Source organism: Pseudomonas silesiensis (assembly GCF_001661075.1).
Lineage (GTDB): Bacteria > Pseudomonadota > Gammaproteobacteria > Pseudomonadales > Pseudomonadaceae > Aquipseudomonas > Aquipseudomonas silesiensis.
On the sequence record NZ_CP014870.1, the window covers coordinates 6,167,501 to 6,282,843 of the forward strand.

Sequence of the window (115,343 nt, forward strand, 5' to 3'; positions counted from 1 at the left end):
AAACAACACTGCCCTATCAACTCCTTCTGGGCTTCGATGACCTGAAGCAACTCGCTGTCGAAAACTGCGTAACTCTTTGTTTACCAAGGAGTTTTCCGTTTCGACTGCGCCGGAAGTGGGGCGAATTATAGACTTCCAGATTCTGCCGTCAAGCCTTAAATTCCGCTTTATTCGGATTTAAGCGTAATACGTGCAAATGCCTTCTTCCCGGCCTGGCAAACATGTGTCGCGCCCAGTGCATATATAAAGGTGCGATCGACCACCTCTCCATCTATACGCACGCCACCGGAACCGAGCAGGTCTCGCGCCACGGCGGAGTTCTTCACCAGGCCTGCCTTATTAAGGACGGCAGCAATCGGCATATCTTCAGCCGCAGTCAATTCGATTTCCGGCAAATCATCCGGCAGCTCGCCTTCCTTCATGCGATTGCCCGCCCCACGGTGAGCATTGGCCGCAGCTTCCTCGCCATGGAAACGCGCAACAATTTCTTCAGCCAGCTTGATCTTGATGTCTCGCGGATTGGCACCCGACTCGACATCCGCACGGAACGCGTTGATCTCCTCCATGGAGCGGAAGCTGAGCAACTCAAAGTAACGCCACATCAGCACATCGGGGATGGACACCAGCTTGCTGTACATGACGCCCGGCGCTTCCTGAATACCGACGTAGTTGCCCAAGGACTTGGACATCTTCTTCACGCCATCCAGACCTTCGAGCAGCGGCATGGTCAGAATGCACTGGGGCTCCTGACCATAACCACGCTGCAGCTCACGCCCCATCAACAGGTTGAACTTCTGGTCGGTTCCACCAAGCTCGACGTCAGCGCGCAATGCGACAGAGTCGTACCCCTGCACCAGCGGATAGAGGAACTCATGAATGGCAATCGGCTGATTGGTCGTATAGCGCTTGTCGAAGTCGTCGCGCTCGAGCATGCGCGCAACGGTGTACTGCGAAGTCAGGCGGATGAAGTCAGCCGGCCCCATCTGATCCATCCAGGTGGAGTTGAACGCCACCTCTGTCCTGGCCGGATCAAGAATCTTGAATACCTGCGTCTTGTAGGTCTCGGCATTTTCGAGAACCTGCTCGCGGGTGAGCGGAGGACGCGTCGCGCTCTTGCCGCTCGGATCACCGATCATCCCGGTGAAGTCACCTATAAGGAAGATCACCTGGTGACCCAAGTCCTGGAACTGGCGCAGCTTATTAATAAGCACGGTGTGACCCAGGTGCAAATCCGGCGCGGTCGGATCGAAGCCCGCCTTAATACGCAGCGGCTGGCCACGCTTGAGCTTTTCGATCAGCTCGGCCTCGACCAACAATTCTTCCGCACCACGTTTGATCAGCGCTAGCTGCTCTTCAACCGACTTCATAACAGACCCGCAAGGCTCGAATTCAAAGGGGACCAACCATACAAGATCGCGCGCCAAATACAAAGTTTTGCCCGGCGTGCGGATGCCAATCCACCGACAGAGCGTCCGCGGGCTTGCTTCAGAGATGATTTGGTTATATTTTATACAGTTATTTCATCTTCATCATGTCATTCATCTTTTCCAATTCATCTTTTTCAAAGTCAAACATTACCTATGACCAAAAAACCGTCTAAAGCGCCGCCGCTTTACCCGAAGACCCACCTGCTCGCTGCGAGTGGCATCGCCGCGCTCCTGAGCCTGGCGCTTCTGGTATTCCCTTCCAGCGATGTTGAAGCCAAAAGAACGACCCTGAGTCTTGAACTGGAAAGCCCTGCTGAACAACTGACACAAGATCAAGACGCTGCCGAAGCCGTCCAGGCCACAAACGAGCCGCAAGAGCCCCCTTTCGCGCAGATCGAAAACAGCACCGAAGAAGCCGCGCAAACCGCTGAGGTCGCGTCGGAACCTGCACCTGCACCTGCTCCTGCAGCAGCACCTGTGCCTGCCATCGAAGAAAAGAAAGCGCCCAGCCACAGGGAAGTGGTCGTCGCCAAGGGCGACACGCTCTCTACGCTGTTCGAGAAAGTCGGCCTCCCCGCTGCTTCGGTACATGAAGTGCTGGCCAGTGGCAAGCAAGCCAAGCTGTTCGGCCAACTCAAGCGTGGCCAGAAGCTCGAGTTCGAACTCAACCCGGAAGGCCAACTGGTCAACCTGCACAGCAAGGTCAGCGATCTTGAAACCATCAGCCTGACCAGGAATGACAAGGGTTATGCGTTCAACCGCATTACCGCCAAACCGACCGTGCGCTCGGCCTACGTTCACGGCGTGATCAACAGTTCGCTGTCGCAGTCTGCCGCTCGAGCAGGTCTGTCCCATAGAATGACCATGGACATGGCCAGTGTGTTTGGCTATGACGTCGACTTTGCCCAGGACATTCGCCCGGGCGACCAGTTCGACGTGATCTACGAGCAGAAAGTCGTCAACGGCAAAGCCGTCGGCACTGGCCCGATCCTTTCCGCGCGCTTCGTCAACCGCGGCAAGATCTACACCGCCGTGCGTTACACCAACAAACAAGGCAACACCAGCTACTACACCGCAGATGGCAACAGCATGCGCAAGGCGTTCATCCGCACGCCGGTGGACTTCGCCCGCATCAGCTCGAAATTCTCCATGGGCCGCAAGCACCCGATCCTGAACAAGATCCGCGCGCATAAAGGTGTCGACTACGCGGCACCACGTGGCACCCCGATCAAAGCGGCCGGCGACGGCAAAGTACTGCTGGCCGGTCGCCGCGGCGGCTACGGCAATACCGTGATCATCCAGCACGGCAATACTTACCGCACGCTTTACGGCCACATGCAAGGTTTCGCCAAGGGCGTCAAGACCGGTGGCAGCGTCAAGCAGGGCCAGGTGATTGGTTACATAGGTACCACCGGACTTTCCACCGGCCCGCACTTGCACTATGAGTTCCAGGTCAATGGCGTACACGTCGACCCGCTGGGCCAGAAAGTGGCGATGGCCGATCCGATCTCCAAGGCCGAACGCGCGCGCTTCCTCGCCCAGAGTCAGCCATTGATGGCGCGCATGGACCAAGAAAAAGCCACCATGCTGGCTTCGAAGCGCTAAGTCATGACGCTCTATATAGGTGTGATGTCCGGGACCAGCCTTGACGGACTGGACATTGCGCTGATCGAGCAAACCTCGGCGATCAGGCTGATCGCCACGCACTACATCCCGATGCCTGACGCCCTGCGCGCCGAGCTGCTTGGCTTGTGCGCCAGTGGCCCGGACGAGATCGCCCGCTCCGCCATCGCCCAGCAGAATTGGGTGAAGTTGGCCGCGCAGGGTATTCACACCCTCCTTGATCAACAACACCTGAAACCTGCAGACATTCGCGCGATAGGCAGCCACGGCCAGACCATTCGCCATGAACCGTCGCGCGGGTTCACGGTACAGATCGGCAACCCTGCCCTGCTGACCGAGCTGACCGGCATCACCGTCGTCAGCGACTTCCGCAGCCGCGACGTCGCGGCTGGCGGCCAGGGCGCCCCCTTGGTTCCGGCCTTTCACGAAGCGTTGTTCGAAGAACAGGCAGGTAACCGCGCAGTATTGAACGTCGGCGGCTTCAGCAATCTCAGCCTGATCGAACCTGGCAAACCTGTAGCCGGTTTTGACTGTGGTCCCGGGAATGTGCTGCTGGATGCGTGGATTCACCAGCAACGCGGCGACCATTTTGATCGTGACGGTCAATGGGCCGCCAGCGGCAAGGTCGAACCCGTCCTGCTGAAGGCATTGCTCAGCGATCCGTTTTTTGTAACCAAGGGCCCGAAAAGCACCGGTCGCGAGGTGTTCAACCTGCCCTGGCTGACCCGGCAGTTGTCACAGCTACCCGCTTTCGCCGCCGAAGACGTGCAGGCAACCCTGCTTGAACTGACCGCACTGACCATCGTCGAGTCATTGCAAAGTGCTCAACCGGATACGCGGCAATTGCTGGTTTGCGGCGGTGGTGCACACAACGCCACGTTGATGGACCGCCTGGCCAGCCTGCTGCCCACGGCTAAAGTCAGCAGCACCGCGGCTTGCGGTGTCGACCCGGACTGGGTTGAAGCCATGGCCTTTGCCTGGCTGGCCCATTGCTGCCTGGAAGGCATTGCGGCCAATCGCCCCAGCGTCACCGGCGCCCGTGGCCTGCGCGTACTGGGCGCCATCTACCCCGCCTGACCGATCTGCGGACAGCAAAACGCCGCAGAGCCCCTGAGGCCATGCGGCGCCTTGTGAAGCTCTACGCCATCAGATCGAGAACGAAGATCCGCAACCACAGGTGGTGGAGGCGTTCGGGTTCTTGATAACGAATCGCGAACCTTCCAGACCTTCCTGATAATCCACCTCGGCACCTGCCAGGTACTGGAAGCTCATCGGATCGACGACCAGACTCACACCCTCGCGCTCGACGATGGTGTCGTCATCGGCCACTTCTTCATCGAAGGTGAAGCCGTACTGAAAACCTGAACAACCGCCGCCCGTAACGAATACGCGCAGCTTCAAGCGATCATTCCCCTCTTCATCGACAAGGCTCTTCACCTTGTGCGCGGCACCGTGGGTGAATTGCAAAGCCGTGGGGGTGAAGGATTCGACGCTCATGCTGACTATCTCCCGGCGTTACGCCGCCATAATGCGTGATGACGTGCATTATCCGCTTCTCCCAGAAAATCGGTCAACTATTGTTACGGTATATCAATCAAACCCATCGCCCGCCCGTAATGCAAAAAGGCCCGTCAGACGGGCCTTTTTGTCGAGCGCAATCCAGACTTACGGCAGCATGCCAGCGTGGGACAGACCCAGGCGCTCATCCAGTCCGAACAGAATGTTCAAGTTCTGCACGGCCTGACCCGACGCGCCCTTGACCAGATTATCGATCACCGACAACACCACCACCAGATCACCGTCCTGCGGCCGATGCACGGCAATCCGGCAAACGTTGGCACCGCGCACGCTGCGGGTTTCCGGATGACTGCCAGCCGGCATGACGTCGACGAACGGTTCGTTCGCATAACGCTTTTCAAACAGCGCTTGCAAATCAACCGAGCGATCCACGACGGTGGCGTAGAGCGTCGAGTGAATGCCGCGAATCATTGGCGTCAGGTGCGGGACGAAGGTCAGGCCGACGTCCTTACCCGCTGCACGCCGCAGACCTTGACGGATTTCCGGCAAGTGACGGTGTCCTTTGACCGCATAGGCCTTCATGCTTTCCGACGTCTCGGCATACAGCGAACCTACAGAGGCGCCACGGCCGGCACCGCTGACACCGGATTTGCAGTCTGCGATCAAGCGAGTGGTGTCAGCCAGACCGGCTTCGAGCAACGGCAGGAAACCCAGTTGCGTGGCCGTCGGGTAGCAACCTGGCACGGCGATCAGGCGAGCCTGCCTGATCTGCTCGCGATTGACTTCCGGCAAGCCATAGACCGCCTCTTCCAGCAACTGTGGCGCACCGTGCGGCTGACCGTACCACTTGGCCCATTCATCGGCGTCTTGCAGGCGGAAGTCGGCCGACAGGTCGATGACCTTGGTCCCGGCCGCGAGCAAGTCACCGGCCAAGGCATGGGCAACACCGTGAGGCGTTGCGAAGAACACCACGTCGCAGGCGCCCAGGGTCTTGATGTCCGGAACGCTGAACGCCAGGCCATCGTAATGACCGCGCAGGTTCGGGTACATATCAGCCACGGCCAGACCGGCCTCGGATCGGGAAGTGATCACGGCCACTTCAACTTGCGGATGCTGTGCCAACAAACGCAGCAATTCGACACCGGTGTAACCCGTGCCGCCGACGATACCGACCTTGACCATAAACCTGCCCTCAACGAACCCACTGGAAAGCCGTCGATAATAGGGCCCGTATCGTCCTGCGACAACCGCCAAGGTGACGTGCGGAGCCTCAAGCCTCTACTATCGCGCCTACCGTGAACCTGGGAATAACTAAAATATGCTCTATCTATGGCTCAAAGCACTGCACATCGTCAGCATGGTCTGCTGGTTTGCCGGCTTGTTCTACCTGCCACGCCTGTTCGTCTACCACGCGCAAAGCGAGGACACCATCAGCAAGGAACGCTTCAGCACCATGGAGCGCAAGCTGTACCGAGGCATCATGGGGCCAGCGATGATCGCCACCCTGATTTTCGGCATCGCGCTGATCGGCTTGAACCCCGGCATATTCAGTCAGGGCGCGTGGATACACGCGAAGTTGACCCTGGTGGTGATCCTGATCGGCTACCACCACATGTGCGGCGCCCAGGTGAAACGTTTTGCCCGTGGCGAAAACACCCGCAGCCATGTCTTTTATCGCTGGTTCAATGAAGTGCCGGTTCTGATATTGCTGGCTATCGTAATTCTGGTCGTCGTTCGGCCGTTCTGATTTCAAGCACAACTCACCGGGGTACTTCCAATGTCGCTGCCCGCTATGCTCGAACAACGTTTGCGCCTGCCCGTGGTGGCGGCGCCAATGTTCCTGATTTCCAACCCGCAACTGGTGCTCGCCTGCTGTCGAAATGGTGTAGTTGGCAGCTTTCCCGCGCTGAATCAACGCGAAAGCAGTGGCTTCAAGGCCTGGCTGGAAGAGATCGAAGCAGGGCTGGCGACACTGGACAACCCTGCGCCTTACGCCGTGAACCTGATCGTCCACAACAGTAACCCGCGCCTGCAAGCGGACCTGGAGATCTGTATCGAGCACAAAGTGCCGATCGTGATTACCAGCCTGGGTGCCGTGAAGGAACTGGTCGATGCCGTCCACGGCTATGGCGGCCTGGTGTTCCACGACGTGACGACCCGTCGTCATGCCGAGAAAGCCGCCGAGGCCGGGGTAGACGGCTTGATCGCCGTGGCGGCGGGTGCCGGTGGACACGCCGGCACCTGGAGCCCGTTTTCGCTGATTGCCGAGATCCGCCAGTTCTTCGACAAGACCCTGCTGCTGGCCGGTTGCCTGAACCACGGACACGAAATTCTTGCCGCACAATTGCTCGGCGCGGACCTGGCCTACTTCGGTACGCGATTCATCGGCACTACCGAAAGTCATGCCCCTGACGCCTACAAGCAAATGTTGCTCAGTTCCAGAGCCGCGGACATCGTCCATACTCCAGCAGTGTCGGGCGTGCCGGCGAGCTTCATGCGTCAAAGCCTGGAGGCCGCCGGTTTCGACATGGCGGCATTGCAAGGAAAGGGTGAGGTCAACTTCGGCTCCAAGCTCAAGCCGTTGAGCGATGAAGCCAAAGCCTGGAAAACCGTATGGTCCGCAGGACAAGGCGTCGGCGAAATCGATGACCTGCCGAGCGTCGATCAATTGATTGAACGTCTGGACGATGAATATCGCAAGGCCCTGGAACGTGCGACGCAGCTGCATGAGCGCTGGCCGCGCTGACAGGACAACCCGGTCTGTCGCTTTCGGCTGGCCTTACACGCCGGCCTCGCCACACTCCATTCAAATTTTTCGCGACAAGGATGCCTCGCAATGAGCGAAGTCCGTTACAAGATCGTATTCGACGGCGCTTTGCTGCCTGGTGTCGAGGCCACCACCGCCAAACTCAATCTCGCCGAGCTGTTCAAAACCGATGTCGCTGCCATCGAGCGGCTATTCAGCGGCCGGCCGGTTGCACTCAAACGCGACCTGTCACAGGCCGATGCTCAGACTTATCTGCAGGCACTGACGAAAACCGGCATCGCTGCCCGGATCGAAAATGAACCTCGGGTCGAGCTGAACCTGTCAGATGTGCACGAACACACGCCTGCCCACCCAGCCCTTTCGACAGATCCGGAATCACCCTATGCCCCCCCGCGGGCGGCTGTCGGCGAGGCGCTGCCGGAATTCGCCACGCTCAAGGCGTTCAGTTTCGAAGGCCGTATCGGCCGCTTGCGCTATCTGGCCTGGACGATGGTCCTGATGCTGGTGACGCTTGGCATCGGCGCCGTGCTGGGGATTTTCGGCCTCGCCCTTATCAGCACGGACTCCAGCGCCGGCCTGATTCTTGGGGGGCTGTTGGCCTTTATTCTGATCGTCGTACTCGGGTTCGTCAGCATCCAGTTCAGCGTCCAGCGTCTGCACGATATCGGCTGGTCCGGCTGGCTCTGGCTGCTGACGCTGGTGCCGTTCGTGGGCAGCTTCTTTCCGTTCGTGATGATGATCATGCCGGGCAACAACACCGCCAATCGATACGGTGCACCACCACCGCCCAACAGCACAGCGGTCAAGGTCCTGTCTGCGCTTTGGCTGGTGGTTGTCGCGATCCTGTTCATTGGCGGACTGACCGGTGGGCTCACTGCGATCCAGAGCGAATACGAAAGCGCCGCCGAGAGCCGCTACGAAAGTGACTCGGTCATCACCGAAGAGATCGAAGATCAAACCGCTGCGGAAGCAGAGCCTGCGCCAATTTCAGCTGACGATGCAGCCGAAGAAGCCCGGCCCCCTGTAGACTCTGCGAAAGAATGAACAGCGCTTCCCGCCCGTGACACCTGCGTCGCCGGCGCGGAGCTGTTGCGATGGAGAACTGCATGACCCGTTACGCTCTGATCACTGGCGCTTCCAGCGGCATCGGCCTGGCGATGGCCGAAGCGCTGGCCCGGCGCGGCCGCAGCCTGATTCTGGTGGCCCGACAGCGTGATCAGCTGGAAAGCATTGCGATCGAACTGACTCAACGTTTTGGCGTAGAAGTGTTGTTCCGGGCCTGTGACCTGGGCGAACCGTTGCGCCTGTCCGGGTTTCTGCTGGAACTGGAGGAAGGTGATCGCCAGATCGACCTGTTGGTCAATTGCGCCGGCATGGGCACCTGCGGTCCTTTCCTGGCCCAGGACTGGATGACCGAGCAGGATCTGATCGAGGTGAACATCCTTGCCCTCACCCGCCTGTGTCATGCGGTCGGCAACAGCATGGCCTTGCAGGGTGGCGGGCAGATTCTGAACGTCGCCTCGGTCGCAGCGTTCCATCCAGGCCCGTGGATGAGCACTTATTACGCCAGCAAAGCCTATGTGTTGCACTTTTCCGAAGGGTTACGCGTCGAGTTGAAGAAATGTGCGGTCAAGGTTTCGGTGCTCTGCCCTGGCCCGACTCGCACCGCATTTTTCCGCACGGCGCAATTGGACACAGACAAACTGGTCAACAGCAAACTGCTGATGAGCCCCGAGGAAGTCGCGCTCTATACCGTGCGCGCCCTGGAGAAAAATCGCGCCATCATCATTCCAGGCCGACGCAACCGCTGGCGCGCCTTTCTGCCGCGGCTCGGCTCGCGGTGGCTGACACGGACAATCGCCGGCATGGTCAACAAGGCCTACTGTCCGCGCTGAATGGTCCTTTGGTAAAACACTGGGCTGGCGCATCTCCCATGAGTACACTCAGGCCAGTCCAGACATTGGAGAAACCGCTATGGATACTAAGTGTATTTTTTGCAAGATCATTAACGGGGACATCCCGGCGAAGATCATTTACGAGGACGACCAGATAATGGCCTTCCACGACAACGCCCCGCAGGCACCCGTGCATTTTCTGGTGATCCCGAAAAAACATGTGAGCACCCTCAACGACCTCACCGAGGACGACAAGGCATTGGCCGGGCATATTCTGTTCACGGCCCAGCGCCTGGCGCTGGAACTGGGCTGCGAAGAAGGTTTCCGTGTGGTCATGAACTGCAATCCACTGGGCGGGCAGACGGTCTATCACATTCATATGCATGTATTGGGTCAGCGCCAGATGCATTGGCCGCCGGGCTGATCAACACCGCCCTCTGCAGGAGCCGGCTGGCTGGCGATGGCGATCGCCGATGTTCAGGTGATCTTTCGTACCCCATCCCCAGCCAGCCGGCTCCTGCAGATCAAGCCTGCGACGCAATGACCCAGCACAAACCTTAACCTGTCGATTGGGTTAAACTGGCCGCCGAGATTCTTCCTGGAGGTCAGCATGACTACCCAACGTCACTACTCGCCGATTGACCGTCTTCTGCTGCAAGCCGACGCCGCAATGCGTACCCTGCTGCCCTCCAGCGGCCAACCGTACCGTCCGTCGCCCGCCATCGTGCAGCCGGATGCAAAAATGAGTGACGTAGACACCCGCCACGTCGCTGGCCTGATGCGTATCAACCATACCGGCGAAGTCTGTGCCCAGGCGTTGTACCAGGGTCAAGCCCTGACCGCCAAACTGCCACAAGTGCGCGCCGCCATGGAGCACGCTGCCGAAGAAGAAATCGACCACCTGGTCTGGTGCGAGCAACGTATTCATCAGTTGGGCAGCCACACCAGCATCCTCAATCCATTGTTCTACGGCATGTCGTTCGGGATTGGCGCGGTGGCCGGATTGATCAGCGATAAAGTCAGCCTGGGTTTCGTGGCGGCTACCGAGCATCAAGTCTGCAAGCACCTGAACGAACACCTTGAGCAACTGCCGGCGGAGGATGAAAAGTCCCGGGCGATCCTCGAGCAGATGCGCATCGATGAAGAGCAGCATGCTGAAAGCGCGCTGGATGCGGGCGGTTTTCGCTTTCCGGCACCAGTGAAATTCGGGATGAGTCTGTTGGCCAAGGTGATGACCAAGAGTACTTATCGGATCTGATGGTTGCGTTGTCTGCCAAGACCTTTTCGCTGGCACGCAGCATCGCCGCTCCCACCGGAGTGGTATTTCACCAATAAAAAAGGCGGCTGCCGTTAGGTAGCCGCCTTTTTATTACTTTAAGCTTCAGGCTGCCCTGTTGCGCGGCAATTCAACCGAGCTCTACGATCTCGTAGTCGTGGGTGATTTCGACTCCGGCCGCGCCGAGCATGATCGACGCTGAACAATACTTCTCTGCAGACAGTTCAACGGCGCGCTTGACCTGGGCCTCTTTCAGCCCACGGCCTTTGACCACAAAGCGCATGTGGATCTTGGTGAACACTTTCGGATCCTCGGTCGCGCGTTCGGCTTCGAGGAAAGCTTCGCAGCTTTCGACGGCCTGGCGGGACTTCTTGAGGATACTGACCACATCGAAATTGCTGCAACCGCCCACACCCAGGAGGAGCATTTCCATTGGCCGGACACCCAGGTTGCGGCCGCCGGCATCGGGCGGACCGTCCATGACCACGACATGACCGCTGCCGGATTCGCCTAGGAACATGGCTTCGCCAGCCCATTGGATGCGTGCCTTCATCGCCAAGACTCCACTGTTAAAAAAGGGTCGCCAGCTTAGCACAAGGCCCTTGATTGACAGCGCTCGCCTTCTTGGGACATAACCACCCGCGCCATTGGTAAGTGCTCGAATATTGCAGGAAGTGTCTGTTAAGCTGCCGCCAATCAGCTGGCGCATAGCCAGTCTCGTTGCTAACAACAAAGATTGCAGGCTTCACCAGCGCCTAAAAAAACAATCACACCGTGCAGTCTTTTCGGAATACACCATGGTTGCTATTGCGCCCACACCCAAAATCAAAAACCTCGACAAATTGCTGATGCATTGCCAGCGCCGTTGCTATCAGGCCAAGACCAATATCATCTGCGCCGGGGATCGCTCGGATACGCTGTTTTTCATCATCAAAGGCTCGGTCACTATCGTGATCGAGGACGACGATGGTCGCGAAATGATCATCGCCTACCTGAACGCCGGGGACTTTTTCGGTGAGCTCGGTCTTTTTGAACAGGCCGGCCTGGAACAGGAACGTAGCGCCTGGGTACGTGCCAAGGTCGAATGTGATGTCGCGGAAATCAGTTATGTGAAATTCCGCGAATTGTCCCGGCAGGATCCGGACATTCTTTACGTACTCAGCGGCCAAATCGCACAACGCCTGCGCAACACCACCCGCAAGGTGGGTGACCTGGCGTTTTTTGACGTGACTGGACGTGTTGCTCGCTGTCTGCTGGAACTGTGCAAACAGCCAGACGCCATGACCCACCCTGACGGCATGCAGATCAAGGTGACCCGTCAGGAAATCGGGCGGATTGTAGGCTGCTCCCGTGAAATGGTCGGACGCGTACTCAAGGATCTGGAAGAGCGCAACCTGGTGGACGTCAAAGGCAAGACCATGGTGGTCTTCGGTACGCGCTAGCCTCGAAAACCCAAGCGTTGAAACTCAAGCCCCGAGCATCTCTGCCAGCGATTGGCGGTACAGCCCGTCGAGCCGTTCCAGTGCATCAGGGGCGGCGAATTTTTCATGCAGGGCGATGTGGCTCTCGGCACGAACCCGCTGTTCAAGACCACAGGCTTCATTGAAGCGGTTGACCGCTGCGACCATCGACTCGCGCTCGTTATCCAGTAACAAAGCACCGTGCACCAACCCTACCGGACGCGTGCCTCCCTTGCTCTGACGCCAGCGCTGAGCAGTGCCGACCATCTTGCGACCATCGAGGTTGACGTTGAAACGGCCATCACAGAAAGCGCCTTCGATTTCACCCAGGGATGAAACACCGCCCAGCTCATCCAGCAGCTGACAGATCGGATCGCAGAGTCGTCGGTAGGCGGTTTCGATCCGATTCTGATCACCTTCGCTGCGGGGTGGTGCATAGACCAGGGCGATGTTGATCGTTGATGCCGATTGCGGTACCGGCTCACCGCCGGTTTCCCGTAACAACACGGGCCAACCCGCCGCCGCAGACACTTCGCACGCGGCTTCGAACCCGGGCAGACGATTCAATCGGCGCGGCATGACCAATGCACGGTCGTTGGGTTGCCAAAACAGCAGACCGAACTCTGAATCGCCAGTACAGACCGATGCCAGCAGATCCTGTTCAGCCTGGAGGCCGGCTGCGATGGTCAGTGAAGTGGGTGAGGTCATAAGGGATCCGCAGGACATGAAGTCTATGGTGCTTCCTAGGCCGCCTTCGCGAGCAAGCTCGCTCCCACATTGGATCTGCGTCGTGCACAAATCCCCTGTGGGAGCGAGACCGGCTTGCCGGCGAAGCGGGGTTCAGTCGAGCGTAGAGCCGCTGACAGGAACGCCGCGCTCAGGGAAAAACAGACGCTGCAACTCGGTGCCCGGACTTTCGGCGCGCATGAACGCCTCGCCGACCAGGAATGCATACACGTCGCTGATTTCCATCAGTTCGACATCGGCTCGATTGAGAATGCCGCTTTCGGTGATCACCAATCGATCACGCGGTATACGCGGCAACAGGTCAAGCGTGGTTTCCAGATTGACTTCGAAGGTGTGCAGGTTGCGGTTGTTGACGCCGACCAGCGGAGTATCAAGCGTCTTCAACGCCCGTTCCAGCTCGTCGCCATCATGGACTTCCACCAGCACATCGAGGCCGACGCTTTTGGCCACGGCCGCCAGCTCGGCCATTTTCACGTCATCCAATGCGGATACGATCAACAGCACGCAGTCAGCGCCCAAGGCACGGGCTTCGACGATCTGATAGGGATCGATCATGAAATCCTTGCGGATCACCGGCAGTTTGCACGCCGCACGTGCCTGCTGCAGGTACGCATCGGCACCCTGGAAGTAATCGATATCGGTGAGCACCGACAAGCAGGTCGCCCCGCCCCGCTCGTAGCTGATGGCGATGTCGGCGGGAATGAAGTTCTCGCGGATCACCCCTTTGCTCGGCGAGGCTTTCTTGATTTCAGCAATGACTGCAGGCTGCTTGAGCTTGGCCTGGTCGATCAATGCCTTGGCAAACCCACGGGGTGCATCGGCCACCTTGGCCAGACTTTCCAGCTCGGCGAGGCTCACACGCGCACTGCGCTCGGCGACTTCCTCGACTTTGCGGGCCAGAATGTTTTCCAGAACCGTCGGCACACTCATCCCTCATTCTCCACCTTGAATACCGCGGTAAACGCACCCAACTCCTCGAGTTTTTCCCGAGCAAGACCGGTATGCAGCGCATCGTGCGCCAGAGCAACGCCCTCTTTTAAAGTGCTGGCCAGGTCGGCGGCATACAGCGCGGCACCGGCATTGAGCACGATCATCTCGGCGGCTTTCTGACCGTTTTCGGTCTTGCGCTTGCCGAGGGCATCGCGAATCAGTTCAAGTGACTGGGCCGGACTTTCAACCACCAGGCCAAACAAGCTCTGGCTCTTTATACCGAGGTCTTCCGGCTGTACCCAGTATTCTGTTATTTCGTCGTTTTTCAGATCAGCCACATAGGTGGGGGCCGCCAGACTGAATTCGTCCAGACCGTCCTGGGAATGCACCACCAGCACATGCTTGCTGCCCAGACGCTGCAAAACCTCGGCCAATGGCCGGCACAACGCCTGATTGAACACGCCCACCACCTGATGTTTCACCCCGGCCGGATTTGTCAGCGGACCGAGCATGTTGAACAAGGTACGCAAGCCCAACTCCCGGCGCGGGCCGGCAGCATGCTTCATGGCACTGTGGTGGGTCTGGGCAAACATGAATCCGATGCCGACATTATCGATGCAGCGTGCCACTTGAACCGGCGTCAGGTTCAGGTAAATGCCCGCTGCCTCTAACAAATCGGCACTGCCGCTTTTGCCCGAGACCGCACGGTTACCGTGCTTCGCCACGGTGCAACCGGCTGCCGCAACGACAAACGAAGAGGCGGTGGATACGTTGAAGATGTTTGCACCGTCACCGCCGGTGCCGACGACGTCGACGACGCCATCCAGCGTCTTGAGTTCGACCTTGTCTGCCAGCTCGCGCATGACCGACACCGCTCCCACGATCTCATCGATGCTTTCGCTCTTCATGCGCATGGCCATCATGAACGCGCCGATCTGGGCGTCGGTGCACTGCCCGGTCATGATTTCGCGCATTACGTCGCGCATTTCGTCGGTGCTGAGGTCGAGCTGGTCGACGATACGGCTCAGGGCTGTCTTGATATTCATTAAAAGTCCTTAGCGCGTGCCGCCGGTTTGTTTGAGGAAGTTGGCAAGCAGCTCGTGGCCCTGTTCGGTCAGGATCGACTCAGGGTGGAACTGCACGCCTTCAATGTTCAATGTCTTATGGCGCAGGCCCATGATTTCGTCCACCGAGCCGTCTTCAAGCTGGGTCCAGGCAGTCAGCTCGAGGCAGTCCGGCAGGGTTTCGCGCTTGACGATCAACGAGTGGTAGCGGGTGACCGTCAGTGGATGATTCAAGCCTTCGAAAACGCCCTTGTCCTCGTGGAACACCGGGCTGGTCTTGCCGTGCATGACATGACGGGCACGGACCACATCCCCGCCAAACGCCTGACCGATGGATTGATGGCCCAGGCAAACACCCAGAATCGGTAGTTTGCCGGCGAAATGCTTGATCGCTTCGATCGAGATGCCGGCTTCAGTCGGGGTGCAGGGACCGGGTGAGACGACGATCCGCTCCGGGTTGAGGGCTTCGATCTGGGCAATGGTGAGTTCATCGTTGCGCACGACTTTGACCTGGGAGCCGAGCTCACCCAGGTACTGCACAACGTTGTAGGTAAAAGAGTCGTAGTTATCGATCATCAGCAACATGGCGTTAGGAACCTCTTGAATTCACTGACTTTAATTCAGCCTTCGAAGGACTTGCCCGCAGCGTCCTGCACTTTGTCTGCCGCTGTATCACGCAGCAAAGCGGTTTGTCTTGCGGGTAAAAGAAGGCGAAGCGGTAAAGATCCGGCCGGGCCGGCAGAAGGATTCAGGCGCGCCAACGCCAACGGGCGTGTGCCTTGATGACTTGATCCAGGAGTTTGCTGACGATCAACACGGGGAAGGTCTCATTTATACGTATTGGCACAGTAACTTAGCTGGGCAGAGCGTGCAATATGGGGCGATCGAAGCGCGGTGAAACAATCGAGGGTTCGCGCCGAATGGCAACAGTCTCTATAGTTTTTGGCACTAACGTTTCGTTCACTAAAACAATAAACAAACGGATTTGCTCATGATCAACCCGACACTGGCGGCACCCCTTGCAGTCTGCTTGCTTGCCATGGCCTGTACCCAGGCGATAGCGGCGCCCAACCCTTACTCGAACTTCATCGTCTTCGGCGACAGCCTCAGTGATGCCGGGCAATTTACCGATACCGGCGGCCCGGCCGGCGCGACCCTGCGCTTTACCAACCGTACCGGGCCGGTCTACCTCGATGGCAGCGGCGAGGTTTACTCCGCCAACTCGACGCAGCTATTGGGAGGAAAACTCGGTTTCTCCCCGGATCAGACGGCTGCTTCGACCTCGGCTGCGCGCGCCGACGAAGGCCTGCCTGATGGCAACAACTGGGCCGTGGGCGGCTATCGCACCGACCAGATCCTCGATTCGATTAACGATGTATCCGCCACGGGCGAACGCACCCGTCCAGGCTACCTGGCCACCAACAACCTGCGCGCCGACCCGAATGCGCTGTATTTCCTCTCCGGTGGCGGTAACGATTTCCTCCAGGGCCTGGTGCTCAACCCGGCCCAGGCCGGCGCGGCGGCAGATCGACTGGCAGACAGCGCCCAGGTTCTGCAGACCGCCGGCGCCCGGTACATCATGGTCTGGCTGTTGCCTGACCTGGGTTTGACGCCCGCCATCAACGGCAGTCCTGCACAGCCGGGTATCTCGCTACTGAGCAGCCTCTTCAATCAGCGCCTGGTGACGCGACTCGGGGGCATCGACGCCGAGGTCATCCCGCTGAACGTTCCATTGCTGCTGCAGGAAGCGGTCGCCGATCCGGCATCATTCGGACTGGCCACCGACCAGAACCTGGTTGCCACCTGTTTTAGCGGCAATGGCTGCGTTGAAAACCCCGCCTATGGCATCAACAGTGCCACGCCGGACCCGAGCAAGCTGATCTACAACGATGGCGTTCACCCGACCGAAACCGGGCAGAAGCTGATTTCCGATTACGCCTATTCCCTGCTGGCAGCGCCGTGGGAACTGACGCTGTTGCCGGAAATGGCCCACGCCTCTCTACGTGCGCACCAGGATGAACTGCGCAGCCAATGGCAATCGGACTGGGAGAACTGGCAGGCCGTCGGCCAATGGCGCGCGATCGTCGCGGGCGGCGGTCAGCATCTGGATATCGATGGTCAAAGTAGCGGTGCCAGTGCCGATGGCAGCGGAAACAACCTGAATATCGGCGGCAGCTATCGCCTCAATGAAGCTTGGCGAGTCGGTGTGGCGGCAGGTTTTTATCGGCAGAATCTTGAAGCTGGCAGCAATGATTCGGACTACAAGCTCAACAGCTACCTGGCCACCGCCTTCGCCCAGTTCCAGCAGAATCGCTGGTGGGCCGATGCCGCGTTGACCGGTGGCAAGCTGGATTACGACAATCTCAAACGCAAATTCGACCTGGGTGCCAGCGAAAGGGCGGAAAAAGGCGATACCGACGGCCATCTTTGGGCCTTCAGCACTCGCCTCGGCTACGATATTGCGCAACCGGGCAGCGAATGGCACTTGTCGCCGTTCATCAGCGCCGATTACGCGAAAGTGGAAGTCGACGGTTATTCGGAAAACGGCAATCGTTCCACGGCGTTGACCTTTGATGACCAGAAACGCGACTCGAAACGCCTGGGTGCCGGTCTCCAGGGCAAATACCAGATTACCCCGCAGACTCAAGTGTTCGGCGAATATGCCTTGGAGCGCGAATACGAGGATGACACTCAGAAAGTGAACATCGCCCTCAATAGCCTGCCGTCGCTGGACTTCGAGCTCGACGGTTACACACCGCAGAGTCATTTGAATCGCGTGAGCCTGGGGGTCAGCCACAAGTTGACGGCCGATCTGGCGTTGCGTGGCGGTTACACCTTCCGCAAGTCAGATGACTTTACCCAGCAAGGGCTCAACGTTGGGGTTGTATTGGATTTCTGATCCAATACATAGCAAGCACAAAAAAACGCGGCCCCCTCACAGGCGCCGCGTTTTTTTATGGTGCTGAGGCCCTTGTTGGAATTCAGGCGTCCGGAGTTTGCTCAGCCAGGGCTACCGCACGGAACATCGCGCGGCGTTTGTTCAGGGTTTCTTCCCATTCCAGCGCCGGCACCGAGTCGGCGACAATGCCGCCACCGGCCTGCACGTGCAGCTCGCCGTTCTTGATCACTGCGGTGCGGATCGCGATAGCGGTGTCCATGTTGCCGTTCCAGGCGTAGTAACCGACCGCTCCGCCATACACGCCGCGCTTGACCGGCTCCAGCTCGTCGATGATTTCCATCGCGCGAATCTTCGGTGCGCCGGACAAAGTGCCCGCCGGCAGTATCGCTCGCAGCGCATCCATCGCCGTCAGCCCGGCCGTCAGTTGCCCGGTGACGTTGGACACGATGTGCATGACATTGGAGTAACGCTCGATCACCATCTTTTCGGTGAGTTTGACCGAGCCGATTTCCGAAACGCGACCGGTATCGTTACGGCCCAGGTCGATCAGCATCAGGTGTTCGGCGATTTCCTTATCGTCGGACAACAAGTCTTTTTCCAGCGCAACATCGGCCTCTTCATTGGCACCCCGCGGACGGGTACCGGCGATCGGGCGTACGGTGATCAGGTTGTCTTCGACCCGTACCAGCACTTCCGGCGAACTGCCGACGACGTGGAAGTCGCCGAAGTTGAAGAAGTACATGTAGGGCGTCGGGTTGAAGCAGCGCAGCGCCCGGTACAGATCGATCGGCGCAGCCTTGAAGTCGATCGACATGCGTTGGGACGGCACGACCTGCATGCAGTCGCCCGCCAGAATGTATTCCTTGATGGTGTCGACGGCTTTTTCGTAATCGTTCTGGGTGAAGCTTGAGCGGAATACCGGATCGGCAGACTGCTGTTTGCTGAAGTCCAGGCCGCGACGCGGGGTTATCGGCTGGCGGAGTTTTTCCAGCAGCGCTTCAAGACGTGCCTGGCCTTGTCCGAAAGCATCTTCCTGCGACGGATCGGCCAGGACAATCGCGTGCATCTTGCCGGCGAGGTTGTCGAACACCACCACCGCGTCCGAGACCATCAGCAGAATGTCCGGCACGCCCAGTGGATCCGGGTTCGGGCATTTGCCCAGACGCTTCTCTACATAACGTACGCAGTCGTACCCGAAGTATCCCACCAGGCCGCCATTGAACCGCGGCAGGCCGGGGATGGTCGGCACGTTGTAACGAGCCTTGAATTCTTCGACGAAGGTCAGCGGGTCTTCAGCCTCATGGCTTTCGATCTCGACGCCATCGTGGGTCACGCTGATGTGATGATCGTGAACCCGCAGCACGGTGCGGCACGGCAACCCAATGATCGAATAGCGGCCCCACTTTTCTCCGCCCTGCACCGACTCGAGCAGGTAGGAGTTGGGCTCATCGGCCAGTTTCAGGTAGATCGACAGCGGAGTGTCGAAGTCGGCCAGGGTTTCGCAGGCAAGCGGGATGCGGTTGTAGCCGGCAGCGGCCAAACGCAGGAATTCTTCGCGGATCATGGAGTAGCCTCGTGGCTTGAGGGTCTAACAGTCAGGTATGCAAACGCGCCGGGATGCCGGCCAGGAACAAGTCAGGCGCGCCAACGCCAGCGGGCCAGGGCCTTGATGACTTTCATCCATAGTTTGCGAGTGACTACCACGATGGGATTTCCGGCAGGAGATTGAACAGCGTCGGGCAACGTTATCCCAGCGGCCAGATCCAGGCAACCGGGAATTAATTTGCGCAGATCATCGATCACCAGCGCCGGGGATTCTTCCGCAATCGGCCGGCCATGGTTGTAGCCATAACTGAGCGCTACGCATTTGACGCCCGCCGCTTTCGCCGCCAGCACATCGCTGCGCGAATCACCGACGAACAAGGATTGCGAAGCGGGGATATTGGCCATTTTCATCACAAAGAACAGTGCCGCCGGATCAGGCTTCTTCTTTGGCAAGGTATCGCCACCGATGATCCAGCGGAAGTAGCGGCCGATCTTCATCTGATCCAGCAGCGGCGCGACGAAGCGCTCCGGCTTGTTGGTGATCAGCGCCATCTCGACCCCCTGCTTATGCAGCCACTTCAGGGTATCGCGCACGCCGGGATAGACCACGGTCAATTCGTGTCCATCCTCGTAAAAACCGTTGAACAGCTCCAGTGCACGCTCGGCTTCGACCTCATCGACGTTCTCGCCATCGATATGGTTCGCCAGGGCACGGCGCACCAGCATGTGCACGCCGTTACCGACCCAGTCGCGCACCGACTCGATTCCGACAGGTGCGCGGCCGAGTTTGAGCAGCATGTTATCCACAGCCGCCGCGAGGTCGGGGACCGAATCGACCAGAGTGCCATCCAGATCGAACATCACCAGCCGCGGCAAAGCTCCCGGGAACAGCTGCTCAAAGCCACTCATGGACGGGTCAGCGCCAGTTCGGAACGCATCTTTTCAATCACCTCTTGGTAGTTCGGTGCATTGAAGATCGCCGAGCCGGCGACGAAGGTGTCGGCGCCAGCGGCGGCAATTTCGCGAATGTTGTTCACGTTCACGCCGCCGTCGATTTCCAGGCGGATGTCACGACCGGAGGCATCGATCAGTGCCCGCGCTTCACGCAGCTTGTCGAGGGTGCCAGGAATGAACTTCTGCCCGCCGAAGCCCGGGTTGACGCTCATCAGCAAGATCATGTCGACCTTGTCCATCACGTACTTGAGCACGTCCAGCGGTGTCGCCGGATTGAACACCAGGCCCGACTTGCAGCCGCCTTCGCGGATCAATTGCAGGGAGCGGTCGACGTGTTGCGTGGCTTCCGGGTGGAAGGTGATGTAAGTCGCGCCGGCCTCGATGAAGTCGCCAACGATGCGGTCCACCGGGCTGACCATCAGGTGCGCATCGATCGGCGCAGTCACGCCGTACTTGCGCAGCGCGGCGCAGACCATCGGACCGATGGTCAGGTTCGGCACGTAATGGTTGTCCATGACATCGAAGTGTACGAAGTCGGCGCCGGCGGCCAGGACGTTGTCCACTTCCTCACCCAGACGGGCGAAATCGGCGGAGAGAATGGACGGAGCAATGACGAAGGGCTGCATGACGCACCTTTTACTGAGCAGTAATCACGATGGCGCGCATTGTATACCTCATGCTTTGAAGCGCGCACCGTGACGCGATAATCAGTAGTCGGTGTCCAGACGATCCAGCTCAGCGAACAGGCGCTGGTGAACAATTTGTGAGGCAATCCCAAGAAGTACACGAAACCCTGTAGGAGCGAACTTGCTCGCGAAAACCCTGAGAGCGCCGCATGCATTCAGGCAGCAAGGGTTATCGTTCACGACCATCGTCGGAACGCCGCCCGGAGCAAGCTCGCTCCTACAATTGATCGGTGTGTTGCTTTAGACCTGGGCAGTGCGCAGTTTTTCGCTGCGACCCCGCAGCCATTCCAACGTCAGCAGCAGGATCACCGAGAAGGCAATCAGCAGCGTCGCTGCGGCAGCAATGGTCGGGCTGAGGTTTTCGCGGATACCGCTGAACATCTGCCGTGGCAAGGTCGCTTGCTCAGGACCGGCGAGGAACAGCGTCACCACCACTTCATCGAACGAAGTGGCGAAGGCGAACAATGCCCCCGAGATCACGCCCGGCGCGATCAACGGCAAGGTCACCCGCCGAAACGCCGTCAGCGGCGAAGCCCCCAGGCTTGCAGCCGCCCGCACCAGGTTGTGGTTGAACCCCTGCAAGGTCGCCGACACCGTGATGATCACAAACGGCACACCCAACACCGCATGCACCACGATCAATGAAAAGAAGCTATTGCCCAGACCCAGCGGCGCAAAAAACAAATAGCTGGCGACACCGATGATCACCACAGGCACCACCATCGGCGAAATCACCAGGGCCATCACCAACGGCTTGCCGGGAAAGTCGCCCCGTGTCAGGCCTATCGCTGCCAGCGTACCGAAGATCATCGCCAGCACCGTGGCGGCCGGGGCGACGATGATGCTGTTCTTCAGCGCCCGCATCCATTCCGCCGACGCGAAGAAGTCGTGATACCACTGCAGCGAGAAACCTTGCAGCGGGTACACCAGGAAACTCCCTGAGTTGAACGACAGCGGAATGATCACCAGCACCGGCAAAATCAGGAACAACAGGATCAAGCCGCAGAGAATCCGCAAACTATAGAACCATGCCCTCTCGATGGGCGACATATAAGGACTCAGCATTTCGTTCTCCCCTTAGCTCAGGCGCAGGCGACTGGCGCCCACCAGCCAGTTGTAAATCAGATACAGCACCACGGTCGCCAACAGCAGCAGCCCACCGAGCGCGGTTGCCATGCCCCAGTTGATGCTGGTGTTGGTGTAGAAGGCGACGAAGTAACTGACCATCTGGTCGTTGGGACTGCCCAGCAAGGCCGGGGTGATGTAGTAGCCGATGGCGAGGATGAACACCAACAGGCAACCGGCGCCGACACCGGCATAGGTCTGCGGGAAGTACACCCGCCAGAAGCTGGCGAACGGGTGGCAACCCAGGGAAATCGCGGCGCGCATATAAGTCGGCGAGATGCCTTTCATTACGCTGTAGATCGGCAGGATCATGAACGGCAGCAGGATGTGCACCATCGAGATGTAGACCCCGGTACGGTTGAACACCAGTTCCAGCGGCTTATCGATGATGCCCATGGCCATCAGGCCGCTGTTGATCAGGCCACCCGATTGCAGCAGCACGATCCACGCGGCGACCCGCACCAGAATCGAGGTCCAGAACGGCAGCAGGACCAGAATCATCAGCAGGTTGCTTTGCCGCGATGGCAGGTTCGCCAGCAGATAGGCCAATGGATAAGCCAGCACCAGGCAGATCACGGTGATGATCAGGCCCATCCAGAAGGTCCGGGCGAAGATATCGAGATAGATGGCCTGGTCGGGCGTGGCGGGGGCGATTTCGCCGAGGTCGTCGATCCGGTGGTCCACCGCCGCCAGCAGGTAGTACGGCGTAATGCTGCTGGTGTTGCGGCGTACGGCTTGCCAGTAGGCCGGGTCGCCCCAGCGCTCGTCGAGATTTTCCAGCGCTTCTTTATAAGAGGCCGGTTCGGTGGCGAACGGCAAGGCGCGTGCGGTTTTGGTCAGCAGGCTGCGGTAGCCGGCCAACTCCATGTTCAAGCGCTTGGACAGGTCGCCCAAGGTCTGATTCTTGCGGGCTTCGGCCAGGTCTTCGCTAGCTGCCTTGTAAACCGGTTCAGCGGGCAGGCCGCGGCCGTCCCAACTGGCGATGGCCGCCACGGTGCGCGGCATGCCGCCGACCACTTCCGGGTTACCGACGCTTTTGTAGAGCAGCGCCACGATCGGCACCAGGAACACCAGCAGCAGAAACAGCACCAGCGGCGCGATCAAGGCTTGGGCCTTCCAGCGATTGATCCGCTCGGCATGCTTGAGCCGCTGCTTCAAGGTGGGGTCTGTGCCCGCGTTCAGGGGAATGGCGGTGGCCATGGCGTACTCCGGAAATCTTTGATCGTTACAGAGGCAGGCACTCCACATCCGGGAGGCCACCTCTGTTCTTGTTAGCTACGCATCACCCCTGTAGGAGCGAGGCTTGCCCGCGAAGGCGGTGTGTCAGTCAACATTGATGTTGAATGTTCTGACGTCTTCGCGGGCAAGCCTCGCTCCTACAAGAGTGGATAAGCCCACGGGGTGGTCTTATTTTGCGGCCCAGGAATTGAAGCGCTGCTCCAGTTGCTCACCGTTGTCAGCCCAGAAGCTGACGTCGATCTGCACCTGGTTGGCGATGTTTTCCGGGGTGGTCGGCATGTCCTTCAGGATATCCTTGGCCAGCAGCGGGACGGCTTGAACGTTGGCCGGTCCGTAAGCGATGTTTTCCGAATAGGTTTTCTGCTGTTGCGGCTGCACCGAGAACGCGATGAATTTCTTCGCCGCCTCAGCACGTGCCTTGTCCAGACCTTTTGGAATGGCCCATGCGTCGAAGTCGTAGATACCGCCGTTCCACACCACTTTCAGGTTGCTTTCTTTCTGCACGGCAGCGATCCGGCCGTTGTAGGCCGAGCTCATGACCACGTCACCGGAAGCGAGGTATTGCGGCGGTTGTGCACCGGCTTCCCACCACTGGATGCTTGGCTTGAGCTCATCGAGCTTTTTGAACGCGCGATCCTGGCCATCCTTGCCGGCCAGCACTTTGTAGACGTCTTTCGGCGCAACGCCGTCCGCCATCAGCGCGAACTCCAGGGTGTACTTGGCGCCCTTGCGCAGGCCGCGCTTGCCCGGAAATTTCTTGGTGTCCCAGAAATCCACCCAGCTGGTTGGCGCGGTTTTCAGCTTGTCGGCGTTGTAGGCCAGCACAGTCGACCACACGAAGAAGCCCACGCCGCACGGCTGGATAGCGCCTTTGACGTAGTCTTCATTCTTGCCGAACAGCGCGGGATCGAGTTGCTCGAACATGTCTTCGTCGCAACCACGGGACAATTCCGGCGATTCAACTTCCACCAGGTCCCAGGACACGCTCTTGGTGTCGACCATGGCCTTGACCTTGGCCATCTCGCCGTTGTACTCGCCCGCCACGATCTTGCCGTTGCCTGCCGCTTCCCACGGTGCGTAGAAGGCTTTGACCTGAGCCGCCTTGTTCGCCCCGCCAAAGGACACCACGGTCAGGTCCGGGCCCGCCGCCATCGCGTGTGTCGCACCGATCATGCCCATGACCAAAGCGGTGAATTTCAGGGATCTCAACATTTATTGTTCTCTCCACGTGCAGGGTTGGTGTTGTTGAAGCAGGGGGCGATCAATGCGCCTCTAGAAGCGGGTCGAGCGCGCGAACGTGTTCGACCTGCCAGCCAAGCGGTACCACGTCGCCAACCGCCAGCTCGGGATCAAGCTCGGCAATCGGTTGTTTCACGAAGAAGTCGGTCTTGCCGCAGACTTCCAGGCGAACCCGCACGTGGTCGCCCAAATAGATGAATTCCGCCACCCTTCCCGAGAAGCGATTGACGCAAGCTTCGCTCGAACCATTGAGGCTCACGCGTTCCGGGCGAATCGACAGCGTGACGGGCTCGCCGGTCTTGCCGACATTGACCGCCAGGGCTTCCACCTTTTCACCACGACCGAGCTCGACGACGCAGCGGTCGCCGGTGTGGCTGTGCAAGCGACCATTGAGACGGTTGTTCTCGCCGATGAAGTTGGCGACGAAGGTGTTTTTCGGTTCTTCATAAAGGGAGCGCGGCGGCGCGATCTGCTGGATTTCGCCTTGGTGGAACACCGCCACACGGTCGGACATGGTCAGGGCTTCACCCTGGTCGTGGGTCACGTAGACCACCGTCACGCCGAGGCGCTGGTGCAGGTGTTTGATTTCCATCTGCATGTGTTCGCGCAGTTGTTTGTCCAGCGCGCCGAGGGGTTCGTCCATCAGCACCAGTTGCGGCTCGAACACCAAGGCACGGGCCAGGGCCACACGCTGTTGCTGACCACCGGACAGTTGCGCCGGATAACGCTGGGCGAACATGTCGAGCTGAACCATGCTCAAGACCCGTTTGACCCGGTCGCTGACGTCACTCTTGTTCAAGCCGCGAACGGTGAGCGGGAACGCCAGGTTCTCGGCAACCGTCATGTGTGGGAACAACGCATAGTTCTGGAAGACCATGCCGATGTCGCGCTTGTGCGGCGGCACGTTGTTGATGGAACGCCCGGCGAGGAGGATTTCACCTGCCGTCGGTGTTTCGAAACCGGCGAGCATCATCAGGCTGGTGGTCTTACCGGAGCCGGACGGCCCGAGCAAGGTGAGGAATTCGCCTTTGCGAATGTCCAGGTTGAGGTCTTTGACGATCAGGTTCTCGCCGTCGTAGCTCTTTTGCACTCCACGAAAGCTGACCAGAATGTCGCTGGCCCCTGCGCTTGAATCGACCTGGCTCATACCCACACCTTTGTTGTTGATGACTACTGTGGACTAAGCCTAGTGGACGCTGGTGGCCACGCAAATCGGGGCGCAGGAGAGAATGGCCTCAGCCGGATGGAAGGTTGGGGGTAGGGATTGCCCTACAAGGATGGCGGAGATGGATAGGGGCAGTGGCGAGTTTCAAGCTGCAAGCCACAAGAACGGGCAGAAACGGCTTTGCAGGATGTCGTAAATGGGCATGCGACCACTATCCCTGTGGGAGCGAGCTTGCTCGCGATTGCGGTCTGACATTCAACATTGATGTCGACTGATAGTCCGCTATCGCGAGCAAGCTCGCTCCCACAGGGGACAGTGGTGTTTTTTAGAGGAGCTTGTGCTCCATCGCGTACTTCACCAGCTCCGCCAACGAGGTGATGTTGAGTTTCTGCATCAGTCGCGCCTTGTGGGTGCTGATGGTCTTGCTGCTCAAGGCCAGTTGCTGGGCAATGTCGTTGACGTTGGCGCCTTGTGCCAGGCGTTCGAACACCGAGAACTCTCGCTCGGACAGCAACGAATGCAACGGCCGCGAATCGGTAAGCCCGACTTCGAAGACCATGCGATCGGCCAGGTCCGGATCAATATACCGCCCCCCCGCCGCGACTTTGCGGATCGCGGTCAGGAGCAGCGCAGGATCGCTGTCCTTGGTGGCGTAACCGGCAGCACCGACCTTCAACGCACGGGCGGCCATTTGTGCTTCGTCGTGCATCGACAACACCAGAATCGCCGGCGGATTGTTCAACGCGCGAATCCGCGGAATGGCTTCCAGGCCATTGACCCCAGGCATGGAGATATCCAGCAACACCACTTCGCAGGGAACATGACGCAAGGTTTCGAGCAACTGCTCGCCATTGCTCGCCTCCCCTACCACCAGAAGATCCTTGGCCAGGCCGATCAACTGCTTGATGCCTTCGCGGACAATGGTGTGGTCTTCGGCTACCAGTACACGGATCATGTTCTTCTCCAGATTCAAGATCTATCGTCGGAACGCCGCCCGGAGCCGGCTCGCTCCCACAGGGGACTTCGGTATTCCAGAGATTTGTGCACTTGCACGAACCCCTGTGGGAGCGAGACCAGCTTGCCGGCGAAGGCGTCAGTACAGACGCCACAAATACCTCAGGCTTCACCCACCGGCACACGCACACTCAAGGTCGTGCCTTCCCCCGGTTCACTCTCAAGCAACAACTCACCGCCCATGATCAACACCCGCTCGCGCATGCCCACCACACCAAAGGATGTCGCCCTGCCGGTGGATGGGACAAATCCTACGCCATCGTCACTGACCGTCAGGCACAACTCGTCGCCCTCCAGCGCCAATGTCAATTCAACAGTATGCGCCTGGGCATGGCGCATGACATTGGTCAGTGCCTCCTGAAGGATCCGGAACAAACCAATCGCCTTGGCATCACTGAGCACTGGCAGATTGTCCGGCACCTGCACCAGACACGGAATCTGTGTACGTGCCTCGAAGCGGCGGGCCTGCCATTCGATGGCCGAGGCAATCCCGGCATCGAGAATCGGTGGGCGCAGCGCCGTCGCCACATCACGCACCAGCTGGAACAGCTGAGCGATCAAGCGCTTCATGCTGTTCAAGCGTTCGTGCAGACCGGGATCGAGCTGGGCGTAGGCCAATTCGCACATGGAGGTTTCCAGCTTCAATACGGTCAACATCTGACCCAGTTCGTCATGAACTTCCCGGGCGATGCGGGCTTTTTCCTCCTCCCGCACACTCTCCAGGTGGGCGGACAACTCGCGCAATTGCCCCCGGGAGCTGGCCAGTTCCAGCTCGATACGTTTGCTCTCGCTGATGTCCCAGACAATGCCGTCCCAGACGTAGGCACCGTCTTCGAGCCGGCGGGTAATGGCCTTGATCTCGGCCCAGCGCTGCTCGCCTGAACGGGTGAGAATCCGCCCCTGCCACGACCAGTCGCTGTCGGTGTCCAGCGCACGGTCCTGAGTCAGGTGATAGCTGGCCTTGTCGTCAGGATGCACCAGACTGCGCAGGCCTTTGTCACGATGAGCCAGGGTGGCAGGCGAGTAACCCACCAGGCTCTCGCTGCCTTCACTGATGTAGGCAAAGTCGATCTGCCCGGTGACCGGCGCACGCTCCAGGCGGAAGACCAGTCCCGGAACATTGGCGGCGATCCCTTGCAGTCGCGCTTCGCTTTCTTGCAGCGCAGCCAGGGCACGGCGGCGTTCGGTGACATCGTTGAGGTAAACCACCAGGTATTCGCCGTCGCGGAAACGCAGGAAACTCAATGAAACATCCGCTGGCAGAACGCTGCCATCGGCGCGCACACAATTGGTTTCGAAACTTTGCGGGCCTTCCTCGCTGGCCCTGGCGCGTTTCCACAGGTTCAGCCAACGGTCCATGTGCAGACTCGGCTCAAAGTCGATCAACGGTCTGTCGATGATCCCGCCCGCCGGATAGCCCAACATGGTTTCTGCCGCGCGGTTGGCGTAACGCACATGGCTGTCCCAGTTGACCCAGAGAATGCCGACGGTGCTCTGGTCGATGGAAAACTGAGTCAGGCGCAAGGCTTCTTCGCTGGCGGCGCGCAGGGCAATGTCTTCCCGCGCGGCCAATAACCTTTGCTCCAGGCTGTGCTGCTGCCGACGCTGCCAAAAGACGATAGCCATGCTGCTCAGCATCAACACTGCCAACAACAGGGAAAGGTTTTGCCAGAAACCCGGTGATTCGGTCAGCCGCGGGTACTTGGGTTGCAGCCATTGACTGTGCAACTGCTCCAGGTCCTTGGCCGGGATCGACCGCAATGCGCTTTCGACGATACCCGCCAGCTCCGGCCAGTCCCGGCGCGTGGCCACCCGCAGCAGTTGCGGCAGGCCAATGTCACCGACCACGACCAGTGCGGCGAACTCCGGCTCGACGGACAGGCGTCCCAGCTGGGCTTCATCGACCACTGCGTAACTGGCTTGCTGACTCGTCAACAGTTGCAGTGCCTGGCGCTCGATCGGTACGCCCTGGAGGTTCAAATGCGGGTAATTGCCGCGCAGGTAATCGGCCGTGGCGCTGGGCATGCGCACGGCGACGCGGGTCTGGCTGTCGAGTTTTTCCAGCTCCACCGTGCCGGTGCTTTTCTGGTCACTGACCACCAGTTGCGGGACCCGCATGTACGGATCGGAAAACTGCCACAGACGCAGACCGGCGGGCGTCTGGCTCAGCCCGGGAGCGATATCGATCGCACCTTCACGCGCAGCGGCTTCCAGCTGCGCAAGGTCGGGAAAGTGACGCCAGCTCAGCTCGACCTTGAGGGACTTGGCCAGCCGTTGCATCAGCTCGACGTTAACGCCCGACAAACGCTGCAAGCGGCGATCGTATTGGGCATAAGGCACCTGCAGCACCAGTCCGACCCGCAACTCGCGATGCTGGGCCAGCCATTGCTGCTGGTCCGCGGACAATGGTGTGACATGCGCTGGAGGTGCGGACGCCGCCCAACTCATCAAGGGGAACCACAAACAGCCGATAACCCAAAGGTAGCGAAAACGCATCATTGAAGTCCTACACACTGACAAATACTGACCAACCCATTAGGCTGCCGGAATCACTTCTGGCCTGGATTATCCGATGCTCCCTGTCTACCGTCTGGCACTGTCGGCATTGTGCCTGTCGCTTATCCTGCCTTGCGCCTTTTCCGTCGAGGCGGCCGACTCGGCTTCCAGCGCAGGGAAAACCGCGGAAGAAAAACCGCCTGAGCGCGCGCCGTTGCTTGAGCGTACCCAGGAAGATGCCACCGCCCTCGTACGACAGGTCCCGATCCAGGAGCAGCAACAACTGCAAGCCGGGACCGATACCTTTCTGGCCCTGTGGAAACCGGCCAATACCGCCAGCCCAAAAGGCGCGGTGATTATCGTCCCGGGCGCTGGCGAAAACGTTGACTGGCCGCAAGCAATCGCTCCATTGCGGCGCACATTGCCGGATGTCGAGTGGAGCAGCCTGAGTATCACCTTGCCGGACCCGCAAAGCGATGCCATTGCGCCACGCATTGCTGAAATGCCGCCAACGCTCAAAGCGCCCGAGACCGGCAGCAAGGATGCCACCACCTCCGCGCCCATCGAGCAGGCCGTCAGCGGCGAAGCGGAGATCGCGGACAAGGCGGTCGTCGAGACCCGCGAGGAACAGATCGGGGCCGACGCCGAACGAATTTTCGCCCGCATCGACGCGGCCATTGCCTACGCCGAACAGCAAAGCGCCCGCAGCATTGTCGTATTGGGTCATGGCACGGGTGCTTACTGGGCCGCGCGTTACCTGAGTGAAAGACAGCCCCCACAGGTTGAAAAACTGGTGATGGTCGCCGCCCGCACGCCGGTTAGCGCGAAACCCGGACTGGCTGAACTTGCACCGACATTGAAGCTGCCTACAGCAGACATTTTCTATCGGGACAAGCCGGTGGATCGCAACGCGGCGCTGGAACGATTGCAGGCGAGTAAACGCTTGAAGGCTTCTGGTTTCAGCCAGGTATCGCTCAAGTCGCTGCCGGGTAACAGCAAGGCCGAGCAGGAGCAGCTGGTTCGTCGGGTTCGGGGGTGGTTGAGTGCTGAGCCTAAGGAAGTCCGATAGACCGAGTCGCCCCCTTCGTCGGAACGCCGCCCGGACCAAGCCCGCTCCCACATTTGATCTTCAGTGGACATAGAGTTTCTATACAACCGGGATCAAATGTGGGAGCGGGCTTGGTCCGGGCGGCGTTCCGACGAAGGCGGCATCAGAGACAACACAACTCTGTTGCCCTACCGAAAATCCCGCCGCTCACGAATCAAGGTATAGGCGTTATGCAACTCACGAGTCTTGTCCGTAGCCTCACGCACCTGCGTCGCCGTCGCCCCACTGCCGGCGATCTTGTCCGGGTGATGACGGCTGAGCAGGCGTCGATAAGCGCGCTTGATCTGCGCCGGCTCGCTGGTGGCGGATACGCCCAATAGTCGCAAAGCCTCCTGGTAAGTCACGGCACTGCTGACCAACGGACGTTTCTGCGGCTCATAGTCGGTGGCCAGCGACTGCACCTGTTGTTGCGTCCAGCCCAGCCATTTACCCCACTGTGCTACAAGCTCAAGCTCAGCGACACCGGCGCGGCCATCGGCCCAGATCATCCGCCAACAGGCGCGCAAGACGCCTTCGGCTGCATGGGGCTGGGCACTCAAGCGACGCATATAACCGCGCAACGAGTCATGCCCCGACTTGCCGCGATTGAACGCTGCTATTGCACGGCGCTGGGCCGATTCACTCAAGTCCAGCGAGCGCATCTCCTGGCGCGCCTGCTGGATATGACCATTGACTACTTGTCCATCGCACTTGGCCAGCCGTCCCAGTAACACGAACAACAGTTCATCGTTGCGTAGCACCGGACGACCACCGAGTTTTTCTCGCACGTCTGCCCAGCTGTGCAGTTGCAGGCGCCGATCCAGCGCCTGCCCCAACAAGGCGCCGAGCATGGCCCCCGGAATGTTGGCAATGGCATAGCCCACTCCGGCTCCAATCAGAGTCCCTGGCCACAGCATGTCAGCGTCTCGCTTCTATCAGAGTGTCCACTTCGGCCAGACGCTCGTGGGTGCCGACATCCACCCAGACCCCGTTCAGGTGCTCGCCAGTCACTTGTCCGTCTGCCATGGCGGTGCGCAACAGCGGCGCAAGCTTGAAGGCCCCTGCCACGCAACCGGCGAACAGCAGCGGGTGCAACACCGCGATGCCGCTGTAGGTCAGGGTGGCAGAGCCTGGCTGACCGTCACGCACCTGTCCGTCGATCAAATTGAAGTCCCCGACCGGGTGATGGGCAGGGTTGTCTGCAAGCACCAGATGAGCCAGCCCGGCAATAGGCCGATGCAACACGCTGAAGTCGTAATCGGTCCAGATGTCACCATTTACGACTAAAAAGGCTTCGCTCCCCAACAACGGCAATGCGCGCAAGATTCCGCCGCCGGTTTCGAGCGGCTCACCTTCCGGCGAATACTGAATACTCACGCCATACTGCGAGCCGTCGCCCAGATAATCTTCGATCTGCTGGCCGAGCCAGGCGTGATTGATCACGATCTCGGTAAAACCGGCTGCGGCGAGCGCGTGCAGGTGATACTCGATCAGCGGCACCCCGCCGGCACGAACCAGCGGCTTTGGCGTGGTCAGGGTCAACGGGCGCATGCGCTCGCCTTTACCTGCCGCCAGAATCATCGCCTTCATGCATTCGCTCCAGCGCGCAGACTGGCCAGCAATACACCCAGCTCAGCCAGTTCGGGACGGCGCGCGACCACAGCCTCTATATAAGCAAAGAAGCGCGGCACATCTTCCAGATAACGCGGCTTGCCGTCGCGATGGCAGATCCGGGCGAAGATGCCGATCACTTTCAAGTGACGCTGCACGCCCATCAGGTCACTGGCGCGCAGGAAATCCTCGAAGTCCGGCTGAACCGGGATCCCCAGCGCGCCCGCCTGTTGCCAGTATTCTTCCAGCCAAGTGCGTACACGCTCCTCGGGCCAACTGAGGAATGCATCCTTGAACAAACAGGTCACGTCGTAGGTCACCGGGCCATAGACCGCGTCCTGGAAATCCAGCACACCCGGATTCGGCTCGCTGAGCATCAGGTTGCGCGGCATGTAATCGCGGTGCACCAGCACCTTGGGCTGGGCCAGCGCGCTTTCGATCAGCAACTCGCTGACTTGCTGCCAGAGCATCTGTTGAGCGGGGTCGAACTCAATGCCCAACTCGCACTTCACGTACCATTCTGGAAACAATTCCAGCTCGCGTCGCAACAAGGCCACGTCATAACTCGGCAGCGGTGCGACCATCGGCAACTGCTGAAAAGCCAGCAGCGCTTGCACGGCGTCCTGGAACAAATCGTCGGCATTTTCGCTGTCAATCACGTCCAGGTAAGTCTTGTTGCCCAAGTCATTGAGCAACAGAAATCCACGCTCGAGGTCTTCGGCATAGATTTTCGGCACATTTATTCCGGATTTGGCCAACAGGAAAGCAATATCCACGAAGGGTTTGCAGTTTTCCCGGGGCGGTGGAGCGTCCATCACAACAAAGCTCCTGCCCTCGCCTTCCCAGCGAAAGTAGCGCCGGAAACTCGCGTCGCTACTGGCTGCGGTCAACGTGGCCGGGGGTACGGGTCCCCAGCCTTGTTCTGCAAAGAGGATCGGCAGTTGCTCATCGAGCCAAACTGTCAGGTGTTGCAAACGTACATCTTGGTCAGGCATTACAAGGGTCTCCGACGGCGCTAGCCGTCAAGCGGGTCATGCTTTATTATCCAGCATCTTTTTCAGACCATCGAGAGGCGTGCGGCCCACACCGCGGGCAGATGGCACGCAGGAAGCCCGGACTAATAAGATGGCATTGAAATCCCCCGCGTTTCGTAAAAAATTTCCGTTGTTGGTGACCGGCAGTCTGCTGGCCCTGCAACCATTCGCCACTTCGTTCGTGGTTGCCGCGGAACAGTATGACTGCTCAGTCTCTGCTTCGGGGGCCTGGAACTGTGCGCCTAAATCTCAAGCAGCTGCCTTGCCACCGCGCCCCGTCCATGAGGGCAGCTCTGTCAGCGCGGGCGGTGAGACGCCGGCTGACGATAGTGTCAGTCAAGACACCGGTGCCAAGCCAGTACTCGTGACCGAAGCCAAGGGCCGCGGCCTGAAGTCCCGTAGCGAAGACTACAGCCACCTCGACTGGGTTCCGCGCGAGAAACTCACGGCGGCGCAATTGGCTGAAACCGGTCCTTACTGCGCCGGTGCCTATGTAGAACCGATTCGTCCTGGCATGACTGACAAGACGGATAAAAGCGACGCTCCAACCTTCCTCGGCGCCAAAGCCTCTCGCTATAAGCAGGAGGAGCAAGTCGCTACCCTGGCCGGCGACGTGGTCATGCGACAGGGCAGCATGCAGGTCGAAGCCGACGAAGCGAATCTCTACCAGGCCGAGAGCCGTGGCGAACTGAGCGGCAACGTGCGCGTTCGCGACAACGGCGCACTGATCGTCGGCGACCACGCCGATGTACAGCTCGATACCGGTGAAGCCAAGGTCGACAATGCCGAATACGTGATGCACAAATCCCGCATTCGCGGCAGCGCGCTGTACGCCAGGCGCGCCGAGAACGCGATCATCCGCCTCAAGGATGGTACGTACACCACCTGCGAACCGGACAGCAACGCCTGGCAGCTCAAGGGCAACAACATCACCCTGAACCCGGCCACCGGCTTCGGCACCGCGACCAACGTGACACTGCGGGTCAAGGACATTCCGGTCCTGTACACGCCGTACATCTATTTCCCCATCGATGACCGTCGCCAGTCGGGCTTCCTGCCGCCGACCATCGGTACCGGCACCGATACCGGCTTCTTGCTGGTCACCCCGTATTACTTCAACCTGGCACCGAATTACGATGCCACGTTGTACCCGCGCTACATGAGCGAGCGCGGCTTGTTGATGGAAGGTGAGTTCCGTTACCTGACCAAGTCCAGCGAAGGTCAGTTCGGCGCCGCGTACCTCAACGACGAGAACGATGATCGCAAGCTGCAGACCGACTACGAAGAAACCCGCTACATGTACAACTGGCAACACAAGGGCGGTCTCGACTCGCGCGTCTTCTCCCAGGTCGACTACACCAAGATCAGCGATCCGTATTACTTCCAGGATCTGCAGACTGACCAGATCGGCGTGAAAAGCTCTGATTACGTGAACCAACAAGGTTCCGTCAGCTATCGCGGCGACAGTTACACCGCGCGCGTCAACGCCCAGGCTTATCAGCTGGCGACCGTATCGAACATCACGCCGTATGATCGCTTACCGCAGATCACCTTTGATGGGGCACTGCCCTACCATCCGGGTGGTCTGGATTTCTCGTATAACACCGAGCTCGTCAGATTTGACCGGGATCTGAAAACCGGCAGCTTCTCGGACGAAAACGGCAATTTAAGCCCGCGCCTGGACACTAACGTCCAAGGCCTGGCACGCGCCACCGGCGACCGCCTCAACCTGGCGCCAGCCGTGAGCCTGCCGCTGGACTGGACTTACGGTTTCGTGAAACCAACGCTCAAGTACCAGTACACGCAATACCAGCTGGACCTGGACGGTACGGGTAAATCCCAGATTGCCGCCCAGACCGCGGAACAGAACAGACTCAACGGTACGTTCGACAGCAATCAGAACCGTGGCGTGCCAATCGCCAGCATCGACAGCGGCCTGTACTTCGACCGCAACACCCAATGGTTCGGCAAAAACTACCGCCAGACCCTTGAGCCGCGCCTGTTTTACCTCTACGTTCCGGAAACGGATCAGGAAGACATTCCAGTCTTCGACACCAGCGAGTACACCTTCAACTACGCGTCGCTGTTCCGCGACAACCGCTTCTCCGGCACCGACCGCGTCGGCGACGAGAACAAACTGTCGCTGGGCATCACTAACCGCTGGATCGAAGAAAACGGCTTCGAGCGTCAACGCATCAGCGTCGGCCAGGCCGTCTACTTCCAGGATCGCAAGGTTCAGTTGCCAGGCATCGATGCCAGGACCCGCAAGGATTCACAGTCGGACGTTTCGCCGTACGCGCTGGAATACGAATACCGTTGGAACCGTGATTGGCGGACCACTGCCGATTACAACTGGGACCCGGACAGCCGCAGCCCTCGCTCGGGCAGCGCAATGTTCCACTACCAGCCAGAAGACAACCCGAACAAGATCATCAACGCCGGCTATCGCTATCGCAATGACCAGGTCCGCTACGACCAGAACACCGGTCAATGGTCGGTGGGCGGTGGTGACTACGGCACGCCGGGTCAACCTGGCTACGTGAAGGACTACTACAAGATCCAGCAACACGACTTCTCGGTCATGTGGCCGATCGTGCCGCAATGGAACCTGATCAGCCGCTGGCAGTATGACTACAACCAAAACCGTACCCTGGAAGCCTTTGGTGGCTTCGAGTATGACAACTGCTGCTGGAAACTGCGCCTGATCAACCGTTACTGGGTCGACTATGACGAAACCAGTCAAGACGCGCCGGAAAACGAAAAAGGCGACCATGGCGTCTTCCTCCAAATCGTTCTGAAAGGTCTCGGCGGCCTCACCGGCTCCAAAGTAGAGAGCTTCCTCGACAAAGGCATCCAAGGTTATCGTGAACGTGAAGACCAAGCTTTCTGATTGTCTGCGCCCGCTAATGCTGGGCGCGTTGTTCCTGGGTACTGCGGCCAACGCCTCGGTACAGTCCATCGATAAAGTGGTGGCCATCGTCGACAACGACGTGGTCATGCAGAGCCAGCTGGACCAACGGGTCCATGAAGTTCAGCAAACCATAGCCAAACGCGGTGCCGCGGTACCGCCGGCCAACGTGCTGGATCAGCAGGTACTCGAGCGCCTGATCGTCGAGAACCTGCAACTGCAGATCGGCGAACGTTCCGGCATCCGTATTACCGATGAAGAACTGAACCAGGCTGTGGGCACCATTGCCCAGCGCAATAACATGTCTGTGGATCAGTTCCGTGCCGCCCTGACACGCGACGGCCTGTCCTACGACGAAGCCCGTGACCAGATCCGCCGCGAAATGATCATCAGCCGTGTGCGTCAGCGTCGTGTGGCGGAACGCATCCAGGTGTCCGAACAGGAGGTGAAGAACTTCCTCGCTTCCGATCTCGGCAAGATGCAGTTGTCCGAAGAGTTCCGCTTGGCCAACATCCTGATTCCAACGCCGGAAAGCGCCAACTCCGACGCGATTCAGAATGCCGCCAAACAGGCCGATGCGGTCTACCAGCAGCTCAAGCAAGGCGCTGACTTCGGTCAACTGGCAATCGCCAAATCCGCCAGCGAAACCGCACTCGAAGGCGGGGACATGGGCTGGCGCAAAGCCGCTCAACTGCCGCCTCCGTTCGATCGCCTGCTCGGCACCATGGCGGTCGGGGACATTACTCAACCGATGCGTACGCCGGGCGGCTTCATCATCCTGAAGATCCTCGACAAGCGTGGCGGCGAGACCCAGGTGCGTGACGAAGTGCATGTGCGTCATATCCTGGTCAAACCTAGCCCGATCCGCGACGAAGAAAAAACCAGGGCCCTGGCTCAGTCGCTCTACACCCGGATCGAAGCGGGCGAAGATTTCGGCGAACTGGCGAAAAACTTCTCGGAAGACCCGGGTTCCGCCCTCAACGGCGGCGACCTGAACTGGATCGACCCGAACGCACTGGTTCCCGAGTTCCGCGAAGTGATGGCCAGGACCCCGCAAGGTCAGCTGTCCAAGCCGTTCCAGACCCAGTATGGCTGGCACGTCCTGGAAGTCCTTGGCCGCCGCGCCACCGACAGCACCAATCAGGCCCGCGAACAGCAAGCGATGAGCGTATTGCGTAACCGCAAATATGACGAAGAGCTGCAAACCTGGCTGCGTCAGATCCGTGACGAAGCGTACGTAGAGATCAAGCTCCCTGGTGCAGACCAGGCAACACAGTGAAACCCAAACGTTTCGCGCTGACACCCGGCGAACCAGCCGGCATAGGCCCTGACCTGTGCCTGCTGCTCGCGGCGCACGCCCAGCCTCACCCCCTGATTGCCATTACCAGCCGCGACCTGCTCCTTGAGCGGGCTGCGCAACTGGGCGTGGTGGTCGACCTGCTGCCGGTTGCACCGGACAGTTGGCCGGATGTGCCTGCTCCCGCCAATAGCCTGTACGTCTGGGATACTCCGCTCAACGCCAGGGTCACTGCCGGGCAACTGGACAAGGCCAATGCGGCGTTTGTCCTGGAGACCCTCACCCGCGCTGGCCAAGGCTGCCTGGACGGGCATTTTGCCGGCATGATCACCGCCCCGGTACACAAGGGCGTGATCAACGAATCCGGCATCGCTTTTTCCGGGCACACGGAGTTTCTCGCTGACCTGACCCATACCGCGCAAGTGGTGATGATGCTCGCTACTCGCGGATTGCGGGTAGCGCTGGTCACCACCCACCTGCCGCTTCGCGAGATTGCCGACGCAATCACGCCGGAGCGCCTGGAACGGGTCACGCGAATCCTGCATGCCGATCTGCAAGAAAAATTCGGCATCGCCCGACCACGCATCCTGGTCTGCGGGCTCAACCCCCATGCCGGTGAAGGCGGACACCTGGGCCATGAAGAAATCGACATCATCGAACCCACCTTGGAGCGCCTGCGCGGCGAGGGCATGGACCTTCGCGGTCCCCTGCCCGCCGACACTCTGTTTACCCCCAAATATCTGGAGCACTGCGATGCGGTGCTGGCGATGTACCACGACCAGGGCCTGCCCGTGCTGAAATACAAAGGTTTCGGCGCAGCAGTCAACGTGACCCTCGGCTTGCCGATCATCCGCACCTCGGTCGACCACGGCACTGCCCTGGATCTGGCCGGCAGCGGCAAGATCGACACCGGCAGCCTGCAAGTCGCCCTGGAAACCGCCTACCAGATGGCCGAGACCCGTTTATGACCGAGCATTACCAACACCGGGCGCGCAAGCGTTTCGGCCAGAACTTCCTGCACGATGCTGGCGTTATCGACCGCATCCTGCGCTCCATCCACGCCAAACCCGAAGACCGCCTGCTGGAAATCGGTCCGGGCCAGGGGGCGCTGACTCAAGGCCTGCTCGGTAGCGGTGCCCAGCTCGACGTGGTGGAACTGGACAAGGATCTGATCCCGATCCTCAACCAGCAATTTGCCGGCAAGAGCAACTTCAACCTGCACCAGGGTGATGCGCTGAAGTTCGACTTCAACAGCCTTGGTGCTGCGCCGAACAGCCTGCGAGTCGTCGGCAACCTGCCGTATAACATCTCTACGCCGCTGATTTTTCACCTGCTGCATAACGCCAGCCTGATCCGCGACATGCACTTCATGCTGCAAAAGGAAGTGGTCGAGCGTATGGCCGCAGGTCCTGGTGGCGGTGATTGGGGTCGGCTGTCGATCATGGTTCAGTACCACTGTCGGGTCGAGCATCTGTTCAACGTGGGCCCGGGGGCGTTCAATCCGCCACCAAAAGTCGACTCGGCCATCGTGCGCCTGGTCCCTCACGCAGTGCTGCCGCACCCGGCCAAGGATCACAAGTTGCTGGAACGCGTCGTGCGCGAAGCCTTCAACCAACGGCGCAAGACCCTGCGCAATACACTCAAGCTGCTGCTGAGCAATGCCGAGATCGAGGCCGCTGGTGTCGATGGCAGCCTGCGCCCCGAGCAGCTCGACCTGGCCGCCTTCGTGCGCCTGGCCGACAAGCTGAGCGAACAAGTCCTACCCACTCCCAGCGCCGACTGACAGGCGATAAGCGTTATCGGGTAGGACACCAGCCCTCATGTCTGGTTTACTATCCGATACTTGGCCTAGACTGAGTTCCATCAGCTACGCCCCGCGCCCCGCTTCGTTTTTAAGGCCTCTTGCATGTCCGATCCTCGTTATCAGGTCGACGTCAGCGTCGTCACTCGCTATCTGGCAGAACAATCGCAACCCGAGCAAAACCGTTTTGCCTTCGCCTACACCATTACCGTGCACAACAATGGCGTACTACCGGCCAAGCTGCTGTCGCGGCACTGGGTGATCACCGATGGCGACGGGCATGTCGAAGAGGTTCGCGGAGCAGGCGTGGTTGGCCAGCAGCCGTTGATCGACGCGGGCAAAAGCCATACCTACAGTAGCGGCACCGTCATGACCTCCAAGGTCGGTACGATGCAAGGCACTTATGAGATGGTAGCCACAGACGGCAAACACTTCGACGCCATCATCGCGCCATTCCGCCTGGCGGTGCCCGGAGCCCTGCACTGATGGCGACGTATGCCGTCGGCGATTTGCAAGGCTGCCTTGCAGCCTTGCAATGCCTGCTCAAGCGGGTTGCCTTCGACCCAACGCAGGATCGACTGTGGCTGGTGGGCGATCTGGTCAACCGCGGCCCGCAATCTCTGGATACCCTGCGCTTCCTCTACAGCATCCGTGAATCGCTGGTGTGCGTACTCGGCAACCACGACCTGCACTTGCTGGCCGCCGGGCAGAACATCGAGCGCCTGAAGAAAGCCGACACCCTGCGCGAAATCATCGAAGCACCGGATTGCGCCGAACTGCTGGACTGGCTGCGCCAGCAAAAACTCATGCACTACGACGAACAACGAAACGTTGCGCTGGTGCATGCCGGCATTCCGCCGCAATGGTCACTGCGCAAAGCCCTGAAGTGCGCTGCCGAGGTCGAGACCGCCCTGCGCGACGACAACCTGTTTCCAGCCTACCTCGATGGCATGTACGGCAACGATCCGGCGAAATGGGACAACGACCTCAAGGGCATCGCGCGCCTGCGAGTGATCACCAACTATTTCACCCGGATGCGTTTCTGCACCGCCGAGGGCAAGCTTGACCTCAAGAGCAAGGAAGGTCTCGACACTGCGCCGGCAGGGTACAAACCCTGGTTCCAGCACAAGGAACGCAAGACCAAGGGCCTGAAGATCATCTTCGGCCATTGGGCTGCACTCGAAGGCAAATGCAACGAGCCGGGGATCTCGGCCCTCGACACCGGCTGTGTCTGGGGCGGGGCCTTGACGCTCATGAATGTCGACAGCGGCGAACGCCTGTCTTGTAAATGCGACGCGCAGGGTCATGCCGCCGTGCCGCCAGTCGCCCCACGAATGACCGAACCCTCGCCAGCCAGCGCACCGCGCTAGACTGCGCTTTCAGCCGAGCCACAGGAGCCCGCCATGAGCGAATTCAAACGTATCCCCCCGGAACAGGCCCAGGCCCTGCGCGAACAAGGCGCAGTCGTGGTCGACGTTCGCGACCCAGCGACCTTTGCCGCCCTGCACATCAGCGGCTCGAAGCATCTGGACAACCATTCGCTGCATGCCTTCATTCAGGGCGCCGATCTGGACGCACCGACCGTAGTCGTCTGCTATCACGGTAATTCCAGCCAGGGTGCCGCCGCCTACCTGATCAGCCAGGGTTTTTCCGACGTCTACAGCATGGATGGCGGGTTCGAACTCTGGCGCACGACTTATCCTTCGGAAACAGCGCAAGGCACTTGCGAATAATTTTTTTGTAATGCGCAAGCCCCGGCCCCCGTGGGTTAGCGAGGTGGCAGACGAACGGTCTGCCACAACTAATTACGTATCTCGCCTTTACCTCCCAAATAAGCAACTATCCTTAAGCGCAGGCCATCCAAAACAGGGGAGAGCCGGTACACCGGCGCGCGGATCATCGGGAGTAGCTTTCGGGGCGCTAAGCCTTGAAAGGGTTCTGGGGGGTAAACAGCAACTGCATATCCGGTTGCTGCCAGCATCGACTGAGTGATCCGGCGTCGGCTCCACGTATCGAGCGAGGTGACGTCATGAGTATCTTTAGCCACTTCCAACAACGCTTCGAGTCCACACGCCAGGAAGAACTCTCGCTGCAAGAGTATCTTGAACTGTGCAAACAGGACCGCAGCGCCTACGTTTCCGCAGCCGAGCGTCTGTTGCTGGCCATCGGTGAACCGGAGCTGCTCGACACCTCGACCAACTCGAGACTGTCGCGAATCTTTTCCAACAAGGTGATCCGCCGCTATCCGGCCTTTGAAGACTTCCACGGGATGGAAGAATGCATCGACCAGATCGTGTCGTATTTCCGCCATGCCGCTCAGGGCCTGGAAGAAAAGAAACAGATCCTCTACCTGCTCGGCCCCGTCGGCGGTGGTAAATCGTCCCTGGCCGAGAAGCTCAAACAACTGATCGAGAAAGTGCCTTTCTACGCGATCAAGGGCTCGCCGGTATTCGAATCGCCTCTGGGTCTGTTCAACGCCACTGAAGATGGCGCGATCCTCGAGGAAGACTTCGGCATTCCGCGGCGCTACCTCAACACCATCATGTCGCCATGGGCCACCAAGCGCCTGGCCGAGTTCGGTGGCGACATCAGCCAGTTCCGCGTGGTGAAACTCTATCCGTCGATCCTTAACCAGATCGCCGTGGCCAAAACCGAGCCGGGAGATGAAAACAACCAGGACATCTCGGCACTGGTGGGCAAGGTCGATATCCGCAAACTGGAAGAATTCCCGCAAAACGACGCCGACGCCTACAGCTACTCGGGCGCACTGTGCCGGGCCAACCAGGGCCTGATGGAATTCGTCGAAATGTTCAAGGCGCCGATCAAGGTGCTGCACCCATTGCTGACCGCCACCCAGGAAGGCAACTACAACAGTACCGAAGGTCTCGGCGCGATTCCGTTCACCGGGATCCTGCTGGCCCACTCCAACGAATCGGAATGGCACACCTTCCGTAACAACAAGAACAACGAAGCCTTCATCGACCGGATCTACATCGTCAAAGTGCCGTACTGCCTGCGTGTCAGCGACGAAGTGAAGATCTACGACAAGCTGCTCTTCAACAGTTCGCTGGCCAAGGCTCACTGCGCGCCTGACACCCTGAAGATGCTCGCCCAGTTCACCGTGCTCTCGCGCCTCAAGGAGCCGGAAAACTCCAACATCTACTCCAAGATGCGGGTGTATGACGGCGAGAACCTCAAGGACACCGATCCAAAGGCCAAGTCGATTCAGGAATACCGCGACAACGCCGGCGTCGACGAAGGCATGAACGGCCTGTCGACCCGCTTCGCCTTCAAGATCCTGTCGAAGGTGTTCAACTTCGATCCGCACGAAATTGCCGCCAACCCGGTTCATCTGCTCTATGTGCTGGAACAACAGATCGAACAGGAACAGTTCCAGGCCGAAACCCGTGAACGCTACCTGCGTTTCCTGAAGGAGTACCTGGCACCGCGGTATATCGAATTCATCGGCAAGGAAATCCAGACGGCTTACCTCGAGTCTTACAGCGAGTACGGCCAGAACATCTTCGATCGTTATGTGCTGTATGCCGATTTCTGGATCCAGGACCAGGAATACCGCGACCCGGAAACCGGCGAAATCCTCAACCGCGTTGCGCTGAACGAAGAACTGGAGAAAATCGAAAAACCGGCCGGCATCAGCAATCCGAAGGATTTCCGCAACGAAATCGTCAACTTCGTGCTGCGCGCCCGGGCCAACAACAATGGCAAGAACCCGACCTGGCTCAGCTACGAAAAACTGCGGGTGGTCATCGAGAAGAAAATGTTCTCCAATACCGAGGACCTTCTGCCAGTCATCAGCTTCAATGCCAAGGCCAGTAAAGAGGATCAGCAGAAGCACAACGACTTCGTCACACGGATGGTCGAGCGGGGCTACACCGACAAACAGGTACGACTGCTGTCCGAGTGGTATCTGCGGGTCAGAAAATCACAATAACCCGCTGCCGGTTAGACCGGTTGTCGTCAGCCAGAGGTCTGTGTACACGTTTTCTGTTACACAGGCTTCTGGAAGGTGTTCGAAAGACGGTCGCGAGGTTCAGGCAGTATCCAAGCGCTTGGGGGAGCGTGAACATCCCTTGGCACGGTCGATGCTGCATAACCGCTCGCCCCTTTCAGGACAGCTTCTAAGGAGCAGTCATGAGCTATGTGATCGACCGACGTCTCAATGGCAAGAACAAGAGCACGGTGAACCGCCAGCGGTTTCTGCGGCGTTACCGTGATCACATCAAAAAGGCTGTCGAAGAGGCGGTCAGCCGGCGCTCCATTACCGATATGGAACACGGCGAGCAAATCAGCATCCCCGGCCGCGATATCGACGAGCCGGTGCTCCACCATGGGCGCGGCGGCAAGCAGACTGTCGTGCATCCGGGCAACAAGGAATTCACCAGCGGCGAGCATATTGCCCGCCCGCCGGGAGGTGGCGGCGGAAGAGGCCCCGGCAAGGCCGGTAACTCGGGTGAAGGGATGGACGAGTTCGTCTTCCAGATCACCCAGGAGGAATTCCTCGAATTCATGTTCGAGGACCTCGAGCTGCCAAACCTGGTCAAACGCAACCTGACCGGCACCGATACCTTCAAGACCGTGCGCGCAGGGATCAGCAACGAGGGCAACCCGTCGCGGATCAACATCATCCGCACCCTGCGTTCCGCCCACGCCCGGCGAATCGCCCTGTCCGGCAGCAGCCGGGCAAAACTGCGTGAAGCCAAGGAAGAACTTCTGCGACTCAAGCAGGAAGAACCGGACAATTTCGGCGATATCCAGGAAATCGAAGCAGAAATCGAAAAACTCAGCGCACGTATTCACCGCATACCGTTTCTCGACACGTTCGACCTCAAGTACAACCTGCTTATCAAGCAACCCAACCCCAGCTCCAAGGCCGTGATGTTCTGCCTGATGGACGTGTCCGGCTCGATGACCCAGGCGACCAAGGACATCGCCAAACGCTTCTTCATCCTGCTGTACCTGTTTCTCAAGCGCAACTACGACAAGATCGACGTCGTGTTCATCCGCCACCACACCAGCGCCCGGGAAGTGGATGAGGAGGAGTTTTTCTATTCCCGCGAAACGGGTGGCACCATTGTTTCCAGCGCCTTGAAGCTGATGCAGGAAATCATGGCCGAACGCTATCCGAGCAACGAATGGAACATCTACGCTGCCCAGGCTTCCGATGGCGACAACTGGAATGACGACTCACCGATCTGCCGCGATATCCTGATCAACCAGATCATGCCGTTCGTGCAGTACTACACTTACGTTGAGATCACCCCACGCGAACACCAGGCCCTGTGGTTCGAATACGAACGCATCGCTGAAGCCTTCTCTGACACTTTTGCCCAGCAACAACTGGTCTCGGCCGGGGATATCTATCCGGTCTTCCGTGAACTCTTCCAGCGCAGGTTAGTGACATGACCGCCAAAGAGCAGAAGCGCCAACCCATTTCCACCGGATCCGAATGGACGTTCGAGCTGATCCAGGCCTACGACAAGGAAATCAGTCGCCTGGCGGCTCGTTATGCCCTGGATACTTACCCCAACCAGATCGAAGTGATCACCGCCGAGCAGATGATGGATGCCTACGCCTCCGTCGGCATGCCGCTGGGCTATCACCATTGGTCCTACGGCAAACACTTCCTCAGCACCGAGAAATCCTACAGTCGCGGCCAGATGGGGCTGGCCTACGAGATCGTGATCAACTCGGACCCGTGCATCGCCTATCTGATGGAAGAAAACACCATCTGCATGCAGGCACTGGTCGTCGCTCATGCCTGCTACGGGCATAACAGCTTCTTCAAGGGCAATTACCTGTTCCGCACCTGGACCGATGCCAGTTCGATCATCGATTACCTGGTGTTCGCCAAGCAGTACATCATGCGGTGCGAAGAGCGCCACGGCATCGACGCGGTAGAAGATTTACTCGACTCCTGCCATGCACTGATGAATTACGGCGTAGACCGCTACAAACGCCCCTATCCGATTTCGGCCGAGGAAGAACGTCGCCGGCAAAAGGATCGGGAAGAACATCTGCAGAAGCAGATCAATGACCTGTGGCGCACCATCCCTAAAGGCGCGGACAAGTATAGCGACAGGGACGATGCGCGCTTCCCCGCCGAACCTCAGGAAAATATCCTTTACTTCATCGAAAAGCACGCACCACTGCTCGAGCCATGGCAGCGGGAAATCGTGCGGATCGTGCGCAAGATCGCTCAGTATTTCTATCCGCAGCGCCAGACTCAGGTGATGAACGAGGGGTGGGCCACCTTCTGGCACTACACCCTGATGAACGACCTGTACGACGAAGGCCTGGTGACCGACGGCTTCATGATGGAGTTTTTGACGTCCCACACCAGCGTGGTCTACCAGCCCGGCTTCGACAGCCCCTACTACAACGGCATCAACCCCTACACCCTGGGTTTTGCCATGTACCGGGACATCCGGCGCATGTGTGAAAACCCTACTGAAGAGGATTACCGCTGGTTCCCGGAAATCGCTGGCACCGACTGGTTGTCGAGCATCAAGTTCGCCATGAGCAGCTTCAAGGATGAGAGTTTCATTCTGCAGTACCTGTCACCCAAGGTAATCCGCGACCTCAAGCTCTTCAGCATTCTTGATGACGACCAGAAAGAAGACTTGCTGGTCCCGGCGATTCACGACGAAGGAGGCTACCGCATCATCCGGGAAACCCTGGCGGCGCAGTACAACCTGGGCAATCGCGAACCCAACGTGCAGATCTACAGCATCGACCGGCGAGGCGACCGCTCCCTGACCTTGCGCCACCAGCAACACGACCGAAAACCGCTGGGCGAGTCCACAGAGGAAGTACTCAAGCACCTGCATCGCCTCTGGGGCTTCGACATTCACCTGGAGACCCTGCAAGGCGACCAAGTGATGAAAACCCATCATGTTCCGCCCAGAGGCGAGCATGGCGATGGCGATTATGGCCGACTGGATCTGGCCGTCATCCATCTGTGATCCTGTTTCTGCCTCCGAAAGCTCGACGCAAAGGTTATCCTGTCGAGCTAACGGAGGTTTTTTATGCAGATTTATAAAGTCGGCGGCGCCGTTCGCGATCGCCTGCTGGGCAAGCCTGTCACCGATATCGATTGGGTCGTGGTAGGCGCCACCACCGAGGAAATGCTCGCCAAGGGCTTTCGCCCGGTGGGCGCGGACTTCCCGGTGTTTCTTCATCCGAAAAGCGGTGAGGAATACGCCCTCGCCCGAACCGAACGCAAAAGCGGACGCGGTTACGGCGGTTTCACCTTTCACGCCAGCCCTGACGTCACTCTCGAAGAAGACTTGATCCGTCGCGATTTGACGATCAACGCCATAGCTGAAGACGATCAGCACCATTTGACCGACCCTTACCAGGGCCAAAAAGATCTTGAGGCGCGACTTTTACGTCACGTTTCCCCCGCTTTCGCCGAAGATCCCTTGCGAGTTCTGCGTGTTGCCCGCTTTGCGGCGCGTTACGCCGATTTGGGTTTCACCGTTGCGCCCGAAACGCTGGAATTGATGCGCCAACTCAGTGAGTCGGGCGAGTTGCAGGCCTTGACCGCGGAAAGGAGCTGGAAGGAAATCTCTCGCGCACTACTCGAAGATCAGCCACAAGTGTTCATCGAGGTGCTGCGCGAATGCGGCGCGCTCAAGGTGCTGATGCCGGAAATCGATGCATTGTTCGGCGTACCGCAACCGCAAGCCCATCATCCGGAAATCGACACCGGCGTGCATACCCTGAGCGTGCTGGAGCAAGCGGCACTGCACAAACAACCGCTGACCGTGCGCTGGGCCTGCCTGCTGCACGACCTGGGCAAAGGATTGACCCCCGAGGAAGAATGGCCCCGTCATATTGCCCACGAGCAAAAAGGCCTGAAACTGATCAAGGCGGTCAACGAACGCTTCAAGGCACCGAGGGATTGTCAGGAACTGGCGCTGCTGGTGGGTCAGTATCACACCCACGGGCACCGCGCACTGGAGCTGAAGCCTTCGACTTTGCTGGAGTTGCTGCAGAGTTTCGACGTGTACCGTCGGCCACAGCGGTTCGAGGAATTTATCGCGGCGTGCGAAATGGACGCGCGCGGCCGAAAAGGCCTGGAGCAACGAAGTTATCCACAGGCGGACTATTTACGCGGGGCGGCGAATGCAGCCCGGAGCGTGGCGGTTCAGCCGTTGCTGGAGAAGGGATTCAAGGGGCCGGAGTTGGGCGAGGCGATCAAGCGCGAACGCCTCAAGGCGCTGAAGGCTTACAAAGAAACGGCGTCAATTTGAAAGCTATCGCGGGCAAGCCCGCTCCCACAGGTGCGAGTCGTTTGTTGATTATGTAAACGACGCTAACTTGTGGGAGCGGCGGTGCGACGATTCGACTTGCCCCGGGCGGCGATCCGATGATGGCGTCATCCGTCTCACAACAAATTCGAAGGCGTCAACTGCTGACCACGCCATTCAAACGCCACCGGCGCCAGCACCTGATCAATCTGGGCTTCGCCCCACAACGCTGCAAAGCTTTTTCCTACGCCGGGATGCACCCGTTCCGGCGCAATCAGCGACAGCGGCCACAGCACAAAGGCATTTTTCAGGATCTCCGCCCGCGGCAGAATCAAACCATCGAAGTTGCCCACCAGATCACCAAACAGCAGCACGTCGATATCCAGCGGCAAACCCTTTCGGTCCGGCGCGTAACGGCCGTTGTCCGCCTCGATGAATTTCAATCGACGGTCCAGCTCCATCAGCGGTAGATCGGTGTAGGCCGAGACCACGAAATTGAAGAACGGCCCGCTTTTGATCCCGACTGGCTGGCTTTCGAATACCGCTGAGCAGCGTATATCCACCAGAAAACCTGCCAGGGCGTCCAGGCCAGCCTGCAAATGGGATTCACGCTCGATATTGCTGCCGAGCCCGAGATACACCTGAGTCAGCGACATCCGCGCTCGATCTCCACGCCCACACCACCCGTGGCGGCCGGGACTGCACCTGGCTTGGTCAACTTGAGGCGCATCCAGATGATGTTGAACTCACTCATCAGCACTTCAACCAGGCGCTCGGCAAACGTTTCGACCAGTTGGAACTGCGCCTGCTCGGCAAACGCCTGGATGCGCGATGACACGCTGGCGTAATCGAGCGCCAGAGTCAGGTCGTCACCGGCAGCGGCCGGACGATTATCCCAGGCGAAGCTCAGGTCAAGACGCAAGCACTGTCGGATGCCTCGCTCCCAGTCGTAGGCACCAATCACGGTGTCGACTTCCAGGCCCTCGATAAACACTCTGTCCAAGCACTCTTCTCCGCTGCACGACAAGGGCGCAATGCGCCGTTAGAATCAGGGCGTCCTCGCCCGGAATAGTTAGCATGTTTTGGTTACTGGCGACCCTCGCCTACCTGCTCGGCTCTCTGTCCTTTGCCATTTTGCTCAGCCGCCTGACCGGTAACCCCGATCCGCGAATGAGTGGCTCGGGCAATGCCGGTGCCACCAACATGCTGCGCCTGGCCGGCAGGAAGCTCGCCACCCTGACCTTGCTCGGCGACCTTTGCAAGGGCCTGCTGCCCGTGCTGATCGCAAGTGTCGCGGGTCTTTCGCTGCAAGAACAGGCCTGGATCGGCATTTGTGCCGTCATCGGTCACCTGTTCCCGTTGTATTTCCGTTTTCGCGGCGGCAAGGGTGTCGCCACCGCTGCCGGGATGTTACTGGGACTCTATCCGCCTGCAGCACTGCTGGCCGTCTGCGCCTGGCTGCTGACGTTCTACCTGACCCGCACCAGCTCGCTCGCCGCATTGATCGCCACGCCGCTGACCCTGCCATTGCTGGCCTGGCAAGAACCGGCGGCACTGCTGCCCATGAGCGCGCTCACAGGGCTGATCGTCTGGCGCCATCGGGGCAATCTACGCGACCTGTTTGCCGGGCGCGAACGGCATTTTTAATACCGCACGTGAACACCGCTCATCACAACGCTGACAATTGCTCCATCGGCCAGCGCGCCTGTACGCTGATCGCCAGGCTTTCGTGCTGGCCAGCTTGCAAGCGCTGGCAACCGGCAAACGCAATCATCGCGCCATTATCCGTACAGAACTCCGGACGGGCATAAAACACATCGCCGCGCATGTCCCCGAGCATTTTCTCCAGGGAAGAGCGCAACGCCTTGTTGGCGCTAACGCCCCCAGCGATCACCAGGCGCTTCATACCCGCCTGCTTCAGGGCACGCTTGCACTTGATGGTCAAAGTCTCCACCACGGCCTGCTGGAACGCCAGCGAGATGTCGCAACGGGCTTGCTCGCTGTCGTCCCCGGCGCTGACGCATTGCTGCCAGGTGTTCAGGGCGAAGGTTTTCAAGCCGCTGAAACTGAACGCCAGGCCGGGACGGTCACACATCGGTCGCGGAAAAGTGAATCGTCCCGCAACCCCTTGCTCTGCCAGACGCGCGATTTCCGGGCCGCCCGGATAATTGAGGCCCATCATCTTCGCGGTCTTGTCGAATGCTTCACCGGCTGCGTCGTCGAGGGTCTCGCCCAAGAGCGTGTATTGCCCGATACCATCGACCTGAACGAGCTGCGTATGACCACCCGACACCAATAAAGCGACGAACGGAAATTGCGGCGGTTGCGACTCCAGCATGGGCGCCAGCAAATGGCCTTCCATGTGGTGCACGCCAAGCGCCGGAATGCCCCAGGCAAAGGCCAGCGCCTGAGCGCAGGAAGCGCCCACCAACAGCGCGCCCACCAGGCCGGGACCCGCGGTATAGGCGATCGCGTCGATCTCGGTCGGCACACAGTCGGCTTCAGCCAACACCTGACGAATCAAGGGCAGCATGCGTTTGACATGATCACGGGAGGCCAGCTCCGGCACCACACCGCCATAGGCACGGTGCAGGTCGATCTGACTGAACAGTGCGTCGGCCAGCAGGCCGCGTTCACTGTCGTAAAGTGCGACACCGGTTTCGTCGCAGGAGGTTTCTAATCCCAGTACTAGCATGGGTTTGCGCCTTGTTTAGGCTGAATTCGAAGGCGCGCATAATAGTCGCCACGTGATGCCCCGACCAGCGGTTTTCGATCAGAGGCTTTGCATTCCGAGCGATGAGGGGTTAACATCCGCAACCCTTAAAAACCGACGTCTTCAAGTGCTCTTTTGCCACGAGGATGTTGACCCCGGTAATGAATGAAGGTAGCTCTGGATGCCAGCCGTCAAAGTAAAAGAGAACGAACCCTTCGACGTAGCTCTGCGTCGTTTCAAGCGCTCCTGCGAAAAAGCCGGTGTACTGGCTGAAGTTCGTAGCCGCGAATTCTACGAGAAGCCTACTTCTGAGCGTAAGCGTAAAGCAGCAGCCGCTGTTAAGCGTCACGCCAAGAAAGTTCAGCGCGAACAGCGCCGCGCCGTTCGTCTGTACTAATACACAGACGTCCGTAGCAAGCTTCTGCCAAGCCCGGCCCCTCAGCCGGGCTTATGGCATTTGCGGAAAACGCTTGATGCTTCACCGTCAAAGCCGCAGACGCGACCAAGACAAACCTGCTTCACAGCGTCAGACCTGGCTCTTTTGCCAGCGGTGCACGTCTTTTCTGACGAGCCTTCCAAGGCTACTGACGAGCACACCCACTGATTCCTCTCACGACGATCAGCCCAAGGCACCTTCTTGCGTGCCCGCTTATGAGCGATCCGGGGCCATCGACTGGCCACAGCGGATTTCAGCGCAATATTTTCACATAGTCGAATACTGATTGGCACTAACGTCAGTGGATTTTCGGCGGATACACTTCCCGACAGCGATTACGCAGACGACACTGGTCGAGCCGTATATTTTGCGCGCCTTAAACAACGACCCGCATTCGGCTGCCCTTTGTTTCGGGTCCCTTTCAGCGCAGATGACGAGAACGCCATGGCCGGGCTAATTCCCCAGAGCTTCATTGACGACCTTCTGAACCGCACCGACATCGTCGACGTGGTCAGCTCGCGCCTGCAAATGAAAAAGGCCGGCAAGAACTACACTGCCTGCTGCCCTTTTCACAAAGAAAAAACCCCGTCCTTCAGCGTCAGCCCCGACAAACAGTTCTATTACTGCTTCGGCTGCGGCGCTGGCGGCAACGCCCTCGGCTTCATGATGGACCACGACAACCTGGATTTCGTCCAGGCTGTCGAAGAACTGGCCAAAGCCGCCGGCATGGAAATCCCCCGCGAAGAAAGCGGCCGCCCGCACAAACCGCGGCAGCCGACCGATTCGCCGCTGTACCCGCTGCTCACCGCCGCCGCCGACTTTTACCGCCAGGCCCTCAAAAATCATCCATCGCGCAAAGCCGCTGTGGATTACTTGAAGGGTCGCGGGCTAACGGGCGAAATCGCCCGGGACTTCGGCCTCGGCTTCGCCCCACCTGGCTGGGACAACCTGTTCAAGCACTTGAGCAGTGACAGCCTGCAACAAAAAGCCATGGTCGATGCCGGCCTGCTGATCGAAAACGCCGAAACCGGCAAACGCTATGACCGCTTTCGCGATCGAGTGATGTTCCCGATCCGCGACAGCCGTGGACGCATCATTGCATTCGGCGGCCGGGTACTGGGCGACGACAAGCCGAAATACCTCAACTCGCCGGAAACCCCGGTATTCCATAAAGGCCAGGAGCTCTACGGCCTCTATGAAGCCCGCAAGAACAACCGCAACCTTGATGAAATCATCGTCGTCGAAGGGTATATGGACGTTATCGCGCTCGCCCAGCAAGGCCTGCGCAATGCCGTAGCTACCCTGGGCACCGCCACCAGCGAAGAGCACTTGAAACGACTGTTTCGCGTCGTGCCCAACGTGCTGTTCTGCTTCGACGGCGACCAGGCCGGCCGCAACGCAGCGTGGCGGGCGCTGGAAGCCACCCTGCCCTGCCTGCAAGACGGGCGTCGGGCGCGCTTCCTGTTCCTGCCGGAGGGCGAGGACCCGGATACCCTGGTCCGTTCCGAAGGCACCGACGCTTTCCGCGCGCGCATCAACCAGCATGCCCAGCCACTGGCGGACTATTTTTTCCAGCAGCTGACCGAGGAATCCGACCCGCGCTCACTCGAAGGCAAGGCCCACATGGCCACCCTCGCCGCACCGCTGATCGACAAAGTCCCGGGCGCCAACCTGCGCATCCTGATGCGTCAACGGCTAAGCGAAATCACCGGCCTCAGCGGCGAAGCGGTGAGCCAGCTGGTGCAAAGCGCCCCTCAGGAAGCGCCACCGGCGTATGACCCGGGCATCGATTACGACGCCATGCCGGACTACAGCGACTACCATCAGCCGCAGGCACAAGAGATGTACGTGCCACAACAGGAGTGGACGCCGAAGAAACCCGGCGCCGGCGGTAAAAAATGGGACAAAAAACCCTGGGACAAGAACGGCAAACGGGGCGGTGATCGCGATCAACCCCGCGCACCAAGGGTGCCGGCTGCCGTAGAACCGCCAACCCTGGCCGCGCTGCGAACGCTGCTGCATCACCCGCAACTGGCGAAAAAAGTCGAGGATGCCGGGCACTTTGCCGCCGAGGATCACACCAACACACAGTTGCTGGTGGCGCTGCTCGAAGCCGTACAGAAGAATCCCAAGCTAAACTCAATTCAGTTGATCGCACGCTGGCACGGTACCGAGCAAGGACGTTTGCTCAAGGCGCTGGCGGAAAAGGAATGGCTGATTGACGGAGATAACCTTGAACAACAGTTTTTCGACACCATTAATAGCTTGTCCGCCCGCCAACGCGAGCGAAACCTGGAACAACTACTCAGGAAAGCACGTCAAAGTGAACTGACTAGCGATGAGAAAAATCAACTGCGCGACCTTTTAAGTCGCAATGTTTCCGCATCAAACCCGACCTCAACTGGCGCGTGAGGTCATAGCTCAGGTATAATCCTCGGCTTGTTTTTTGCCCGCCAAGACCTTCAGTGGATAGGGTGTTATGTCCGGAAAAGCGCAACAGCAGTCTCGTATCAAAGAGTTGATCACACTTGGTCGTGAGCAGGGCTACCTGACTTACGCGGAGGTCAACGACCACCTGCCGGAGGATATTTCAGATCCGGAACAGGTGGAAGACATCATCCGCATGATCAATGACATGGGGATCAACGTATTCGAGGTTGCGCCAGATAAGGATTCCCTTATGCTGGCCGACGCCGATACCGACGAAGCCGCGGCCGAAGAGGCAGCAGCAGCGTTGGCAGCGGTCGAGACCGACATTGGTCGCACCACCGACCCGGTGCGCATGTACATGCGCGAAATGGGTACGGTAGAGCTCCTCACACGTGAAGGCGAAATTGAAATCGCCAAGCGTATTGAAGAGGGCATCCGCGAAGTGATGGGCGCAATCGCGCACTTCCCTGGCACGGTTGACCATATTCTCTCCGAATACACTCGCGTCACCACCGAAGGTGGCCGCCTGTCCGACGTCCTGAGCGGTTATATCGACCCGGACGACGGCATTGCGCCGCCTGCAGCGGAAGTGCCACCGCCTGTCGATCCGAAAGCCGTGAAAGCGGACGACGACACCGACGACGATGACGCCGACGCCACCGACGACGAAGAAGAAGCCGAAAGCGGTCCGGATCCGGTCATCGCGGCACAGCGTTTTGGCGCTGTCTCCGATCAGATGGAAATCACCCGCAAGGCGCTGAAGAAGCACGGGCGTGGCAACAAGCTGGCAATCGCCGAGCTGATTGCCCTGGCCGAGCTGTTCATGCCGATCAAACTGGTTCCGAAGCAATTCGAAGGCCTGGTCGAGCGTGTTCGCAGTGCCCTGGATCGTCTGCGTCAGCAAGAGCGCGCGATCATGCAACTTTGCGTGCGTGATGCCCGTATGCCGCGTGCCGACTTCCTGCGCCAGTTCCCGGGCAATGAAGTCGACGAAAGCTGGACCGATGCACTGGCCAAAGGCAAAAGCAAATACGCTGAAGCCATTGGTCGCCTGCAGCCGGACATCATTCGTTGCCAGCAGAAGCTGACCGCGCTGCAAACCGAAACCGGTTTGACGATTGCCGAGATCAAGGACATCAACCGTCGCATGTCGATCGGTGAGGCCAAGGCCCGCCGCGCGAAGAAAGAGATGGTTGAAGCCAACTTGCGTCTGGTGATCTCCATCGCCAAGAAGTACACCAACCGTGGCCTGCAATTCCTCGATCTGATCCAGGAAGGCAACATCGGCTTGATGAAAGCGGTAGACAAGTTTGAATACCGCCGTGGCTACAAATTCTCGACTTATGCCACCTGGTGGATCCGTCAGGCGATCACTCGCTCGATCGCCGACCAGGCCCGCACCATCCGTATTCCGGTGCACATGATCGAGACGATCAACAAGCTCAACCGTATTTCCCGCCAGATGTTGCAGGAAATGGGTCGCGAACCGACCCCGGAAGAGCTGGGCGAACGCATGGAAATGCCTGAGGACAAGATCCGCAAGGTATTGAAGATCGCTAAAGAGCCGATCTCCATGGAAACCCCGATCGGTGATGACGAAGACTCCCATCTGGGTGACTTCATCGAAGACTCGACCATGCAGTCGCCAATCGATGTCGCCACCGTTGAGAGCCTTAAAGAAGCGACTCGCGAAGTACTGTCCGGCCTCACTGCCCGTGAAGCCAAAGTGCTGCGCATGCGCTTCGGTATCGACATGAATACCGACCACACCCTCGAGGAGGTTGGTAAGCAGTTCGACGTGACCCGTGAGCGGATTCGTCAGATCGAAGCCAAGGCGCTGCGCAAGCTGCGCCACCCGACGAGAAGCGAGCATCTGCGCTCCTTCCTCGACGAGTGATCACAGAACCCCCGGCCCAGGCCGGGGGTTTTGCTTTTTGCAGATAAAATTTCCCACGCTTCACTCCCGCCTGATTGCCCGTCTACACTCGAAACATTCCCCGTGCCGCAATGAGATTGTTATGCCCAGACTGCCGACCGTGCTTTTTTTGCTGTCGCTGATAACCTGGACCGCAACGGCTGGCGCGCTGACTCTGACCGACGAAGAACGTAGCTGGCTGGCGGCTCACCCGGACTTGCGCCTGGGCGTCGATGCATCCTGGCCGCCCTTCGAGTTTCGCGACGACCAGGGACGCTACCAGGGGCTTGCAGCGGATTACATCAACATGATCCGGCAACGGCTGGCCATCAAGCTCACGCCCATCGAGCCGGTCAGCTGGACGGTTGTCCTGGAACAGGCCAAACAATCGAAGCTGGACCTGCTGCCGGGCATCATGTCGACCCCGGAGCGTCAGACTTACCTGTCGTTCACCCGCCCCTACCTGGACTTTCCGATCGTCATTCTTGCCCATGTCGGAGGCCCCCAGCCGCGCAAACTGGCAGACTTGTACGGCCTGAAAATCGCCGTGGTGGACAATTACGCCCCCCATGAGCTGCTGCGTACGCACCACCCTGACCTGAACCTGGTGGCAATGCCCAATGTCAGCTCAGCCTTGCAGGCACTGGCCACCGATGAGGTGGACGCCGTGGTCGGCGACCTCGCCTCCAGCATCTGGAGCCTGCGCCAGCTCAAGCTCGACGGGCTTTATGTCAGCGGCGAGACCCCCTATCGCTATCAATTGGCCATGGGTGTGCCCAAGGACAACAAGATGCTGGTGGGCATCCTGGACAAGGTCCTGGCCGATATGACCCCGGAAGAAATCAGCGCCATCCAGGAGCATTGGGTCGGCAACGTCCTCGATCATCGAACGTTCTGGTCCGACCTGCTGGTTTACGGCCTGCCCGGATTACTGCTGTTGATCGGCGTGCTGGCGGTGGTGATCCGGATCAACCGCCGGCTGAGCTCGGAAATCGCCCGCCGGGTCGACCTGGAACAGGAACTGCGCAGCAGCGAATATCACTATCGCGGCTTGGTAGAGAGTCTTTCGGCCATTGCCTGGGAAGCCAGGATCACCGATTTCACCTACAGCTACGTATCGCCCCATGCCGAGGATCTGCTCGGTTACCCCCTATCCCACTGGCTGATTCCGGGCTTCTGGCGCAACATCATCCACCCCGCCGACCTGACTCGTGCCCAGACCTTCTGCGACCAGGAAGTCCTGGCCGGGCGCGATCACAGCCTCGATTACCGGGTCATCACCGCCGACGGCCGTTGCCTGTGGGTGCGCGACATCGTCAGCCTGATCGAGCACGGCCACGAACCGGTGTTGCGCGGGCTGATGATCGACATCAGCGATGCCAAGCGCACCGAAGAAGCGTTGCGACTGTCGGAGCAGAAGTTCGCCTCGGTATTCCAGCAATGTCCGGACATCCTGGTCATTGCACGGCTCTCTGACGGGTGTTTGCTGGAGGTCAACGAAGCGTTCGAAGATCAGATCGGCCTCAAGGCTGAAGACGTCATCGGCCAGACCGCCACCGACCTGAACATCTGGGGCATTCCCGGCGTCGGGCCGGGCTTGCTGCAGCGGCTGCAGGCCGGCAGCATCCGCAACCTGGAGATGCCCTTTCGTCGCAACAATGGCCAGGTGTTTACCGGCCTGATTTCCGCCGAACCCTTCGACCTCGACACCACCCTCGCGGTGGTCGTCGTCGTGCGCGATATCAGTCAGCTCAAGGAAACCCAACAACAGCTGCAAACCTCCGAAGAGAAATTCGCCAAGGCGTTCCATGCCTCCCCCGACGGTTTGCTGCTGTCCCGGCAAAGCGACGGCCTGCTGCTGGAGGTCAACGAAGGGTTTAGCCGCATCACCGGCTTCAACAGCGCGATGTCGGTGGATCGCTCGGCGCTCGAACTGGGAATCTGGGTCAACCTCAACGAACGCAAACAGATGCTCGATCTGCTGCACCGTGACGGTTTCGTGCGCGACTTCAGCTGCCACATCCGCCGCAGCGACGGCCAGATTCGCCTCTGCGAGGTGTCCAGCCGCCCGCTACCGATCGGCGACGAAGATTGCATGCTGACCATCGCTCGAGACATCACCGAGCGGCACTTGATGCAGGAGAAACTGCAACAGGCCGCCACCGTGTTCGAAAGCACCGCCGAGGGAGTGTTGATCACCGACACCCAACAACACATCAGTGCGGTCAACCGCGCGTTTACCGAAATCACCGGCTACAGCGAAAGCGAAGCCTTGGGCCACACCCCTCGCCTGCTCGCCTCGGGCCTGCATGACAGCGCGTTCTATGCAGCCATGTGGCATCAACTGACCGCCGAAGGCCATTGGCAGGGCGAGATTTCCAATCGTCGCAAGAACGGCGAGCTCTACCCAAGCTGGCTGACCATCAGCGCGGTGCGCAACCGGGACAAATTCATCACCCACTTCGTGGCCGTGTTCGCGGACATTTCCAGCCTCAAGCACGCCCAGGCCAAACTCGACTACCAGGCGCACCACGACCCGCTGACCGGTCTGCCGAACCGCACCCTGTTCGAGAGCCGGCTGCAGACCGCGCTCAACAACCAGCAGGAAAACGGCGGTCAGGGTGCCGTGCTGTTCCTCGACCTGGACCGCTTCAAACACATTAACGACAGCTTGGGTCACCCGGTCGGCGACCTGTTGCTCAAAGGCATCGCCGTGCGTCTCAAGGAACAGCTGCGCGATATCGATACCGTGGCGCGCCTGGGCGGCGACGAATTCATCATCCTGCTCCCCGGCCTGCAGCAATCCAGTGACGCCGACAACATTGCGATCAAGCTGCTCAATTGCTTCGGCGCACCCTTCCAAGCCGGCGAGCATGAGTTTTTCATCAGTGCCAGCATCGGCACCAGCCTTTATCCCAAGGACGGCTGCGACGTCGCCACCCTGGTCAAGAACGCCGACGCAGCGATGTATCGCTCCAAAGCCAAGGGTCGCAATCGGGTCGAAAGCTATACCCGCGACCTCACCGCCCAAGCCAGCGAGCGCATCGCGCTGGAGCACGAACTGCGACGCGCCATCGAGCGCAACGAGCTGTTCCTGCACTACCAGCCGAAAATCAGCCTCGACGACCATCGCCTGGTCGGCGCCGAAGCGCTCATTCGCTGGCGCCACCCGACCTTTGGCGATGTGCCGCCGGAACACTTCATTCCCCTGGCCGAAGAAAACGGCATGATCCTGCAGATCGGCGACTGGGTACTCGAGACCGCCTGCCGGCAGATGTGCGAATGGAACCAGGTCTACGAATGCCTCGGCCCCCTGTCGGTCAACCTCGCCGGCGCGCAACTGCGCCAGCCGAACCTGCTCGGCCGCATCGAACAACTGCTCAAGGACAACGGCCTCAGACCGGATCTTCTGCAACTGGAAATTACCGAAAACTTCATCATGAGCCAGGCCGAAGAGGCGCTGGCGGTGCTGCATCAACTCAAACACCTGGGCGTGCAACTGGCGATCGACGACTTCGGCACCGGCTACTCTTCCCTGAGCTACCTCAAACGCCTGCCCCTGGACATCCTGAAGATCGACCAGTCCTTCGTCCGCGGCCTGCCGGACGATCCCCACGATGCAGCCATCGTTCGCGCCATCATCGCCCTGGGCCGAAGCATGCAATTCACCGTGATCGCCGAGGGCGTGGAGACCCTCGCACAGCAGCAATTCCTTGCGGCGGAAGGTTGTGAACAGATCCAGGGCTACATCGTCAGCCTGCCCCTGCCACCGGCCGAATTCGCCGCGACGTTTCTTCGTACAGCCAAATTGGATTTTTCGGATAGCACAGCCGAGAAACCATCGCTATAATCCGCGACCTACTGAGGGCCTATAGCTCAGTTGGTTAGAGCAGAGGACTCATAATCCTTTGGTCCACGGTTCAAGTCCGTGTGGGCCCACCAAACAAGAAAGCCGCGCAATGCGCGGCTTTTTCGTGTCCGGTGTAAAGCGCCTCAATCAAGTGCTGCCAAGCCATGATCAAACCTGCCAGATCTTGGGTAAGCTCGTCACATCATTGCGCCACCAAGCTCAGCGACGGCAATCAAGGGATGAGTATGCACAGGACTGAAAATGACCGCGAACAGTAGCTGGATACCGTACTGAAGCCTTGAATGACAATATGTGGCCTGCGGTCGGCTAGCTTGTTGACAGCGACTGGGCAACAACGCCTAAACTGTCCTCAGTCCCAGGACAGAGGACAGTAGCTAACTGAGGCCATATGAAGAGTCAAGACGTACTGTTGCTGATCAAACTGATTTGCCTGGAGCAGCGCGAGCGCCTGCAGCAGCAACTCGACAGCGAAACAGCAGAACTGCTCAAGCTCAGCGACACCCAAGGCCCTTGGCAAGGCTGGGAAGATCACGCCGAACAAGACCCGCCCGTCCACCACGACAGCTACTCCATGCGCGCCCTGCAAGCCTCACTGGGTATCAGCAAAACCGAAGTCGCCTCGGCGCTCAAACGCTGTCAGCAGATTGGATTGTTACGCCTTGACCCAACTACCCGACTACCTCGGGTCAACAGCAAGGCACTGCTGGGCTTTATCGAACATGGTTTGCGCTATGTGTTTCCAGTGAAGCCCGCGGAAATCGTCCGTGGTATCCCAACCAGCTTTTCCGCTCCCGTTTTGCAGGGCAAATTGATGAGCGGGGGCGACCTGATCCACGTCTGGCCAGACGCCTATGGCACTCGCAAAGGGCAGTCCATCACCCCCCTGTTCAAGACCGTTCCGGGGGCAGTCAAAAAAGATGCCCGATTGTATGAATACTTGGCGCTGATAGATGCCGTGCGCTTGGGCAATGCCCGGGAAGCCAATCTGGCGAACCAACTGTTGCGCGAGAGGATTCTTTAACCATGAGCCGAGCTCAAAACATCCAGATGCTTGAGGTCGTCGCCAAGGCGCTCGGCGAAGACCTTTGCCAGGAGGTTGCCTTTGTCGGCGGTTGCACGACAGCCTTGTTGTTGACCGACGAATTGACCCTGGAAGAAGTGCGCTACACCGACGATGTCGATCTGGTGGTGCACCTGACAGGCTATACCCAGTGGCAAACGTTGGTGGCACAACTCAAACAAAAAGGCTTCAGGCAATCGCCGCAGGACGAGGTCATTTGCCGCCTGCGCCTGGGCGAGCTGAAAGTCGACTTCATGCCCGAAGATGCCGAAACAGCCAACCTGCTGGGCTGCAACAACCGCTGGTTCAGCGATGGGTTGGCCACTGCGCAATGGCATGAGCTACCGAGCGGCTGCCGCATTCGCCTGTTCAGCCCGCCCTACTTCCTCGGCAGCAAACTTGAAGCTTACGCCGGTCGCGGCGCGCAGATCCGTTGGGCAGCCAAAGACCTTGAGGACATTCTCAACCTGGTGAACGGCCGGGAGGAATTGCTGGCCGAAGTAGAGACTACCGCTCCCGAACTTCGCGGGTACCTGAACCTGACGCTGGCAGGCCTGCTGGGAAATAACGACTTTGGCTATCTGGTGCAAGATGCCGCGTATGGCGATAGCGAGCGTGAGCAGATTATCTGGGACCGCCTGTACCACATTGTCCCGGTAACTGCCTGAATGCACGCGTCCGTCAAGTGGCACACCCAGGCCGGCAGCCATACGGCGGATAACCGCGATGCCTTCGCCCATGCCGCGCAGGCAAACACCAGCATTTACCTGATCGCCGATGGCAGCAGCGACATCGCCAAGAAGCTCTGGAACCTTTGCGACGTCCTCCGTGACGACGGCACCAACTACAGCGACTACGTCACCGAACTGGTGCTGCTGCTGTTCATCAAGATGGCCCGTCCAGTTTTTTTCAATGACAGGTGTCTCTACGGCGAAATATCAGAACCTGAGCCGTAGCACTGCTCGGACAATATTTTTGAGCATCGATCGCTGGGGTATTATGAAATTACGCTGCCACCACTCCTCCTCATCGATGGCAACCGACAGAACATTGCAGCCTGCCACAGCCGCCCCGTGCTGATGGAAGAACATCAGATGCATACAATGTTGCTTGATCTGCTGCTTGAACATGACCTCTACGGGAGCACCGGAGTAAGGCGTTTCGGCCAAGACCCGACAACCTTCACGAGAGATGATGAAGGCGTGAAGCACAACGACTCTTCCCCGCGCCAGAAAAGGAAACCAGGTCAACCAGGTGCGACCCATAGCGCGGCCAGGATGCAACGCTTGAAACTGGTTTGCTCGGATGAACCTGTTCACCCGTCGGATTTGCGAACTGCGAAATCTGTAGGGTTTCGCATCGTCTACAAAGATGAGAACTCTCTCCCAATCTTCAGCTAGAGCCCTTGCCGCCAGAGACTGATGCGACTCATAACATCCCTGGACCGGATCGCTACAGCGCTCCGCAATGAAGAACTCAATCGGGTTCGAAATCAGCGGTGCGAATGTCTGCTGGAAAAGCACCCGTTTGTATTCGCGCTCTTTCAATGAAATGCAGAACGCATGATCAACGTTAAAAGTGACCCTATCTGTTGTGGGCTCCATTAACGACGCTCCCCGGCTGGTTGGCCGGTGGGGGCATCGCTTTGAAGCTGATCGCGATGTAGCTTCAAGTATTCCACTTGAAATCCTTCAGTGACCTTTCCGCAGCCCTATGCCACGGGAAAGCGCCAATGATTGGCATAGGACCGCTTTGGCGTATGTCAGACGCTTCTGAAAATGATGCTCCACACTCCCTGGGTGCCTGCCGTCTCGTTATCCGATGCTCACAAAAAATTCACACCCGAGTAAAATCTTGAAAGGAACGCACTTTCTCCTCTCCTATCAGCGGCGGTTCACATCATTTGTTTGTGCAAGCTTCTGTGCGGTGAAACATGAACGCCATACCGGGTCGGCAGCGGGCCCTGCCAAGGTAAGGGTGCTTTCATACTGTGCTCACACGAAGACCTGAAACCGACCGAATTAATGATTGATGTGAATATTTACTTTCATTAGATTTGACCCATCGAAGCGACTGACCGGATGAGATTGAGCGCTTCCCAGCAGCGAGAGCTGCAACCGCGCAAGGCGGTTCGCAAGTGGTGTCCGGATCTGCTTTACCGAATCGAAAAAGTCGCCTATGGCGTCTCTTTTCGTTTCAGCGCCTAGCGTTTGGTCGAACTCGCTTGCCGCAGATAGACCTTACCGCACAGCAACATAAACCCCCTCTTGCCCAGCAACCTCGGCGGCTGTTCGGTTTGGTGGTAAGCACTCTCAACGACTAGATTCAGGTCCTGCGGCTTTTCCTTGGCGGCACGACGTATCTCAAAGAACACGTGGTATACCCCTGAATCCTGAATGTCCTAAAATAGTTGCACATCTGATTTCAAGACGAAGGAGTCGACGTGAAAAAGCCACGCAATGCGCGGTCTCGTGTAACTGACGTTTAACTTTGTTTACTGGAGCTGTCGAAATATCGGATGACGTCCTAGGACCTTGTAGGCAAACTCCGAAAATTGCGTTTTGGGCATTTTGATGCCTTGCTGGGCTTTTCTTCGACGGGATACTCTCCGGATGTCGCTGACCATTCAGCGATCGGGCTTGGAAACCCGTCTAGTCAAGTCAAGCGCAACAGTCCCATCACGACTCCAGACGTTTTTACGGCTGCGACTCAGTGTTATGGCAGCTGTGCGTGGGACGTCTTCGGACGTGCCGGTTTCCTTGGCTCCCGGTTTCCAACCTGCGCACAGCTGCCACCCATTCGCTTGGAAACGAACGTGGCAGCACTTTAAGTCGAGGAGCTCCATCATGACAAAAGCAAATTCATCTGATTATTCAGAACTAAAAACCGTCGGCTTCACCCCCTTCCTATACCTCTCGGAACAACCGCTGTTCCACGTCTGTCGCAACGTCCCCATCGCCGATGCCTTGGCCCAAGCCTCCGACCTATTGTTCCTCGCCAAGTCCCTGACCGTCGATGCTGCCTACGTCCAAGGCTCCGATAGCCACGCATGGGCCGCGCACTATCTGACGTCAATGAGCAAAGCAGTGATTGATGATGTGGTGAAGGTGCTGACGCGGGAGCCGGCTCGAACGGCGGCAGAATCTGAAGAATAGCGGCAAATCAGGCAGCACTATTAGCCCCGAACTGCCGGGGCTTTCAAATTATGATCGGGATTGCAACTACTGCACCCCACCTTGCGCCCGGCGACGATCTACATGCAATGGAATGACCTGACAATTGGCGGACGCCAGTACAGCATGGAACATCTACAACCGTTTGAATTGAAATTCGAGGTCGCGGGTGAGCTGATCAACGTCAAATTCGAATTCGGATTTCATTGCTTCACCGACGCCAAAGGAAATGGGCAATTACTAGTGCACAGAGGGGAGCGTCGCTATTTCTGTGCCGAACGACATCATTGCAGCGGCCAGATTGCAGAGTACATTCACAAGAGGTTTTTCAAAGGGCTTGCCGTTCCGTTTTACGTGGAAAACAGTCAACGCTATTTCTGCCTGGACCTGCATGACTATGCGATTTTCTTTTCGATCAGCAAACCGCAAGGGACGATGAACCTTCTCAAACTCAGGGTGATTTCCGCGTATGAGGTAGCTGAATGGGGGCGGGCGAAGCTGCCCAAAGGCAAGCCGCACAATGTGCGCTACATTCTTGAAATGCGTAATGCAGGCAAACCTATCTGATAGACAGCAAAAAGCCTCGATGCTTTCGCATCAAGGCTTCTTGTGAATCTGAATATCGGCCTCTCCTTTCACGGTTTCCCGCTTATCCCGCTCACTGGCTAGGAGTGGCTTGCGCCACCGAAATCAACACCCCTTGCTTCCAAGGTTCCGGTCTGTGCTGACAATGTCATAATAGCGTTTGTATCAAACTGGAGCAACCAGCGTTTTTTACGCCTAAACCTTCAACTCGGGAATAGCCTGCACTGGCCCCAGCCGTTCAAGCATTCCCCCCGTCAACACAACCTCATACGTATCCCCCGCCCTTCCCCACTGCTCCACCATGACCATGCCGTCCACCAACGCCAATGCCAATTCATTAATCGTATCGGCCAACGCTTCCACGACTTCTTGAGTCCGCAGCCACACGCGATCGGTAATCTCCTTGAGCTCCGCCGTTATGCGGTCAGACGACGCGGGATTCGTATCGGGGTAGGCGATGTTGCGTAGCAGTTGCTGCAACTCCCTTACTTTTGCGTAATCCTGCTCCGCCCCAAGGCCTCCCTTGAGGATGGTTGTTGCTTTCGGCTTATCAACGAGTTTCCTGGGCGAATGTGTTGAAGATAAGGTCTGCCCCATGGCGCCCGCCAGGAGGACCATCATCCGGGCTTGCAAATACTCCTTCATCGCGTCTATCGACGAAATCGACCGCGCCAAGGTGATTGAAGCGCCCCCTTGATGCCGTAAGTCCATGGTCACTGTCAGGGTCACGCCGCCCGTTGCAAACCCCAAGGCACGGGCCATGACGTAGTGTGCCATTTCGTGATGGGCAATCTGCAATGCATGGTCCCGTACAGCGGGAGGCATCTTCTTCGTCATTTGCGTCACCTCGCATCCCTGGATTTCGCATTCGACTACGAGTGACTGTCGCTGTCCATCCTGACGTCCCGTTGATGGCGTCAGGGCAATTCGCACAGCAAAAAAAGCCGCGCAATTGCGCGGCTTTTTCGTACAGAGGCTCAGCCTTTATTTAGGCAAGGCGTAGGCAATCACGTAGTCCCCACGATCCGGCGACTGCCGCGCACCGCCAACAGTCAGCAGGATGTACTGCTTGCCCGTTTTCGGCGAAACGTAAGTCATCGGTCCAGACTGACTCCCCACCGGCAAACGCGACTTCCAGATCTCATTACCATTGCCCGTATCGAAAGCACGCAGGTAGAAATCCTGGGTACCCGCGAAGAACAACAGACCCGACTGGGTAGCCAACGACGCGCCAAGGGTCGGCATGCCGATCGGGATCGGCAAGTGCATGCGGATGCCCAATGGACCGGTGTCTTGCACGGTACCAACCGGCACTTGCCACATCAGCTTGTGAGTCTTGAGGTCGATGGCGGACATGGTGCCGAACGGTGGTTTCTGGCATGGAATGCCAGCCGCCGAGAGGAAGCGTTCGCGCATGGCGCCGAACGGTGTGCCTTCCTGCGGCACCACGCCCATTTCGATACCACTGGCCCCGGCGGCGATCTTGTCGCGGGGAATCATGTAGTTGGCCAGGCCCAGGCGCATGTCGTTGACGAACATGTAGTTCGTGTTCGGATCCACCGAGACGCTGCCCCAGTTCATGCCACCCAGGGAACCCGGGAACTGCAAGGCGCGGTCCATGCCCGGCGGGGTGTAGACGCCTTCGTGGCGCATGCCTTTGAACTGGATGCGGCACATCAGCTGGTCAAACGGTGTGGCGCCCCACATGTCGGATTCGGTCAGGGTCTTGTTGCCGATGGACGGCATGTCCACCGAGAACGGCTGGGTCGGCGAGTAGCGTTCGCCAGGCACGTTGCCTTGCGGGACCGGGCGCTCTTCGACGCGGGCGATCGGCACGCCGGTTTCGCGGTTGAGCAGGAAGATCTCGCCCTGTTTGGTGACTTGCGCCAGGGCTGGCTGGGTGCCGCCCTTGTCGTCAGGCACGTCGTACAGCAGCGGTTGGGCCGGCAGGTCGAAGTCCCACAGGTCGTGGTGAGTGGTCTGGAAATGCCAGCGCACCTGGCCGGTCTTCACGTCGATGGCGACGATGGACGAGCTCCACTTGTCGTCAAATTCCGTGCGTTGACCGGCGAAGAAGTCCGGGGTGGCGTTGCCGGTTGGCAGGTAGACCAGACCCAGTTTGGCGTCGTAAGACATGGCCGACCAGACGTTCGGTGTGCCACGGGTATAGGTTTCGCCGGCTGGCGGACGTTTGGTGGTGTTCGGGTTACCCGGATCCCAGGCCCACACCAGTTCACCGCTGCGCACGTCGTAGGCACGCACCACACCTGGCGGTTCGCCGGTGGAGTAGTTATCGGCCACGCGGCCGCCGATGATCACCACGTCCCCGGCTACCAGCGGGGTTGAAGTCTGCTGGTAATAACCAGGCTTCACTTCGCCCATGTCGGTGGTCAGATCGACCGTGCCTTTGTTGCCAAACTCTTCACACGGCTGGCCGGTTTCGGCGTTGAGCGCGATCAGGCGGGCATCGCCGGTCGGCAGGAACAGACGTTTCGTACAGGCAGATGGCTGCTCGGCTGTAGGCGTGGCACTCGCGTCGGAGTAACCCAGGCCACGGCAGCGCTGCCAGTTGGGCGCGGTACCTTGCGGATCGAACTTCCAGCGCTGGGCGCCGGTGTCGGCATCCAGGGCAAAGACTTTGCCGTAGGCGGTGCAGGTGTAGACCGTGTCGCCGATTTGCAGCGGCGTGTTCTGGTCTTCGGCGCCGGCGCCGGTGCTTTGCGGAATGTCGCCGGTGCGGAAGGTCCAGGCCACCTGCAGTTTGTCGATGTTGCCTTTGTTGATCTGGTCCAGCGCGGCAAAACGGTTGCCGGCGGTGGTGTTGCCCCAATGCGCCCAGTCTTTCTGTTCAGTGCCCGCAGCGACCGGCGTCACCGCGGGCTCACTGCTGGCCTTGACCACATGGGTCGGCACGAACATGTAGGCCAGCGTCGCAACGACACCAACCCCCAGAATGCCGGCCAGACCGTAGGCACCGCGGCCCGCCGTCGCGCCCGAGGCACGCATCAGGGTCGGGTAGATCAACGCGACAACCAAGCCGATCACAGCGAAGGTCAGCACCCGCGAAACCAGCGGCCAGTATTCGAACCCGGCGTCCCATACCGCCCAGATCACCGTCAGGATCAACGCCAGGCCATACAGCCATGCGCCCTGCGGTTTTCGCCGGGCGATCATCAGCCCGGACACCAGCATCGCCAGGCCCATCAGCAGGAAGTACGCGCTGCCGCCGAGCGATATCAGATAGCCACCGCCGCCGGCCAGGCCAAGTCCGATCAAGGCGATCAGGACACCCAGCCCCAATAGCAACCATTTGCTGCCGCCGGCAGCCCCAGAAGTATTCATGTCGAAAAATTTTCCCCATTCGTGACAAGCGCGGAATAATGTACGAACTAGTTACTTATGGCAAATTGTCGCAGGCAAAAATGGCATGAACGGTACTGAGCCTAGATCAAACAGCCGGGTGACGAGATGTGCCTGTAACATGCACGCCCATTGCTTTGTGCCGCTGGAGCCCGACCTTGCCTGACATCCGTCCCCCCATCCTTGACGAAATCGACCGCCAATTGATCGCGGCCCTGCAAATCAATGCCCGCGAAAGCGTGGCCATGCTTGCCCGGCAATTGGGGATTGCCCGCACGACCGTCACGTCGCGGTTGGCACGACTGGAGAAGGCCAAAGTGATCACCGGTTACGGCGTGCGTTTGGGGCAGCGCGTGGTGGATGGCGGATTGCAGGCGTATGTCGGGATTACGGTGCAGCCGCGATCCGGCAAGGAAGTGTTGCGTCGCCTTAGTGCCATGGCTCAGGTACAGCAGCTGTGTGCGGTGAGTGGCGAATTTGATTATGTGGCGTGGTTGCGCACTGACTCGCCGGAGCAGCTGGACCAGTTGCTGGATCAGATTGGCAGTGTGGATGGGGTGGAGAAGACGACGACTTCGATCATCTTGAGCAGCAAGATTGATCGGGGGCAGCCGGTTTGAGTTTCTGGCTGTAGGACTTCGGTGTCTGATCGGGCCTCATCGCGGGCAAGCCCGCTCCCACAAGGACCGCGGATTGTCATTTTGTATCGTGTAATCGTCATAATGCGCAAACAACCTGCAAAACGACGACACTTTGCGTCTTATTAACGTGTTCTATGCTCTCTAGAATGGCTGCCATCTTTTCCTATACTCAGATGCGCGTTCCGCGTCGGGTCGCCAGCAAGGTCAGCCATGAACAACAACAATCGCCATCCTGCAGACGGTAAAAAACCAGTCACCATTTTCGGTCCGGACTTTCCTTTCGCTTTCGACGACTGGATCGAACACCCGGCGGGCCTGGGCAGCATTCCTGCGCACAACCACGGTGCCGAAGTGGCGATTGTCGGGGCCGGTATCGCCGGTCTGGTGGCGGCTTACGAATTGATGAAGCTGGGCCTCAAGCCCGTCGTCTACGAAGCCTCGAAAATGGGCGGTCGCCTGCGCTCCCAGGCGTTCAACGGCGCCGAAGGCATCATCGCCGAACTCGGCGGCATGCGTTTCCCGGTGTCGTCCACCGCGTTTTACCATTACGTCGATAAGCTCGGCCTGCAGACCAAACCCTTCCCGAACCCGCTAACCCCGGCTTCGGGCAGTACCGTGATCGATCTGGAAGGCAAAACCCATTACGCCCAGAAACTGGCGGATCTTCCTGCACTGTTCCAGGAAGTGGCCGACGCCTGGGCCGATGCCCTGGAGGCCGGTTCGCAGTTCGCCGATATCCAGCAAGCGATCCGCGACCGCGACGTGCCACGCCTCAAGGAACTGTGGAACACCCTGGTGCCACTCTGGGACGACCGCACCTTCTATGACTTCGTCGCGACCTCCGAAGCGTTCGCCAAACTGTCGTTCCATCACCGTGAAGTATTCGGCCAGGTCGGTTTCGGCACCGGCGGCTGGGATTCGGACTTCCCGAACTCGATGCTGGAAATCTTCCGCGTGGTGATGACCAACTGCGACGATCACCAGCACCTGGTGGTCGGCGGCGTGGAACAAGTGCCGCTGGGCATCTGGCGCCATGTGCCGGAGCGGTGCGTGCACTGGCCCGAGGGCACCAGCCTCAGTTCGTTGCACAGGGGCGCGCCGCGCTCCGGCGTGAAGAAAATCGCCCACGCAGCGGACGGCCGTTTTGCGGTTACCGACAACTACGGCGACACCCGCGAATACGCGGCGGTGCTGACCACCTGCCAGAGCTGGCTGTTGACCACCCAGATCGAGTGCGACGAAAGCCTGTTCTCGCAAAAGATGTGGATGGCCCTGGACCGCACCCGCTACATGCAGTCGTCAAAAACCTTCGTGATGGTCGACCGCCCGTTCTGGAAGGACAAGGATCCGGAAACCGGCCGCGACCTGATGAGCATGACCCTCACCGATCGCCTGACCCGTGGCACCTATCTGTTCGACAACGGCGACGACAAGCCGGGCGTGATTTGCCTGTCGTACTCATGGATGAGCGACGCGCTGAAAATGCTTCCGCACCCAGTGGAAAAACGCGTAAAACTGGCGCTGGATGCCTTGAAGAAGATCTACCCGAAAGTCGACATTGCCGCACGGATCATCGGCGACCCGATCACCGTGTCCTGGGAAGCCGACCCGCATTTCCTCGGCGCTTTCAAAGGTGCCCTGCCCGGCCACTACCGCTACAACCAGCGGATGTACGCGCATTTCATGCAGGCCGACATGCCGGCCGAGCAGCGCGGGATTTTCATCGCCGGCGACGACGTTTCCTGGACGCCGGCCTGGGTCGAGGGCGCGGTGCAGACCTCGCTCAATGCGGTGTGGGGCATCATGAACCACTTCGGCGGTGAAACTCACGCCGAGAACCCGGGTCCAGGAGATGTGTTCAACGAGATCGGTCCGATCGCCCTGCCCGAGTAAGAGGAATCCGAAATGCGCGTAGCTCTTTACCAGTGTCCACCCTTGCCCCTGGACGTTGCAGGCAATTTGCAACGCCTGCATCAACTGGCGCTGGAGGCCAAGGGCGCCGACTTGCTGGTGCTGCCGGAGATGTTCCTGACCGGCTACAACATCGGCCTCGATGCGGTCAGTGTGCTGGCGGAGGTGTACAACGGGGAGTCGGCGCAGCAGATTGCGCGCATTGCCAAGACGGCGGGGATTGCCATTCTGTATGGCTACCCCGAGCGCACTGAAGACGGACAGATCTACAACGCCGTGCAGTTGATCGACGCCCATGGCGAACGCCTGTGCAACTACCGCAAGACACATCTGTTCGGCGATCTCGATCGCTCGATGTTCAGCGCAGGCAAGGATGATTTGCCCCTGGTTGAGCTCAACGGCTGGAAGCTTGGTTTTTTGATCTGTTACGACCTGGAATTTCCGGAGAATGCCCGGCGCCTGGCCCTGGCCGGTGCCGAGCTGATTCTGGTGCCCACGGCGAACATGATTCCCTACGACTTTATCGCCGACGTCACCGTCCGCGCCCGGGCCTTCGAAAACCAGTGTTATGTGGCCTATGCCAACTACTGCGGACACGAAGGCGACATCCACTACTGCGGCCAGAGCAGTATCGCCGCGCCGGATGGCAGCCGCATTGCCCAGGCCGGCCTCGATGAAGCACTGATCGTCGGCGAGCTGGATCGCCAGTTGATGGTCGATTCCCGCGCCGCCAATCGCTACCTTCTCGATCGCCGCCCCGAACTCTACGGCGACCTGCACAAGCGCTGATCCACTTGGCGACGTTCTCGATGAGTTTCCCCACCGCAGTGTGGAAACTCATTGAGAACGCCCCCTGATCCGCTAGCATTAGCGCTTCTCTGATCTGGAAGTGCTCATGCCTGCGCTGAATCACCCCCGCCTTCACACTGAAACCCTGGCCAACGGCCTGCGGGTGACGTTGCGTCATGCTCCCGATTTGAAGCGTTGCGCTGCGGCATTGCGCGTCGACGCGGGCAGCCATGACGTGCCGCTGGCCTGGCCTGGCCTGGCGCACTTTCTTGAACACCTGTTGTTCCTCGGCACCGAGCGTTTTCCTGCGGGTCAAGGCCTGATGGCCTACGTACAAGGTCACGGCGGGCAGGTGAACGCGCAAACCTGTGAACGCACCACCGACTTCTTTTTTGAAGTGCCCCCCCAGGCGATTAGCGCAGGGCTGGAGCGTCTGTCAGACATGCTCGCCCATCCGCGTATGAATCTGGACGATCAGCGGCGGGAACGGGAAGTGCTGCACGCAGAGTTTGTCGCCTGGTCCCGGGATGCCGCAGCCCGGCAGCAATTTTCGCTGTTTGATGGCGTTTCAGCCGCTCACCCGTTGCGCGCGTTTCATGCGGGCAATCGCTACAGCTTGCCGCTGCCGCAGACTGAGTTTCAGCAGGCGCTGAAGGATTTCCATCAACGGTTTTATCAGACCGGGCAGATGACGCTGAGCCTGGTGGGGCCGCAAAGTATCGATGAGTTGAAGTCGATGGCTCAAAGCGTTGGCGCTGTCCTCTCATCAGGGAAAAAAATCCCGCAACTCCCCCCTGTGCCGCTGATGGAGTCTTCAGCCAATAGTTATCAACAGGCCGGCGAGGGTCGGCTGGACTTGTTGTTCGCCTTCGAAGCGCTGCCCCCTTCATCGGCGCAAGCCTTGGCATTCCTGTGCCATGGGTTGAACTCGGCAAAACCCGGGGGGCTGCTCGCGACATTGCGCGCCAGCGGGATGGCTGACAGCTTGAAAGCCACGCCGCTGTACCGGTTCGCCGGGCAAGCGTTGCTGCACATCGAATTCACCTTGCCCACTGCAGTCCCTGCCGGGATCCAAGAGCAGGTGCTGGACTGGCTGGGCTTTTTTGCGTCCGGGCAAGACTGGAGCGCACTGCGCGAAGAATACGCCGCCCTGATGCGACGCCAGCAGCAAGTCAGCTCAGCCCTGCAGCTGGCCCGACTGGACAGCGAGCAGCTTGAGACCGGCTTGTCCGACGAGGGTGTGATCGCCCTGAAGGAAATCCTCCAGCAAATGGGCGCTGTGGATAACTTCAGCAGCCATTGGCAATTGCCGACAGCCAACCCGTTTCTACGTGCGCAACCTCCAGCAACGAGTGCTGGGCTGATCCGCGGCCAGACCAGCAAACACCGTGGCCTGCGAACCTTTGCCCAGGATCGCACGCGCAGTCGGCGCGAACACTCGCCAATGCACTTCAGCCAGGCATTGCCGGATAACACCGCGGAAGGCGCCGTCTACCTGCGTTGGCGCCTGGACTCGGCGCCTTGCAGCAGCCTTCAATCCGTACTGGAAAAGCGCCTGCAACCCTTGCGCGATGATGCTCGTCAGGCGGGTGTCGAATGTTCTCTCAGCACTTCGGGCAACGAACGGCTGCTGAAAATGACCGGGCTGCAGGAACCGATGCCGGCAGTCCTCGAGCATGCGCTGAAAGAACTGACAAAGGCTGATATCGCGGTCTCACACACGAGCGCGACAACCGCCCCGCTGATGCCGATTCGACAGCTGCTCAAGGCATTGCCTGAGCACTGCCTTGAGCCCACTACCGAATCGGACGATTGGCAGCAGCTTTGGGCAAATGCGCGCTGGGATGGCCTGGCGACCGGCCTGTCCACCCAAACACAAGCGGCGATGGGCCTGGCCTTGAGCCGTGTACCGGGCCGCCCGGACAATCAACTGACGCCACTGTCATCGATTAGCTCACAGCGCCTCTGGCACTGCATCGACACCGGCTCCAGCGAGCATGCGCTATTGCTCTTCTGCCCCACCGCAACCTGGGATATCGCCGACGAAGCCGCCTGGCGCTTGCTCGCTCACCTGTGCCAGACCCCCTTTTACCAGCGCCTGCGAGTAGAGCTGCAACTGGGCTACGCCGTATTCAGCGGCTTGCGCCAGATTCATGGGCAGACCGGGCTATTATTTGGCGTGCAGTCACCCAGCGTGGCGCCGGTAGACCTGCTGGGTCACATCGAACAATTCCTGAACGAATTGCCGGGGATGATCGATGACATCGATGACTTGGCCTTCGCCGCCCAACGCCAGGCCTTGGCCGACCAATTCGTCAGCACCGCGCTGCCCGTCGCCCAGGCCGCCGAATTGTTGTGGCAAAGCAAACTGGCCGGCCACTCGTCGGATTATCTGATCCAGCTACCCGAGGCGATTTTGAGGATTGACCGCGCCGCCTTGCTCGATGCCGCCCTGCGATTGAACAAGGCCGACGGTGGCTGGCGCTGCCTGGCCACCAGCGCGGCGCCAGGCGGGCCTTGGCAAGCGGCAAAATGATCATTACCGGTGCTGCAATTAGCTTTCTCAAAGATTCGCGGCCAATCTTTCTGAAATTTTGAGTAACATAGCCGCCTAACTATCTGAACATCTCCGACTGGAGGTGGACTATATGTATAGGTATCAGCTGTCCCATCTACCTGAAAGGAGCATTCCATGTCCTGGTCCAAACCTGCTTACATCGACCTGCGTATCGGCTTCGAAGTCACCATGTACTTCGCAAGCCGCTAAGTTCTGCCGTTTAGGTGGAGAATGATGTGCAACGCCTCGGTTCGCCGAGGCGTTTTTATTTTCAGTGTAGAAATGATGGAGCAGCCATGTTCGTCCAGATTCTAGGTTCCGCCGCTGGCGGAGGCTTCCCCCAGTGGAACTGCAATTGCGCGAATTGCGCAGGTTTTCGTGACGGCAGCCTGCGGGCCAAGGCACGGACCCAGTCGTCCATCGCGATTTCCGATGACGGCGTGAACTGGGTGCTGTGCAATGCCTCGCCAGACATCCGCGCCCAGCTCCAGAGCTTCGCGCCCATGCAACCGGGCCGCGCCCTGCGCGATACCGGGATCAGCGCCATCATCCTGATGGACAGCCAGATCGACCACACCACCGGCCTGCTCAGCCTGCGCGAAGGGTGCCCGCATCAGGTCTGGTGCACCGACATGGTCCACGAAGACCTGACTACCGGCTTTCCGTTGTTCACCATGCTGACCCACTGGAATGGCGGGCTGAACTGGAACCGCGTCGAACTCGACCGCAGCTTCACCATCCCGGCCTGCCCGAGCCTGCGCTTTACCCCGCTGCCCCTGCGTAGCGCCGCGCCACCCTATTCACCGCACCGCTTCGACCCGCACCCGGGCGACAACATCGGCCTGATCGTCGAAGACCTGAACACCGGCGGCAAGCTGTTCTATGCCCCCGGCCTGGGCAAGGTCGATGCGCCGCTGCTGGAAATCATGGCCGGCAGCGATTGCCTGCTGGTGGACGGAACGATGTGGGACGACGACGAAATGCAGCGTCGAGGCGTGGGTACTCGCACCGGCCGGGAAATGGGCCACCTGGCGCAGAACGGCCCCGGCGGAATGCTGGAAGTGCTGGAGCAACTGCCCAAGCCGCGCAAAGTACTTATTCACATCAACAACACCAACCCGATTCTCGATGAGGATTCGCCGGAGCGTGCGGAGCTCGCTCGGCGCAAGGTTGAAGTGGCCTACGACGGCATGAGTATTGTGCTGTAAGACGCCGAGACCGCTTCGCGGTCTATCGCGGGCAAGCCCGCTCCCACAAGGTTTGACGGTGTACGCAAAACCTGTGGGAGCTGGCTTGCCAGCGAAGGGGCCAGACCAGACACCGAAGTTTTTCCCGGAGACCCCCAATGACTGACACCCCAATGTCCCCCGCCGAATTCGAGGCAGCCCTGCGGGCAAAGGGCGCCTATTACCACATCTACCACCCCTATCACGTGGCGATGTATGAAGGCCGGGCGACCCGCGAGCAGATCCAGGGCTGGGTCGCCAACCGCTTCTACTATCAGGTGAACATTCCCCTGAAGGACGCCGCCATCCTCGCCAACTGCCCGGACCGCGAGATCCGCCGCGAGTGGATTCAACGCCTGCTGGACCACGACGGTGCCCCCGGCGAAGACGGCGGCATCGAAGCCTGGCTGCGCCTGGGCCAGGCCGTCGGCCTCGACCCGGATCAATTGCGCTCCCAGGAGCTGGTGCTGCCCGGCGTGCGTTTCGCCGTGGACGCCTACGTCAACTTCGCCCGCCGGGCCAGTTGGCAGGAAGCTGCCAGCAGCTCGCTGACCGAACTGTTCGCACCGCAGATCCACCAATCGCGCCTCGACAGCTGGCCGCAGCATTACCCATGGATCGACCCGGCTGGCTACGAGTATTTCCGCACCCGCCTGGGTCAGGCGCGCCGGGATGTCGAACATGGTCTGGCGATCACGCTCGAGCACTACAAGACCCGGGAAGGCCAGGAGCGCATGCTGGAAATTCTCCAGTTCAAACTGGACATTCTTTGGAGCATGCTCGATGCCATGAGCATGGCCTACGAACTGAACCGACCGCCGTATCACAGCGTGACCGGGCAACGGGTCTGGCATAAAGGAATCACCCTATGAGTTTCGACCGCAGCAAGACCCCGACCTGGCGTACCGGCTACCGCTTCCAGTACGAACCGGCGCAGAAAGGCCATGTGTTGCTCTATCCGGAAGGCATGATCAAACTCAATGAAAGTGCCGCGTTGATCGGCGGCCTGATCGACGGCCAGCGCAATGTCGCGGCGATCATTGCCGAACTGGACGCGCAATTCCCCGGCGTGTCCGAGCTCGGTGACGACATCGAGCAATTCATGGAGGTCGCCCGTGCTCAGCACTGGATCGAACTTGCCTGATTCCGTGTCAGACAAATTACCGCCCAAACCGCAAATCGGCCTGCCGCTGTGGCTGCTGGCCGAGCTGACGTATCGCTGCCCGCTGCAATGCCCGTACTGCTCCAACCCGCTGGATTTTGCCGAGCAAGGCAAGGAACTGAGCACCGAACAGTGGATCAAGGTGTTCCGCGAAGCACGGGAAATGGGCGCGGCGCAGTTGGGGTTTTCCGGGGGCGAACCGCTGGTGCGCCAGGACCTCGCCGAGCTGATCGCCGAAGCGCGCAAGCTGGGCTTCTACACCAACCTGATCACCTCGGGCATCGGCCTCACCGAGCAGAAAATCAGCGACTTCAAGAAGGCCGGCCTGGACCACATCCAGATCAGCTTCCAGGCCAGCGACGAGCAAGTGAACAACCTGCTGGCCGGTTCGAAAAAAGCCTTCGCGCAGAAACTGGAAATGGCCCGCGCGGTGAAAGCCCACGGCTATCCGATGGTGTTGAACTTCGTCACCCACCGGCACAACATCGACAAGATCGATCGCATCATCGAGCTGTGCATCGCCCTTGAAGCCGACTTCGTCGAACTCGCCACCTGCCAGTTTTACGGTTGGGCGCAGCTCAATCGGGTCGGCCTGTTGCCCACCAAGGAACAACTGGTCCGGGCCGAACGTATCACCAACGAATACCGCGCCAGGCTGGAAGCCGAAGGGCATCCGTGCAAGCTGATTTTCGTCACCCCGGACTACTATGAAGAACGCCCGAAAGCCTGCATGAACGGTTGGGGCAGTATTTTTCTGACCGTTACACCGGACGGAACCGCCCTGCCGTGCCACGGCGCCCGACAGCTGCCGGTGCAGTTTCCCAATGTGCGCGACCACAGCATGCAGCACATCTGGTACGACTCGTTCGGCTTCAACCGCTTTCGCGGTTACGACTGGATGCCCGAGCCGTGCCGCTCCTGCGACGAGAAAGAAAAAGACTTCGGCGGCTGCCGCTGCCAGGCGTTCATGCTCACCGGCGACGCAAGCAACGCTGATCCGGTGTGCAGCAAGTCGCACCATCACGGCGTGATCCTCAAGGCCCGCGAAGAAGCCGAGCACGCGACCCAGACCATCGAACAACTGGCCTTTCGCAATGAACGAAATTCACGCCTCATCGCCAAAAGCTGAACCCTTCAGCGCCGCCAGAGCCGTCGCCGCCGGTGTCGACTTTGCCGAATTGCAGCTCGGGCGGCATGGCCTGTTCTGGAACGAGTACCGCCCCGAAGATGCCGCCTGCCGCATCTGGCAGTGGCGCGACGGCCAGGCCCATTGCCTGACGCCGCCGGGTTTCAGTGTGCGCAGTCGAGTGTACGAATACGGCGGCGGCGCGTTTTGCCTGACCGACGACGGGATCGTTTTCGTCAACGAGGCCGACCAGCAGCTGTATCGACAGTCGCTCACCGGCGAGCCTGAGGCGCTGACTTCAAACGAGTGCCGCTACGGCGATCTGCAGTTCGCCGACGGCCGGATTCTGGCGGTTGAAGAGAACCGTGACCGGCATCGTCTGGTCGCCATAGACCTGCTGGACGGGGCCCGACATGTGCTGGCCGAAGGTGCGGATTTTTACGCCGCACCGACCCTGAGCCCGGATGCCCGCCGCCTGGCCTGGATCGAATGGCGCCGCCCGGAACAGCCATGGACCGCGACCCGCCTGATGGTTGCCGAACGCCAGGCCGATGGCGGTTATGCGCCGCCGCGTTGCGTGGCCGGCGATGGCGTTCAGGAGTCGCTGCAACAGCCTCGGTTCGATGCTGGCGGCCGGCTGTTTTGCCTGACCGATCGCGCTGGCTATTGGCAACCCTGGATGGAGTCGGGCGCTGGCCTGAGTCCTCTGCCCAGCGCCGCCGCCGACCATGGGCCGGCACCCTGGCAGCTGGGCGGATGCACCTGGTTGCCATTGGGCGAAGGCCGCTATCTGGCAAGCTGGACCGAAGGCGGTTTTGGCCGGCTGGGGGTTGGCGGTGACAAGAGCGAGGATTTCACCGGCGACTACAGCCGCTTCCGCCATCTCGCCCTGGACGAGCAGTTCATTTACTGCATCGCCGCCTCGCCGGTCAGCCCTGCGGCGGTGATTGCCATCGACCGCGGCACCCGCCAGGTCAAGGTGCTGGCCGGCGGTGCCGCGCCATTGCCTGCCGGGCAGATCAGCCTGCCGCAAACCCTGCGCTATCCGAGCGGCTCAGGCCAAGCCCATGGCTTCTTCTACCCGGCGATGAGCGGGGAGGCGAAACCACCCCTCGTGGTGTTCATCCACGGCGGCCCGACCTCGGCCTGCTACCCGATGCTCGACCCGCGTATCCAGTACTGGGCACAACGGGGCTTCGCCGTGGCCGACCTCAATTACCGCGGCAGCAGCGGCTACGGTCGGGCTTATCGCCAGGCGCTGCATTTGAGCTGGGGCGATGTCGATGTCGAAGATGCTTGCGCGGTTGTCAGTTATCTCGCCGAGCGCGGGTTGATCGACGGTGACAAGGCGTTTATTCGCGGTGGCAGCGCGGGCGGCTACACCACTCTTTGCGCACTGGCCTTCCACAAGGTCTTCCGCGCCGGTGCCAGCCTGTATGGCGTCAGCGACCCTGTCGCGCTCGGCCATGCGACCCACAAGTTCGAAGGTGACTACCTGGATTGGTTGATCGGTGATCCGGTCGTGGACGCCGAACGTTACGCCGCACGAACGCCGCTGCTGCACGCGGGCAACATCAGTGTCCCGGTGATTTTCTTCCAAGGTGAACTGGATGCCGTGGTGGTGCCGCAACAGACCCGCGACATGGTCGAGGCGTTGCAGAAAAACGGCATTCTGGTTGAAGCGCATTATTACGCGGACGAACGCCATGGCTTCCGCAAGGCTGGTAATCAAGCCCATGCGCTGGAGCAGGAGTGGTTGTTTTATCGGCGGGTGATGGCGGTCGCGGACTGACATCCGTGCCCAGTGCCGGAATGGTGGCGCCTCATTCGCGGGCAAGCCCGCTCCCACAGTGAACGTCGGTGGAACACAGAATTGTGTACGACGCTGATCCCTGTGGGAGCGGGCTTGCCCGCGAAGGCGATCTATCTGACGCCGATGAACTCAGCGCTTGGCAATGATGTACACCGCATGCACGATCCCCGGAATATAACCGCACAACGTCAGCAGAATATTCAGCCAGAACGCGCCAGCGAAACCGACCTGCAGGAACACACCCAGTGGCGGCAACAGAATGGCGATGATGATTCGAATAAAGTCCATGGGGCAGCTCCTGGTTGAAGTTGGCTCGTGTGAGCCTACACCTTATCGACCCATACCGTTCGTCAGGGTTCAGTATCGTTACGGTCCGGGCATCGAACCATGATGGCAAAGGCTGCCGACAAAAAAACGCCCCACACCAAAAAAATCAGGCATGGGGCGATGCGTTATACCGCGAGACGGTTCGGGAATTCGTGCGGGACCGGGTCTGATCAGACGGCAATCCCTTTGCGGCACTGCAGTTGCGCGGTGCGCACACGGGAGAAGGCACGCGCCAGGCGCAGGAGCATTTCGTCGATATTGGCCTTGCTGACCGTGAGGGCCGGGGTAAAGCGCAGGCAATCGGGCTGCGGGGCGTTGATCAGCAGGCCTTCGTACAGCGCAGCCTTGACGACGGCATCCGCCGAATCGTCAGATAACGTCAGCCCCCAAAGCAGCCCCTGCCCGCGTATTTCGCCATGGCCGTAGCGATGAGCCAATCGAGCCAGGCCTTCGTGCAGGTGCTGGCCGGTTTCCCCGACATGCTCGAGAAAAGCCTTGTCCTGCACACTGTCGAGCACGGCAAGACCGGCAGCCGTCATCAACGCATTACCATGATGGGTCCCCGTCAGCTCGCCGACATCGAAACAGCAGGCCTTGCCCCGCGCCAGCAACGCCGCCAATGGCACGCCCCCGCCGAGGCCTTTGCCGAGGACGACGATATCGGCCTGCACTCCGTAAGACTGTTCGGCAAGCAGCGTGCCGCAGCGACCGACACCGGTTTGCACTTCGTCAAGGATCAGCAGGATGCCCAGTTCCCGGCACAGCCGCTCGACCCCCTTGAGATACTGCACGGTGGCCGGAATCACCCCGGCTTCGCTCTGGATCGGCTCGAGCATGATTGCCACAGTCCGGGCATCCACGGCCGCATGCAGCGCCGCAAGATCATTGAACGGAACGTGACTGAAGCCTGGCAGTTGCGGCTCGAATCGATTGATCAGGCTGGCACTGTCCGACGCCGATATCGTCGCGAGACTACGCCCGTGGCAACCGTTATTGGCAACGATGATTCGCGAGGCACCACCGCGATGCCGCTGCCCCCACTTGCGTGCCAGTTTGATCGCGGCTTCGCAGGCTTCACTGCCACTGTTGAGCAGGTACGCCTGATCACTGCCGGTACTGGCGCACAATCGCTGGGCGAGGTTGAGCATGCCGCGGTTATGCAGGCCGAAACCGGGGTTGATCAGCAACCGGGCTTGCGCCGCGAGGGCATTGACCAATGCCGAAGGGCTGTGTCCGAGGCTATTGGCGCCCCCACCCTGGGTGAAATCCAGATACGCGCGTTGATCGCTGTCCCACAACCAGGAACCCTGGCCGCGCACAAAAATCTGTTTCGGCCGGTCGACACTGGGCATCAGGCACTCGCTGGAAAGGTTGTCGCCCTTGGACGGTAGGTGGTCGTCAACGGCCAGGTCATCGAGACTCGGTGGACTGCGCCGCAAATTGAACAAATTCATCTGCTCAAACCTCGTGTGAGGTTTTTTGTCTTACCTATGTAAACACCATCGATATAAACGGTATTCATCGCGCTCTATGGCCCTGTAAGCCCTGTGAATGCGGTTAGACTAGGCTCAGACAAGGCGTTGAACCATTTCGATTTCACAGCATTTTCGATAAGCATTACTTATGGATTTCAAGCAACTGCGTTATTTCGTCGCGGTCTATGAAGAGGGCCACGTGGGCCGGGCCGCCGAGCGACTTTCAATCTCCCAGCCGGCGCTGTCCCAGCAGATTCGCCACCTCGAACAGAACCTCGATGTGAGCCTGTTCGAACGCAGCAGCAAACGCCTGCTGCCAACCCTGGCCGCCCACACGCTGTACAACCACGCCCTGCCGTTGCTCGATGGCCTGCAACGGGCGCGCGAAGCCTTGGGTAATTTCAAGGGACAGGCACTGCGGACCCTGGCCATTGGCGTGTTGCAGACCGTTCATACCAGCCTGGTGCCGCAGATGCTCGAACGCGTGCGCAAGGCGCAGCCGCATCTGGTGGTACAGATCTATGAACTGACGGGGCTGGAAATCGAGCGACGGCTGCTCAACGGTTCGCTGGATATCGGCATCAGCTATTTGCCGCCCCGTCAGCCAGGCCTGCACGGTGTACTCCTTTACGAAGACGAACTGACCCTGGTCATCCCGGCGGACCATCCGTTGCGCGAATTCAAGAAGGTGTCCATGAGTCAGGCCGCCGGGTTGCCGATGTTGCTACTGGGTGAAGAGTTCCAGGTGCGCCAGATCTGGCAGACGCAACTGGCCAGCCTGGGACGACGTCCGCAAGTGCAGGCCGAACTGAACAACATGGCGGGGATTCTCGACAGCCTGCCCCACACCCGACTGGCGACTGTCCTTCCGGGACGCTCGCAGAAGGCACTGGGGAATAACGGACTGCTATGGAAACCGCTGACCGAGCCGCGGGTGCCGCTGAAGGTCGGATTGGTCTGTCGGGATGTGCAGCGTCAACAAGCCTCGCTGGGGTTGTTGCGGACGTTGCTGGAGGAGGTGATGAACGGGCCGGATAGTCGCTTGAACAACTCGAGCCGCTTGAACAACTCGACCCCTTGACGAGCTGAGCTGAATACTTTTCTGCAGACCAAAGAAAACCCCGCCGAAGCGGGGCTTTGCAGACTGTTTCCCTGACATCCATTTCACTCCGCCGTCCTGGCAGAATCCTACGTGTCCGTGTTGTTGCTTTGCGCTTCCTGCGCGACGTCCATAAGCAGTAGATTAGCTGTGGATCCAATCTTCGACTATGGGAAAACAGCATCACGCATTGTAAGAGATTGCTTACATGGCGTTACATAATCAGAACTGGGCTGCGTCCAGCAGGAACAGCGATTCGCTACCGGCCTTCACCGAGGCGCTCAACGAGTGAATACGTGGCAGCAGACGGGCGAAATAGAACCGCGCTGTGCCCAGTTTGCTGGCGTAGAAATCGTCCTGCGCTTCTTTACCCAGGGCCGCCTTGGCCATCAGTGCCCACATGTAGGCGTAGGCCACGTAACCGAAGGTTTGCAGGTACTCGACCGATGCGGCGCCGATTTCGTTCGGGTTGTTTTTCGCCCGGTCGAGCAGCCAGGCGGTCAACTCGTCGAGGGTGGTCACGGCGTCATTCAGTGGCTGGGTGAACTCGGCCAGCTCCGGGCTGGCGGTCGCGGTGAAATGGCGGATTTCGTCGGCGAACAGGTTGTAGAACGCACCGCCCGTACCGACGATCTTGCGGCCGACCAGGTCCAGTGCCTGAATGCCGTTGGTGCCTTCGTAGATCTGGGTGATGCGCACGTCACGCACCAGTTGCTCCTGGCCCCATTCGCGGATGTAGCCGTGGCCGCCGAACACCTGCTGGCCGTGCACCGTGGTTTCCAGGCCGAGATCGGTGAGGAATGCCTTGGCTACGGGGGTCAGCAAGGCCACCAGATCTTCCGCGCGTTTGCGGGTGGTGGCGTCTTCGCTGAACTTGGCGGTGTCCAGTTGCATCGCCACGTAGGTCGAGAAGGCCCGGCCGCCTTCGTTCGAGGCTTTCATGGTCAGCAACATGCGCCGCACGTCCGGGTGGACGATGATCGGGTCGGCGACCTTGTCCTGATTCTGCGCGCCGGTCGGCGACCGGCTTTGCAGTCGATCGCGGGCGTATTCCACGGCGTTCTGGTAGGAGCGCTCGCCGCTGGCCAGGCCCTGGATGCCGACGCCCAGGCGTTCGTAGTTCATCATGGTGAACATCGCCGCCAGGCCCTTGTTTGGCTCGCCGACCAGGTAACCCACGGCTTCGTCGAAGTTCATCACACAGGTCGAGGAACCCTGGATGCCCATCTTGTGTTCGATCGAACCACAGTTGGCCGGGTTGCGCGCGCCTAGGCTGCCATCGGCATTGACCCTGTACTTGGGCACCAGGAACAGCGAAATGCCTTTCGGCCCGGCCGGTGCGTCCGGCAGTTTGGCCAGTACCAGGTGGATGATGTTCTCGGTCAGGTCGTGTTCACCGCCGGTGATGAAGATCTTGGTGCCGCTGACCTTGTAGGAACCGTCGGCCTGAGGCTCGGCCTTGGTGCGGATAATCCCCAGGTCGGTCCCGGCATGCGGCTCGGTCAGGCACATGGAACCGGCCCAGACCCCGGCGTACATGTTTGGCAGGTAGGCGGCTTTCAGCTCGTCACTGGCGTGGGCGTTGATCGACAGGCAGGCGCCGGCGGTCAGCATCGGGTACAGGCCGAACGACAGGCTGGCGGAGTTGACCATTTCCTCGACCTGGGCCGAGACCGCCTTGGGCATGCCCATGCCACCGTAGGCCGGATCGCCACCGACTCCCACCCAACCGCCTTGCGCGTAAGTCTGGTAAGCCTGTGGGAAACCGGCCGGGGTGGTGACGGCACCGTCCGCCCAGTGGCAGCCTTCTTCGTCAGCCGCACGACTCAGCGGCGCGATGCTTTTGCTGGTGACCTTGCCGGCTTCTTCGAGAATGGCTTCGACGGTTTCGGCATCCACGGTCTCGGCCAGCGCCGGCAGTTCGGCCCAGAGTCTGGCGACCTCGAATACTTCATTGAGGACGAAGCGCATATCGCGCAGGGGCGCTTTGTAGTCAGCCATGGCAAACCTCGCAAGATCTAAACAGGTGAGTCGTAGGGATGATGTTTTCGTTGGGTTCGAGTGTACCTCAACAACTTTTGCGACACATAGGGTCAGCTTGTGACTATATTGTGATTTTTAGTCACCACTGTAGGAGCGAGCTTGCTCGCGATGGTCGTTAACGATAACGCGTGCTTACTGGATAACCGCGGTGCCCTTGAGTCCTTCGCGAGCAAGCTCGCTCCTACATAAACGCGGCGCTCTTGGATCCTTCGTCGGAACGCCGCCCGGAGCAAGCTCGCTCCTGCATTTAAAGCGCGAACAACTCCGCCGGCAGCTGCATCAGACAATCGCTACCCGCCGCGATGGCGGCCCGATGCGCGGCGGTGCGTGGCAACAATCGCTTGAAGTAAAACTCGTTGGTCGCCAGTTTCCCCCTGCAGTAATCGGCATCGGCGCCACCAACGTCGATTTGCGACTGTGCCACCACTGCCATACGCAGCCACAGATAACCAAGGATGATGTAACCGCTGTACATCAAATAATCCACCGATGCAGCTCCCACCTCATCCGGATTTTTCATCGCCGCCATGCCGACTTTGACGGTCAACTCGCCCCACTGTTGATTCAGCTCGTTGAGCTGCGCCACATAGCTGGCGAGCTGCGGATGCCCAGCGTTGGCGGCGCAGAACTTGTGGACGATTCTGGTGAAGCCGCGCAGCAGCTTGCCTTGGCTACCGAGCACCTTCCGGCCGAGCAAGTCCAGCGCCTGAATACCGTTGGTGCCCTCGTATATCGGCGCGATCCGGCAGTCGCGGACCAACTGTTCCATACCCCATTCACGAATGAAACCGTGACCACCGAACACCTGCATGCCGTGGTTGGTCACCTCCAGGCCCGTGTCGGTCATGAAGGCTTTGCAGATCGGCGTCAGGAACGCCAACACGTCTTCGGCCTCTTGCCGTGCGCCAGCGTCCGGGCTCAGATGCGCGGTATCCAGCCATTGCGCGGTGAAGTAGGTCAGCGCCCGATTGCCTTCGTTGAAGGCTTTCATGGTCAGCAACATCCGGCGCACATCAGGATGAACGATGATCGGGTCGGCGACTTTCTCCGGTGCTTTCGGGCCGGTCAGCGAGCGCATCTGCAGACGGTCATTGGCGTACTGGATGGCGCCCTGGAAACTGGCCTCTCCCAGGCACAACCCCTGCATTCCGGTGCCAAGGCGCGCATGGTTCATCATGGTGAACATGCAGTTCAGGCCCTTGTTCGGCTCACCGATCAAGAAGCCCTTGGCCCCGTCGAAGTTCAGCACGCAGGTGGCCGAGGCCTTGATGCCCATCTTGTGTTCGATCGAACCGCAGGACACCCCGTTGCGCTCGCCCGCCTCGCCTTGGGCATCGGGCAGGAACTTGGGCACGATAAACAGCGAAATGCCTTTGGTCCCCGCGGGTGCCTCCGGCAGCTTCGCCAGCACCAGGTGAATGATGTTATCGCTCATGTCGTGCTCGCCGGCGGAGATGAAAATCTTGCTGCCGGTGATCGCGTAACTGCCGTCGGCCGCAGGCACGGCGCGGGTCTTGATGATGCCCAGGTCTGTGCCGCAATGGGCCTCGGTCAGACACATGGTGCCGGTCCATTGGCCGGCGGTGAGTTTGCTCAGGTAGGTCTGCTTTTGCGCTGGCGTACCGTGCGCGTGGATCGCCGACATCGCGCCGTGTGTCAGCCCCGGGTACATGCCCCAGGACGTGTTGCTGGAGCCGACCATTTCACTGATGACCAGGCCCAGGGAGCCGGGCAGGCCCTGGCCGCCGTAGGTCGGATCCGCTGCCAGACCATGCCACCCGCCTTCGACGTATTGTGCGAATGCCTGCTTGAACCCTGCAGGCGTCGTCACCACGCCGTTGTCGAAATGGCAGCCTTCTTCGTCACCGCTGCGATTGAGCGGTGCGAGCACGTTCTCACAGAATCTTGCGCCTTCTTCGAGGATCGCATTGACCATGTCCGGGCTGGCATCGGTGGCGCCCAACGCGGTGTAGTGGCGGTGAAAGTCGAAGACATGGTCGATCAGAAAGCGCATGTCGCGCAGGGGAGCTTTGTACTCAGGCATGGTTGTTTCTCCGGCAGCAGATGGCTCAAAGCTACTGCTGTCCGCCAGGCCCTACAATCACAGTCCAGGCGCTGAATGCGCGATCATCACTCATTCCGTAGCGGCGACTTTCGTGCTCTGGAGTGTGGGCCAGATTTTGCGAGCGAAGCGGCGCATCCGACTCACCGCGCCGTCTGGTTCGCCGGCAAGCCGGCTCCTACAGGGGGCACAAAAAAAGGCCGCTGCTCCCGAAGAAGCAGCGGCCTTGTGAAGAACCGCGTAAGGCTTAGTAGCCCAGTGCGAAGTCTTCTTCTTTCATGTCCATCAGGTTGCTGGCGCCCGACAGCATGGTTGCCACGTGAGTGCGGGTACGCGGCAGGATCCGCTGGAAGTAGAACCGTGCGGTCTGCAACTTGGCGGTGTAGAACGCCTCTTCGGAAGTGCCCGCAGCCAGTTTTTCAGCGGCCAGGCGCGCCATGTCAGCCCAGAAGTAAGCCAGGCAGGCGTAACCGGAGTACATCAGGTAGTCCACGGATGCCGCGCCGACTTCTTCGCGATCTTTCATGGCCGCCATACCGACCTTCATGGTCAGCTCGCCCCACTCTTTGTTCAGCGCCGCTAAAGGCTCGACGAACTCTTTGACCGCTTCGTTGCCTTCGTTGGTCTGGCAGAACTTGTGGACGATCTTGGTGAAGCCTTTCAGAGCCTCGCCTTGAGTCATCAGCACTTTGCGGCCCAGCAGGTCGAGTGCCTGGATCCCGGTGGTGCCTTCGTACAGCATCGAAATGCGGCTGTCGCGAACGTTCTGCTCCATGCCCCACTCGGCGATGAAGCCGTGACCGCCGTAGATTTGCACGCCGTGGTTGGCGGACTCGAAACCGACTTCAGTCATGAAGGCTTTGGCGATCGGCGTCATGAACGCCAACAGGGCGTCGGCTTTTTTCTTCTCTTCTTCGTCCACGCCATATTTGACGATGTCGACTTGTTTCGCAGTGAAGTAAACCATCGCACGGTTGCCTTCGGCGAACGCCTTCATGGTCAACAGCATGCGACGTACATCCGGGTGCACGATGATCGGGTCAGCGGCCTTTTCCGGCGCTTTAGGGCCCGTCAGGGAGCGCATTTGCAGGCGATCGCGAGCGTATTTCAGGCCGCCCTGGAAGCCGATCTCGGCGTGTGCCAGACCTTGCAGCGCGGTGCCCAGACGTGCGGTGTTCATGAAGGTGAACATGCAGTTCAGGCCTTTGTTCGCCGGGCCGATCAGGTAACCGGTGGCTGCATCAAAGTTCATCACGCAGGTGGCGTTGCCGTGGATGCCCATCTTGTGTTCCAGGGAACCACAGGTCACCGCGTTACGAGCGCCGATCGAGCCGTCTGCGTTCGGCAGGAATTTCGGCACGATGAACAGCGAAATGCCTTTGGTGCCGGCCGGTGCATCCGGCAGACGTGCCAGCACGATGTGGACGATGTTGTCGGCCATGTCGTGTTCACCGGCCGAGATGAAGATTTTGGTGCCGGAGACTTTGTAGGAACCGTCGGCCTGAGGGTCGGCCTTGGTGCGCAGCATGCCCAGGTCGGTGCCGCAGTGCGGTTCGGTCAGGCACATGGTGCCGGTCCATTCGCCGGACACCAGTTTGGTCAGGTAAGCCTCTTGCTGCTCAGGCGTGCCGTGTTCGGAAATGGTGTTCATCGCGCCGTGGGAAAGGCCCGGGTACATGCCCCACGACCAGTTGGCCTCGCCAACCATTTCGCTGACTGCCAGCCCCAAAGACTCCGGCAGGCCTTGACCACCGTGCTCCACGTCGTGGGCCAGGCTTGGCCAGCCGCCTTCGACGAATTGTTTGTAGGCTTCTTTAAAGCCAGTCGGGGTTTTAACGCCGGACTCGCTCCAGGTGCAGCCTTCGGTGTCACCCACGCGGTTCAGCGGAGCCAGTACCTGCTCACAAAACTTGGCGCCTTCTTCGAGAATGGCGTCAACCATGTCCGGAGTTGCGTCTGCACAAGCCGGAAGGCTCTGATAGTGCGCTTCGTAGCTAAGCAGTTCGTCACGAACGAAGCGAATATCACGCAAGGGGGCCTTGTAGTCAGGCATAGCGATAAACCTCTGCTGATGTAACCGGGAATGAGCGACCGCGTTGATTTGTTGTGACGGTCAAACAGTTGTTTGAAACATACGTTTACCACCAAACCTTGTCAAGCGCCGATCTTTTGCCGTTCGTCATCAGACCATGGGAAATGGCGGGCGCGAAGCCACGCAATGGCGTCGATGGAATCCATTGGTCATGAGAAAAGATTAGTTGAGGGGTAAGGACTTACGCAGAAAAACGCCGCGAATGATCGCGGCGTTGGCAGGTGGATTCAGCGAGGTGCAGCCCTCAGCCTCAGTCCAGCAGATCCAACTGCAGATGCCCGGCCACCGCTTCGGCCGTCACCAGTTTCATTTTAGGCACGCGTCCAAGGCATGGCGCCGGGATTCGCTCGGCGAGTGTCGCCAGGTTCTCCTCCAGGCGCGCGGTTTTCGAATCGATGATATTGGCCACCCACCCCGCCAATTGCAGACCGTCTCGCGCAATCGCCTCGGCCGTCAGCAGCGCATGATTGATGCAACCCAGGCGCACGCCGACCACCAGAATCACCGGCAGGTCCAGCGCGATCGCCAGATCCGACAGGTTGTCCTGATCCGCCAGGGGCACGCGCCAGCCGCCAGCGCCTTCGATCAGGGTGAAGTCAGCCTGCAGGTCGAGGATCTCCCGCATCGGCTCCAACAGTGATTGCACTGTCAGGGCCACACCCGCCTCCCGCGCCGCCAGATGCGGCGCGATCGGCGGTTCGAATGCCATTGGATTGACCTGGGCATACGTCAAAGGCACCGAGCATTGCGCCATCAGCGCCAGTGCGTCGGCATTGCGCAAGCCCTTGGGCGTGACATCGCAGCCAGAGGCCACCGGCTTGCCCGCCGCCGTACTCAAGCCCGCCAACCGCGCGGCGTGCAGCAGCCCGGCGGCAACGGTGGTCTTGCCGATATCGGTGTCAGTGCCGGTGATGAAATAGGCTGCACTCATACGGGTTTCTCCAAAACGGCGTACACCACTTGATAAGTCGCCGGCAGACCTTCGGCCTGACGAAACTGCTCATAGGCCTCGATCAAGCCGAGGATTCGCGCTCTGCCAGTCAAGCCGCCCGGCCGACCTGGGTTCAGGTTGTGCGCACCCAGCGCCTTGAGTTCATGGGTCAGGCTGCGCACATCCGGGTAATGCAACACATGGGGCCGGGTTTGCAGCGTCGCGATGGTCAGTCCGCTGCCCGCGCAAAGCTGTTGATAAACCCCGAACTCACGGAAGCGATTGACGTGCACCATGCCGTCCACCTCACGCCAACTGTCTCGCAATTCGTACAGCGTCCCCACGCACAGACTAGCAAATGCGAAAATTCCGCCAGGTTTCAGCACTCGATGCGCCTCACTGAGCACCGAAGCGAAGTCTGCGCACCACTGCACCGCCAGGCTGGAGAAGATCAAATCGCAGGTCGAAGCCTGCAATGGCAGGCGCTCGGCATCCCCGGCGATGAAATGCGTGGCGCCACCCAATGGCCGGGCGTGATCGAGCATGCCTTCGGCGATGTCCAGCGCCACGCCGTGGCTGGCAGGAAAACGCTCGTTCAACGTCCGGCTGAAGTGTCCGGTACCGCACCCCAGGTCCAGCCAGCGACCCGGTACGAAGTCTTCCGGCAAGCGACTCATCAACTGGCTGCCGACATCGCGCTGCAATTCGGCAACGCTGTCATAACTCGCCGCTGCGCGGGAAAAGGAGGCCGCCACCTGGCGCTTGTCAGGCAAGCCGCCGGGCAGGTCGGGAAAGGATAAATCAGTCATCGCTGAACTCATGGAAAAAGGCCTGGATCGCCCCCGCCACACCATGGGGGTCTTCCACAAAAAACGCGTGGCCGGCCCGTTCGATCAGGCCGATTTCCACATCCGGCAGCAACTTCAGCAGGTCTTGCGCGGCTTCGGCCGGGACCAGCCCGTCGAGACCGGCGAACAGGTGCAATTGCGGACCGCGGAATGTTTGCAGCGCTTGACGGGTATCCAGTTGCGCGAGCACTTCCAGGCCGTTTATCGACACCGATGCCGTGGTATGCGGCGCGCCACCGAGCAACAGCCTCGATAACCCGCGCGGGTCTGCAGAACCCTGGGCGCAGAGCAGCGAAAAGCGTTTCAAGGTCATGCGCGGTTCTGCCTTGCAGCCGGCCAGAAACGCGTCGAAGGTCTCACCGGGCATCGCACTCGGCCATTGCTCATGGGCGACAAACGAAGGATTGCTCGCCAGGGTCAGCAAGCCGCAGCAACGATCGCCGCGTCGGGCCGCCAACTCGGAGGCGAGCATACCGCCGAGGGACCAGCCACCCAGCCAGGCGTCCTGAGGCACGGTCGAATCCAGCTCATCGAGCCATTCTTCAAGATCGCTCGATTCCAGTTCCGGCAACGGCTCGATCTCGACCCGCAAGTGTTCATCCAGCCCCTGCAATGCCGCGGCCAAAGGCTCCAGCGGTGAAATCCCCAGGCCCCAGCCGGGCAGGAGAATCAGGTGATTACGCATGGCTTGGCTCCGGTCCCAGTTGTTGAAAACAATCGGCCAATCCATTCAACAATAGCTGCACTTGCGCCTCACTGTGGGCAGCGCTCAGGGTCACGCGCAGGCGGGCGCTGCCGGCGGGCACGGTCGGCGGACGAATCGCCGTCACCATCAGCCCGCGTTCGCGCAGCATCTGCGACAGTCGAACCGCGCGCCCGGCGTCGCCGATCATGATCGGCTGGATCGGCGTGAAGCTGTCCATCAATTCCAGGCCAATCTGCTCGGCACCCTGGCGGAACTGGCGGATCAGCGTGTTCAGATGCTCACGTCGCCAGTGTTCGCTGCGCAGCAGCTCCAGGCTTTTCAAGGTTGCGCAGGCGAGGGCCGGTGGCTGGCTGGTGGTGTAAATATAGGGGCGGGCGAACTGGATCAGCGTCTCGATCAACTCTTCACTGCCGGCCACAAAAGCACCGGCCGTACCGAACGCCTTGCCGAGGGTGCCGACCAGTACCGGCACTTCATCCTGGCTCAGGCCGAAATGCTCGACGATCCCGCCGCCATTGGCGCCCAGCGGACCAAAACCGTGGGCGTCATCGACCATCAGCCACGCGCCTTTGGCCTTGGCTTCCCGGGCCAGCGCCGGCAGATCGGCGATGTCGCCGTCCATGCTGAACACACCGTCGGTGACGACCAGCGTGTTACCGGTGGCCTTCTCAAGGCGATTGGCCAGGCTCGCCGCATCGTTATGCAAATAGCGATTGAAGCGCGCACCGGACAGCAGGCCCGCATCCAGCAAGGAGGCGTGATTGAGCCGGTCTTCAAGTACCGTATCGCCCTGCCCCACCAGTGCGGTGACCGCGCCAAGGTTGGCCATGTAGCCGGTGGTAAACAACAGCGCACGCGGGCGACCGGTCAGGTCCGCCAGCGCTTCTTCCAGCGCGTGATGCGGGCTGCTGTGCCCGATAACCAAGTGCGATGCCCCACCGCCGACGCCCCAACGGGTCGCTCCGGCGCGCCAGGCTTCGATCACTTGCGGATGATTGGCCAGGCCCAGGTAATCGTTGTTACAGAACGCCAGCAACGGCTGCCCATCGACCACCACTTCCGGGCCTTGAGGGCTTTCGAGCAGGGGGCGATGGCGATAAAGGTTTTCGGCACGACGGGCAGCAAGGCGTGCGGCGAGATCGAAAGACATGCAGGCCTCGGGTGTCAGATCACAGAATGCGAAAATTGCACTATCTCCTGTGGGAGCGAGCTTGCTCGCGATAGCGGCGGCTCAATCAACATCAATGTTGAATGTCACTCCGTCATCGCGAGCAAGCTCGCTCCCACAGGGTTTTGCATTTCAATCAGAAGTATCGTTGTGTGGTCAGACAGCCGCGTTATAAAACTGCTCGCTGCTCTTCTGCTCAATCAAAGCCTGCTCGATCGCCGCCTGATGCACCTCGTCGGCGTGCTCTTCGCGCGCTTCCGGCAGGATGCCCAGGCGCGAGAACAGTTGCATGTCCTTGTCGGCCTGCGGGTTGGCGGTGGTCAGCAGTTTCTCACCGTAGAAAATCGAGTTGGCGCCGGCGAAGAACGCCAGGGCCTGCATCTGCTCGTTCATGGCTTCGCGGCCAGCGGACAGGCGCACGTGGGATTGCGGCATCAGGATACGGGCTACGGCGAGCATGCGGATGAAGTCGAACGGGTCAATATCGTCAGCATTTTCCAGCGGCGTGCCGGCAACCTTCACCAACATGTTGATCGGGACCGACTCCGGATGCTCCGGCAGGTTGGCCAGCTGGATCAGCAGGTTGGCGCGGTCGTCAAGCGACTCACCCATGCCGAGGATGCCACCGGAGCAGATCTTCATCCCCGATTCACGCACGTAGGCCAGGGTTTGCAGGCGCTCGCTGTAGGTTCGGGTGGTGATGATGCTGCCGTAGAATTCCGGCGAGGTGTCGAGGTTGTGGTTGTAGTAGTCGAGGCCAGCCTGGGCCAGCGCTTCGGTCTGGTCCTGATCCAGGCGACCGAGGGTCATGCAGGTTTCCAGGCCCATGGCTTTCACACCCTTGACCATTTCCAGCACGTACGGCATGTCTTTGGCCGACGGGTGCTTCCAGGCAGCGCCCATGCAGAAACGGGTCGAGCCGATGGCCTTGGCGCGAGCGGCCTCTTCGAGGACCTTCTGCACTTCCATCAGTTTTTCTTTTTCCAGGCCGGTGTTGTAGTGACCGGACTGCGGACAATATTTGCAATCTTCCGGGCAGGCACCGGTCTTGATCGACAGCAGCGTCGAAACCTGGACCCGGTTAGCGTCGAAATGCGCGCGGTGCACCGTCTGCGCCTGGAACAACAGGTCATTGAATGGCTGAACGAAGAGTGCTTTGACTTCAGCCAAAGACCAGTCATGACGCAGGGTTGCAGTGGTGCTGGCGCTCATGGGCGTTTCCTTTGTTTTATGCTTGGCTAGCGACAGGGGGATGGAATACCCACAGACGCGATACGGATGTTCGGCATATTTAAGGAAGACTTATGCGCTGTCAACCACAATACGATGGACCGGTTTACATCTGGTTAAAAAACAAACAATCCTGTTTGCTGTGCGGCGAAGCGTCCGATGATGCGACGCCTATTTGCACTGCTTGTGAAACCGAGCTGCCTTGGCTCGGCGACCAATGCCAGAGCTGCGCCCTCCCATTGCCAGGGTCAGGCCTTAGCTGCCCCCAGTGCTCCATTCACCCACCAGCGTTTAGCGAGGTCCTGGTGCCATGGCTTTACGCCTTTCCGGTCGACAGCCTGGTATTACGCTTCAAACACCAGAGCAAATGGCCTATGGGGCGTCTGTTGGCGCAAATGCTTGGGCAATTCTTGCAGCACCGCTTCGACGAAGGCTTGCCGCGCCCCGACTGCCTGCTACCCGTGCCGCTGGCCAAAAAACGCCTGCGTCAGCGTGGCTATAACCAGGCGGCCATGTTGGCCCACTGGCTGGGCACGTCCTTGAATCTGCCGGTCAACGAGCAATTATTAAAGAGAACCAAGGAAACCCCCGCTCAGCAAGGCTTGAACGCCAAGGCTCGGAAGCGCAACTTGCGCGGTGCATTCACCCTGCTCAACGCAGAGCAGGTACAAGGCTGCCATGTCGCACTTATCGATGACGTACTCACCACCGCCTCCACCGCCGACGCTATCTCCCGCCTGTTGATCGAGGCCGGTGCGCGACGGGTCGATGTGTATTGCCTGGCACGGACGGCAAAGCCAGGGGATTGATCATCATGTGGTAATCGATGCTGAAGAGTTTTTACATGCTGATATTAATATATAAGATTTTTCCTACAGCACATGGAGAAAAGTATGTAAACAACCACTGTTTTTCCCGCAAGGGATTGCATTCAAAAAGTTACCGCCTAACATCAACACGATAACTTCTTGATTAATTACCAGTAATTTCGTCGTTGCACGAAGTCGACGAAATTTGCCATCACCATATACTTAACACGTGCAGAAACTGGAAATCACTCCCGACAAGGAAAATCTCGACACGGCTTTTCAACTGACCCAAACGCTTCACGAAGCTGAGTTCGGAAGCAAAATGTTAAGCATCTGGAGTCACGAGCGTGAGCTATAGCGAGGTAGTCAGGAAATCACTGCCGGCGTTTACGCTAGGTCGCTTAACACCCGCGATTGGAATTTCAACCGTTTTCGTGCTGATGGCTCATAAAAGCGCTGAGGATTTACCGGTTTTTTCTTACGTGCTAGCTGCCGCATCGATAATATCAGCGTTTTTCTCTTTAATACTGGCCACTATTGGTAATAGAGCAGCTTCTCTAGCGCAAAATCCTGCGGCGCAACGTGATGTATTTACCGGCGGCTTTACCCTTGCACTGATCATTGCAACAATAACGTATTTGGCGTGCTTTTCAGCGACCTATTTTATCAGCAGTGCAGACGGACTCCAGGATTTGGACAGGGATGCTTTCTGGACGCTGGTGCTTATCTACATAGCCTGTACTCCGCTGCTGGTACTCAATACTTATTTACAGCTTTTTCTGGAAGCTACTGGACAGGCCTCAAGCTGCGCAAAAGCAAAAACAGCTATCACCTTATTTGGCTGCATTGCGCTAGCGATACTGTTTTCAGCCATCAGCAGCGACAACTTCAAATACTATGCAATGTCCTATTTTACAGTCACTGAGCTTCTTACTTTATTGTATCTAATCAACCTGACCAAAGACCAACGTTATTGCTCTCTAAAATCGGCAAAAAAAGTGTGTCGCTATTTTTTGGGAACAGGCCTTCCAATCGCCGCAGGGTTAAGCGGGCAAAAAGTGTATTTTTATCTGCTGACGGAACGGCTCGCGCGAATCGATACACAGTTCGTCGCTCAGCTATCCGTATTCATGACGGTGATTGGACTGCTCATCATTCCCTCGCTCGCCTTCAGCCAGATTCATAGCCTTGAAGTCAGTCGACAGGTTAAACAGTCCGCACAATGCTATCGGGCTGGACTGAGTTGGATAATCGGGATGATGATACTAAGCGGCGTCATTCTGTATTTCTGTGCCGACTATGTATTTCTTGCCGTCGGAGGCTCCATCACCGATTACACCATGAAGCTCTATTTTACGTTATTGATATTCCTCACCTGCAGTTCATTGCTGTCTCTGACCATTGCCCACCTTCGAGCCCGGGGCGAGACCTTGATCCCGCAATTGTCGATCAATGCAATCATGCTGCTGATTTTGACGCCGACCCTCTACAGCTTTCAATTCAACTCTGCAGATATCGAGACGTTCTTGCTGCTTCAAAGTGCAGCGGCAGGTGCCGGTTTTCTATTGTTGAATGCACGGATTTATTTCGTTCATCGGCGTGACGAAAAAACCAGTTGCGCCTTGTTGGCAACGGAGCAAGCACCGCAGTGACGCCTCAAGAGGGTAAGCGGCCTCCCGCCAGGGTTGCGCCGGCAGGCCTCGCGTCAAGTGAATTTCCCTTACACTCGACGCCACCGCCACCCATTAAAAAGACCGCTCCATGCCCCTACCGACACTGCTGACCCAGCACATCGTCCGTCGCCCGCAGCGCATTGCCTTGCTGCAACACATCGCCGAACAGGGCTCGATCACCCGTGCCGCAAAAAGTGCAGGCCTGAGCTACAAGGCGGCGTGGGATGCCATCGACGAACTGAACAACCTTGCGCAGAAACCGCTGGTAGAGCGCAGTGTCGGCGGCAAGGGCGGCGGGGGCGCCAGACTGTCCAGCGAAGGCGAGCGCGTCTTGCGCCTCTATCAAAAGCTGCAAGTGCTGCAGGCTCAGGTGCTGGAAGCTGCCGAAGAGGCCAGCGACCTCGACCTGCTCGGTCGACTGATGCTCAGGACCAGCGCGCGCAATCAATTGCATGGCAAGGTCATGGCGATTGAAAGCCAGGGGCGCAACGATCTGATTCGCCTGGAACTGGCCGCAGGCTTGACCATCGATGCGCAGATCACCCACGACAGTACCCTGCGCCTGGAGCTGGAGAACGGCACTGAAGTGGTGGCGCTGATCAAGGCCGGCTGGCTCGATCTGCTCGACATCCACGGGGTAGTCACGCCAGGACACAATGACCTGACCGGCATCATCGAAGAAATCCTCGACGCCGAAGACGGGCCCAGCGAAGTGCGCATCGGCCTGCCCAATGGCCAGACCCTCTGTGCGCTGGCCGAGCCGCTGCACTTGCGGACCCTGGGTCTCTCCACGGATAAAGCGGTACGGGTGCAGTTCGCGCCATCCAACGTTTTGCTCGGTACACCGCTCTGAAACATTAGTGTCACGATCGCTCTTTAAGGTGGCTGCAAAAACCTGCAGGAAGCCTGATGTGAGCCTATTGGAAGAAAACCAGTCCACCGATCTCGAAAAAATGGTCGGCCTCAGCCGTCGCGGCTTTATCAGCGCCGGCGCCTTGTGCGGCGCGGCCATGTTCCTCGGCGGCAATCTGCTGAGCCGCAGTGTGCTCGCTGCCAGTGTCAGCGCAGGTACCAGCAAACTGTTGGGTTTCGACAGCATCCCCGCGGCCACCAGCGACACCATCAGCCTGCCGCCCGGCTACAAATCCTCGGTGTTGATCAGCTGGGGCCAGCCGTTGCAAAAGGACGGTCCGGCGTTCGACCCCAGCGGCAACGGCACCGCCGAGCAACAGGAAGCCCAGTTCGGTGACAACAACGATGGCATGAGCCTGTTCGAGTTTCCCGGGGAGCAAGACCGGGCGTTGATGGCGATCAACAACGAGTACACCAACTACCGCTACCTCTACCCCCACGGCGGCATGCCGCAATCGGCCGCCGATGTGCGCAAGGCACTGGCCTGCGAAGGCGTGTCGGTGATCGAGGTTCAGCGCAAGGACGGCCAGTGGCACTTCGTCCAGGGTTCGCGCTACAACCGGCGCATCCACGGCAACGCGCCGATCAGCCTGAGCGGCCCGGCCGCCGGCCATACACTGGTGAAAACCAGCGCCGACCCCCAGGGCAAGAACGTCCTCGGCACCTTCCAGAACTGCGCCAATGGCAAGACGCCGTGGGGCACTTACCTGACCTGCGAAGAGAATTTCACCGATTGCTTCGGCAGCAGCCATGCCGAGCAAAAATTCAATGCCGCGCAGAAACGCTACGGTGCGGTGGCGGCCAGCAAAGAGATCAACTGGCATCAGCATGACGAGCGTTTCGACCTGGCGAAGAACCCGAACGAGCTCAATCGTCATGGCTGGGTGGTGGAAATCGACCCCTTCGATCCGCAATCAACCCCCGTCAAACGTACCGCGTTGGGCCGTTTCAAGCATGAAAACGCTGCCCTGGCAGAAACCGCAGACGGTCACGCCGTGGTGTACATGGGCGACGACGAACGTGGCGAATTCATCTACAAATTCGTCAGCCGCGACAAGATCAACCACAAAGACCCCAAGGCCAACCGCGACGTGCTGGACCATGGCACCCTGTACGTGGCGCGCTTCAACGCAGGCGACGGCAATGCCGAACATCCCAAGGGCCAGGGCGAGTGGATCGAACTGACCCACGGAAAAAACGGCATCGATGCCGGCAGCGGTTTTACCGATCAGGCCGAGGTACTGATTCACGCGCGCCTCGCCGCCAGCGTGGTGAAAGCCACGCGCATGGACCGTCCGGAATGGATCGTCGTCAGCCCCGAGGATGGCCAGGTCTATTGCACCCTCACCAACAACGCCAAGCGCGGCGAGGACGGCCAACCGGTGGGTGGGCCGAACCCGCGTGAGAAGAATGTCTATGGGCAGATCCTGCGCTGGCACACTGATCGTGACGATCATGGCGCCAAGACCTTCTCCTGGGATCTGTTCGTGGTGGCCGGCAACCCGGGCGTGCATGCTGGCACGCCGAAGGGTGGCTCATCGAACGTCACGCCGCAGAACATGTTCAATAGCCCGGATGGACTGGGCTTCGACAGTGCCGGGCGGCTGTGGATTCAGACGGATGGTGATTCGAGCAACGCCGGTGATTTTGCCGGCATGGGCAACAACCAGATGCTGTGTGCCGACCCGGCGACCGGGGAAATTCGTCGCTTCATGGTCGGGCCGGTGGGCTGCGAGGTGACGGGGATCAGCTTCTCGCCGGATCAGAAGACCTTGTTCGTCGGGATCCAGCACCCGGGGGAGAACGGTGGGTCGACGTTCCCGGAGCACCTGCCGAATGGCAAGCCGAGATCTTCGGTTATAGCGATTTCGCGGGAAGATGGCGGGATCGTCGGCGCCTGATAAGGCCTCATCGCGGGCAAGCCCGCTCCCACAAGGATCTCCTGTGTGTCACAAATCCTGTGCACACCGCAGCCCCCTGTGGGAGCGAGCTTGCTCGCGAAGGCGTCAGCGCGGACAACACCCATCTCAAGCCTAACCCCCTAAAGAAGCCCCGTCTGCGCTACCATGTCTGGCCGGACGCGGCAGCCTGCTGCGCGCAGGAGTCAGCATGGCCCACCCGTTTGCAACCCTCACCCCAGACCTCGTGCTCGATGCCGTCGAAAGCATCGGCTTTCTCAGCGACGCACGCATCCTGGCGCTCAATAGCTACGAAAACCGTGTCTATCAGGTCGGCATCGAAGACTCCGAACCGCTGATCGCCAAGTTCTATCGTCCGCAACGCTGGACCAACGAGGCGATTCTCGAAGAGCACCAGTTCACCTTCGAGCTCGCCGAGTGCGACGTGCCAGTGGTGGCGCCGATGATTCACAACGGTGCCAGCCTGCACGAACACAACGGTTTTCGTTTCACCCTGTTCCCCCGCCGTGGCGGCCGCGCGCCGGAGCCGGGCAATCTCGATCAGCTGTATCGCCTCGGCCAACTGCTTGGTCGCTTGCACGCCGTGGGCGCAACCAAGCCGTTCGAACATCGTGAAGCACTTGGCGTGAAAAATTTCGGTCACGACTCACTGACGACATTGCTCGAAGGCAATTTCGTCCCCAAAAGCCTGCTGCCAGCCTATGAGTCCGTGGCCCGCGACCTGCTCAAGCGGGTCGAAGAGGTCTACAAGGCGACACCGCACCAGAACATCCGCATGCACGGCGATTGCCACCCCGGCAACATGATGTGTCGCGACGAGATGTTCCATATCGTCGACCTCGATGACTGTCGAATGGGCCCGGCGGTGCAGGACATCTGGATGATGCTCGCCGGCGACCGCCAGGAATGTCTCGGCCAGTTGTCGGAACTGATGGACGGCTACAACGAGTTCCACGACTTCGACCCGCGGGAACTGGCGCTGATCGAACCGCTGCGCGCCCTGCGCCTGATGCACTACAGCGCCTGGCTCGCCCGCCGCTGGGACGACCCGGCGTTCCCCCACAGCTTTCCGTGGTTCGGCAGCGAACGGTATTGGGGTGACCAGGTGTTGGCGTTGCGTGAGCAGTTGGCTGCGCTGAATGAAGAACCCCTAAAACTCTTCTGATCCACACGACCCTGTAGGAGCGAGGCTTGCCCGCGAAGAACGATAACGCGGTCTGCCTGATATACCGCGTTATCGTTCTTCGCGGGCAAGCCTCGCTCCTACAAGGGTCAGCACATCGAGACAAATCTCCTTACAATCCCCTCTTTGTTAGCTGCCTAAGCAAGGATTCTGCATGCAAGCCGCCAACCCGCGTCGCGGGTACATTCTGGGCCTGAGTGCCTACATCATCTGGGGACTCTTCCCGCTCTACTTCAAAGCCATCGCCAACGTGCCCGCGGTGGAGATCATCATCCACCGCGTACTCTGGTCCGCCCTGTTCGGCGCCTTGCTGCTGATGGTCTGGAAGCACCCGGGCTGGTGGCGCGAACTGCGTGAGAACCCGAAACGCCTGGCGATCCTGGCCTTGAGCGGCACGCTGATCGCAGCCAACTGGCTGACCTATGTCTGGTCGGTGAACAACGGCCGCATGCTCGAAGCCAGCCTCGGTTACTACATCAACCCGTTGGTGAATGTACTGTTGGGCATGCTGATCCTCGGGGAACGGCTGCGGCGCATGCAGTGGCTGGCCGTGGCGCTGGCGGCGGTCGGCGTGGCGCAACAGGTGTGGCAGGTCGGTAGCTTGCCGTGGGTGTCGTTGGTGCTGGCGCTGACATTCGGCTTCTACGGATTGATCCGCAAGCAAGCGCCCGTCAAGGCGCTGCCCGGCCTGGTGGTGGAAACCTGGATGCTGGTGCCGATTGCCATTGCCTGGCTGCTTTTCAATCAGACGGCCACAAGCGCTCAGCCCGAGTTCTGGACTACATCCGAAGCCTGGTGGCTGGTTGCAGCCGGGCCGGTGACGTTGGTGCCACTGGTATGTTTCAACGCCGCTGCACGGCATTTGCCTTACACGACGCTCGGATTTCTCCAGTACCTGGCGCCGACGCTGGTACTGCTGCAAGCCGTCCTGCTGTTTGGGGAACAACTGTCGTCGAGCACACTGCTGGCGTTCATCTTTATCTGGGCCGGTCTGGCGGTTTACAGCGTCGATGCGTGGATAAGTCTGCGCCGCCGCAACTGATCAAAAAACGAACAACCCTCCGCAGGCCACGTCCTTCGTGGCCTGCATCGATCCTTCCCAAGGTTATCCACAGCGTCATCCCCGCCGTTTGTGCGCAACTTGTTGAAACTGCTGGTTTTTTGATCAGGTCTTGAAGAAGCCCGGTGGGCGTGGCCTGGCGGGCTGTCTCTACAGGTTATCCACAGGCAGGTGCACGTTTAAACTGGATAACCTTTCAAGGGTCGCTGCGCAGTACCAGTTCCACCATCAGGTCATCGGCCAGGGTTTCCAGGCGCGACTGCAATACGTCCAGGGACAACGTCAACGGCACCGCAAGAATCGCTTCGGCGTGGAACAACGGCTCGCTGCTCATCGGTGCCGGGCGTACTTCGGTCACCAGCCGCTCGAGGTTCACCCCCTGTTCGCTCAGCAAACGGGTGATGTCGCGGACGATACCCGGACGATCATTGCCCACCAGTTCCATCGCAATCGGTTTCCAGGTGCAGGATTGTTCGATACCGCTCTCGGCGATCAGCACACGAATGCCGTGGGCGGACAACGCCTGCAGGGCATCGACCAGTTCGTCGTAGGCTTCGGCTGGCACGCCAACCCGAAGAATCCCGGCGAACTGCCCGGCCATGCGCGACATTCGGCTTTCCAGCCAGTTTCCGCCGTGCTCGGCAATGCACTGGGCGATGCGCTCGACCTGCCCAGGCTTGTCTGGAGCGAATACGGTGAGTACGAGGTGGTCCATGGCGCAGCCCTCTTTTGTTATAGAAAAAGAAGTATAGGCAAGGGTTGGTCCTGCGCTGAGTCGTCTGACGCCTTCGCGGGCAAGCCTCGCTCCTACGGGTTTTGTGCCGTTCACAAAATTGCCGCCCGACACAAAACCCGTAGGAGCGAGGCTTGCCCGCGAATGGAGCGCCGCCAAAGCACCTGCCAACAACAAATCGTGTACAAGTTTTGATATTTAACTGGAACAATCTATTGGTTTTTTGAGAACATCCCGTTCCCCGACCTGACCGCAATGCGTCATAGGGTCGCAGAACGACGTAATTAGTCTAATTTTCATAAGCGCAATTCATCATGTAGTATGCCGCAGCGCGCACTACATAACTTGGATCGATGTCTGCCCAGGCGCCGTCGCAACCCTGAAAGCCCCGTCAGCAAGGCCCCAAGCCGTTGATTGGACCAACCCCAGCCGCCCGCAATGGCATGTACTGGTAGACGGGTTTGTGGTTTAAATGGCCAGAGGCTTCATTGTCAAAATTGAAGAGCTGAAAAGCGAAATAGCTGAGCAGAGTGAGGCAAGCAATGACTGAACACGTTCAAGTCGGTGGCCTGCAGGTCGCCAAAGTCCTGTTCGACTTCGTGAACAACGAAGCCATTCCCGGTACCGGCCTCACCGCCGATAAGTTCTGGGCCGGTGCCGACAAGGTCATTCATGACCTGGCACCGAAGAACAAAGCCCTACTCGCCAAACGCGATGATTTCCAGGCTCGTATCGATGGCTGGCACCAATCCCGTGCCGGTCAACCGCATGACGCCGTGGCCTATAAAGCCTTCCTGCAAGACCTCGGTTATCTGCTGCCAGAAGCAGCCGATTTCCAGGCAACGACGCAAAACGTCGACGACGAAATCGCCCGCATGGCCGGCCCGCAGCTGGTGGTGCCGGTGATGAACGCCCGTTTCGCCCTTAACGCTTCGAACGCCCGCTGGGGTTCGCTGTATGACGCGCTCTACGGCACCGATGCCATTAGCGACGCTGATGGCGCGGAAAAAGGCAAAGGCTACAACAAGGTCCGTGGCGACAAGGTCATCGCCTTCGCCCGCGCCTTCCTCGACGAAGCGGCGCCATTGGCTGCTGGCACTCACGTCGATTCCACCGGCTACAAGATCGTCGACGGCAAACTGGTGGTCGCCCTTAAAGGCGGCAGCAACACCGGCTTGCGTAACGATGCGCAACTGATCGGTTTTCACGGCGATATCAACGCCCCGACCGCGATCTTGCTGAAGAACAACGGCCTGCATTTCGAAATCCAGGTCGACGCCAGCACCCCGGTCGGCCAGACCGATCCGGCCGGCGTCAAAGACATCCTGATGGAAGCTGCGCTGACCACCATCATGGACTGCGAAGACTCGGTCGCCGCCGTCGATGCCGACGACAAAGTGGTGATCTACCGCAACTGGCTCGGCCTGATGAAGGGCGATCTGTCGGAAGAAGTCTCCAAGGGCGGTCAGACCTTTACCCGCACCATGAACGCCGATCGCCGCTACACCGGCATCGACGGCCAGGAGCTGAGCCTGCACGGTCGTTCGCTGTTGTTCGTGCGTAACGTCGGTCACCTGATGACCATCGACGCGATCCTCGACAAAGACGGTAATGAAGTACCGGAAGGCATCCTTGATGGTCTGGTGACCAGCCTGGCGGCCATTCACAGCCTCAACGGCAACAACTCGCGCAAGAACAGCCGCACCGGCTCGGTCTACATCGTGAAGCCGAAGATGCACGGCCCGGAAGAAGCCGCGTTCACCAACGAACTGTTCGGTCGCATCGAAGACGTGCTCGAGCTGCCGCGCAATACCTTGAAAGTCGGGATCATGGACGAGGAGCGCCGGACCACGGTCAACCTCAAGGCCTGCATCAAGGCAGCCAGCGAGCGCGTGGTGTTCATCAACACCGGCTTCCTCGACCGCACCGGCGACGAAATCCACACCTCCATGGAAGCCGGCCCGATGGTGCGCAAGGCGGACATGAAGGCTGAGAAGTGGATTGGCGCCTACGAGAACTGGAACGTCGATATCGGCCTGAGCACCGGCCTGCAAGGCCGCGCGCAGATCGGTAAAGGCATGTGGGCCATGCCCGACCTGATGGCGGCGATGCTCGAACAGAAAATCGCTCACCCGCTGGCTGGCGCCAACACCGCCTGGGTACCTTCGCCTACCGCCGCTGCATTGCACGCCCTGCACTACCACAAGGTCGATGTGTTCGCCCGTCAGGCCGAACTGGCCAAGCGTACCCGCGCGTCGGTGGACGACATCCTGACCATCCCGCTGGCAGTGAACCCGAGCTGGACCCCGGAACAGATCAAGAACGAACTGGACAACAACGCCCAGGGCATTCTCGGTTACGTGGTGCGCTGGATCGACCAGGGTGTGGGCTGCTCGAAGGTGCCGGACATCAATGACATCGGCCTGATGGAAGACCGTGCGACGCTGCGCATTTCCAGCCAGCACATCGCCAACTGGCTGCGCCATGGCATCGTCACTGAAGAGCAAGTGATGGAAAGCCTCAAGCGCATGGCACCGGTGGTTGACCGCCAGAACGCCAATGATCCGCTGTACCGTCCGCTGGCACCGGACTTCGACAGCAACATCGCCTTCCAGGCGGCGGTCGAACTGGTGGTCGAAGGCACGAAGCAACCGAACGGCTACACCGAGCCGGTTCTGCACCGTCGTCGTCGCGAGTTCAAGGCTGCCAATGGCCTGTGATTGAGCGCTGATGCCGGAAATGAAAAAGCCCTGATCGAAAGATCAGGGCTTTTTTTGTAGGATTTTTTGATCTTTCAGCGACTCACACATCCATTCCCAACTCATGCTTGACCAGCGCTAACAGCTTGCCGGTATCGACAGGTTTGAGTAAAAAGTCCACCACGCTCAGATGCATGGCGGCGATCGCGTCTTTCACGTCGGCGTCACCGGAAACGATGATGAACGGCATGGCCGCCCGTACCGACTCCCGGACCTGGCGAATCAGATCCAGGCCATCCACCTGTCCCATTCGCAGGTCGGTGATCACCAGGCCGATCGACGGCTTTTCGTTCAACATCTTGAGTGCGGTTTCGCCACTGGCTGCGGTCAGGCATCGGATGCCATCCAGGCCGAGGATCTCGGACAACAACTCACGCGCGTCTTTATCGTCGTCGACGATCAGCACCCGCTGCGGCGGCAAGTCAGGTTCGAGCATGACCGCACTCAGCGCCTCGCGCTCGGCGTCACTCAAAATATCGTGGTCGGACATGGCTTTCTCTACATATCAATTCAATCGCCTGACTCATTCGTTCAGACAGCACCAGCAAGACCTTCAATGTGCCCTTCGTCAGAAAGTTCTCCTATAGCCAATGTAGGAGGCTTTTCCGATAGTTGCGTCAGATATTTCCTAACTTCCATCAGTTGCACCTGCCTACCTAGACTTACGTCCAATGGGCACCCAAGGCGCAGGGGCCGACCATGGGTCAGTCATCCGACAACAACAATTCAAAAGACTGCGGTATTGGTTATGAGTAAAGCGGACGCCTTCACCCAGGCCGGGAAAACCGCGGTGTTGCAAAACATCCAGGGTACTTTGCAATTTCTTCAGCGCTTCCCGCCCTTCAATCAAATGGAACACGCCCACCTGGCGTACCTGGTCGAACAATGTCAGCTGCGTTTTTATGCGCCCGGCGAGAGCATCATAAAGCCCGCCGATGGCCCGGTTGAGCATTTCTACATCGTCAAACAAGGTCAGGTCGTGGGTGAGCGTCCCCATACGGCCAAGGGCGGGACTGAAACCACCTTCGAAATCACCACCGGCGAGTGTTTCCCCCTCGCCGCGCTGCTGGGCGAGCGCGCGACCCGCACTGAACACCGGGCCGCCGAAGACACCTTTTGCCTGCAGCTGAACAAACTGGCATTCATCAAACTGTTCGCGCTGTCCAACGCGTTTCGCGACTTTGCCCTGCGCGGCGTCAGCAGCCTGCTGGATCAGGTCAACCAGCAAGTCCAGCAAAAAGCCGTGGAGACCCTGGGGACCCAATACTCGCTGAATACCCGGCTGGGTGAACTGGCGATGCGCCACCCAGTGACCTGCAGCCCGGCCACACCCCTGCGTGAAGCCGTGACCCTGATGCACGAGCAGCAAGTCGGCAGCATCGTCATCGTCGACGAGCAGAAAGCCCCACTGGGTATTTTCACCCTGCGCGACCTGCGCCATGTGGTGGCCGACGGCACGGACGACTTCAATGAAGCCATCGAACGCCACATGACAAAGGCGCCGTTCTACCTGTCCCCGGACCACAGCGCGTTCGACGCGGCGATCGCCATGACCGAGCGGCACATCGCCCATGTCTGCCTGGTCAAGGACCATCGCCTGTGCGGCGTAGTCTCCGAGCGGGATCTGTTTTCCCTGCAGCGGGTCGATCTGGTGCATCTGGCACGAACCATCCGCAGCGCCCAGCGCGTGGAAAACCTGGTGGCGCTGCGCGGCGAGATTGGCCAACTGGTGGAGCGCATGCTGGCCCACGGCGCATCATCGACCCAGATCACCCACATCATCACTCTGCTCAACGACCATACCGTGTGCCGGGTCATCGAATTGACGCTCGCCGAGAAAGGCGACCCCGGCATCCCGTTCAGCTGGCTGTGCTTCGGCAGCGAAGGCCGCCGCGAGCAGACGCTGCACACCGATCAGGACAACGGCATTCTGTTCGAAGCCCGGGACGCGGCCCATGCCGCCGAGATCCGCGGCAAGCTGTTGCCCATCGCCCAGCAGATCAACCAGAGCCTGGCGCTCTGCGGCTTTACCCTGTGCAAGGGCAACATCATGGCCGGTAACCCCGAGCTGTGTCTGTCCCGTGCCGAGTGGGCTCGGCGTTTTGCAGCGTTCATCCGCGAAGCAACGCCGGAGAATCTGCTGGGTTCGAGCATTTATTTCGACTTGCGCGTGGTCTGGGGCGATGAGGAAGGCTGTGAGCAACTGCGCCGGGGGATTCTTGACCAGGTTGACGACAACCGGTTGTTCCAGCGCATGCTGGCCGAGAACGCCCTGCGCAATCGTCCACCCGTAGGACGTTTCCGGGATTTCGTGCTGGCTCGCAAGAATGGCGAGAAAGCCACGCTGGACCTGAAAATCCAGGGCCTGACGCCGTTCGTCGACGGTGCCCGCTTGCTGGCATTGGCCCATGGGATCGAAGCGAACAATACCCTGGAGCGCTTCCGCCAACTGGTGGACAAAGGGGTCATCGAACGGCTGGACGGTGCGGCGTACGAAGAGGCTTATCACTTCATTCAACAAACCCGCATGCAGCAACATCAGCTCCAGACCCGGGAGAACCTGCCCCACTCCAATCGCGTCGACCCGGACAGTCTCAATCATCTTGATCGACGGATCCTGCGTGAATCCCTGCGTCAGGCTCAGCGACTGCAAAGCAGCCTGGCCCTGCGGTACCAGCTATGAGCCTGTTTTCATGGCTGCGCCCGTCAGGCCCGATGTTGTCCGGCGACCTTCAACTGCGCCTGCAACACTTGCCGACGGCCGCCGAGCCGAGCGAATGCAGCCTGCGCGAACAACGCTGGGTGGTGCTCGACCTGGAAACCACCGGGCTGAACCTGAACAAGGATCGAGTACTGTCCATCGGCGCGGTGGTGATCGAAGACGGGGCGATCGACTTCAGCCAGCAATTCGAACGCACCTTGCAGTGCAGCGAGCTCAAACTTGGTCCCAGCGTGCTGATTCACGGCCTGGGCCCGAGTGCGATTGCCGCCGGCAGCGACCCGGCCCAGGCCTTGCTCGACTTCATGGAGTTTGTCGGTGACAGCCCCGTGTTGGCCTTCCATGCGCCGTTCGACCAGCACATGCTCGGGCGGGCATTGAAAGATCATCTGGGTTACAAGTTGCAGCATCTGTTTCTGGATGTCGCGGATATCGCGCCGCTGCTGTGTCCGCAGGCGCCTATTCGCGAGGCAGGGCTGGATGAGTGGATCGACTGGTTCAAGCTGGAGGTGTTCGAGCGGCACAACGCCAGTGCCGACGCCCTGGCCACGGCAGAACTGGCGCTGATCCTGTTCAGCCGGGCGCGGCAGCAGCAGATTCATAGTCCGTTGGAACTGCTGCAGCGGGTGAGGCAGTGGAAACGCAGGCAGCGCGCGCCGTCCTTCTAGATTTGCGGCGCCTGTTCCGGCCTCTTCGCCGGCAAGCCTGGCTCCTACGGGGGGTTTGGGTCGCCCACGAAATCGGCGAACAACTCAACATCCCCGTAGGAGCCAGGCTCGCCGGCGAAGAACGATAACGCGATCCCACTGAACACATACCATCCAAACCACCCGACCAGTGGCCAATTGCTTACCTCCCCCGCCTCTGCCACAATCGCGAACAATTCTCGTTAGTTAACACTTCCCAATCGGTGATACGGCGTGCCGTCAGTCCAAAGCCCCCAGAGTGAGCTTGTTGGTGCGTTGTATCGCGACCATCGCAGCTGGCTTTTGGCCTGGCTGCGGCGCAACGTGGCCTGCCCACAACGGGCCGAAGACCTGAGTCAGGACACCTTCGTCCGCCTGTTGGGCCGCGATGAACTCAGGGAGCCTCGCGAGCCGCGGGCGTTTCTGGTGGCCATCGCCAAGGGCCTGCTGTTCGACTATTTCCGCCGCGCCGCGCTGGAACAGGCCTACCTGACGGAATTGATGCTGATCCCCGAAGCCGAACAACCTTCAGTGGAAGAGCAGCAGCTGATCCTCGAAGACCTGAAAAACATCGACCGCCTGCTCGGCCAACTCTCGAGCAAGGCCCGGGCAGCGTTTCTCTATAACCGCCTCGACGGCCTCGGCCACGCGCAAATCGCCGAGCGTTTGGGCGTTTCGGTGCCGCGAGTGCGCCAATACCTGGCCCAGGGCATTCGGCAGTGCTATATCGCGCTGTATGGTGAGCCGGTATGAGCCCGGTCAGTTCCAAGCCGGTGTCGGCGCCAGTACTGGATGCCGCCATCGCCTGGCAGCTGACCCTGGATGCCGGCAACCCGGTCGATCGCGAAGAATTCGCCAAATGGCACGCCGCCCACGAAGAACATGCCCGGGCCTGGCGCCAACTGGGCCTGCTCGATGCGCGTTTCAGCGCCGCCAGCGGTCCGGCCCGCGCAGCATTGTTGCAATCGCGCGAAAGCATTCGCCGGCAGGTGCGCAAACTGGGCAGCGGCGTGGCGAGCATCGTTGCGGTGATCGGCCTGGCGCTGTTCGTCGGCGATCGTTATCTGCCGCTCGACTATTGGCTGGCCGACCAGCGCACCGCCACCGGCGAGCAACGCACCCTGCGCCTGAGCGACGGTACGCTGGTCAACCTCAACACCCACAGCGCCATGGACGTTCGCTTCGATGAAAAGCAGCGACTGATCATTTTGCAGGAAGGGGAAATCCTCGTCGAAACCGGGCATGGCGATACCCGGCCGTTCATCGTCGAGACCCGCGAAGGCAGCATGCGCGCACTGGGTACCCGGTTCCTGGTCAAGCGCGAAGACGAAGGCACGCGCCTGAGCGTGCTGCAATCGGCGGTGGCCGCGCATCCGCAATCGAGCCCTGAAGAACAGATACTGCGCGAAGGCCAGCAGGTGCTGATGCGCAACAACGGCTTCGATCCGATCATCGCACTTAATCTCGGCGCCGATGCATGGACCCGCGGCATGCTGGTGGTGGATAACGCGCGACTGGTGGACTTGATCAAGGAACTTGGCCGTTATCGCCGCGGGCACCTGGGTGTCGCGCCGGAGATTGCTGACCTGCGAATCACCGGCAGTTTCCCGCTGCACGACACCGACCTGGCCCTGAGCGCCCTGCTGCCGACATTGCCGGTGCAGATCGAACAGCACACGCCGTGGTGGGTGACGGTGGTGAAGGCCCAAGCCAAGCCCTGATATCTCAGCGCCTTACCCGACCTCATCGCGGGCAAGCCCGCTCCCACAGGGTTTTGTGTTAAGCGGTAATTCTATTAACGACACAAAACCCTGTGGGAGCGAGGCTTGCCCGCGAAGAGGCCATCAGCGTCACTGCAAATAATGAATCAAAATTATTTTCATCCACCCCTATCACTTTTGCATTCTCGTCCGGCACCTAGGCAATTGAGAAACATTCCCCTTCAGGAGCCGCTGTATGTCCCGCTCGCTAGACACCTTGTTGCGCCCCGGTTTGCTGGCCGTCGCCATTGCCCTCTGCACCCCGCTGGCCTGCGGTCAACTGATCGCCGCCGAACAGGCGTCCAGCGTTCGCGCCTACAACCTGCCGGCCGCGCCCCTGGCCAGCACGCTTAATCAGATCGCCAGCCAGGCGGGCCTGGCGCTGTCGCTGAATCCATCCCTGGCGGCAGGCAAAACCTCGGCCCCGGTCCAAGGCCAGTTCGATGCCGCCGGCGCGCTGCGCGAAGCCCTGCGCGGCACCGGCCTGCAACTGGAACAGAGCAGCGCTGGCACCTACAGCCTGGTGGCCGTGCCCGAGGGTGTGATGGCGCTGCCGGAAACCGCCGTCATCGGCGTGGAAAACACTGAAAGCGCCTGGGGTCCGGTGGAAGGCTACCTGGCCACCCGCACCGCCGCCGGCACCAAGACCGACACCGCGCTGGTCGAAGCCCCGCGCTCGATTTCGGTCGCCACCCGGCAGCAGATGGACGACCGTAAAGTGCAAAATATCGATGACGCCGTGCGCTACATGCCCGGTATCACCGCCAGCAGCTACGGCAGCGACACCCGCGCCGACTGGCTGCGGGTGCGCGGTTTCGAACCGACGCAATTCCTTGACGGCCTGCCGCTGCCCAAAGGCGTGTACGCCAACCCGAAACAGGAAACCTGGAACCTGGACCGCCTCGCCCTGCTGCGCGGCCCGGCTTCATCGGTGTACGGCCAGACCCCGCCAGGCGGCTTGCTGGACATGGTCAGCCGCCGCCCCAGCGCCGAGTCGAGCAGTGAAATCCAGGTGCAATACGGCAGCGACAACCATCGCCAGATCAACTTCGCCAGTACCGGCAAGATCGACGAGGAAGGTCGGTTCCTCTACGGCCTGAGCGGTGTGATCCGCGACAGCGGCACCCAGATCGACCACGTCGCCAACAAGCGCTACAACATTGCGCCGAGCCTGACCTGGAACATCGACGACGACACCCGACTCACCCTGCTCACGCAGTTCACCCGTGACGATACCGGGATCACCAGCCAGTTCCTGCCGGTGCAGGGCACGAAAATCCGTTCGCCACTGGGCAAGATTTCCCATCACAAAAACCTGGGCGACCCGGACTGGGAATATTACGACCGCACCTATTACGCACTGGGCTACGCCTTTGAACATCGCCTGAACGATGTCTGGCAGTTCAAGCAGAACCTGCGCTACACCAAGTCGGACCTGTCGTTCCAGGTCCTCACTCCCGGTGCCTATCCGTTCACCCAGGTCGACGCCGAAGGCAACGTCGACCGTTCGAGCACCAGTACCGACGAAGACATCAGCCAGTTCGCCGTGGATAACAACTTCCAGGGCGACTTCGACACTGGCGACATTCGTCACACCTTGTTGATCGGCCTTGATCACCAACGCAGCAACACCAACTACACCTCGATCTTCGGTGACGGCCTGACTACCAACGTCAACAACCCGATCTACGGCCAGCCCATCGTTCGTCCTGCACGTTCAACGGCGTTCTACGACTACGATCAAAAAACCTACCAGACCGGCCTGTACGTTCAGGACCAGATGGCTCTGGACCAATGGCGCCTGACCCTGGGCGGTCGCGAGGATTGGGTCCACACCGGTACCAAATTCTTCAACAAAGACGATGCCACCAACACCGAGCGGGACAAGAAATTCAGCGGCAATGCGGCAATCAGCTACGTGTTCGACATCGGCATCGTGCCCTACCTGTCCTACGCCGAATCGTTCCAACCAACCAGCAACGCCACCGCCTCGCCAACCGATTCGATCAAGCCGACCGAAGGCAAGCAATGGGAACTGGGTATCAAGTACCAACCGCCTGGCAGCAACACGCTATTGACCGCTGCGGTGTACGACCTGACCCAGAAAAACGTCTCCGTCACCACAATCAACTCGGACAACGTTTCGATCACCAGCCAGACCGGTGAAGTGAAAGTCAAAGGCCTGGAACTGGAAGCCGTGTCCGACGTGACCGAAAACCTCAAGGTTATCGCCGCGTACACCCTGGCTAAATCCGAAGTACAAGATGGCACTTTCAAGGGCAATCGCCTGCAACTGATGCCGAATCAACAAGCGTCGCTGTGGACCGATTACACCTGGCACAACGGCGTGCTGGACGGCTTCGGCGTCGGCGGCGGTGTTCGCTACACCGGCAACACCTACGGGGACCAGGCCAACACCGAGCTGGGCAAGGCTGACGCCTACACGGTGTTCGACGCCGCTGTTCACTACGACCTCGGCCGCCTGAACAACAGCCTCAAAGGCGCGTCCCTGGCCCTGAACGCGACCAACCTCTTCGACAAGGACTACATCTCCACCTGCGACAGTTTTTATTGCTACTACGGCGATCAACGCAGTGTCGTCGCCAGTGCGACCTACAAGTGGTAATTGCTTGATCTGACACGTTCAATACCCAGGCCGTCCTACGAGGACGGCTTGGGTATTTTCGAAGGCCATGAAATGAAAAGTAAAACAATTCGCCGCTGGTCCTTCGTCCATACCTGGACCAGCCTGATCTGCACCCTGTTCCTGCTGATGCTGGCACTGACCGGTCTGCCGCTGATCTTCCATCACGAGATCGACCACCTGTTGGGCGATGCTGCCGAGTTGAAGGCAATGCCGGCGGACACCCCGCAGCTGAATCTGCAGCAGTTGGTGCAGGCGGCAGAAAAACATCGTCCCGGCGAAGTCATGCAGTACTTCGGCTTCGAGGAAGATGAACCCAACGCCGCGATCGCGATCATGGCGGCCACTGCCGGCACCGAGCCGAACTCGTCGCACACCTTCATGCTCGACGCCCGCACCGGCGAAGCGCTGGAAATGCCATCGGCCAACGGCGGCTTCATGATGGTCATGCTGCGCCTGCACGTGGACATGTTCGCCGGCCTGCCGGGCAAGCTGTTGCTGGCGTTCATGGGGCTGCTGTTCGTGGTCGCGATCGTCTCCGGAGCCGTGCTGTATCTGCCGTTCATGCGACGCTTGAAATTCGCCACCGTACGCCAGGACAAATCCACCCGCCTGCGCTGGCTCGACCTGCACAACCTGATCGGCGTGGTGACGTTGACCTGGGCGTTGGTGGTTGGCGTGACCGGTGTCATCAGCGCCTGCGCCGACCTGCTGATCGCCGCCTGGCGCAACGACAGCCTCAGCGCAATGATCGCGCCCTACCGCGACGCGCCAGCGCTGACGCAACTGGCGCCCGCCACCCGTCTGCTCGACATCGCCAAAGACGTCGCGCCCGGCATGCAACCGGACTTCATCGCCTTCCCGGGAACGCGCTTTTCCAGCGAACACCATTACGCCGTGTTCATGAAAGGCAGCACGCACCTGACTTCGCATCTGCTGACGCCGGTGCTGATCGACGCCAGCACCCTGCAAGTCACCGCCGTGGCCGAACGGCCGTGGTACATGGACGCCATGGGCATGTCGCAGCCGCTGCACTTCGGTGACTACGGCGGCATGCCGATGAAAATCCTCTGGGCGACCCTGGATATACTGACCATCATCGTGCTCGGCAGTGGCGTCTATCTGTGGATAGTGCGGCGCAAGGTTGCAAAACCTGTCCTTGAAAACGCGCAGGCTCAAGCATGAAGCCGCGGCAGTCGAACTTCTGGAAGGTCTTCGCCACGCCCACGGTGATAGCGCTGCTCAGTGCCGCGGGATTATTCGCCGCGCTGCTGGGAGACGGCCTGTGGGACGCCTTGAGCTGGCTGGGCCTGGGCGCCCCCGCAATCCTCGCCCTTCGCGGCTTGCTGCAACGCCCCTGACGTTTTGGATGGTCATCACATCCCCCCTGTAGGAGCCGGCTTGCCGGCGAAGGGGCCCTCAAGCCTGGCACAAGATTCGAAGACGCCTTCGCCGGCAAGCCGGCGCCTACAGAGTTCGGTTCGCGAAAATTACGCGCTATGCTGCCGACACCGCCATCGACCGAGACGCCGCCATGTCCGCCCCCAGCATGACCCTCTACCACAACCCCCTTTCCCCCTTCGTTCGCAAAGTCATGGTGCTGCTCCACGAAACCGGTCAACAAAACCGCGTGGCGCTGCAAAACTGCGTGCTGACGCCCGTCGCCCCGGACCTTGCACTGCTCGATGACAACCCCTTGGGCAAAATCCCCGCCCTGCGCCTGGCCAACGGCAACGTCATCCATGACAGCCGGGTCATCCTCGATTACCTCGATCACCAGCACGTCGGCAACCCCCTGATCCCCCGCGACGGCTCGGCCCGCTGGCGCCGTATGACCCTGGCCTCCATCGCCGACGGCATCATGGACGCTGCCGTACTGACCCGCTATGAAGTGGCCCTGCGCGCGCCGGAAAAACACTGGGACGAATGGCTGGACGGCCAACGCGACAAGATCCGCCGCGCCTTGGCGTTGCTGGAAAAAGACGCGATTGCGGAGCTGACCAGCCATTTCGATGTGGCCGCGATCAGCGTGGCCTGTGCGTTGGGGTATCTGGATTTGCGCCACCCGGATGTGGACTGGCGTGAAGCGAATCCCAAGCTGGCGGGCTGGTATTTCGAAGTGAGCCAGCGGGCTTCGATGCTGGCGACAATGCCCAAGGTTTGAAGCCCACAAGGGCGAATATATTGATGAGCGTAAACAGCGGGACAGATTTGGAGGACCAATCAAATCTGTCCCGCTTTTTTATGGCGGTCCTTTCCTGTAATTGTTTTTGTGCACGCCTCAACTCCCCTGTGGGAGCGAGCCTGCTCGCGATAGCAATATCACTATCGACCGCCTTCTTGAATCACTCCCGAGTCTGCTTCATCCCCAGACAATCGATCGACCGATCAACCATGGCCTTGGCGATCTCCAGCAAATGCCAGACAGAAAACACCATGGCCCTGTCCGCGCCCTTAAGGTGGTCGCCGCATTGATAGGCAGTGACCGAGGCACAGCGCAGCAGGTCGGCGAGATATAGTTGGGCGTCTTCGAAGCTCACGTCGTCGCTGACGTTGTAGAACCGCAGTTCATCGGGTGCCGAAGGCTGTTCTCCGGTGAGGTAGAAATCGATCGCACGATAAAGGGCGGAACGGTCTCTGGGCAGTTCGTCGTTTTCGGTTGAATTGGAAGGTGGATCGGGAACTGATCGTTTCATCTGTGTTGCTCCTATTGCTACGTGGGAGCCGACACTTCTCGCCTACTAAACGATGGGTGGCAGCTGTGCGCAGGTTAGTAGGCCGGTCAATAGGAAACCCGGTGCACCCGAAGATGCCCCACACACAGCCGCCATATTCAATACCCGGCAGCATTGCCGGGCATGAGCATGAAAACGCTATGCACCTATTGGTCCGGGCTACTAAACCCGATCACTGATGAGCAGTGACGGACGAAGACTAGGCACGGAAATCTGTCGGCGCAAGCGTGCGGAACAATCTAGGAAACGTCCTGCAAAAGGAAGGGATTGGCCCTGTAGGAAGCCCGTTTTTCCTGTAGGAAAACTTACTTTTTGACGAGAGAAACTCCCTGTACGGACCAGAGACGGGACAGATTCATTTGCACCCAAAAAAGCTGTCCCTTTCTGCGAACTCAACTGACGCGAGGAGATCCACAGCTGGCGGCGCCGTATTTGAAGTGCGCCAGCGATGTTTGACGCTAGCGGCGATGCCCTGAGCCCAGATCTTCGCAGGCTGTACCTACCTCATCGCGAGCAGACTCGCTCCCACATTTATTCTTTGAAGTACGCACTCCTTCTGTTCACTTGAGATGCAGAGTACAGAAAGGGCCAAACCCTAACAGTTCTGATAGGTAGGCAACGACTGAAAAACGAATGATGCTGAAGGCTCCGATTTCTCGACCGTGCACGGAGCCCGGATAATGCCTACCTCTACTCGCGACACCCTCTTGGGTCGCTACTACTACGACCCGCTCGATCGCCTGGTAGATTGTGCGCCATTCGATCAGGAACCTACCCAGCGCTATTACTGCAAGACACGCTTGGCCACTGAAATACAAGGCTCGGTGAAACGCACCATCGTGCAGCACGACGACCAGCTGTTGGCGCTGCAGCAGCATGAGGGCGACAAGACGGCCGCCTGGCTCCTGGCGACTGATCATCAACGCTCGGTATTGAATGCACTCGACGCGAACCAGCCTCACCCCCTTGTCTACACATCTTACGGCCATCGGCCGATGGAAAATGGTTTACTCAGCTTGCTCGGGTTTAATGGTGAACGGCCGGATCCTGTGACCGGGCATTATCATTTGGGAATTGGGTATCGGCAGTTCAACCCGGTGTTAATGCGGTTTAATAGTCCGGACAGTTGGAGTCCGTTTGGAAAGGGCGGGTTGAATGCTTATGCGTATTGTGCCGGAGACCCTGTTAATTGGAATGATCCAACGGGTCATTTTTTAGTACGTGCGCGATTCTTTGACGAAATATTTGGCAACGTATATAAATTAATGAAGGGCTCCAGCAACGAACAATTTAGTAAAATTGTGTTAGCAAAAGAAGCGGACTTTGGCGGATTGAAAGGTTTGAAAATACTTGCCGAAAATCAGAATTCGCATCCCGACGCAATCATTGCTCGCAACCTATCTGAATATAAAAAATTTAAATACTTTAACAACCCCCTTCCTATAGATGAAACAACAGGCATCGCCTACCTTCAGAAAGCTAACCGACACCTGCTAGATACATTAGACAATGTCAATACATATCAAGGACTACTGAAATCAAAAAGACACCTAAAACATCTTAATGACACTGAAATACGAAACTTACAGCAAGACCTGTTCACTCATAAAAATGAGTTAGCGAGAGTAGTTAAACACGTTTCATCCTTTCGCATTGAAGGCGTCAGCCGTTTAGCCGGAGACTTCAACAGAACAGACTTCGTTAAAACCGCGGCCAAAATCCGAGACTCACGATTGAGTTTGCCCGCCAGCACAACCTTACGGTGATGAGGGCAACATGGAGCTGTGCCCAACCTTCTCACCGCATGGCATGACCATAGACAGTACAATGGACTCAATGCCCCTCAACAATCCGGCTTATCCGCCGTAAACCGCCGAGCCGGATTCACCGCCGCCCCAAACTCACGCAACGCCTTTGCCCCA

98 protein-coding genes, 1 tRNA gene and 2 pseudogenes (1 of these 101 cut by a window edge) are annotated in these 115,343 nt (G+C 59.5%); 60 read left to right on the forward strand and 41 right to left on the reverse strand.

The genetic code is table 11. The annotated features are described in order from the left end of the window. Window positions 1–167 precede the first annotated feature (167 nt). Window positions 168–1,367 (reverse strand): tyrosine--tRNA ligase, encoded by a 1,200-nt coding sequence (gene tyrS, locus PMA3_RS27395; RefSeq protein WP_064680066.1) that lies wholly within the window; start codon window positions 1,365–1,367, stop codon window positions 168–170. 213 nt (window positions 1,368–1,580) lie between these two features. Between tyrS and PMA3_RS27400 the strand changes: the two genes are divergently transcribed. Then, complete coding sequence (locus PMA3_RS27400) at window positions 1,581–3,032, forward strand: peptidoglycan DD-metalloendopeptidase family protein (protein WP_064680067.1); 1,452 nt, start codon at window positions 1,581–1,583, stop codon at window positions 3,030–3,032. A 3-nt stretch (window positions 3,033–3,035) separates the two neighbouring features. Further along, window positions 3,036–4,127, forward strand: a complete 1,092-nt coding sequence (locus tag PMA3_RS27405) for an anhydro-N-acetylmuramic acid kinase (RefSeq protein WP_064680068.1) — start codon at window positions 3,036–3,038, stop codon at window positions 4,125–4,127. A gap of 69 nt (window positions 4,128–4,196) precedes the next feature. Here PMA3_RS27405 and erpA read toward each other — a convergent pair whose 3' ends face one another. Both erpA and argC read right to left on the reverse strand, forming a co-directional pair. Next, window positions 4,197–4,547 (reverse strand): iron-sulfur cluster insertion protein ErpA, encoded by a 351-nt coding sequence (gene erpA / locus PMA3_RS27410; RefSeq protein ID WP_007947969.1) that lies wholly within the window; start codon window positions 4,545–4,547, stop codon window positions 4,197–4,199. Window positions 4,548–4,715: 168 nt separating this feature from the next. Continuing rightward, window positions 4,716–5,750: an N-acetyl-gamma-glutamyl-phosphate reductase gene (argC, locus tag PMA3_RS27415; RefSeq protein WP_064680069.1), complete on the reverse strand. Its 1,035-nt coding sequence runs from the start codon at window positions 5,748–5,750 to the stop codon at window positions 4,716–4,718. Between the two features lie 136 nt (window positions 5,751–5,886). Here argC and hemJ point away from each other — a divergent pair, with 136 nt between their 5' ends. The 6 genes from hemJ (at window position 5,887) to coq7 (ending at window position 10,488) form a co-directional block, all read left to right on the forward strand. Further along, window positions 5,887–6,315, forward strand: a complete 429-nt coding sequence (gene hemJ, locus PMA3_RS27420; protein ID WP_064680070.1) for a protoporphyrinogen oxidase HemJ — start codon at window positions 5,887–5,889, stop codon at window positions 6,313–6,315. 30 nt (window positions 6,316–6,345) lie between these two features. Next, window positions 6,346–7,314, forward strand: a complete 969-nt coding sequence (locus tag PMA3_RS27425; protein ID WP_064680071.1) for an NAD(P)H-dependent flavin oxidoreductase — start codon at window positions 6,346–6,348, stop codon at window positions 7,312–7,314. 90 nt (window positions 7,315–7,404) lie between these two features. Further along, window positions 7,405–8,379, forward strand: a complete 975-nt coding sequence (locus tag PMA3_RS27430) for a DUF805 domain-containing protein (protein WP_064680072.1) — start codon at window positions 7,405–7,407, stop codon at window positions 8,377–8,379. Window positions 8,380–8,441: 62 nt separating this feature from the next. Beyond that, the gene (locus PMA3_RS27435; RefSeq protein ID WP_064680073.1) at window positions 8,442–9,230 is read left to right on the forward strand and encodes an SDR family NAD(P)-dependent oxidoreductase; all 789 of its coding nucleotides are present in this window, start codon (window positions 8,442–8,444) and stop codon (window positions 9,228–9,230) included. A gap of 79 nt (window positions 9,231–9,309) precedes the next feature. Then, entirely contained in the window at window positions 9,310–9,654 is a 345-nt protein-coding gene (locus PMA3_RS27440; RefSeq protein WP_064680074.1) for a histidine triad nucleotide-binding protein, read from the forward strand. A 186-nt stretch (window positions 9,655–9,840) separates the two neighbouring features. Then, window positions 9,841–10,488: a 2-polyprenyl-3-methyl-6-methoxy-1,4-benzoquinone monooxygenase gene (gene coq7 / locus PMA3_RS27445; protein ID WP_064680075.1), complete on the forward strand. Its 648-nt coding sequence runs from the start codon at window positions 9,841–9,843 to the stop codon at window positions 10,486–10,488. A 148-nt stretch (window positions 10,489–10,636) separates the two neighbouring features. Here the strand turns inward: coq7 and PMA3_RS27450 are convergent, their stop codons facing one another. Further along, on the reverse strand, window positions 10,637–11,059 hold the full coding sequence (locus PMA3_RS27450) for an OsmC family protein (protein WP_064680076.1): 423 nt from the start codon (window positions 11,057–11,059) through the stop codon (window positions 10,637–10,639). A gap of 244 nt (window positions 11,060–11,303) precedes the next feature. On the opposite strand from PMA3_RS27450, the gene crp reads away from it, so the two are divergent. Beyond that, a complete protein-coding gene (crp, locus tag PMA3_RS27455) occupies window positions 11,304–11,948 on the forward strand; it encodes a cAMP-activated global transcriptional regulator CRP (protein ID WP_064680077.1) in 645 nt (214 codons plus the stop codon). A gap of 24 nt (window positions 11,949–11,972) precedes the next feature. On the opposite strand, the gene PMA3_RS27460 is transcribed toward crp, so the two are convergent. From PMA3_RS27460 to PMA3_RS27475, 4 genes are all read right to left on the reverse strand, one after another. After that, window positions 11,973–12,674 carry a lipoate--protein ligase family protein gene (locus PMA3_RS27460; RefSeq protein WP_064680078.1) on the reverse strand — a complete coding sequence of 234 codons (702 nt, stop codon included), beginning with the start codon at window positions 12,672–12,674 and terminating at the stop codon, window positions 11,973–11,975. A 132-nt stretch (window positions 12,675–12,806) separates the two neighbouring features. Then, the gene (gene trpC / locus PMA3_RS27465; protein WP_064680079.1) at window positions 12,807–13,643 is read right to left on the reverse strand and encodes an indole-3-glycerol phosphate synthase TrpC; all 837 of its coding nucleotides are present in this window, start codon (window positions 13,641–13,643) and stop codon (window positions 12,807–12,809) included. Continuing rightward, window positions 13,640–14,689 carry an anthranilate phosphoribosyltransferase gene (gene trpD, locus PMA3_RS27470; protein ID WP_064680080.1) on the reverse strand — a complete coding sequence of 350 codons (1,050 nt, stop codon included), beginning with the start codon at window positions 14,687–14,689 and terminating at the stop codon, window positions 13,640–13,642. Before trpD ends, trpC begins: the two co-directional genes overlap by 4 nt. A gap of 9 nt (window positions 14,690–14,698) precedes the next feature. After that, window positions 14,699–15,292, reverse strand: coding sequence for an aminodeoxychorismate/anthranilate synthase component II (locus tag PMA3_RS27475; protein WP_064680081.1), 594 nt, complete (start codon window positions 15,290–15,292; stop codon window positions 14,699–14,701). 406 nt (window positions 15,293–15,698) lie between these two features. On the opposite strand from PMA3_RS27475, the gene estP reads away from it, so the two are divergent. After that, window positions 15,699–17,606 (forward strand): esterase EstP, encoded by a 1,908-nt coding sequence (estP, locus tag PMA3_RS27480; protein ID WP_064680082.1) that lies wholly within the window; start codon window positions 15,699–15,701, stop codon window positions 17,604–17,606. An 82-nt stretch (window positions 17,607–17,688) separates the two neighbouring features. Here estP and trpE read toward each other — a convergent pair whose 3' ends face one another. The 9 genes from trpE to PMA3_RS27525 all read right to left on the reverse strand — a co-directional run bounded on the left by trpE (window position 17,689) and on the right by PMA3_RS27525 (window position 29,072). Beyond that, window positions 17,689–19,170, reverse strand: coding sequence for an anthranilate synthase component I (gene trpE / locus PMA3_RS27485; protein ID WP_064680083.1), 1,482 nt, complete (start codon window positions 19,168–19,170; stop codon window positions 17,689–17,691). 71 nt (window positions 19,171–19,241) lie between these two features. Further along, entirely contained in the window at window positions 19,242–20,060 is an 819-nt protein-coding gene (locus tag PMA3_RS27490) for a phosphoglycolate phosphatase (protein ID WP_064680084.1), read from the reverse strand. Then, complete coding sequence (gene rpe / locus PMA3_RS27495; protein ID WP_028621492.1) at window positions 20,057–20,731, reverse strand: ribulose-phosphate 3-epimerase; 675 nt, start codon at window positions 20,729–20,731, stop codon at window positions 20,057–20,059. The genes PMA3_RS27490 and rpe overlap by 4 nt, the downstream gene beginning before the upstream one ends. A gap of 300 nt (window positions 20,732–21,031) precedes the next feature. After that, window positions 21,032–21,856 (reverse strand): ABC transporter permease, encoded by an 825-nt coding sequence (locus PMA3_RS27500; RefSeq protein WP_064680085.1) that lies wholly within the window; start codon window positions 21,854–21,856, stop codon window positions 21,032–21,034. A 12-nt stretch (window positions 21,857–21,868) separates the two neighbouring features. After that, window positions 21,869–23,116 (reverse strand): ABC transporter permease, encoded by a 1,248-nt coding sequence (locus PMA3_RS27505; protein ID WP_064680086.1) that lies wholly within the window; start codon window positions 23,114–23,116, stop codon window positions 21,869–21,871. Between the two features lie 207 nt (window positions 23,117–23,323). Continuing rightward, window positions 23,324–24,367: an ABC transporter substrate-binding protein gene (locus PMA3_RS27510; RefSeq protein WP_064680087.1), complete on the reverse strand. Its 1,044-nt coding sequence runs from the start codon at window positions 24,365–24,367 to the stop codon at window positions 23,324–23,326. Between the two features lie 49 nt (window positions 24,368–24,416). Continuing rightward, window positions 24,417–25,541: an ABC transporter ATP-binding protein gene (locus PMA3_RS27515; protein WP_064680088.1), complete on the reverse strand. Its 1,125-nt coding sequence runs from the start codon at window positions 25,539–25,541 to the stop codon at window positions 24,417–24,419. A 343-nt stretch (window positions 25,542–25,884) separates the two neighbouring features. After that, on the reverse strand, window positions 25,885–26,514 hold the full coding sequence (locus PMA3_RS27520) for a response regulator (RefSeq protein ID WP_003210977.1): 630 nt from the start codon (window positions 26,512–26,514) through the stop codon (window positions 25,885–25,887). Window positions 26,515–26,675: 161 nt separating this feature from the next. Beyond that, window positions 26,676–29,072, reverse strand: a complete 2,397-nt coding sequence (locus PMA3_RS27525; RefSeq protein WP_064680089.1) for a PAS domain-containing sensor histidine kinase — start codon at window positions 29,070–29,072, stop codon at window positions 26,676–26,678. A 73-nt stretch (window positions 29,073–29,145) separates the two neighbouring features. On the opposite strand from PMA3_RS27525, the gene PMA3_RS27530 reads away from it, so the two are divergent. Further along, window positions 29,146–30,138, forward strand: a complete 993-nt coding sequence (locus PMA3_RS27530) for an alpha/beta hydrolase family protein (protein WP_064680090.1) — start codon at window positions 29,146–29,148, stop codon at window positions 30,136–30,138. Between the two features lie 167 nt (window positions 30,139–30,305). On the opposite strand, the gene PMA3_RS27535 is transcribed toward PMA3_RS27530, so the two are convergent. Genes PMA3_RS27535 through PMA3_RS27545 form a run of 3 tightly spaced genes read right to left on the reverse strand, consistent with a single transcriptional unit; the run spans window position 30,306 to window position 32,762 of the window. After that, on the reverse strand, window positions 30,306–31,073 hold the full coding sequence (locus tag PMA3_RS27535; protein ID WP_064680091.1) for a TerB family tellurite resistance protein: 768 nt from the start codon (window positions 31,071–31,073) through the stop codon (window positions 30,306–30,308). A gap of 1 nt (window position 31,074) precedes the next feature. Next, entirely contained in the window at window positions 31,075–31,746 is a 672-nt protein-coding gene (gene murU / locus PMA3_RS27540) for an N-acetylmuramate alpha-1-phosphate uridylyltransferase MurU (protein WP_064680092.1), read from the reverse strand. Further along, entirely contained in the window at window positions 31,743–32,762 is a 1,020-nt protein-coding gene (locus PMA3_RS27545; protein WP_064680093.1) for an aminoglycoside phosphotransferase family protein, read from the reverse strand. Before PMA3_RS27545 ends, murU begins: the two co-directional genes overlap by 4 nt. 130 nt (window positions 32,763–32,892) lie before the next feature. Between PMA3_RS27545 and PMA3_RS27550 the strand changes: the two genes are divergently transcribed. From PMA3_RS27550 to PMA3_RS27600, 11 genes are all read left to right on the forward strand, one after another. Then, a complete protein-coding gene (locus PMA3_RS27550; protein ID WP_064680094.1) occupies window positions 32,893–35,691 on the forward strand; it encodes an LPS-assembly protein LptD in 2,799 nt (932 codons plus the stop codon). Next, complete coding sequence (surA, locus tag PMA3_RS27555) at window positions 35,672–36,988, forward strand: peptidylprolyl isomerase SurA (RefSeq protein WP_152032294.1); 1,317 nt, start codon at window positions 35,672–35,674, stop codon at window positions 36,986–36,988. The genes PMA3_RS27550 and surA overlap by 20 nt, the downstream gene beginning before the upstream one ends. Beyond that, window positions 36,985–37,974 carry a 4-hydroxythreonine-4-phosphate dehydrogenase PdxA gene (gene pdxA / locus PMA3_RS27560; RefSeq protein WP_064680096.1) on the forward strand — a complete coding sequence of 330 codons (990 nt, stop codon included), beginning with the start codon at window positions 36,985–36,987 and terminating at the stop codon, window positions 37,972–37,974. Before surA ends, pdxA begins: the two co-directional genes overlap by 4 nt. Beyond that, on the forward strand, window positions 37,971–38,789 hold the full coding sequence (gene rsmA, locus PMA3_RS27565; RefSeq protein WP_064680097.1) for a 16S rRNA (adenine(1518)-N(6)/adenine(1519)-N(6))-dimethyltransferase RsmA: 819 nt from the start codon (window positions 37,971–37,973) through the stop codon (window positions 38,787–38,789). The genes pdxA and rsmA overlap by 4 nt, the downstream gene beginning before the upstream one ends. Before the next feature lie 123 nt (window positions 38,790–38,912). Then, on the forward strand, window positions 38,913–39,293 hold the full coding sequence (gene apaG, locus PMA3_RS27570; protein WP_064680098.1) for a Co2+/Mg2+ efflux protein ApaG: 381 nt from the start codon (window positions 38,913–38,915) through the stop codon (window positions 39,291–39,293). Beyond that, window positions 39,293–40,177: a symmetrical bis(5'-nucleosyl)-tetraphosphatase gene (locus tag PMA3_RS27575; RefSeq protein WP_064680099.1), complete on the forward strand. Its 885-nt coding sequence runs from the start codon at window positions 39,293–39,295 to the stop codon at window positions 40,175–40,177. Before apaG ends, PMA3_RS27575 begins: the two co-directional genes overlap by 1 nt. A 33-nt stretch (window positions 40,178–40,210) precedes the next feature. Beyond that, a complete protein-coding gene (gene glpE, locus PMA3_RS27580; protein ID WP_064680100.1) occupies window positions 40,211–40,540 on the forward strand; it encodes a thiosulfate sulfurtransferase GlpE in 330 nt (109 codons plus the stop codon). A 296-nt stretch (window positions 40,541–40,836) separates the two neighbouring features. Then, window positions 40,837–42,759, forward strand: a complete 1,923-nt coding sequence (locus PMA3_RS27585; protein WP_045059965.1) for a PrkA family serine protein kinase — start codon at window positions 40,837–40,839, stop codon at window positions 42,757–42,759. A gap of 200 nt (window positions 42,760–42,959) precedes the next feature. Further along, window positions 42,960–44,231: a YeaH/YhbH family protein gene (locus PMA3_RS27590; protein WP_057713068.1), complete on the forward strand. Its 1,272-nt coding sequence runs from the start codon at window positions 42,960–42,962 to the stop codon at window positions 44,229–44,231. Further along, window positions 44,228–45,790 (forward strand): SpoVR family protein, encoded by a 1,563-nt coding sequence (locus PMA3_RS27595; protein WP_064680101.1) that lies wholly within the window; start codon window positions 44,228–44,230, stop codon window positions 45,788–45,790. The genes PMA3_RS27590 and PMA3_RS27595 overlap by 4 nt, the downstream gene beginning before the upstream one ends. A 63-nt stretch (window positions 45,791–45,853) precedes the next feature. After that, a complete protein-coding gene (locus PMA3_RS27600) occupies window positions 45,854–47,083 on the forward strand; it encodes a multifunctional CCA addition/repair protein (RefSeq protein WP_064680102.1) in 1,230 nt (409 codons plus the stop codon). Window positions 47,084–47,217: 134 nt separating this feature from the next. On the opposite strand, the gene folK is transcribed toward PMA3_RS27600, so the two are convergent. Then, entirely contained in the window at window positions 47,218–47,736 is a 519-nt protein-coding gene (gene folK, locus PMA3_RS27605; protein WP_064680103.1) for a 2-amino-4-hydroxy-6-hydroxymethyldihydropteridine diphosphokinase, read from the reverse strand. Next, entirely contained in the window at window positions 47,727–48,083 is a 357-nt protein-coding gene (gene folB / locus PMA3_RS27610; RefSeq protein WP_064680104.1) for a dihydroneopterin aldolase, read from the reverse strand. Before folB ends, folK begins: the two co-directional genes overlap by 10 nt. 74 nt (window positions 48,084–48,157) lie before the next feature. Here folB and plsY point away from each other — a divergent pair, with 74 nt between their 5' ends. Further along, window positions 48,158–48,727 carry a glycerol-3-phosphate 1-O-acyltransferase PlsY gene (gene plsY, locus PMA3_RS27615; protein WP_064680105.1) on the forward strand — a complete coding sequence of 190 codons (570 nt, stop codon included), beginning with the start codon at window positions 48,158–48,160 and terminating at the stop codon, window positions 48,725–48,727. Window positions 48,728–48,749: 22 nt separating this feature from the next. On the opposite strand, the gene tsaD is transcribed toward plsY, so the two are convergent. Continuing rightward, window positions 48,750–49,775: a tRNA (adenosine(37)-N6)-threonylcarbamoyltransferase complex transferase subunit TsaD gene (gene tsaD / locus PMA3_RS27620; RefSeq protein ID WP_064680106.1), complete on the reverse strand. Its 1,026-nt coding sequence runs from the start codon at window positions 49,773–49,775 to the stop codon at window positions 48,750–48,752. 199 nt (window positions 49,776–49,974) lie between these two features. On the opposite strand from tsaD, the gene rpsU reads away from it, so the two are divergent. The 8 genes and pseudogenes from rpsU to PMA3_RS33355 form a co-directional block, all read left to right on the forward strand. Beyond that, entirely contained in the window at window positions 49,975–50,190 is a 216-nt protein-coding gene (gene rpsU / locus PMA3_RS27625; RefSeq protein ID WP_002551877.1) for a 30S ribosomal protein S21, read from the forward strand. A 483-nt stretch (window positions 50,191–50,673) separates the two neighbouring features. Beyond that, a complete protein-coding gene (dnaG, locus tag PMA3_RS27630; protein WP_064680107.1) occupies window positions 50,674–52,641 on the forward strand; it encodes a DNA primase in 1,968 nt (655 codons plus the stop codon). A 67-nt stretch (window positions 52,642–52,708) separates the two neighbouring features. Then, the gene (gene rpoD, locus PMA3_RS27635; RefSeq protein WP_064680108.1) at window positions 52,709–54,556 is read left to right on the forward strand and encodes an RNA polymerase sigma factor RpoD; all 1,848 of its coding nucleotides are present in this window, start codon (window positions 52,709–52,711) and stop codon (window positions 54,554–54,556) included. Between the two features lie 121 nt (window positions 54,557–54,677). Further along, window positions 54,678–58,424, forward strand: a complete 3,747-nt coding sequence (locus tag PMA3_RS27640) for a bifunctional diguanylate cyclase/phosphodiesterase (protein ID WP_064680109.1) — start codon at window positions 54,678–54,680, stop codon at window positions 58,422–58,424. A 15-nt stretch (window positions 58,425–58,439) separates the two neighbouring features. Continuing rightward, window positions 58,440–58,516, forward strand: a tRNA-Ile gene (locus PMA3_RS27645). Between the two features lie 317 nt (window positions 58,517–58,833). Next, complete coding sequence (locus tag PMA3_RS27650; protein ID WP_064680110.1) at window positions 58,834–59,466, forward strand: hypothetical protein; 633 nt, start codon at window positions 58,834–58,836, stop codon at window positions 59,464–59,466. 2 nt (window positions 59,467–59,468) lie between these two features. Then, entirely contained in the window at window positions 59,469–60,173 is a 705-nt protein-coding gene (locus PMA3_RS27655; protein WP_064680111.1) for a hypothetical protein, read from the forward strand. A 102-nt stretch (window positions 60,174–60,275) separates the two neighbouring features. Then, window positions 60,276–60,398, forward strand: a pseudogene (locus tag PMA3_RS33355) (type I restriction-modification system subunit M N-terminal domain-containing protein); the annotation flags it as partial. A 45-nt stretch (window positions 60,399–60,443) separates the two neighbouring features. Here PMA3_RS33355 and PMA3_RS27665 read toward each other — a convergent pair. Both PMA3_RS27665 and PMA3_RS33360 read right to left on the reverse strand, forming a co-directional pair. After that, a complete protein-coding gene (locus tag PMA3_RS27665; RefSeq protein WP_064680113.1) occupies window positions 60,444–61,109 on the reverse strand; it encodes a glycosyltransferase family 25 protein in 666 nt (221 codons plus the stop codon). 599 nt (window positions 61,110–61,708) lie between these two features. After that, window positions 61,709–61,891: pseudogene (locus tag PMA3_RS33360) on the reverse strand (hypothetical protein); the annotation flags it as partial. Between the two features lie 460 nt (window positions 61,892–62,351). On the opposite strand from PMA3_RS33360, the gene PMA3_RS27675 reads away from it, so the two are divergent. Then, on the forward strand, window positions 62,352–62,660 hold the full coding sequence (locus tag PMA3_RS27675) for a DUF3077 domain-containing protein (protein WP_064680114.1): 309 nt from the start codon (window positions 62,352–62,354) through the stop codon (window positions 62,658–62,660). Between the two features lie 144 nt (window positions 62,661–62,804). Further along, entirely contained in the window at window positions 62,805–63,245 is a 441-nt protein-coding gene (locus tag PMA3_RS27680; protein ID WP_064680115.1) for a hypothetical protein, read from the forward strand. Window positions 63,246–63,458: 213 nt separating this feature from the next. Here the strand turns inward: PMA3_RS27680 and PMA3_RS27685 are convergent, their stop codons facing one another. Beyond that, complete coding sequence (locus PMA3_RS27685; RefSeq protein ID WP_064680116.1) at window positions 63,459–64,100, reverse strand: hypothetical protein; 642 nt, start codon at window positions 64,098–64,100, stop codon at window positions 63,459–63,461. Window positions 64,101–64,247: 147 nt separating this feature from the next. Beyond that, the gene (locus PMA3_RS27690; protein ID WP_064680117.1) at window positions 64,248–66,605 is read right to left on the reverse strand and encodes a glucose/quinate/shikimate family membrane-bound PQQ-dependent dehydrogenase; all 2,358 of its coding nucleotides are present in this window, start codon (window positions 66,603–66,605) and stop codon (window positions 64,248–64,250) included. Between the two features lie 176 nt (window positions 66,606–66,781). Here PMA3_RS27690 and PMA3_RS27695 point away from each other — a divergent pair, with 176 nt between their 5' ends. The 10 genes from PMA3_RS27695 (at window position 66,782) to PMA3_RS27735 (ending at window position 77,827) form a co-directional block, all read left to right on the forward strand. Then, window positions 66,782–67,243, forward strand: coding sequence for an Lrp/AsnC family transcriptional regulator (locus tag PMA3_RS27695; protein WP_064680118.1), 462 nt, complete (start codon window positions 66,782–66,784; stop codon window positions 67,241–67,243). A 231-nt stretch (window positions 67,244–67,474) separates the two neighbouring features. Continuing rightward, on the forward strand, window positions 67,475–69,157 hold the full coding sequence (locus tag PMA3_RS27700) for a flavin monoamine oxidase family protein (RefSeq protein WP_064680119.1): 1,683 nt from the start codon (window positions 67,475–67,477) through the stop codon (window positions 69,155–69,157). A gap of 12 nt (window positions 69,158–69,169) precedes the next feature. Continuing rightward, window positions 69,170–69,964 (forward strand): carbon-nitrogen hydrolase family protein, encoded by a 795-nt coding sequence (locus PMA3_RS27705; protein WP_064680120.1) that lies wholly within the window; start codon window positions 69,170–69,172, stop codon window positions 69,962–69,964. Window positions 69,965–70,070: 106 nt separating this feature from the next. Continuing rightward, the gene (gene pqqF / locus PMA3_RS27710; protein WP_064680121.1) at window positions 70,071–72,500 is read left to right on the forward strand and encodes a pyrroloquinoline quinone biosynthesis protein PqqF; all 2,430 of its coding nucleotides are present in this window, start codon (window positions 70,071–70,073) and stop codon (window positions 72,498–72,500) included. Window positions 72,501–72,656: 156 nt separating this feature from the next. Beyond that, window positions 72,657–72,731 (forward strand): pyrroloquinoline quinone precursor peptide PqqA, encoded by a 75-nt coding sequence (pqqA, locus tag PMA3_RS31280; protein WP_003177660.1) that lies wholly within the window; start codon window positions 72,657–72,659, stop codon window positions 72,729–72,731. Between the two features lie 86 nt (window positions 72,732–72,817). Further along, window positions 72,818–73,729, forward strand: coding sequence for a pyrroloquinoline quinone biosynthesis protein PqqB (pqqB, locus tag PMA3_RS27715; protein WP_064680122.1), 912 nt, complete (start codon window positions 72,818–72,820; stop codon window positions 73,727–73,729). A 137-nt stretch (window positions 73,730–73,866) separates the two neighbouring features. Beyond that, entirely contained in the window at window positions 73,867–74,619 is a 753-nt protein-coding gene (gene pqqC / locus PMA3_RS27720) for a pyrroloquinoline-quinone synthase PqqC (RefSeq protein WP_064680123.1), read from the forward strand. Further along, complete coding sequence (gene pqqD, locus PMA3_RS27725; protein ID WP_064680124.1) at window positions 74,616–74,891, forward strand: pyrroloquinoline quinone biosynthesis peptide chaperone PqqD; 276 nt, start codon at window positions 74,616–74,618, stop codon at window positions 74,889–74,891. The genes pqqC and pqqD overlap by 4 nt, the downstream gene beginning before the upstream one ends. Window positions 74,892–74,895: 4 nt before the next feature. Continuing rightward, window positions 74,896–76,038, forward strand: a complete 1,143-nt coding sequence (gene pqqE / locus PMA3_RS27730) for a pyrroloquinoline quinone biosynthesis protein PqqE (protein ID WP_162493659.1) — start codon at window positions 74,896–74,898, stop codon at window positions 76,036–76,038. Then, complete coding sequence (locus tag PMA3_RS27735) at window positions 76,004–77,827, forward strand: S9 family peptidase (protein WP_064680126.1); 1,824 nt, start codon at window positions 76,004–76,006, stop codon at window positions 77,825–77,827. Before pqqE ends, PMA3_RS27735 begins: the two co-directional genes overlap by 35 nt. Before the next feature lie 150 nt (window positions 77,828–77,977). Here the strand turns inward: PMA3_RS27735 and PMA3_RS27740 are convergent, their stop codons facing one another. Together PMA3_RS27740 and PMA3_RS27745 are read right to left on the reverse strand one after the other, a co-directional pair. Beyond that, window positions 77,978–78,136: a YqaE/Pmp3 family membrane protein gene (locus PMA3_RS27740; RefSeq protein WP_007904205.1), complete on the reverse strand. Its 159-nt coding sequence runs from the start codon at window positions 78,134–78,136 to the stop codon at window positions 77,978–77,980. Between the two features lie 209 nt (window positions 78,137–78,345). After that, window positions 78,346–79,629, reverse strand: a complete 1,284-nt coding sequence (locus tag PMA3_RS27745) for an aspartate aminotransferase family protein (protein ID WP_064680127.1) — start codon at window positions 79,627–79,629, stop codon at window positions 78,346–78,348. A gap of 169 nt (window positions 79,630–79,798) precedes the next feature. Between PMA3_RS27745 and PMA3_RS27750 the strand changes: the two genes are divergently transcribed. Next, entirely contained in the window at window positions 79,799–80,731 is a 933-nt protein-coding gene (locus PMA3_RS27750) for a LysR family transcriptional regulator (protein ID WP_064680128.1), read from the forward strand. A 240-nt stretch (window positions 80,732–80,971) separates the two neighbouring features. Here the strand turns inward: PMA3_RS27750 and PMA3_RS27755 are convergent, their stop codons facing one another. The 8 genes from PMA3_RS27755 to bioB form a co-directional block, all read right to left on the reverse strand. Continuing rightward, entirely contained in the window at window positions 80,972–82,750 is a 1,779-nt protein-coding gene (locus PMA3_RS27755) for an acyl-CoA dehydrogenase C-terminal domain-containing protein (RefSeq protein ID WP_064680129.1), read from the reverse strand. 289 nt (window positions 82,751–83,039) lie between these two features. Continuing rightward, the gene (locus PMA3_RS27760; RefSeq protein ID WP_064680130.1) at window positions 83,040–84,836 is read right to left on the reverse strand and encodes an acyl-CoA dehydrogenase C-terminal domain-containing protein; all 1,797 of its coding nucleotides are present in this window, start codon (window positions 84,834–84,836) and stop codon (window positions 83,040–83,042) included. A gap of 265 nt (window positions 84,837–85,101) precedes the next feature. Continuing rightward, a complete protein-coding gene (locus PMA3_RS27765; protein WP_064680131.1) occupies window positions 85,102–86,907 on the reverse strand; it encodes a phenylacyl-CoA dehydrogenase in 1,806 nt (601 codons plus the stop codon). Window positions 86,908–87,196: 289 nt separating this feature from the next. Beyond that, entirely contained in the window at window positions 87,197–87,877 is a 681-nt protein-coding gene (gene bioD / locus PMA3_RS27770; protein WP_064680132.1) for a dethiobiotin synthase, read from the reverse strand. Further along, the gene (bioC, locus tag PMA3_RS27775; protein ID WP_064680133.1) at window positions 87,874–88,686 is read right to left on the reverse strand and encodes a malonyl-ACP O-methyltransferase BioC; all 813 of its coding nucleotides are present in this window, start codon (window positions 88,684–88,686) and stop codon (window positions 87,874–87,876) included. The genes bioD and bioC overlap by 4 nt, the downstream gene beginning before the upstream one ends. Continuing rightward, a complete protein-coding gene (locus PMA3_RS27780; RefSeq protein ID WP_064680134.1) occupies window positions 88,679–89,410 on the reverse strand; it encodes an alpha/beta fold hydrolase in 732 nt (243 codons plus the stop codon). Before PMA3_RS27780 ends, bioC begins: the two co-directional genes overlap by 8 nt. Next, window positions 89,403–90,581, reverse strand: coding sequence for an 8-amino-7-oxononanoate synthase (gene bioF, locus PMA3_RS27785; protein ID WP_064680135.1), 1,179 nt, complete (start codon window positions 90,579–90,581; stop codon window positions 89,403–89,405). The genes PMA3_RS27780 and bioF overlap by 8 nt, the downstream gene beginning before the upstream one ends. 174 nt (window positions 90,582–90,755) lie before the next feature. Continuing rightward, entirely contained in the window at window positions 90,756–91,811 is a 1,056-nt protein-coding gene (gene bioB, locus PMA3_RS27790) for a biotin synthase BioB (RefSeq protein WP_064680136.1), read from the reverse strand. Between the two features lie 92 nt (window positions 91,812–91,903). Between bioB and PMA3_RS27795 the strand changes: the two genes are divergently transcribed. From PMA3_RS27795 to rarD, 6 genes are all read left to right on the forward strand, one after another. Next, window positions 91,904–92,638 (forward strand): ComF family protein, encoded by a 735-nt coding sequence (locus tag PMA3_RS27795; RefSeq protein WP_064680137.1) that lies wholly within the window; start codon window positions 91,904–91,906, stop codon window positions 92,636–92,638. 347 nt (window positions 92,639–92,985) lie between these two features. Then, the gene (locus tag PMA3_RS27800) at window positions 92,986–94,290 is read left to right on the forward strand and encodes a hypothetical protein (protein WP_064680138.1); all 1,305 of its coding nucleotides are present in this window, start codon (window positions 92,986–92,988) and stop codon (window positions 94,288–94,290) included. Window positions 94,291–94,399: 109 nt separating this feature from the next. Beyond that, a complete protein-coding gene (locus PMA3_RS27805) occupies window positions 94,400–95,164 on the forward strand; it encodes a TOBE domain-containing protein (RefSeq protein ID WP_064680139.1) in 765 nt (254 codons plus the stop codon). A 58-nt stretch (window positions 95,165–95,222) separates the two neighbouring features. Beyond that, the gene (locus PMA3_RS27810) at window positions 95,223–97,124 is read left to right on the forward strand and encodes a PhoX family protein (protein ID WP_064680140.1); all 1,902 of its coding nucleotides are present in this window, start codon (window positions 95,223–95,225) and stop codon (window positions 97,122–97,124) included. Window positions 97,125–97,332: 208 nt separating this feature from the next. Beyond that, window positions 97,333–98,307, forward strand: coding sequence for a serine/threonine protein kinase (locus PMA3_RS27815; protein WP_064680141.1), 975 nt, complete (start codon window positions 97,333–97,335; stop codon window positions 98,305–98,307). Between the two features lie 172 nt (window positions 98,308–98,479). Then, the gene (gene rarD / locus PMA3_RS27820) at window positions 98,480–99,367 is read left to right on the forward strand and encodes an EamA family transporter RarD (RefSeq protein ID WP_064680142.1); all 888 of its coding nucleotides are present in this window, start codon (window positions 98,480–98,482) and stop codon (window positions 99,365–99,367) included. Between the two features lie 214 nt (window positions 99,368–99,581). Here rarD and PMA3_RS27825 read toward each other — a convergent pair whose 3' ends face one another. After that, window positions 99,582–100,100 carry a glycine cleavage system transcriptional repressor gene (locus PMA3_RS27825; RefSeq protein ID WP_064680143.1) on the reverse strand — a complete coding sequence of 173 codons (519 nt, stop codon included), beginning with the start codon at window positions 100,098–100,100 and terminating at the stop codon, window positions 99,582–99,584. Window positions 100,101–100,660: 560 nt separating this feature from the next. On the opposite strand from PMA3_RS27825, the gene PMA3_RS27830 reads away from it, so the two are divergent. Beyond that, on the forward strand, window positions 100,661–102,838 hold the full coding sequence (locus PMA3_RS27830) for a malate synthase G (RefSeq protein WP_064680144.1): 2,178 nt from the start codon (window positions 100,661–100,663) through the stop codon (window positions 102,836–102,838). Window positions 102,839–102,920: 82 nt separating this feature from the next. On the opposite strand, the gene PMA3_RS27835 is transcribed toward PMA3_RS27830, so the two are convergent. Next, window positions 102,921–103,367, reverse strand: coding sequence for a response regulator (locus PMA3_RS27835; protein WP_064680145.1), 447 nt, complete (start codon window positions 103,365–103,367; stop codon window positions 102,921–102,923). A gap of 258 nt (window positions 103,368–103,625) precedes the next feature. Between PMA3_RS27835 and PMA3_RS27840 the strand changes: the two genes are divergently transcribed. From PMA3_RS27840 to PMA3_RS27875, 8 genes are all read left to right on the forward strand, one after another. Then, window positions 103,626–105,560 carry a putative nucleotidyltransferase substrate binding domain-containing protein gene (locus PMA3_RS27840; RefSeq protein WP_064680146.1) on the forward strand — a complete coding sequence of 645 codons (1,935 nt, stop codon included), beginning with the start codon at window positions 103,626–103,628 and terminating at the stop codon, window positions 105,558–105,560. Next, window positions 105,557–106,264 (forward strand): 3'-5' exonuclease, encoded by a 708-nt coding sequence (locus tag PMA3_RS27845; protein WP_064680147.1) that lies wholly within the window; start codon window positions 105,557–105,559, stop codon window positions 106,262–106,264. The genes PMA3_RS27840 and PMA3_RS27845 overlap by 4 nt, the downstream gene beginning before the upstream one ends. A 252-nt stretch (window positions 106,265–106,516) precedes the next feature. Further along, window positions 106,517–107,035, forward strand: a complete 519-nt coding sequence (locus tag PMA3_RS27850) for an RNA polymerase sigma factor (RefSeq protein ID WP_064680148.1) — start codon at window positions 106,517–106,519, stop codon at window positions 107,033–107,035. Beyond that, complete coding sequence (locus PMA3_RS27855) at window positions 107,032–108,003, forward strand: FecR domain-containing protein (RefSeq protein ID WP_064680149.1); 972 nt, start codon at window positions 107,032–107,034, stop codon at window positions 108,001–108,003. The genes PMA3_RS27850 and PMA3_RS27855 overlap by 4 nt, the downstream gene beginning before the upstream one ends. Before the next feature lie 235 nt (window positions 108,004–108,238). Continuing rightward, the gene (locus PMA3_RS27860; protein ID WP_064680150.1) at window positions 108,239–110,668 is read left to right on the forward strand and encodes a TonB-dependent siderophore receptor; all 2,430 of its coding nucleotides are present in this window, start codon (window positions 108,239–108,241) and stop codon (window positions 110,666–110,668) included. A gap of 72 nt (window positions 110,669–110,740) precedes the next feature. Further along, a complete protein-coding gene (locus tag PMA3_RS27865; RefSeq protein WP_064680820.1) occupies window positions 110,741–111,871 on the forward strand; it encodes a PepSY-associated TM helix domain-containing protein in 1,131 nt (376 codons plus the stop codon). Continuing rightward, on the forward strand, window positions 111,868–112,047 hold the full coding sequence (locus tag PMA3_RS27870) for a hypothetical protein (RefSeq protein ID WP_064680151.1): 180 nt from the start codon (window positions 111,868–111,870) through the stop codon (window positions 112,045–112,047). The genes PMA3_RS27865 and PMA3_RS27870 overlap by 4 nt, the downstream gene beginning before the upstream one ends. A gap of 173 nt (window positions 112,048–112,220) precedes the next feature. Further along, window positions 112,221–112,850 carry a glutathione S-transferase gene (locus tag PMA3_RS27875; protein ID WP_064680152.1) on the forward strand — a complete coding sequence of 210 codons (630 nt, stop codon included), beginning with the start codon at window positions 112,221–112,223 and terminating at the stop codon, window positions 112,848–112,850. Between the two features lie 181 nt (window positions 112,851–113,031). Here PMA3_RS27875 and PMA3_RS27880 read toward each other — a convergent pair whose 3' ends face one another. After that, window positions 113,032–113,382, reverse strand: coding sequence for a DUF6124 family protein (locus PMA3_RS27880; protein ID WP_064680153.1), 351 nt, complete (start codon window positions 113,380–113,382; stop codon window positions 113,032–113,034). A gap of 719 nt (window positions 113,383–114,101) precedes the next feature. Between PMA3_RS27880 and PMA3_RS31285 the strand changes: the two genes are divergently transcribed. Next, entirely contained in the window at window positions 114,102–115,187 is a 1,086-nt protein-coding gene (locus tag PMA3_RS31285) for an RHS repeat-associated core domain-containing protein (RefSeq protein ID WP_082930437.1), read from the forward strand. 77 nt (window positions 115,188–115,264) lie between these two features. Here the strand turns inward: PMA3_RS31285 and rloA2 are convergent, their stop codons facing one another. Beyond that, window positions 115,265–115,343, reverse strand: the end of a protein-coding gene (gene rloA2, locus PMA3_RS27890) for a retropepsin-like aspartic peptidase RloA2 (protein WP_064680154.1). It continues 428 nt past the right edge of the window; the window shows 79 of its 507 coding nt (coding positions 429–507); its start codon lies beyond the right edge, outside the window; the stop codon is at window positions 115,265–115,267.

Coding starts and splice junctions, on each gene's coding strand:
- PMA3_RS31285 (WP_082930437.1), top strand. CDS start 114,102: ATGCCTACCTCTACTCGCGACACCCTCTTGGGTCGCTACTACTACGAC.
- crp (WP_064680077.1), top strand. CDS start 11,304: ATGGTTGCTATTGCGCCCACACCCAAAATCAAAAACCTCGACAAATTG.
- hemJ (WP_064680070.1), top strand. CDS start 5,887: ATGCTCTATCTATGGCTCAAAGCACTGCACATCGTCAGCATGGTCTGC.
- pqqB (WP_064680122.1), top strand. CDS start 72,818: ATGTTCGTCCAGATTCTAGGTTCCGCCGCTGGCGGAGGCTTCCCCCAG.
- PMA3_RS27870 (WP_064680151.1), top strand. CDS start 111,868: ATGAAGCCGCGGCAGTCGAACTTCTGGAAGGTCTTCGCCACGCCCACG.
- PMA3_RS27400 (WP_064680067.1), top strand. CDS start 1,581: ATGACCAAAAAACCGTCTAAAGCGCCGCCGCTTTACCCGAAGACCCAC.
- PMA3_RS27640 (WP_064680109.1), top strand. CDS start 54,678: ATGCCCAGACTGCCGACCGTGCTTTTTTTGCTGTCGCTGATAACCTGG.
- PMA3_RS27745 (WP_064680127.1), bottom strand. CDS start 79,629: ATGAATTTGTTCAATTTGCGGCGCAGTCCACCGAGTCTCGATGACCTG.
- PMA3_RS27425 (WP_064680071.1), top strand. CDS start 6,346: ATGTCGCTGCCCGCTATGCTCGAACAACGTTTGCGCCTGCCCGTGGTG.
- murU (WP_064680092.1), bottom strand. CDS start 31,746: ATGAAGGCGATGATTCTGGCGGCAGGTAAAGGCGAGCGCATGCGCCCG.
- PMA3_RS27600 (WP_064680102.1), top strand. CDS start 45,854: ATGCAGATTTATAAAGTCGGCGGCGCCGTTCGCGATCGCCTGCTGGGC.
- bioD (WP_064680132.1), bottom strand. CDS start 87,877: ATGAGTGCAGCCTATTTCATCACCGGCACTGACACCGATATCGGCAAG.
- PMA3_RS27735 (WP_064680126.1), top strand. CDS start 76,004: ATGAACGAAATTCACGCCTCATCGCCAAAAGCTGAACCCTTCAGCGCC.
- PMA3_RS27760 (WP_064680130.1), bottom strand. CDS start 84,836: ATGCCTGAGTACAAAGCTCCCCTGCGCGACATGCGCTTTCTGATCGAC.
- PMA3_RS27590 (WP_057713068.1), top strand. CDS start 42,960: ATGAGCTATGTGATCGACCGACGTCTCAATGGCAAGAACAAGAGCACG.
- PMA3_RS27650 (WP_064680110.1), top strand. CDS start 58,834: ATGAAGAGTCAAGACGTACTGTTGCTGATCAAACTGATTTGCCTGGAG.
- PMA3_RS27575 (WP_064680099.1), top strand. CDS start 39,293: ATGGCGACGTATGCCGTCGGCGATTTGCAAGGCTGCCTTGCAGCCTTG.
- PMA3_RS27525 (WP_064680089.1), bottom strand. CDS start 29,072: ATGATGCGTTTTCGCTACCTTTGGGTTATCGGCTGTTTGTGGTTCCCC.
- tyrS (WP_064680066.1), bottom strand. CDS start 1,367: ATGAAGTCGGTTGAAGAGCAGCTAGCGCTGATCAAACGTGGTGCGGAA.
- PMA3_RS27825 (WP_064680143.1), bottom strand. CDS start 100,100: ATGGACCACCTCGTACTCACCGTATTCGCTCCAGACAAGCCTGGGCAG.
- rpe (WP_028621492.1), bottom strand. CDS start 20,731: ATGCAGCCCTTCGTCATTGCTCCGTCCATTCTCTCCGCCGATTTCGCC.
- PMA3_RS27675 (WP_064680114.1), top strand. CDS start 62,352: ATGACAAAAGCAAATTCATCTGATTATTCAGAACTAAAAACCGTCGGC.
- PMA3_RS27450 (WP_064680076.1), bottom strand. CDS start 11,059: ATGAAGGCACGCATCCAATGGGCTGGCGAAGCCATGTTCCTAGGCGAA.
- bioC (WP_064680133.1), bottom strand. CDS start 88,686: ATGACTGATTTATCCTTTCCCGACCTGCCCGGCGGCTTGCCTGACAAG.
- PMA3_RS27500 (WP_064680085.1), bottom strand. CDS start 21,856: ATGCTGAGTCCTTATATGTCGCCCATCGAGAGGGCATGGTTCTATAGT.
- PMA3_RS27685 (WP_064680116.1), bottom strand. CDS start 64,100: ATGACGAAGAAGATGCCTCCCGCTGTACGGGACCATGCATTGCAGATT.
- dnaG (WP_064680107.1), top strand. CDS start 50,674: ATGGCCGGGCTAATTCCCCAGAGCTTCATTGACGACCTTCTGAACCGC.
- PMA3_RS27430 (WP_064680072.1), top strand. CDS start 7,405: ATGAGCGAAGTCCGTTACAAGATCGTATTCGACGGCGCTTTGCTGCCT.
- PMA3_RS27665 (WP_064680113.1), bottom strand. CDS start 61,109: ATGGAGCCCACAACAGATAGGGTCACTTTTAACGTTGATCATGCGTTC.
- coq7 (WP_064680075.1), top strand. CDS start 9,841: ATGACTACCCAACGTCACTACTCGCCGATTGACCGTCTTCTGCTGCAA.
- PMA3_RS27520 (WP_003210977.1), bottom strand. CDS start 26,514: ATGATCCGTGTACTGGTAGCCGAAGACCACACCATTGTCCGCGAAGGC.
- PMA3_RS27405 (WP_064680068.1), top strand. CDS start 3,036: ATGACGCTCTATATAGGTGTGATGTCCGGGACCAGCCTTGACGGACTG.
- folK (WP_064680103.1), bottom strand. CDS start 47,736: ATGTCGCTGACTCAGGTGTATCTCGGGCTCGGCAGCAATATCGAGCGT.
- PMA3_RS27875 (WP_064680152.1), top strand. CDS start 112,221: ATGTCCGCCCCCAGCATGACCCTCTACCACAACCCCCTTTCCCCCTTC.
- PMA3_RS27535 (WP_064680091.1), bottom strand. CDS start 31,073: ATGCTGTGGCCAGGGACTCTGATTGGAGCCGGAGTGGGCTATGCCATT.
- bioB (WP_064680136.1), bottom strand. CDS start 91,811: ATGAGCGCCAGCACCACTGCAACCCTGCGTCATGACTGGTCTTTGGCT.
- bioF (WP_064680135.1), bottom strand. CDS start 90,581: ATGTCTTTCGATCTCGCCGCACGCCTTGCTGCCCGTCGTGCCGAAAAC.
- PMA3_RS27460 (WP_064680078.1), bottom strand. CDS start 12,674: ATGACCTCACCCACTTCACTGACCATCGCAGCCGGCCTCCAGGCTGAA.
- PMA3_RS27515 (WP_064680088.1), bottom strand. CDS start 25,541: ATGAGCCAGGTCGATTCAAGCGCAGGGGCCAGCGACATTCTGGTCAGC.
- apaG (WP_064680098.1), top strand. CDS start 38,913: ATGTCCGATCCTCGTTATCAGGTCGACGTCAGCGTCGTCACTCGCTAT.
- PMA3_RS27765 (WP_064680131.1), bottom strand. CDS start 86,907: ATGCCTGACTACAAGGCCCCCTTGCGTGATATTCGCTTCGTTCGTGAC.
- rsmA (WP_064680097.1), top strand. CDS start 37,971: ATGACCGAGCATTACCAACACCGGGCGCGCAAGCGTTTCGGCCAGAAC.
- PMA3_RS27595 (WP_064680101.1), top strand. CDS start 44,228: ATGACCGCCAAAGAGCAGAAGCGCCAACCCATTTCCACCGGATCCGAA.
- PMA3_RS27830 (WP_064680144.1), top strand. CDS start 100,661: ATGACTGAACACGTTCAAGTCGGTGGCCTGCAGGTCGCCAAAGTCCTG.
- trpE (WP_064680083.1), bottom strand. CDS start 19,170: ATGATCCGCGAAGAATTCCTGCGTTTGGCCGCTGCCGGCTACAACCGC.
- PMA3_RS27805 (WP_064680139.1), top strand. CDS start 94,400: ATGCCCCTACCGACACTGCTGACCCAGCACATCGTCCGTCGCCCGCAG.
- estP (WP_064680082.1), top strand. CDS start 15,699: ATGATCAACCCGACACTGGCGGCACCCCTTGCAGTCTGCTTGCTTGCC.
- PMA3_RS27860 (WP_064680150.1), top strand. CDS start 108,239: ATGTCCCGCTCGCTAGACACCTTGTTGCGCCCCGGTTTGCTGGCCGTC.
- argC (WP_064680069.1), bottom strand. CDS start 5,750: ATGGTCAAGGTCGGTATCGTCGGCGGCACGGGTTACACCGGTGTCGAA.
- PMA3_RS27840 (WP_064680146.1), top strand. CDS start 103,626: ATGAGTAAAGCGGACGCCTTCACCCAGGCCGGGAAAACCGCGGTGTTG.
- PMA3_RS27505 (WP_064680086.1), bottom strand. CDS start 23,116: ATGGCCACCGCCATTCCCCTGAACGCGGGCACAGACCCCACCTTGAAG.
- PMA3_RS27700 (WP_064680119.1), top strand. CDS start 67,475: ATGAACAACAACAATCGCCATCCTGCAGACGGTAAAAAACCAGTCACC.
- PMA3_RS27440 (WP_064680074.1), top strand. CDS start 9,310: ATGGATACTAAGTGTATTTTTTGCAAGATCATTAACGGGGACATCCCG.
- rpsU (WP_002551877.1), top strand. CDS start 49,975: ATGCCAGCCGTCAAAGTAAAAGAGAACGAACCCTTCGACGTAGCTCTG.
- PMA3_RS27655 (WP_064680111.1), top strand. CDS start 59,469: ATGAGCCGAGCTCAAAACATCCAGATGCTTGAGGTCGTCGCCAAGGCG.
- PMA3_RS27705 (WP_064680120.1), top strand. CDS start 69,170: ATGCGCGTAGCTCTTTACCAGTGTCCACCCTTGCCCCTGGACGTTGCA.
- PMA3_RS27680 (WP_064680115.1), top strand. CDS start 62,805: ATGGAACATCTACAACCGTTTGAATTGAAATTCGAGGTCGCGGGTGAG.
- PMA3_RS27435 (WP_064680073.1), top strand. CDS start 8,442: ATGACCCGTTACGCTCTGATCACTGGCGCTTCCAGCGGCATCGGCCTG.
- rarD (WP_064680142.1), top strand. CDS start 98,480: ATGCAAGCCGCCAACCCGCGTCGCGGGTACATTCTGGGCCTGAGTGCC.
- PMA3_RS27530 (WP_064680090.1), top strand. CDS start 29,146: ATGCTCCCTGTCTACCGTCTGGCACTGTCGGCATTGTGCCTGTCGCTT.
- PMA3_RS27550 (WP_064680094.1), top strand. CDS start 32,893: ATGGCATTGAAATCCCCCGCGTTTCGTAAAAAATTTCCGTTGTTGGTG.
- PMA3_RS27510 (WP_064680087.1), bottom strand. CDS start 24,367: ATGTTGAGATCCCTGAAATTCACCGCTTTGGTCATGGGCATGATCGGT.
- trpC (WP_064680079.1), bottom strand. CDS start 13,643: ATGAGTGTGCCGACGGTTCTGGAAAACATTCTGGCCCGCAAAGTCGAG.
- PMA3_RS27690 (WP_064680117.1), bottom strand. CDS start 66,605: ATGAATACTTCTGGGGCTGCCGGCGGCAGCAAATGGTTGCTATTGGGG.
- PMA3_RS27835 (WP_064680145.1), bottom strand. CDS start 103,367: ATGTCCGACCACGATATTTTGAGTGACGCCGAGCGCGAGGCGCTGAGT.
- PMA3_RS27585 (WP_045059965.1), top strand. CDS start 40,837: ATGAGTATCTTTAGCCACTTCCAACAACGCTTCGAGTCCACACGCCAG.
- pqqC (WP_064680123.1), top strand. CDS start 73,867: ATGACTGACACCCCAATGTCCCCCGCCGAATTCGAGGCAGCCCTGCGG.
- PMA3_RS27780 (WP_064680134.1), bottom strand. CDS start 89,410: ATGCGTAATCACCTGATTCTCCTGCCCGGCTGGGGCCTGGGGATTTCA.
- PMA3_RS27750 (WP_064680128.1), top strand. CDS start 79,799: ATGGATTTCAAGCAACTGCGTTATTTCGTCGCGGTCTATGAAGAGGGC.
- PMA3_RS27475 (WP_064680081.1), bottom strand. CDS start 15,292: ATGTTGCTGATGATCGATAACTACGACTCTTTTACCTACAACGTTGTG.
- PMA3_RS27880 (WP_064680153.1), bottom strand. CDS start 113,382: ATGAAACGATCAGTTCCCGATCCACCTTCCAATTCAACCGAAAACGAC.
- pqqD (WP_064680124.1), top strand. CDS start 74,616: ATGAGTTTCGACCGCAGCAAGACCCCGACCTGGCGTACCGGCTACCGC.
- plsY (WP_064680105.1), top strand. CDS start 48,158: ATGTTTTGGTTACTGGCGACCCTCGCCTACCTGCTCGGCTCTCTGTCC.
- erpA (WP_007947969.1), bottom strand. CDS start 4,547: ATGAGCGTCGAATCCTTCACCCCCACGGCTTTGCAATTCACCCACGGT.
- PMA3_RS27545 (WP_064680093.1), bottom strand. CDS start 32,762: ATGCCTGACCAAGATGTACGTTTGCAACACCTGACAGTTTGGCTCGAT.
- rpoD (WP_064680108.1), top strand. CDS start 52,709: ATGTCCGGAAAAGCGCAACAGCAGTCTCGTATCAAAGAGTTGATCACA.
- trpD (WP_064680080.1), bottom strand. CDS start 14,689: ATGAATATCAAGACAGCCCTGAGCCGTATCGTCGACCAGCTCGACCTC.
- PMA3_RS27855 (WP_064680149.1), top strand. CDS start 107,032: ATGAGCCCGGTCAGTTCCAAGCCGGTGTCGGCGCCAGTACTGGATGCC.
- PMA3_RS27755 (WP_064680129.1), bottom strand. CDS start 82,750: ATGGCTGACTACAAAGCGCCCCTGCGCGATATGCGCTTCGTCCTCAAT.
- PMA3_RS27815 (WP_064680141.1), top strand. CDS start 97,333: ATGGCCCACCCGTTTGCAACCCTCACCCCAGACCTCGTGCTCGATGCC.
- pqqF (WP_064680121.1), top strand. CDS start 70,071: ATGCCTGCGCTGAATCACCCCCGCCTTCACACTGAAACCCTGGCCAAC.
- PMA3_RS27845 (WP_064680147.1), top strand. CDS start 105,557: ATGAGCCTGTTTTCATGGCTGCGCCCGTCAGGCCCGATGTTGTCCGGC.
- PMA3_RS27795 (WP_064680137.1), top strand. CDS start 91,904: ATGCGCTGTCAACCACAATACGATGGACCGGTTTACATCTGGTTAAAA.
- PMA3_RS27490 (WP_064680084.1), bottom strand. CDS start 20,060: ATGAGTGGCTTTGAGCAGCTGTTCCCGGGAGCTTTGCCGCGGCTGGTG.
- PMA3_RS27865 (WP_064680820.1), top strand. CDS start 110,741: ATGAAAAGTAAAACAATTCGCCGCTGGTCCTTCGTCCATACCTGGACC.
- tsaD (WP_064680106.1), bottom strand. CDS start 49,775: ATGCTAGTACTGGGATTAGAAACCTCCTGCGACGAAACCGGTGTCGCA.
- PMA3_RS27740 (WP_007904205.1), bottom strand. CDS start 78,136: ATGGACTTTATTCGAATCATCATCGCCATTCTGTTGCCGCCACTGGGT.
- glpE (WP_064680100.1), top strand. CDS start 40,211: ATGAGCGAATTCAAACGTATCCCCCCGGAACAGGCCCAGGCCCTGCGC.